General features: G+C 33.0%; 130 protein-coding genes and 7 tRNA genes (2 of these 137 only partly in view). 46 read left to right on the plus strand and 91 right to left on the minus strand.

Going from position 1 to position 114,304, the window contains the following annotated elements; genetic code table 11:
* On the minus strand, positions 1–229 hold the 5' end (the start) of the coding sequence (prfA, locus tag CVIC12175_RS07165; RefSeq protein ID WP_086247709.1) for a peptide chain release factor 1. The gene continues 839 nt to the left of window position 1, outside the view; 229 of the gene's 1,068 nt are visible here — the first part of the coding sequence; it begins with the start codon at positions 227–229; the stop codon falls past the left edge of the window.
* An 8-nt stretch (positions 230–237) separates the two neighbouring features.
* The gene (gene rpsT, locus CVIC12175_RS07170; RefSeq protein WP_086247708.1) at positions 238–504 is read right to left on the minus strand and encodes a 30S ribosomal protein S20; all 267 of its coding nucleotides are present in this window, start codon (positions 502–504) and stop codon (positions 238–240) included.
* A 169-nt stretch (positions 505–673) separates the two neighbouring features.
* On the opposite strand from rpsT, the gene glmM reads away from it, so the two are divergent.
* The 8 genes from glmM (at position 674) to CVIC12175_RS07210 (ending at position 5,237) form a co-directional block, all read left to right on the plus strand.
* Positions 674–2,014, plus strand: a complete 1,341-nt coding sequence (gene glmM, locus CVIC12175_RS07175) for a phosphoglucosamine mutase (protein WP_086255907.1) — start codon at positions 674–676, stop codon at positions 2,012–2,014.
* On the plus strand, positions 2,007–2,453 hold the full coding sequence (gene lspA, locus CVIC12175_RS07180; protein ID WP_086247706.1) for a signal peptidase II: 447 nt from the start codon (positions 2,007–2,009) through the stop codon (positions 2,451–2,453). The genes glmM and lspA overlap by 8 nt, the downstream gene beginning before the upstream one ends.
* A complete protein-coding gene (locus tag CVIC12175_RS07185; RefSeq protein WP_086247705.1) occupies positions 2,453–2,821 on the plus strand; it encodes an NINE protein in 369 nt (122 codons plus the stop codon). Before lspA ends, CVIC12175_RS07185 begins: the two co-directional genes overlap by 1 nt.
* A gap of 50 nt (positions 2,822–2,871) precedes the next feature.
* Positions 2,872–3,318 (plus strand): CopD family protein, encoded by a 447-nt coding sequence (locus CVIC12175_RS07190; RefSeq protein ID WP_086247704.1) that lies wholly within the window; start codon positions 2,872–2,874, stop codon positions 3,316–3,318.
* Between the two features lie 74 nt (positions 3,319–3,392).
* A tRNA-Val gene (locus tag CVIC12175_RS07195) sits at positions 3,393–3,468 on the plus strand.
* 15 nt (positions 3,469–3,483) lie between these two features.
* Positions 3,484–3,560 (plus strand) — tRNA-Met (locus tag CVIC12175_RS07200).
* Positions 3,561–3,735: 175 nt separating this feature from the next.
* Positions 3,736–4,932, plus strand: coding sequence for a tyrosine-type recombinase/integrase (locus CVIC12175_RS07205; RefSeq protein WP_086257307.1), 1,197 nt, complete (start codon positions 3,736–3,738; stop codon positions 4,930–4,932).
* Positions 4,933–5,042: 110 nt separating this feature from the next.
* Positions 5,043–5,237 carry a helix-turn-helix transcriptional regulator gene (locus tag CVIC12175_RS07210; RefSeq protein WP_086257308.1) on the plus strand — a complete coding sequence of 65 codons (195 nt, stop codon included), beginning with the start codon at positions 5,043–5,045 and terminating at the stop codon, positions 5,235–5,237.
* Here the strand turns inward: CVIC12175_RS07210 and CVIC12175_RS07215 are convergent.
* From CVIC12175_RS07215 to CVIC12175_RS07240, 6 genes are all read right to left on the minus strand, one after another.
* Positions 5,230–7,368, minus strand: coding sequence for a DUF3180 domain-containing protein (locus tag CVIC12175_RS07215; protein ID WP_086315975.1), 2,139 nt, complete (start codon positions 7,366–7,368; stop codon positions 5,230–5,232). The two genes, CVIC12175_RS07210 and CVIC12175_RS07215, sit on opposite strands and share 8 nt — an antisense overlap.
* A complete protein-coding gene (locus tag CVIC12175_RS07220) occupies positions 7,368–7,868 on the minus strand; it encodes a hypothetical protein (RefSeq protein ID WP_086315976.1) in 501 nt (166 codons plus the stop codon). The genes CVIC12175_RS07215 and CVIC12175_RS07220 overlap by 1 nt, the downstream gene beginning before the upstream one ends.
* Positions 7,869–7,979: 111 nt before the next feature.
* Positions 7,980–12,134 carry a putative barnase/colicin E5 family endoribonuclease gene (locus tag CVIC12175_RS07225; RefSeq protein WP_086315977.1) on the minus strand — a complete coding sequence of 1,385 codons (4,155 nt, stop codon included), beginning with the start codon at positions 12,132–12,134 and terminating at the stop codon, positions 7,980–7,982.
* A 2-nt stretch (positions 12,135–12,136) separates the two neighbouring features.
* Complete coding sequence (locus CVIC12175_RS07230; protein WP_086315978.1) at positions 12,137–13,045, minus strand: hypothetical protein; 909 nt, start codon at positions 13,043–13,045, stop codon at positions 12,137–12,139.
* Positions 13,045–13,329, minus strand: coding sequence for a hypothetical protein (locus tag CVIC12175_RS07235; RefSeq protein ID WP_086257313.1), 285 nt, complete (start codon positions 13,327–13,329; stop codon positions 13,045–13,047). Before CVIC12175_RS07235 ends, CVIC12175_RS07230 begins: the two co-directional genes overlap by 1 nt.
* Before the next feature lie 48 nt (positions 13,330–13,377).
* The gene (locus tag CVIC12175_RS07240; RefSeq protein ID WP_086257314.1) at positions 13,378–14,385 is read right to left on the minus strand and encodes an SU10 major capsid protein; all 1,008 of its coding nucleotides are present in this window, start codon (positions 14,383–14,385) and stop codon (positions 13,378–13,380) included.
* A 155-nt stretch (positions 14,386–14,540) separates the two neighbouring features.
* Here CVIC12175_RS07240 and CVIC12175_RS07245 point away from each other — a divergent pair, with 155 nt between their 5' ends.
* Positions 14,541–15,011, plus strand: a complete 471-nt coding sequence (locus tag CVIC12175_RS07245) for a Panacea domain-containing protein (RefSeq protein WP_086257315.1) — start codon at positions 14,541–14,543, stop codon at positions 15,009–15,011.
* Positions 15,008–15,280 carry a hypothetical protein gene (locus CVIC12175_RS07250; RefSeq protein ID WP_086315979.1) on the plus strand — a complete coding sequence of 91 codons (273 nt, stop codon included), beginning with the start codon at positions 15,008–15,010 and terminating at the stop codon, positions 15,278–15,280. The genes CVIC12175_RS07245 and CVIC12175_RS07250 overlap by 4 nt, the downstream gene beginning before the upstream one ends.
* Positions 15,281–15,463: 183 nt before the next feature.
* On the opposite strand, the gene CVIC12175_RS08735 is transcribed toward CVIC12175_RS07250, so the two are convergent.
* The 26 genes from CVIC12175_RS08735 to CVIC12175_RS07370 all read right to left on the minus strand — a co-directional run bounded on the left by CVIC12175_RS08735 (position 15,464) and on the right by CVIC12175_RS07370 (position 31,003).
* Positions 15,464–15,589, minus strand: a complete 126-nt coding sequence (locus tag CVIC12175_RS08735; RefSeq protein WP_257789265.1) for a hypothetical protein — start codon at positions 15,587–15,589, stop codon at positions 15,464–15,466.
* On the minus strand, positions 15,570–16,004 hold the full coding sequence (locus CVIC12175_RS07255) for a hypothetical protein (RefSeq protein ID WP_086257274.1): 435 nt from the start codon (positions 16,002–16,004) through the stop codon (positions 15,570–15,572). Before CVIC12175_RS07255 ends, CVIC12175_RS08735 begins: the two co-directional genes overlap by 20 nt.
* Entirely contained in the window at positions 15,985–16,470 is a 486-nt protein-coding gene (locus CVIC12175_RS07260) for a glycoside hydrolase family protein (protein WP_086257273.1), read from the minus strand. Before CVIC12175_RS07260 ends, CVIC12175_RS07255 begins: the two co-directional genes overlap by 20 nt.
* Before the next feature lie 9 nt (positions 16,471–16,479).
* Positions 16,480–16,920 carry a hypothetical protein gene (locus tag CVIC12175_RS07265; protein WP_086257272.1) on the minus strand — a complete coding sequence of 147 codons (441 nt, stop codon included), beginning with the start codon at positions 16,918–16,920 and terminating at the stop codon, positions 16,480–16,482.
* Positions 16,907–17,047, minus strand: a complete 141-nt coding sequence (locus CVIC12175_RS08555) for a hypothetical protein (RefSeq protein ID WP_180380694.1) — start codon at positions 17,045–17,047, stop codon at positions 16,907–16,909. Before CVIC12175_RS08555 ends, CVIC12175_RS07265 begins: the two co-directional genes overlap by 14 nt.
* Positions 17,019–17,390, minus strand: a complete 372-nt coding sequence (locus CVIC12175_RS07270; protein ID WP_086257271.1) for a hypothetical protein — start codon at positions 17,388–17,390, stop codon at positions 17,019–17,021. Before CVIC12175_RS07270 ends, CVIC12175_RS08555 begins: the two co-directional genes overlap by 29 nt.
* Positions 17,390–18,799, minus strand: coding sequence for a hypothetical protein (locus CVIC12175_RS07275; RefSeq protein ID WP_086257270.1), 1,410 nt, complete (start codon positions 18,797–18,799; stop codon positions 17,390–17,392). Before CVIC12175_RS07275 ends, CVIC12175_RS07270 begins: the two co-directional genes overlap by 1 nt.
* A gap of 2 nt (positions 18,800–18,801) precedes the next feature.
* Positions 18,802–19,143, minus strand: coding sequence for a DUF1353 domain-containing protein (locus CVIC12175_RS07280; protein ID WP_086257269.1), 342 nt, complete (start codon positions 19,141–19,143; stop codon positions 18,802–18,804).
* Between the two features lie 3 nt (positions 19,144–19,146).
* Positions 19,147–19,779 (minus strand): DUF4376 domain-containing protein, encoded by a 633-nt coding sequence (locus CVIC12175_RS07285; protein WP_086315980.1) that lies wholly within the window; start codon positions 19,777–19,779, stop codon positions 19,147–19,149.
* Between the two features lie 9 nt (positions 19,780–19,788).
* On the minus strand, positions 19,789–20,241 hold the full coding sequence (locus CVIC12175_RS07290; RefSeq protein WP_086315981.1) for a hypothetical protein: 453 nt from the start codon (positions 20,239–20,241) through the stop codon (positions 19,789–19,791).
* 2 nt (positions 20,242–20,243) lie between these two features.
* On the minus strand, positions 20,244–21,734 hold the full coding sequence (locus CVIC12175_RS07295) for a hypothetical protein (RefSeq protein WP_086315982.1): 1,491 nt from the start codon (positions 21,732–21,734) through the stop codon (positions 20,244–20,246).
* On the minus strand, positions 21,734–22,090 hold the full coding sequence (locus CVIC12175_RS07300) for a hypothetical protein (RefSeq protein ID WP_086315983.1): 357 nt from the start codon (positions 22,088–22,090) through the stop codon (positions 21,734–21,736). Before CVIC12175_RS07300 ends, CVIC12175_RS07295 begins: the two co-directional genes overlap by 1 nt.
* A 20-nt stretch (positions 22,091–22,110) precedes the next feature.
* Positions 22,111–22,380, minus strand: a complete 270-nt coding sequence (locus CVIC12175_RS07305; RefSeq protein WP_086257264.1) for a hypothetical protein — start codon at positions 22,378–22,380, stop codon at positions 22,111–22,113.
* A gap of 2 nt (positions 22,381–22,382) precedes the next feature.
* Positions 22,383–22,904, minus strand: a complete 522-nt coding sequence (locus CVIC12175_RS07310) for a hypothetical protein (protein WP_086315984.1) — start codon at positions 22,902–22,904, stop codon at positions 22,383–22,385.
* A complete protein-coding gene (locus CVIC12175_RS07315) occupies positions 22,901–23,932 on the minus strand; it encodes a hypothetical protein (RefSeq protein ID WP_086315985.1) in 1,032 nt (343 codons plus the stop codon). Before CVIC12175_RS07315 ends, CVIC12175_RS07310 begins: the two co-directional genes overlap by 4 nt.
* The gene (locus CVIC12175_RS07320) at positions 23,929–24,570 is read right to left on the minus strand and encodes a hypothetical protein (protein ID WP_086257261.1); all 642 of its coding nucleotides are present in this window, start codon (positions 24,568–24,570) and stop codon (positions 23,929–23,931) included. The genes CVIC12175_RS07315 and CVIC12175_RS07320 overlap by 4 nt, the downstream gene beginning before the upstream one ends.
* Positions 24,567–24,791, minus strand: coding sequence for a hypothetical protein (locus tag CVIC12175_RS07325; RefSeq protein WP_086257260.1), 225 nt, complete (start codon positions 24,789–24,791; stop codon positions 24,567–24,569). The genes CVIC12175_RS07320 and CVIC12175_RS07325 overlap by 4 nt, the downstream gene beginning before the upstream one ends.
* The gene (locus CVIC12175_RS07330) at positions 24,763–26,259 is read right to left on the minus strand and encodes a portal protein (protein ID WP_086257259.1); all 1,497 of its coding nucleotides are present in this window, start codon (positions 26,257–26,259) and stop codon (positions 24,763–24,765) included. The genes CVIC12175_RS07325 and CVIC12175_RS07330 overlap by 29 nt, the downstream gene beginning before the upstream one ends.
* Complete coding sequence (locus CVIC12175_RS07335) at positions 26,249–26,524, minus strand: hypothetical protein (RefSeq protein ID WP_086257258.1); 276 nt, start codon at positions 26,522–26,524, stop codon at positions 26,249–26,251. Before CVIC12175_RS07335 ends, CVIC12175_RS07330 begins: the two co-directional genes overlap by 11 nt.
* Positions 26,514–27,815 carry a hypothetical protein gene (locus CVIC12175_RS07340; RefSeq protein WP_086257257.1) on the minus strand — a complete coding sequence of 434 codons (1,302 nt, stop codon included), beginning with the start codon at positions 27,813–27,815 and terminating at the stop codon, positions 26,514–26,516. Before CVIC12175_RS07340 ends, CVIC12175_RS07335 begins: the two co-directional genes overlap by 11 nt.
* Entirely contained in the window at positions 27,812–28,321 is a 510-nt protein-coding gene (locus CVIC12175_RS07345; protein ID WP_086257256.1) for a hypothetical protein, read from the minus strand. The genes CVIC12175_RS07340 and CVIC12175_RS07345 overlap by 4 nt, the downstream gene beginning before the upstream one ends.
* 74 nt (positions 28,322–28,395) lie before the next feature.
* Positions 28,396–28,776, minus strand: a complete 381-nt coding sequence (locus tag CVIC12175_RS07350; protein WP_086257255.1) for a VRR-NUC domain-containing protein — start codon at positions 28,774–28,776, stop codon at positions 28,396–28,398.
* A 9-nt stretch (positions 28,777–28,785) separates the two neighbouring features.
* Positions 28,786–29,421: a hypothetical protein gene (locus tag CVIC12175_RS07355; RefSeq protein ID WP_086315986.1), complete on the minus strand. Its 636-nt coding sequence runs from the start codon at positions 29,419–29,421 to the stop codon at positions 28,786–28,788.
* Positions 29,422–29,425: 4 nt separating this feature from the next.
* Positions 29,426–30,319, minus strand: coding sequence for a hypothetical protein (locus CVIC12175_RS07360; protein WP_086315987.1), 894 nt, complete (start codon positions 30,317–30,319; stop codon positions 29,426–29,428).
* A gap of 3 nt (positions 30,320–30,322) precedes the next feature.
* Positions 30,323–30,697, minus strand: coding sequence for a hypothetical protein (locus tag CVIC12175_RS07365; protein WP_086315988.1), 375 nt, complete (start codon positions 30,695–30,697; stop codon positions 30,323–30,325).
* Positions 30,698–30,790: 93 nt separating this feature from the next.
* Positions 30,791–31,003, minus strand: a complete 213-nt coding sequence (locus CVIC12175_RS07370) for a hypothetical protein (RefSeq protein WP_086315989.1) — start codon at positions 31,001–31,003, stop codon at positions 30,791–30,793.
* Between the two features lie 148 nt (positions 31,004–31,151).
* On the opposite strand from CVIC12175_RS07370, the gene CVIC12175_RS07375 reads away from it, so the two are divergent.
* Positions 31,152–31,847 (plus strand): LexA family protein, encoded by a 696-nt coding sequence (locus CVIC12175_RS07375; RefSeq protein ID WP_086315990.1) that lies wholly within the window; start codon positions 31,152–31,154, stop codon positions 31,845–31,847.
* On the opposite strand, the gene CVIC12175_RS07380 is transcribed toward CVIC12175_RS07375, so the two are convergent.
* Entirely contained in the window at positions 31,824–32,324 is a 501-nt protein-coding gene (locus tag CVIC12175_RS07380; protein ID WP_086315991.1) for a thermonuclease family protein, read from the minus strand. The genes CVIC12175_RS07375 and CVIC12175_RS07380 overlap by 24 nt on opposite strands.
* Positions 32,317–32,985 (minus strand): hypothetical protein, encoded by a 669-nt coding sequence (locus CVIC12175_RS07385; RefSeq protein ID WP_086315992.1) that lies wholly within the window; start codon positions 32,983–32,985, stop codon positions 32,317–32,319. The genes CVIC12175_RS07380 and CVIC12175_RS07385 overlap by 8 nt, the downstream gene beginning before the upstream one ends.
* A 451-nt stretch (positions 32,986–33,436) precedes the next feature.
* Between CVIC12175_RS07385 and CVIC12175_RS07390 the strand changes: the two genes are divergently transcribed.
* The 18 genes from CVIC12175_RS07390 (at position 33,437) to CVIC12175_RS07470 (ending at position 47,633) form a co-directional block, all read left to right on the plus strand.
* Complete coding sequence (locus CVIC12175_RS07390) at positions 33,437–33,766, plus strand: hypothetical protein (RefSeq protein WP_086315993.1); 330 nt, start codon at positions 33,437–33,439, stop codon at positions 33,764–33,766.
* Positions 33,767–34,076: 310 nt separating this feature from the next.
* Positions 34,077–35,027: a RelA/SpoT domain-containing protein gene (locus tag CVIC12175_RS07395; protein ID WP_086315994.1), complete on the plus strand. Its 951-nt coding sequence runs from the start codon at positions 34,077–34,079 to the stop codon at positions 35,025–35,027.
* Entirely contained in the window at positions 35,024–35,251 is a 228-nt protein-coding gene (locus CVIC12175_RS07400) for a transcriptional regulator (RefSeq protein WP_335582302.1), read from the plus strand. Before CVIC12175_RS07395 ends, CVIC12175_RS07400 begins: the two co-directional genes overlap by 4 nt.
* A gap of 35 nt (positions 35,252–35,286) precedes the next feature.
* On the plus strand, positions 35,287–35,532 hold the full coding sequence (locus CVIC12175_RS07405) for a helix-turn-helix domain-containing protein (RefSeq protein WP_086257246.1): 246 nt from the start codon (positions 35,287–35,289) through the stop codon (positions 35,530–35,532).
* Positions 35,533–36,075: 543 nt separating this feature from the next.
* The gene (locus CVIC12175_RS07410) at positions 36,076–36,309 is read left to right on the plus strand and encodes a transcriptional regulator (protein WP_086257245.1); all 234 of its coding nucleotides are present in this window, start codon (positions 36,076–36,078) and stop codon (positions 36,307–36,309) included.
* Positions 36,310–36,503: 194 nt separating this feature from the next.
* Positions 36,504–36,686 (plus strand): hypothetical protein, encoded by a 183-nt coding sequence (locus CVIC12175_RS07415; protein ID WP_086257244.1) that lies wholly within the window; start codon positions 36,504–36,506, stop codon positions 36,684–36,686.
* 360 nt (positions 36,687–37,046) lie between these two features.
* Entirely contained in the window at positions 37,047–37,202 is a 156-nt protein-coding gene (locus tag CVIC12175_RS08560) for a hypothetical protein (RefSeq protein ID WP_192940151.1), read from the plus strand.
* 133 nt (positions 37,203–37,335) lie between these two features.
* The gene (locus CVIC12175_RS07420) at positions 37,336–37,986 is read left to right on the plus strand and encodes an antA/AntB antirepressor family protein (protein WP_086315995.1); all 651 of its coding nucleotides are present in this window, start codon (positions 37,336–37,338) and stop codon (positions 37,984–37,986) included.
* A gap of 11 nt (positions 37,987–37,997) precedes the next feature.
* A complete protein-coding gene (locus CVIC12175_RS07425; protein ID WP_086257242.1) occupies positions 37,998–38,258 on the plus strand; it encodes a hypothetical protein in 261 nt (86 codons plus the stop codon).
* 1 nt (position 38,259) lies between these two features.
* On the plus strand, positions 38,260–38,850 hold the full coding sequence (locus CVIC12175_RS07430; RefSeq protein ID WP_086315996.1) for an ERF family protein: 591 nt from the start codon (positions 38,260–38,262) through the stop codon (positions 38,848–38,850).
* Positions 38,847–39,665, plus strand: coding sequence for a lambda-exonuclease family protein (locus tag CVIC12175_RS07435; protein WP_086257240.1), 819 nt, complete (start codon positions 38,847–38,849; stop codon positions 39,663–39,665). The genes CVIC12175_RS07430 and CVIC12175_RS07435 overlap by 4 nt, the downstream gene beginning before the upstream one ends.
* Positions 39,655–39,948 (plus strand): hypothetical protein, encoded by a 294-nt coding sequence (locus CVIC12175_RS07440; RefSeq protein ID WP_086257239.1) that lies wholly within the window; start codon positions 39,655–39,657, stop codon positions 39,946–39,948. Before CVIC12175_RS07435 ends, CVIC12175_RS07440 begins: the two co-directional genes overlap by 11 nt.
* A gap of 11 nt (positions 39,949–39,959) precedes the next feature.
* Positions 39,960–40,298 carry a hypothetical protein gene (locus CVIC12175_RS07445; protein WP_086257237.1) on the plus strand — a complete coding sequence of 113 codons (339 nt, stop codon included), beginning with the start codon at positions 39,960–39,962 and terminating at the stop codon, positions 40,296–40,298.
* Position 40,299: 1 nt separating this feature from the next.
* Positions 40,300–40,707, plus strand: coding sequence for a single-stranded DNA-binding protein (gene ssb / locus CVIC12175_RS07450; protein WP_086257236.1), 408 nt, complete (start codon positions 40,300–40,302; stop codon positions 40,705–40,707).
* Between the two features lie 667 nt (positions 40,708–41,374).
* Positions 41,375–44,083: a type I restriction endonuclease subunit R gene (locus tag CVIC12175_RS07455; protein WP_086315997.1), complete on the plus strand. Its 2,709-nt coding sequence runs from the start codon at positions 41,375–41,377 to the stop codon at positions 44,081–44,083.
* A 112-nt stretch (positions 44,084–44,195) separates the two neighbouring features.
* The gene (locus CVIC12175_RS07460) at positions 44,196–45,368 is read left to right on the plus strand and encodes a restriction endonuclease subunit S (RefSeq protein WP_086315998.1); all 1,173 of its coding nucleotides are present in this window, start codon (positions 44,196–44,198) and stop codon (positions 45,366–45,368) included.
* On the plus strand, positions 45,365–46,792 hold the full coding sequence (locus CVIC12175_RS07465) for a type I restriction-modification system subunit M (protein ID WP_086315999.1): 1,428 nt from the start codon (positions 45,365–45,367) through the stop codon (positions 46,790–46,792). Before CVIC12175_RS07460 ends, CVIC12175_RS07465 begins: the two co-directional genes overlap by 4 nt.
* Positions 46,793–46,892: 100 nt before the next feature.
* Positions 46,893–47,633: an SIMPL domain-containing protein gene (locus CVIC12175_RS07470; RefSeq protein ID WP_086316000.1), complete on the plus strand. Its 741-nt coding sequence runs from the start codon at positions 46,893–46,895 to the stop codon at positions 47,631–47,633.
* Positions 47,634–47,661: 28 nt separating this feature from the next.
* On the opposite strand, the gene CVIC12175_RS07475 is transcribed toward CVIC12175_RS07470, so the two are convergent.
* The 14 genes from CVIC12175_RS07475 to CVIC12175_RS07540 all read right to left on the minus strand — a co-directional run bounded on the left by CVIC12175_RS07475 (position 47,662) and on the right by CVIC12175_RS07540 (position 61,084).
* The gene (locus tag CVIC12175_RS07475) at positions 47,662–48,105 is read right to left on the minus strand and encodes a GatB/YqeY domain-containing protein (protein ID WP_086257230.1); all 444 of its coding nucleotides are present in this window, start codon (positions 48,103–48,105) and stop codon (positions 47,662–47,664) included.
* Positions 48,102–48,947, minus strand: a complete 846-nt coding sequence (locus CVIC12175_RS07480) for a Ppx/GppA phosphatase family protein (RefSeq protein WP_086316001.1) — start codon at positions 48,945–48,947, stop codon at positions 48,102–48,104. Before CVIC12175_RS07480 ends, CVIC12175_RS07475 begins: the two co-directional genes overlap by 4 nt.
* The gene (locus tag CVIC12175_RS07485; RefSeq protein ID WP_086316002.1) at positions 48,934–50,028 is read right to left on the minus strand and encodes a tRNA nucleotidyltransferase/poly(A) polymerase family protein; all 1,095 of its coding nucleotides are present in this window, start codon (positions 50,026–50,028) and stop codon (positions 48,934–48,936) included. Before CVIC12175_RS07485 ends, CVIC12175_RS07480 begins: the two co-directional genes overlap by 14 nt.
* On the minus strand, positions 49,988–50,476 hold the full coding sequence (locus CVIC12175_RS07490) for a CiaD-like domain-containing protein (protein ID WP_086257227.1): 489 nt from the start codon (positions 50,474–50,476) through the stop codon (positions 49,988–49,990). The genes CVIC12175_RS07485 and CVIC12175_RS07490 overlap by 41 nt, the downstream gene beginning before the upstream one ends.
* A complete protein-coding gene (locus tag CVIC12175_RS07495; RefSeq protein ID WP_086249256.1) occupies positions 50,473–50,724 on the minus strand; it encodes a hypothetical protein in 252 nt (83 codons plus the stop codon). Before CVIC12175_RS07495 ends, CVIC12175_RS07490 begins: the two co-directional genes overlap by 4 nt.
* Positions 50,721–51,791, minus strand: a complete 1,071-nt coding sequence (gene leuB, locus CVIC12175_RS07500) for a 3-isopropylmalate dehydrogenase (protein WP_086257226.1) — start codon at positions 51,789–51,791, stop codon at positions 50,721–50,723. Before leuB ends, CVIC12175_RS07495 begins: the two co-directional genes overlap by 4 nt.
* A gap of 8 nt (positions 51,792–51,799) precedes the next feature.
* A complete protein-coding gene (locus CVIC12175_RS07505) occupies positions 51,800–52,276 on the minus strand; it encodes a 3-isopropylmalate dehydratase small subunit (RefSeq protein WP_086232269.1) in 477 nt (158 codons plus the stop codon).
* A gap of 45 nt (positions 52,277–52,321) precedes the next feature.
* On the minus strand, positions 52,322–53,149 hold the full coding sequence (gene ppk2 / locus CVIC12175_RS07510; protein WP_086255897.1) for a polyphosphate kinase 2: 828 nt from the start codon (positions 53,147–53,149) through the stop codon (positions 52,322–52,324).
* A 110-nt stretch (positions 53,150–53,259) separates the two neighbouring features.
* Positions 53,260–53,508, minus strand: coding sequence for an RNA recognition motif domain-containing protein (locus CVIC12175_RS07515; protein ID WP_236861067.1), 249 nt, complete (start codon positions 53,506–53,508; stop codon positions 53,260–53,262).
* A gap of 133 nt (positions 53,509–53,641) precedes the next feature.
* Positions 53,642–54,187 carry a DJ-1 family glyoxalase III gene (locus tag CVIC12175_RS07520; protein WP_086249260.1) on the minus strand — a complete coding sequence of 182 codons (546 nt, stop codon included), beginning with the start codon at positions 54,185–54,187 and terminating at the stop codon, positions 53,642–53,644.
* A gap of 11 nt (positions 54,188–54,198) precedes the next feature.
* Positions 54,199–54,981, minus strand: a complete 783-nt coding sequence (locus CVIC12175_RS07525; RefSeq protein WP_236861068.1) for an ABC transporter ATP-binding protein — start codon at positions 54,979–54,981, stop codon at positions 54,199–54,201.
* Positions 54,962–55,963, minus strand: coding sequence for a FecCD family ABC transporter permease (locus tag CVIC12175_RS07530; protein WP_236861069.1), 1,002 nt, complete (start codon positions 55,961–55,963; stop codon positions 54,962–54,964). Before CVIC12175_RS07530 ends, CVIC12175_RS07525 begins: the two co-directional genes overlap by 20 nt.
* Entirely contained in the window at positions 55,960–57,099 is a 1,140-nt protein-coding gene (locus tag CVIC12175_RS07535; protein WP_236861070.1) for an ABC transporter substrate-binding protein, read from the minus strand. The genes CVIC12175_RS07530 and CVIC12175_RS07535 overlap by 4 nt, the downstream gene beginning before the upstream one ends.
* A gap of 85 nt (positions 57,100–57,184) precedes the next feature.
* Positions 57,185–61,084, minus strand: coding sequence for a S8 family serine peptidase (locus tag CVIC12175_RS07540; protein WP_086309516.1), 3,900 nt, complete (start codon positions 61,082–61,084; stop codon positions 57,185–57,187).
* A gap of 171 nt (positions 61,085–61,255) precedes the next feature.
* Here CVIC12175_RS07540 and CVIC12175_RS07545 point away from each other — a divergent pair, with 171 nt between their 5' ends.
* From CVIC12175_RS07545 to ilvD, 4 genes are read left to right on the plus strand one after another with little or no spacing between them, the layout of a single operon-like run.
* Positions 61,256–62,893: a CTP synthase gene (locus tag CVIC12175_RS07545; protein ID WP_086257409.1), complete on the plus strand. Its 1,638-nt coding sequence runs from the start codon at positions 61,256–61,258 to the stop codon at positions 62,891–62,893.
* Positions 62,883–64,457 carry a single-stranded-DNA-specific exonuclease RecJ gene (gene recJ / locus CVIC12175_RS07550; RefSeq protein ID WP_086255892.1) on the plus strand — a complete coding sequence of 525 codons (1,575 nt, stop codon included), beginning with the start codon at positions 62,883–62,885 and terminating at the stop codon, positions 64,455–64,457. The genes CVIC12175_RS07545 and recJ overlap by 11 nt, the downstream gene beginning before the upstream one ends.
* Before the next feature lie 8 nt (positions 64,458–64,465).
* The gene (nhaA, locus tag CVIC12175_RS07555) at positions 64,466–65,641 is read left to right on the plus strand and encodes a Na+/H+ antiporter NhaA (protein ID WP_086255891.1); all 1,176 of its coding nucleotides are present in this window, start codon (positions 64,466–64,468) and stop codon (positions 65,639–65,641) included.
* An 11-nt stretch (positions 65,642–65,652) separates the two neighbouring features.
* Positions 65,653–67,326 (plus strand): dihydroxy-acid dehydratase, encoded by a 1,674-nt coding sequence (gene ilvD, locus CVIC12175_RS07560; RefSeq protein ID WP_086257410.1) that lies wholly within the window; start codon positions 65,653–65,655, stop codon positions 67,324–67,326.
* Positions 67,327–67,615: 289 nt separating this feature from the next.
* Here ilvD and CVIC12175_RS07565 read toward each other — a convergent pair whose 3' ends face one another.
* The 5 genes from CVIC12175_RS07565 to CVIC12175_RS07585 all read right to left on the minus strand — a co-directional run bounded on the left by CVIC12175_RS07565 (position 67,616) and on the right by CVIC12175_RS07585 (position 73,523).
* Positions 67,616–68,758, minus strand: a complete 1,143-nt coding sequence (locus tag CVIC12175_RS07565; protein WP_418219512.1) for a KpsE/RkpR family capsule polysaccharide export protein — start codon at positions 68,756–68,758, stop codon at positions 67,616–67,618.
* On the minus strand, positions 68,755–69,420 hold the full coding sequence (locus tag CVIC12175_RS07570; protein ID WP_086255009.1) for an ABC transporter ATP-binding protein: 666 nt from the start codon (positions 69,418–69,420) through the stop codon (positions 68,755–68,757). Before CVIC12175_RS07570 ends, CVIC12175_RS07565 begins: the two co-directional genes overlap by 4 nt.
* Positions 69,417–70,199: a capsule polysaccharide transporter KpsM gene (gene kpsM, locus CVIC12175_RS07575; RefSeq protein ID WP_086249280.1), complete on the minus strand. Its 783-nt coding sequence runs from the start codon at positions 70,197–70,199 to the stop codon at positions 69,417–69,419. Before kpsM ends, CVIC12175_RS07570 begins: the two co-directional genes overlap by 4 nt.
* Before the next feature lie 61 nt (positions 70,200–70,260).
* Entirely contained in the window at positions 70,261–71,457 is a 1,197-nt protein-coding gene (locus CVIC12175_RS07580; RefSeq protein ID WP_086257408.1) for a capsule biosynthesis protein, read from the minus strand.
* Complete coding sequence (locus tag CVIC12175_RS07585) at positions 71,454–73,523, minus strand: capsular polysaccharide biosynthesis protein (RefSeq protein ID WP_086257407.1); 2,070 nt, start codon at positions 73,521–73,523, stop codon at positions 71,454–71,456. The genes CVIC12175_RS07580 and CVIC12175_RS07585 overlap by 4 nt, the downstream gene beginning before the upstream one ends.
* Before the next feature lie 237 nt (positions 73,524–73,760).
* Between CVIC12175_RS07585 and CVIC12175_RS07595 the strand changes: the two genes are divergently transcribed.
* Entirely contained in the window at positions 73,761–74,627 is an 867-nt protein-coding gene (locus CVIC12175_RS07595) for a cytolethal distending toxin subunit B family protein (RefSeq protein WP_257789280.1), read from the plus strand.
* A complete protein-coding gene (locus CVIC12175_RS07600) occupies positions 74,624–75,511 on the plus strand; it encodes an RICIN domain-containing protein (RefSeq protein WP_086316005.1) in 888 nt (295 codons plus the stop codon). The genes CVIC12175_RS07595 and CVIC12175_RS07600 overlap by 4 nt, the downstream gene beginning before the upstream one ends.
* 73 nt (positions 75,512–75,584) lie before the next feature.
* Here the strand turns inward: CVIC12175_RS07600 and CVIC12175_RS07605 are convergent, their stop codons facing one another.
* From CVIC12175_RS07605 to tig, 27 genes are all read right to left on the minus strand, one after another.
* The gene (locus CVIC12175_RS07605) at positions 75,585–76,673 is read right to left on the minus strand and encodes an LbetaH domain-containing protein (RefSeq protein ID WP_086256834.1); all 1,089 of its coding nucleotides are present in this window, start codon (positions 76,671–76,673) and stop codon (positions 75,585–75,587) included.
* Positions 76,674–76,914: 241 nt separating this feature from the next.
* Complete coding sequence (locus CVIC12175_RS07610) at positions 76,915–78,591, minus strand: polysaccharide biosynthesis/export family protein (protein ID WP_086256835.1); 1,677 nt, start codon at positions 78,589–78,591, stop codon at positions 76,915–76,917.
* An 80-nt stretch (positions 78,592–78,671) separates the two neighbouring features.
* Complete coding sequence (locus CVIC12175_RS07615; RefSeq protein WP_086256879.1) at positions 78,672–79,037, minus strand: hypothetical protein; 366 nt, start codon at positions 79,035–79,037, stop codon at positions 78,672–78,674.
* Between the two features lie 8 nt (positions 79,038–79,045).
* Positions 79,046–80,404 carry a cytochrome P450 gene (locus tag CVIC12175_RS07620; RefSeq protein ID WP_086256836.1) on the minus strand — a complete coding sequence of 453 codons (1,359 nt, stop codon included), beginning with the start codon at positions 80,402–80,404 and terminating at the stop codon, positions 79,046–79,048.
* A gap of 9 nt (positions 80,405–80,413) precedes the next feature.
* The gene (locus CVIC12175_RS07625) at positions 80,414–81,520 is read right to left on the minus strand and encodes an alpha/beta hydrolase (protein ID WP_086256837.1); all 1,107 of its coding nucleotides are present in this window, start codon (positions 81,518–81,520) and stop codon (positions 80,414–80,416) included.
* Between the two features lie 108 nt (positions 81,521–81,628).
* Positions 81,629–82,810, minus strand: a complete 1,182-nt coding sequence (locus tag CVIC12175_RS07630; RefSeq protein WP_086316006.1) for a replication-associated recombination protein A — start codon at positions 82,808–82,810, stop codon at positions 81,629–81,631.
* Complete coding sequence (locus tag CVIC12175_RS07635; protein ID WP_086256839.1) at positions 82,794–83,702, minus strand: DMT family transporter; 909 nt, start codon at positions 83,700–83,702, stop codon at positions 82,794–82,796. The genes CVIC12175_RS07630 and CVIC12175_RS07635 overlap by 17 nt, the downstream gene beginning before the upstream one ends.
* 18 nt (positions 83,703–83,720) lie before the next feature.
* Positions 83,721–84,248: a thiol peroxidase gene (tpx, locus tag CVIC12175_RS07640; protein ID WP_086247811.1), complete on the minus strand. Its 528-nt coding sequence runs from the start codon at positions 84,246–84,248 to the stop codon at positions 83,721–83,723.
* A gap of 74 nt (positions 84,249–84,322) precedes the next feature.
* Entirely contained in the window at positions 84,323–84,727 is a 405-nt protein-coding gene (locus CVIC12175_RS07645) for an RDD family protein (protein ID WP_086255059.1), read from the minus strand.
* A complete protein-coding gene (pyrE, locus tag CVIC12175_RS07650; RefSeq protein WP_086256072.1) occupies positions 84,724–85,335 on the minus strand; it encodes an orotate phosphoribosyltransferase in 612 nt (203 codons plus the stop codon). The genes CVIC12175_RS07645 and pyrE overlap by 4 nt, the downstream gene beginning before the upstream one ends.
* A 2-nt stretch (positions 85,336–85,337) precedes the next feature.
* Entirely contained in the window at positions 85,338–85,895 is a 558-nt protein-coding gene (frr, locus tag CVIC12175_RS07655; RefSeq protein WP_086247814.1) for a ribosome recycling factor, read from the minus strand.
* A 10-nt stretch (positions 85,896–85,905) separates the two neighbouring features.
* The gene (gene secG, locus CVIC12175_RS07660; protein WP_086256840.1) at positions 85,906–86,241 is read right to left on the minus strand and encodes a preprotein translocase subunit SecG; all 336 of its coding nucleotides are present in this window, start codon (positions 86,239–86,241) and stop codon (positions 85,906–85,908) included.
* A gap of 87 nt (positions 86,242–86,328) precedes the next feature.
* Positions 86,329–87,018: a Bax inhibitor-1/YccA family protein gene (locus tag CVIC12175_RS07665; protein ID WP_086247816.1), complete on the minus strand. Its 690-nt coding sequence runs from the start codon at positions 87,016–87,018 to the stop codon at positions 86,329–86,331.
* Positions 87,019–87,220: 202 nt separating this feature from the next.
* A complete protein-coding gene (locus tag CVIC12175_RS08565; RefSeq protein ID WP_180383974.1) occupies positions 87,221–88,720 on the minus strand; it encodes a hypothetical protein in 1,500 nt (499 codons plus the stop codon).
* Positions 88,721–88,906: 186 nt separating this feature from the next.
* Positions 88,907–88,991: transfer RNA gene (locus CVIC12175_RS07675), tRNA-Leu, on the minus strand.
* A 40-nt stretch (positions 88,992–89,031) separates the two neighbouring features.
* A tRNA-Arg gene (locus tag CVIC12175_RS07680) sits at positions 89,032–89,108 on the minus strand.
* Positions 89,109–89,136: 28 nt separating this feature from the next.
* Positions 89,137–89,213, minus strand: a tRNA-Arg gene (locus CVIC12175_RS07685).
* 17 nt (positions 89,214–89,230) lie between these two features.
* Positions 89,231–89,307: transfer RNA gene (locus tag CVIC12175_RS07690), tRNA-His, on the minus strand.
* 4 nt (positions 89,308–89,311) lie between these two features.
* Positions 89,312–89,389, minus strand: a tRNA-Pro gene (locus CVIC12175_RS07695).
* 111 nt (positions 89,390–89,500) lie between these two features.
* Positions 89,501–90,220, minus strand: coding sequence for a TerC family protein (locus tag CVIC12175_RS07700; RefSeq protein ID WP_086256841.1), 720 nt, complete (start codon positions 90,218–90,220; stop codon positions 89,501–89,503).
* Positions 90,213–90,797: a phosphoribosylglycinamide formyltransferase gene (purN, locus tag CVIC12175_RS07705; RefSeq protein WP_086256842.1), complete on the minus strand. Its 585-nt coding sequence runs from the start codon at positions 90,795–90,797 to the stop codon at positions 90,213–90,215. Before purN ends, CVIC12175_RS07700 begins: the two co-directional genes overlap by 8 nt.
* The gene (locus CVIC12175_RS07710; protein ID WP_086256843.1) at positions 90,788–92,182 is read right to left on the minus strand and encodes an NAD(P)H-hydrate dehydratase; all 1,395 of its coding nucleotides are present in this window, start codon (positions 92,180–92,182) and stop codon (positions 90,788–90,790) included. The genes purN and CVIC12175_RS07710 overlap by 10 nt, the downstream gene beginning before the upstream one ends.
* On the minus strand, positions 92,179–93,693 hold the full coding sequence (locus CVIC12175_RS07715) for a YifB family Mg chelatase-like AAA ATPase (RefSeq protein WP_086256844.1): 1,515 nt from the start codon (positions 93,691–93,693) through the stop codon (positions 92,179–92,181). Before CVIC12175_RS07715 ends, CVIC12175_RS07710 begins: the two co-directional genes overlap by 4 nt.
* Positions 93,690–94,208: a peptide deformylase gene (gene def, locus CVIC12175_RS07720; protein ID WP_086256845.1), complete on the minus strand. Its 519-nt coding sequence runs from the start codon at positions 94,206–94,208 to the stop codon at positions 93,690–93,692. Before def ends, CVIC12175_RS07715 begins: the two co-directional genes overlap by 4 nt.
* 1 nt (position 94,209) lies before the next feature.
* Positions 94,210–95,277, minus strand: a complete 1,068-nt coding sequence (locus tag CVIC12175_RS07725; RefSeq protein WP_086256846.1) for a GGDEF domain-containing protein — start codon at positions 95,275–95,277, stop codon at positions 94,210–94,212.
* A 15-nt stretch (positions 95,278–95,292) separates the two neighbouring features.
* Positions 95,293–95,877, minus strand: a complete 585-nt coding sequence (clpP, locus tag CVIC12175_RS07730) for an ATP-dependent Clp endopeptidase proteolytic subunit ClpP (protein WP_180383552.1) — start codon at positions 95,875–95,877, stop codon at positions 95,293–95,295.
* A complete protein-coding gene (gene tig / locus CVIC12175_RS07735) occupies positions 95,874–97,172 on the minus strand; it encodes a trigger factor (protein WP_086302937.1) in 1,299 nt (432 codons plus the stop codon). Before tig ends, clpP begins: the two co-directional genes overlap by 4 nt.
* 147 nt (positions 97,173–97,319) lie before the next feature.
* On the opposite strand from tig, the gene folE reads away from it, so the two are divergent.
* From folE to CVIC12175_RS07770, 7 genes are read left to right on the plus strand one after another with little or no spacing between them, the layout of a single operon-like run.
* Positions 97,320–97,889: a GTP cyclohydrolase I FolE gene (folE, locus tag CVIC12175_RS07740; RefSeq protein ID WP_236861107.1), complete on the plus strand. Its 570-nt coding sequence runs from the start codon at positions 97,320–97,322 to the stop codon at positions 97,887–97,889.
* Complete coding sequence (gene fliI / locus CVIC12175_RS07745) at positions 97,886–99,196, plus strand: flagellar protein export ATPase FliI (protein ID WP_086256848.1); 1,311 nt, start codon at positions 97,886–97,888, stop codon at positions 99,194–99,196. The genes folE and fliI overlap by 4 nt, the downstream gene beginning before the upstream one ends.
* 25 nt (positions 99,197–99,221) lie before the next feature.
* Positions 99,222–99,971 (plus strand): DUF4198 domain-containing protein, encoded by a 750-nt coding sequence (locus CVIC12175_RS07750; RefSeq protein WP_086256063.1) that lies wholly within the window; start codon positions 99,222–99,224, stop codon positions 99,969–99,971.
* Positions 99,971–100,573, plus strand: coding sequence for a cobalt transporter CbiM (cbiM, locus tag CVIC12175_RS07755; protein ID WP_086256062.1), 603 nt, complete (start codon positions 99,971–99,973; stop codon positions 100,571–100,573). Before CVIC12175_RS07750 ends, cbiM begins: the two co-directional genes overlap by 1 nt.
* Positions 100,570–100,959 carry a hypothetical protein gene (locus CVIC12175_RS07760; protein ID WP_086256061.1) on the plus strand — a complete coding sequence of 130 codons (390 nt, stop codon included), beginning with the start codon at positions 100,570–100,572 and terminating at the stop codon, positions 100,957–100,959. Before cbiM ends, CVIC12175_RS07760 begins: the two co-directional genes overlap by 4 nt.
* Positions 100,956–101,609, plus strand: a complete 654-nt coding sequence (locus CVIC12175_RS07765; RefSeq protein WP_086256060.1) for a CbiQ family ECF transporter T component — start codon at positions 100,956–100,958, stop codon at positions 101,607–101,609. Before CVIC12175_RS07760 ends, CVIC12175_RS07765 begins: the two co-directional genes overlap by 4 nt.
* Positions 101,606–102,259 (plus strand): energy-coupling factor ABC transporter ATP-binding protein, encoded by a 654-nt coding sequence (locus tag CVIC12175_RS07770; protein WP_086256059.1) that lies wholly within the window; start codon positions 101,606–101,608, stop codon positions 102,257–102,259. Before CVIC12175_RS07765 ends, CVIC12175_RS07770 begins: the two co-directional genes overlap by 4 nt.
* Positions 102,260–102,270: 11 nt before the next feature.
* On the opposite strand, the gene CVIC12175_RS07775 is transcribed toward CVIC12175_RS07770, so the two are convergent.
* The 7 genes from CVIC12175_RS07775 to CVIC12175_RS07805 form a co-directional block, all read right to left on the minus strand.
* A complete protein-coding gene (locus CVIC12175_RS07775; protein WP_086256058.1) occupies positions 102,271–102,453 on the minus strand; it encodes a YgaP family membrane protein in 183 nt (60 codons plus the stop codon).
* Positions 102,454–102,881: 428 nt separating this feature from the next.
* Entirely contained in the window at positions 102,882–104,579 is a 1,698-nt protein-coding gene (locus CVIC12175_RS07780) for a sensor histidine kinase (protein ID WP_086256057.1), read from the minus strand.
* Between the two features lies 1 nt (position 104,580).
* A complete protein-coding gene (locus CVIC12175_RS07785; RefSeq protein WP_086256056.1) occupies positions 104,581–105,252 on the minus strand; it encodes a response regulator transcription factor in 672 nt (223 codons plus the stop codon).
* Positions 105,253–105,286: 34 nt separating this feature from the next.
* Complete coding sequence (gene pstB / locus CVIC12175_RS07790) at positions 105,287–106,042, minus strand: phosphate ABC transporter ATP-binding protein PstB (protein ID WP_086256055.1); 756 nt, start codon at positions 106,040–106,042, stop codon at positions 105,287–105,289.
* Positions 106,042–106,863: a phosphate ABC transporter permease PstA gene (gene pstA, locus CVIC12175_RS07795; protein WP_086247518.1), complete on the minus strand. Its 822-nt coding sequence runs from the start codon at positions 106,861–106,863 to the stop codon at positions 106,042–106,044. The genes pstB and pstA overlap by 1 nt, the downstream gene beginning before the upstream one ends.
* Positions 106,860–107,705, minus strand: a complete 846-nt coding sequence (gene pstC / locus CVIC12175_RS07800) for a phosphate ABC transporter permease subunit PstC (protein ID WP_086247517.1) — start codon at positions 107,703–107,705, stop codon at positions 106,860–106,862. The genes pstA and pstC overlap by 4 nt, the downstream gene beginning before the upstream one ends.
* A 1-nt stretch (position 107,706) precedes the next feature.
* Positions 107,707–108,537 (minus strand): substrate-binding domain-containing protein, encoded by an 831-nt coding sequence (locus tag CVIC12175_RS07805; protein WP_086256054.1) that lies wholly within the window; start codon positions 108,535–108,537, stop codon positions 107,707–107,709.
* Positions 108,538–108,696: 159 nt separating this feature from the next.
* On the opposite strand from CVIC12175_RS07805, the gene CVIC12175_RS07810 reads away from it, so the two are divergent.
* Both CVIC12175_RS07810 and CVIC12175_RS07815 read left to right on the plus strand, forming a co-directional pair.
* Positions 108,697–110,007: an MFS transporter gene (locus CVIC12175_RS07810; protein WP_086256053.1), complete on the plus strand. Its 1,311-nt coding sequence runs from the start codon at positions 108,697–108,699 to the stop codon at positions 110,005–110,007.
* Positions 109,991–111,175 carry a molybdopterin molybdotransferase MoeA gene (locus CVIC12175_RS07815; RefSeq protein ID WP_086256052.1) on the plus strand — a complete coding sequence of 395 codons (1,185 nt, stop codon included), beginning with the start codon at positions 109,991–109,993 and terminating at the stop codon, positions 111,173–111,175. The genes CVIC12175_RS07810 and CVIC12175_RS07815 overlap by 17 nt, the downstream gene beginning before the upstream one ends.
* Positions 111,176–111,180: 5 nt before the next feature.
* Here the strand turns inward: CVIC12175_RS07815 and CVIC12175_RS07820 are convergent, their stop codons facing one another.
* Both CVIC12175_RS07820 and CVIC12175_RS07825 read right to left on the minus strand, forming a co-directional pair.
* Positions 111,181–111,855, minus strand: a complete 675-nt coding sequence (locus tag CVIC12175_RS07820; protein WP_086256051.1) for a hypothetical protein — start codon at positions 111,853–111,855, stop codon at positions 111,181–111,183.
* 107 nt (positions 111,856–111,962) lie between these two features.
* Positions 111,963–113,072 (minus strand): Cj0069 family protein, encoded by a 1,110-nt coding sequence (locus CVIC12175_RS07825; protein ID WP_086256050.1) that lies wholly within the window; start codon positions 113,070–113,072, stop codon positions 111,963–111,965.
* Positions 113,073–113,400: 328 nt separating this feature from the next.
* Here CVIC12175_RS07825 and CVIC12175_RS07830 point away from each other — a divergent pair, with 328 nt between their 5' ends.
* Together CVIC12175_RS07830 and CVIC12175_RS07835 are read left to right on the plus strand one after the other, a co-directional pair.
* Positions 113,401–113,757 carry an HMA2 domain-containing protein gene (locus CVIC12175_RS07830; protein ID WP_086256049.1) on the plus strand — a complete coding sequence of 119 codons (357 nt, stop codon included), beginning with the start codon at positions 113,401–113,403 and terminating at the stop codon, positions 113,755–113,757.
* Positions 113,754–114,304: the 5' portion of a ferritin family protein gene (locus CVIC12175_RS07835; protein WP_086256048.1), read on the plus strand. Its footprint extends 34 nt past the window's final position; the window shows 551 of its 585 coding nt (coding positions 1–551); its start codon is at positions 113,754–113,756; the stop codon falls past the right edge of the window. The genes CVIC12175_RS07830 and CVIC12175_RS07835 overlap by 4 nt, the downstream gene beginning before the upstream one ends.

The following is a 114,304-nucleotide window of genomic DNA, read 5'->3' on the forward strand; positions in this document are numbered from 1 at the left end:
CTTTAGCTAGATCTCCTAGCTCAGCATCACCTAAAAGCTCACGATTCTCTTCAATACTTGATAAAATATGAAGATATCTATCACTAGCTTCTTTTATTGGTTCTAAATTTCTTTGTTCTTTGGAGAGTTCAGTCATACGAGATATATCACTGATGACTGATGGATCGCTTAGCAAGCTCTCAATCTCGCTAAAACGATCTATGAATGGTTGTAATTTTTGTGCGAGCATAACCTAGCTTACGCAGCTAATGTATTTACTAATTTTGCTAAACGGCTAACTTTTCTAGAAGCTGTTTCTTTTTTAAGGAAGCCTTTGCTTACAAAGCTGTGGAAGCTTTTATTTACATCTTTTAATGCTGATAATGCTGCTTCTTTATCGTTGTTAGCTACTGCAACTCTTACCGCTTTTGTTAAATTTTTAAGTCTTGTGCGGTAGAATCTATTTCTTTCTGTTCTTTTAATGGTTTGTCTTGCTCTTTTTTCAGCAGATTTATGATTTGCCATAACTTACCTTTTTTATAATTTTAGCTCGGAATTATACCAAAATATTATTAATTAAAACTGAATTTAAGTATCTTTTAATATAGTAAAATAGCCAACTTTAGCACTATTTTTGTTAGTTTAACATTTTTAGCTAAAATACGATTAAATTTACAAAATTTATGAGGATAATATGAAGCTATTTGGAACTGATGGAGTAAGAGGATTAGCTGGTAAAAAGCTTGATGCTATGACTGCTATGCGTCTGGCTATGGCAGCTGGGATATACTTTAGAGCGCACTCTAAAACTAATAAAATTCTAGTAGGAAAAGATACAAGAAAAAGTGGCTATATGATAGAAACTGCTATCGTAGCAGGACTTACAGCGGTTGGCTATGATGTAGTGCAAATTGGCCCTATGCCGACTCCTGCTATTGCATTTTTAACTGAAGATATGCGTTGTGATGCTGGTATAATGATAAGTGCTAGCCATAATCCATTTTTTGATAATGGAATTAAATTTTTTGATGGGAGTGGCAATAAACTAGCTGAAGCCGATGAAAGAGAGATCGAAGAAATTTACTTTAATCTAGATTTAATCCAACACAATCAAAAAACCGGTCTAGATATCGGAAGTGCCAAAAGAATAGACGATGTAATAGGTCGCTATATCGTGCATATTAAAAACTCCTTCCCAAAAGAGCTAACCTTAAAAGGGTTAAGAGTTGTCCTAGATGTGGCTAATGGTGCTGCATATAAAGTAGCTCCAACAGTTTTTAACGAATTAGGAGCTGAGATAATAGTATTAAATGATGAGCCAAATGGATCTAATATTAATGAAAATTGTGGAGCCTTGCACCCTGAATCTTTGGCAGCTGAAGTTAAAAGATTAAGAGCTGATATTGGATTTGCATTTGATGGAGATGCTGATAGGCTTGTAGTTGTCGATGAAAATGGAGTGGTAGTCGATGGAGATGCTCTTCTTGGTGTATTAGCAAGCTATTTAGATGAAAATAATATGCTAAGTAAAAAGGCAATTGTATCTACTGTTATGAGTAATGCTGCCTTAGATGACTATCTAAATAAACGCAAAATTTCTCTAAAACGCTCAAATGTTGGCGATAAATATGTCTTAGAGATGATGAAAGAGCATGGGATAAACTTTGGAGGCGAACAAAGCGGCCATATCATATTTAGCGACTTTTCTAAAACTGGAGATGGATTAGTCTCAGCGCTTCAAGTTAGTGCATGCTTATTAAAAAGTGGCAAAAAAGCTAGTGATATTTTTGGCAAAATCAAATCATACCCGCAAAAATTAGTAAATTTAAAAATCGTTCAAAAACGCCCACTTGATGAGATAAAAGGGATAAAAGAGCTACAAAGCGAGCTAGAACAGCTTCATATTCGCTCGCTATTTCGCTACTCTGGAACAGAAAACCTCATCAGATTACTTCTTGAAGGTAAAGATGAATATCTAGTAGCCCAAAAGATGGAAGAGGTGGAAAAATTCTTTATAAAAGCTCTAAATGAGTAGAGTAATTTTACGATTTTTAAGCTATTTTGCTGTAGTTTTTGCTATTGATCAGCTTATCAAATGGGTCTTTTTGCACGGTTTTAGATACCATGGTAGTTTTGTCGATTTAATACTTGTATATAATAAAGGTGTAGCATTTTCTATGCTATCGTTTTTAGGAGCGAATTTAAAATATCTCCAGCTAGGATTGATTGCACTTTTGCTTGGATATTTATTAGGGCAAAAGGAGCTTTTAAGATCGCATACAGCTGCATTTGGTTTGATTTTAGGTGGAGGATGTTCTAATATTTTAGATAGATTCATCCATCCTGGTGTAGTAGATTATATATTTTGGCATAAGTGGTTTGAGTTTGCTGTGTTTAACTTTGCTGATATTATGATAAATTTAGGCGTAGCTATAATCTTAATCCAAGCTCTAATTTTAAGAAAGAAAAAATAATGGGACGTAATGTATATATTGCCTATTTTTTATGGATTTTTCTCCCCTATTTTAGCGTACATAGATTTTATTGCGGTAAAATTTTAAGTGCTGTTTTGCAACTTTTAATATTTTGGATTGGGAGTGCCACAGCAATATTTTTAGTTGGTTATATATTTTTGGGAATTTGGTTGATATGGTGGCTATTAGATGCCTTTTTTATTCATAAATGGATTGCTAGGATAAATGATATAGAATCCTTACAAAATAGCATAAGCAGTAGTAAAAATTTAGAAAATATAGAGACACTATACGAACTATATAAAAGTGGAGCTATAAGTTATGAAGAGTATCTTAGTAGAAAAGATTCTATTTTGAAAAATATTTAAATTTATTTACAAATCATATGCTAAACTTGCAAAAAATTTAAGGAGAAGATATGGAATACGAAACCTATTTATGGGTAAAATGGCTACACTATGCTGCTTTTATATCGTGGATGGCAATGCTTTTTTATCTACCTAGACTATTTGTCTATCACGCTGAACATATAGCAAATAATGGCTTTTGCGATGTGGTTAAAATTCAAGAGTCCAAACTATTTCATGGAATTGGCTGGATTGCGATGATTATTACGATAGCTTCAGGATTATTTATCTTAATTGATGCTAAACCTGAGCTAATGAAGCAAGGGTATTTTCATATGAAATTACTTTGTGCTGTGATTTTAGTGATTTATCACTTTAGTCTTGGGTATTTTATGAAACAATTTAAAGAAAATCGCTGCACAAAAAGCGGTAAATTCTTTAGAATGTATAATGAAGTCCCTACAATTATAATGTTTGTTATCCTATATGCTATGCTTGTAAAGGCAAATTTGGCATAAATTTTTGAATTCAAGCCTAATTTTATTCAAATTTAAGGCTTGAATTTGTATAATCACAGTCTTTTAACCAATAAGGTTCTATAGCTCAGTTGGTAGAGCATCACCTTGACATGGTGGGGGTCACAGGTTCAAGTCCTGTTAGAGCCACCACGTTATCCTTATTGTGCCTCGGTAGCTCAGCTGGTTAGAGCGCTGGTCTCATAAGCCGGAGGTCGGGAGTTCAAGTCTCCCCCTAGGCACCAATACCATATTTCAATACTTTTCTTAAACTTTCACAAATTATCAAAAAAGTCCTAAAAATCGGATTTTGGAAATAATTTAAGCTTTTATTTGATATCATTTCATTTCACTTCTTTTCACCCAAAGGGTTAAGGAAAAGGTTAAGGATAAGGAAGGAAATCCCAAAAGGAAAGAACAATGAAAAATAAAAGATTTATAACAGACAGCCAACTAAAAGCTATCACCCTACCACTAGATACAAAAGAGCTAATAATCAAAGATGAGAGCACACCCAACCTAATAGTAAGAATTAGCCCACAAACAAAATCTTTTATTTTTAGGGCTAAAATAGATGGTAAGATGAAGCAATATAAAATAGGCCAATATCCGCTAATCTCACTAGCCACCGCAAGGCAAGAAGCCATAAAATTAAAAGCCCAAATAACTCAAGATATTGACCCAACGCTAAAAGAGCTAACCTTCAACGAAGTAGCACAAATGTGGCTAAAATACAAATCCAAACAAAATTTAGCAACTTTTCAAAAAATACAAGGCAGATTAAATAACCATATAATCCCAAAGCTAGGCAATATCAAAATCCAAGATTTAAAGCGAGATAAGCTTATTAAATGCGTTTTAGAATTAGAATTAAAAGATAATAGGGGCGATGGATACGAGACTAAAACCAAGATTTTTGGGATATTAAAAGATATTTTGAAATTTATAGCAATCCACGGATTAATTCACGACTATATAAGCCCATTAGCCGATTTAAATTTTAGTGATATTTGTAAAGATAAGCACACCACCACCCACCACCGCTACATACAAGAGCCAAAAAGGCTTAAAGAGTTTTTAGACGCTATTGAGAATTATAAAGGCAATATCCTAACAAAATACGCCCTAAAAATGGGAGTTTATACAGCCCTAAGAAGCCAAACATTACGGACGCTAAAATGGGAATATATAGACTACACAAAAGAAATTATCAATATACCAAAAGAGCAGATGAAAACCAAAAAACCATTTATACTACCATTAACCAATCAAATCAAAGCGATATTAAAAGAATTAGAGCCCTATAAGCTAGGTAAATATCTATTTAGCATTAATGCTAATGTGATGAGCGATGGGACGCTAAGTAAGGCTATAAGAAAGATGGGCTTTAGAGATGATACGGATTTTCACGGATTAAGGGGGTTATTTTCTACAATTTGCAACGAACACACACAAGAGCACGGATTAAGCCCTGAAATTATAGAGCTATGTTTAGCCCACGCAGATACCAATCAAATAAGAAACGCCTATAATCACTCTGAAAGATTAAACGAAAAAACTCAATTAATGAAGTGGTATAATGATTATATAGATAAAATAAGAGATGAATTAAAATAGAAAAATAGATAGTGATATTACTAAAAAAAGCTTAAAAGAAAATTATTTATTTAGCAATTTAAGAAATAGTATAATACAACTTATAAAATATTTAATTTAAGGCTAATATTATGGATAACTTTCTTAACACAAAAGAGCTTAAAAAATTACTACACATAAAAGGCGACGCCACCATTTGGCGATATATTAAAGAAGGCAAAATCCCACAACCTACTATAAGCCTTAGCAAAAGCCATAGATTGTGGGATAAAAACGAGCTTTTAGCCCATTTAGTAGCTAAAAAAGATAATAGCTTAGCTAATTAGAATATCTATCTTTTACACTTGGCAAATAAAGCAGTGTGCCACTTTGTAATCCTAAATCATAATCATCGCTGATATTATAATGCCTACGAATTATATACTCACTATTCATAGGTAGATAGTTGATTTGTGGCTTATCATCGTTTGTTGGCACTTCATCATCGCTAAATTCATTTGGCTTTCTAAACATATCTCTAGCGTCTGAATATGTTTTATAAGCACTGCTTAAAAGGTCTAGAGATTGATTTATTATTTGTGTAGTTGTTAGCCCCACAGGTTGAGATATGGCAATAGCTGTTAGTGGCGATATCATAGTATTACCGCTAGCATAAAGCCCAGAGCTAATACCAGCGTTCAATCCAAAGCCAGAAGTAACGGCACTATTACTCAAAGTCCCAGAGCTAAACATAATGCTAGAGTTAGAATTAAACATAACACTACTTGAAGTAGTTAGATTTGACCCAAGAGCCGACGCATTAGAAAAGCCAGTATTGGCATATAAAGCACTAGTTTGGCTTAAACCACCACTACTAGCAATTGATTTAGCCGATAGAGCCGACGCATTAGCAGCAGCGGTAGCAGGGACTTTCGCCCAAGCACTACTAATCATTGTAGATATATTTATCACACCACCAACTAGACTAAATATCTTACCTACCTTAGCCATATGGGCACCCATAAGTCCTAGCCCACTCATAATACTAAGAAACAGCCCAACACCGCTAAATATAGCCCCAGCCCAAGCTACATAAATTGCCCCAGCCCAAGTAAATGTATTCACCGCCCATTGAGCAGCAGGGACACCAGTATACCAAGTAACTATAAGAGCAAACACCGCAACAGCAAACCCCACCCATCCAGGGACGCCCTTGTCTTCTTTGATAAATAAAGCGTAGTGGTTGCTCCACTCTATATACCACTTCATCGCTCCACGAGTAGGCATATCATTATCAGTGTAAAAAGTCTCAGTCAAGAAAGCTCTTATGTCAATATTACTTATATGATTACTTCTATCTATATTTGCTAAACCTTCTAAAATTCTCCCATCATTTAAAATAGCCTTACCACCATATGAGCCAACAGGATAGAGTGTATATTTCTTATGGTTAGTTTGTATTGTTAATTTTAAATCATCGTAGTTATTGTGTGGTGGCTCCACTAGCATTTCACTCCAGTCGTGGTAAGTTCTCTTTCCATTGTCATCTATGTCTGTTGGAAAAACTCTATAATTAAATGTTTGATAATCTAATATCTCTACCATTTTAAGATTATCCATTATATAGTTTATCGGTGTGTTGTTAGCATTCACAACTATAATAGTATGTTCTTTATCTCCATCACCGCCAGTTATTGTTTCTGTGCTAACCAGGTGCGTGGAATAACTAAATGAGCCGTTGCCTAAACGCTTATTTATTTGTTTGCCGTTTTGCGTGGTTTGTTCGTATCTATTAGTGTGAAATGTATAATGATATATCATTGTTGCTTCATTATGGCTATAGCCATAATAACGATACTCAGCCATTCTATTAACCTTATAAATTAAGCTATATCTTTTACCATCTACAAACTCTTTTGGATGATTGAATAATAGCACATAGCTATTATCGTGTAAAAAATATCGTTGATAATCTAGATAATATAGTGGAGTTAAATTTGGTTCATCAGGGGCACTTTCACTTTTTCTTACTTCTACTGCAGTCGTCTCTGCTAGTATCAAAGAAGGTGCTTGCTCATCTGCATCTTTTACGCCAGAGCTAACAGCCCTTGGCATACATAATATTTCTACTTTATCGTGATATATACCATCGCCAGGGTCTCCATTATAGTAGTTATATGGGCTTTGGCCTACGAAAAATTGATTAAGCCCTAATCTATTATGGTCGTTATAATCATATGGCATTGTAGAGCTAGATTTTATATTATAAGAGCGTATATAATAGACCATAGCTCTTAGAGTAGAATGATAGAAGTTATTGCTTCTTGTTCTTATCCTACCTTTTCTGATAAGTTGTTTATGTAAAAGCTCTACCATCTTATTAAATCCCTTATTTCTAGCTAAGATAAGGTCTTTAATCTGCTCTACATAAGCCTTTCCAGCAGGTCTCCATCCGCTTAGATATGTTTTTGTATTCATTAACTATTTGGCGTAATTTTATCTATTAAATCTATCATTTTGCTTGATAACTCACTAGGCACTGCTACGCCACCACTAGCATATCCAAATACCGCATTTGTGATAATCTCTGCTTCTTTAATCCTTTGTTGGTCATCATAACTTGCTATCTCTCTTATAACGGCATTTTTCTTTTGTGCTTCGGTAGCTGTTTGTGCTGTTACAAGAGCCGTTCTTGCTTTATTAAACTCGATTTCAGCCTTAGACAACTCAAGTTGGCTTTTAGTTTGCTGTAAATTCAGAGCTATTTCAAGTGCTTTAGCGGTTAAATTCACCGCCATTGAACTCATTAGGTTAGATTGGATAGTTATCTTATCTTTTGGGGCTAAGCTCTTATCATTAAAGCTACTCTCTAGATACTTAATCGCCTTATCAAAGATGGAATTCTCGCTAATAATAGTCGCTTCTATCTGCTTATAATCACCCACTAACTTACTTGTATCTAAATCTAAATTTGCCATTTTTGTTCCTTATTTTTTGGTTTTACTATCTTTATGTTCTTTTAACGCACGAATAAATCCGTGCTAAAGAACCAAATACTAAAGTTATCTATCCGACTTTGCGGATTAAATTTATGTTCTTTTAGCCTTATCATAAGCCTTATATAACTCATCTGGTGCTTGTGGTGCTATCTTATCAGCTTGTGATAGCCATTTGGCATATTGCCCTGCTTTTTGCTCTACTTTTTGGTCTTGACTTTTTATCTCTTTTGGGGTAGAATTTATCTTAGAGTTTAAAGGCGAATTCGTGCCTTTTGTAATAGGCTTAGCGGATATATCTAAGTCTTTCTCTAATCTTTCATATGCTGTAACTATCCATTTATTTGTTGGTTCTCCATAATAATTAGATTTTAACACTATTTTAGTATCATCGGTTATAATTTGTATAGCTTCGTTAGGTTTTTTAATTATCTCCCCATTTTTTATTATATCAGGCAATTTATTTATAAGTTCAATTGCCTTTTGCTTAGCCTCTTCCTTGCTTAGTCCTTGCTGCATATATTGATAAATGCGTTTGTCTAAGATATGAGCTAAGCCATAGCCCTTATGTTTTATAGCATCTGTTACTTCGCCCCATACTAAATCTATATCGCCTAGCTCTTCTCTCTCAAACGCTCCAGCCACTTGCCCTTGTCTTTGGGTTAAAAGCTTTTTGATAGCGTTTGCTCCATCGTGATAAAACTCTGCGTAATTAGTGCCAAATTCTTTAATAGGGCGTATATTTAGCTCTTGTTCTAATAACTGCCTTGCTTGGCTTATCTCATTTAAGGCATTTTTAGTATATGTATCACCCTGTAAAAATGAATAATAATTTTTGGCAAGTTCTAAATCTGAGCTTGTTTTTTGTGGGCTTTTAACAATTTTTTCAAATTGATTAAGTAGATAATGCTCGTGTTTTAAGGCTTCTAATAGATTTTCATCATAGCCATTGTTTGCTTTTTTATCGCCTTCAAGGACGCTAGGGGCTAATCTCTCTTGCTCCTTAATTTTGTGCCACCATCTTGATTTCATATCGGCGATATTATCGGCTAAATTTTGCCTAGTGCTTACAAACTCTCTTAATGATTTAATCAAATCTTGTTTTATCTCATCACTGAGCTTATAAGTCCCTTGTATAGCTTCGTTGCCATCTACTAACTTATCCGCATAATTAGATTTTGGGGCTGGGTTTGTTATCTTATTTGGTGCTTTATTATAAAAGTAAAAATTTTTACCACTCTCTAAGCTTAATATCATATCATTAGCCCTTCTTAGTGATGACTTATTTGTGAAGTGATAACCTTCGCCATAAGCGTCTATATATCTTAAAGTATTTGTAACCATATCTTTTATATACTCTACAACTTCGGCTTTATTCTCTTTTAAAAACTTTTGAAATTCGGCTTTACTTTGCGTTTTTTTGGCTCTTTCTATAAATCCTTTATGTCTTTTTAAGAATTGCTCATTTAAAGCTCGTGCTAAAAGACTTTTTCGGCTGTAGCCTAATTCATCTTTTTGTAATGCTTTACCTAGTGGCTCTTCATCTCTTAAAGGTAAATTTACTTTTAAATTCTTATCTTCTATCTCTTTTAATAGCGTTTCTACTTGCTCGTCTGATATATTTTTATCAATTTTTAGAATGTCAAATGTTGCTTGGGTTGGCTCTTGTGTTGTTTCTTTAGTTTTGGTTGTTTGTGTTGCCATTGGCTCTGATTTGGCTTGTGGCTCTTGTGTGGTTGGTTTAGCCGTGGTAACTTTTGGCTCTTGTGGTTTTGGAGCTTCTTTAGCCTTTTGTGCTTTTCTATGAGCTTTATATAACTCACTAGGTGCGTCTGCTGTTAGGTCTTTGGCTACTGTTTCAGCTTCTTTTATGCTTTGGTTTGGTATAGTTTGGGCATTGGCCGATGAAAAATGCTCTTTGCTGGTATTCATTCGCACCCCGAGCACTTGTTGCTTACGCTGAGATTTGGGTGTCTCAGCCATCGGCTCATTGTTTAAATTCTTTTTGTCTGCTTTAACTACTTGTTTTTCTATCTCTTTAACTGCTTCTTTAAACTCATTTAATAGATTTCTTGTTGGTGTTGGCAAGTTACCATCTGGGATATTATCTATATTTTTAATCGCTAGTTTAAAGTCGCCATTAGCATTTAGTATGGCTCTGTTTAAATGTAGTTTTAAAGCTTCGTTATTGCCTAATTTTGGGATTAGTGGCTTGATTTTTTCTATGATGAGATTAGCTTTCATCGTTTCGGCTCTTTTTAGTGGGTCGGTGCTTATACCTTGGCTCATACTTTTTGATTTTACTACCTTATTGCCTAAAGCGTTTAAAATATCGCTAGTGTTGTTTAATAGTGCTTGTCTATTTAGGATTTGGCTCCTTAGCTCCTTAGCAAATTCACTCCCAAAATCTAAACTATTTAAACTTTGGTTTAAAGCTCTAAAATCCACTACGCCATTAACGCTATTTTTTTCCATTAAGCCTTTAATTATATTAGCTTCTGCTATGGCTCTATCTTTGGCTCCTAGTGAGCTTAAAAAGTCATTTAGAGTAACGCCATTAATGTTATCATTGCTTTTTATCATAGCATTAAGGGCTTCTAGGCTTGTCTTTCCATCACGGCTAATTTGGCTCATTAAATTACTATCAACTATATTTTTCATAGTAGCATAATCACCATTGGCACTTTTATATAAATTTATTAAATTCTCATCATTTTTTAAAGCTGTGTTAATCTCATTATCAATTAGATTTTTAGCTTCGCTTAGTGCTTTTTGGTTTATAAAATCACTTGAGCTTTTAAAATCAGCTCTCATTATATAGCTTAATTGCTCGTTTATAGCATTTTTAGCATTTAGTAGATTTTCTAGATTGCCACCACCATTTAAAGCATTAAAAACGCCCCTTGTGTTTATGTTTTGCGTATCACTTAAGATAGTGGCTAGATTGTCGTTTAAATCCTTAAAATCGCTTTGGTAATTTGAGTTTTTAATTAAAATATCTTTAGTATCTGCGTAGTCTTGCTTGACTTGATTAAAGCTATTTTTAAAGCTATCTTTTGGGGTTTGGGTTTCAAATTTAGCTAATTGTTCGTTTATGCTATCACTAAAGCTTTTATTGAGATTTGAGCTTATTTTTGCGATTTTTTGTGCGGATTGTGGGTTATTTACCACGGCGTCAAGTATGTTTTTTACTCCGTTTTCGTGGCCTAAAGCACTAAGCAATAGCTCAGCGTCTGCTTTGCCTATATTTAAGCCTTTAAGGGTTTCATTAGCCTTATTGATAGCACTATTTGCTATATCTATTCCCTTTTGAATATATCTGTTATCGCTTGTTTTATTTATGGTTTTAAGGTCTTTACTTACAAAGTTATCTAAGTCAGCACCTAAGGCGTCCTTGGCACTATCTAGGGCATTTCTTACTTCATATTCTCCACCTAGATTGGCTTTTAGTGCGGTCTCTGCCCCACCGATATTTTGGCTTAGTATATGCCTAGCACCAACTCCAGCAAGGCCTTGGTCTAAAACTTCTAAAGGGACTTTTAATGTTCCTTTTAGGGTATTTATAGCGGGTTTTGAAGTGAGTGCTGTAGCAAGTCCAGCCCCTAAAATATCGTTATTTGCTCCACCTGTAAATGAATTTGCTAATTGCTCTGCTGTTGTATTTTCTCCTACGCTTTTGTTGTTTAAGTATGTATCAGCCATCGCTCCAGCTCCACTACCTACCGCTGAGCCTACCATAGGAGTTAAGATTTTACCAGCTACTCCAGCGGTTTTAGCTAGTGGGTGCGGTAAAGCCGTGGCTACTCCAGCAAGTGAGCCTAGCATTTCATAGCTATTTGCCTTTAATTCATTTAAAAAACTAGGTTCAATCTCTTTAAAAACTCCATCTTTTTCTATAGCATATCTTGCTTTGCCATCTTTATCGATAGCTTTATGCGGTGTGTAGCCTTTAGCTGTTGCTAAATCAATGAATTTATTATCAAAATCTATGCTATCTTTTTGTTTTTGCTCGTCGCTTTTTGTAAGGGCATTTAGCATAAATGTACCATTTTGATTGGCTCTATAATTTGCCATTTGTTGGTTTAAAATATCGGTATCATTTTGTATATTAAGCTCTTTTGTGTTTTGGTATAGGTTGCTATTTGGATTAAAATTATATTGGTTTGCGTTGCTAAATGGGATTAGCGGTGCTACTTGATTATATGCTTTATTTGCGTATTTTTTAAAATTTTCATATAGATTTTCCATTTTTACCTTTTCATCATAATGGTATTTTGATTAAATAAATCATTTGTAGTTTTTTCATCATTTTTAGCCTTATTCTCTATTTTCGATTTAATATTATTTAGATTTTCTCTTGCTTCATTGGCTCCATAGTAATTTTGTGACTCAGCTAATTTAATAAGTTCATCGGCCCTATTTATTAGCATTTTTTGCGTTTCATTTAATGTGCTTTGTGCTTTTTGTGTGCCTACTATTGAAGGCTCTAAATCTTGATTGATTTTTTCATAATTAAACTTGCCTTGGCCTTTTAAAACTTCACTTGTTGAAGTTGCTAGGTTACTCGCTAATGCGTTATAATTAGCTCCGTCTTGTGAAATATTAGGCCATAGCGTTTTAAATCTATCATATACTCCACCAAATTTATCCCATCCGCCTTTTTTATCTACATAATTTTGAAGCTCATCGACTTGGTTTAATGCGGTAAATACATTTTTAAGGTCTTTTTGTTCGGATACAGGCATATTCTTTTGCTTGATTGCTAGGTCTAAATCATTATTTAGCTCCCTAGTTAGTGTTTCATTAAATTGCCTTTGATTTTCTTTAAGATTTTGTTGTTCTAAATAGAATTTTTGTAAATTTAGATTATTATTAAAATCATTTTGGTTTTGAGTAATTTCAATATTTTTATTTCTATAATCTTGTAAATCTTGGTGTTGCTGTTTTTGTAGATTGTTATTTTCGTTAAATTGCCTTTGATTTTCTGCGAAATTAACTTCAAATTGTCTTTTTAGCTCGTTTTGCTTATCTTGTTCTTGCTTGTTAGCTCTTGCGTCCATATAAAGCTTATATAGAGTATCACCAATTGCTCCGCTTTGTGCTACTAGATATGGGTTTGAGTTATATGTAACTGCTCTAGGATTAAACCACGATGCCATCACACGCCCCTATAATAGCTTGAGTTTCTAAAAGCTGTATATAAGTCATCATCAGCTTTGTTTTGTCTATCTATCTCTCTTTGTGTTAGCATTTTGTTAAAGTTAAATGCGTCTTTTTGTAAATCCATCTGCTTTTTAGCGTTTCTTTGTTTCTGATATGCTGAATACAATGCCCCAGCCCCACCGATAAGACCACCTAAATTGCTAAAGTTTCCAGCATAATTATTTAATCCAGTTAAGCCATTTGTGATACTACTACCTATATTTCCTAAAAAATTAAGCATTTAAAACCCTTATTATTATTTTAGCCTAGCCCCATAGGGCTTAGGCTCTTAATCTGCTTTTAGACCAACGCCAATAGCAAAGGCATCAGCATTTCTAACTTCTAGACAACCTTCAGTATAATAGCGTTTTGCTATTGCTGTCTTATCTGTGCTTACATCGCTTAAGAATGTAGGTTTTAAAAGTCCCATCTTAGCATAGCTAAAATCCCCAGCGATTAAGCAATCTTCAAGGCCATACTCTTTGCTTAAAAATCTATGAAGTCTGAAATTTACTTTACCAAAATCAGTATCTAGGCTCACTACGCTTGAGTTTATAAACTTCTCATTGCTAAATTGCCTTGAAGCCATTTTATTAAGGGCTTTTTTAAGCTCAGCTCCGATGAAAATATCCTTTGGTGTAGCTCCACTCTCCCAAACTCTTTGTAAGACTTGATGAAGGACATCTTCAGTAAGCGTTACGCAATCCCCAACGCCCCATTTGTTGTTATCACAAGAGCCAAAAGCAATTATATTGCCTTGTTCTTTTCTACCATTTTTGTCTTTAAAAGCCGTTTCGCCTTTAGCTGCGTAATAAAATAGCCCTGCCATCTCTCCAGGTTTGTCCGCTTCTCTTACTTGTGGGGATTTTAATACGCTTACCTTAGCTAAAGTATCTCTACCAAGGCCTAAAATTGCGTATTCTATATCTAGTTTATGGACTTTTGTAGCCTTTGCTACTTCGTTTTCAAGCTCTTTACCGCCATATGTAGCTACTTCTTGCATAGTTTGGCTTACCATAATATCAGTGGTAAAAATCTGCGTTGCGTTTGTGTTTTGCTGTTTGGTAGATTTTTGGTCTCCTACGAATGAGCTTATCTCTAATTGAGCGTTTTTGCTAGGCTTTTTAAGTGTATCAGTTATCCAAGAATGCGTAATACCCTTAACCACGCTTGTGCCTATCATAGACATTATAGGCGTATCATTAGCCCCTACTAAGATAATCTTATCATAGACGCTAGGGATTAGCCCAACTCTTTGTGTTGCTGGTGATTGAAATTGTGTTGAAGTTATCGCCATTTTTACTCCTATTTTAAATATTTAAGCATTTTAATATATTTAATAGGTTCAAATTTACCTAAAATTGAGCCATTTATATTTTTGTGCGGTTTAAGCTAATAAAAGCAAATTTAAAGCTTATTTTTGATAAATTTTAAGCATTAAGGAGAATAGAGATGACAACTATATCAGCCATAGATACCGCTAAATTGACTTTAGCATTATTAAAAAATAGTGATGATGATATTGTAGAATACACAAGTAGATTAAAGCTTTTAAAATTGCTTTATTATATTCAAGGCTACCATTTGGCTATGTTTGATGCACCTTTATTTAAGGATAAAATGGAAGCGTGGCTACACGGACCTGTTGTGCCATCGGTTTATCAATGGGTGAAAAATCTAACTGACGAAAAACTACAAAATGAAGCGATGGATGAAAAGCAAATGGGCGCTCTTAATCTCCACCCACAGCAAACTAAACTAATAAGTGAAGTATTAAACATTTACAATAAATATTCAGCCTATGGATTAAGAGATAAAACGCACACAGAGATGCCGTGGCTTAGTGTATATGAACAAGGTAAAAATAACGAAATCACACAAGATAGTTTAAAAAACTTTTTTATACCACTGGTTGAAAAATGAAATTAAAAGAGACTGCCAACAAAGAGTATCGTAACACAAATTTAAAAGAGAGTAATCCTAAAAGCCTTGATATTAGCTTTACAAAGATTATAGATGATTATAAATTTGGCTTACCTACTAGCTCATCAGATAATATCAACGATAAATCAAAGGTTCAAAAAATCGTAAAAACTCTTATGTATATAAGAGAGAAAAAACCCCACGAGCTTATCCAACAGAGCAAAGCACAATCTATCGGCGGTTGCGAAAAGTGCGACATTGATAAATGAAAATGGAGTAATGATACAATTAAGAATTTTTTTATCGAACGCAAAATAAAAGAAGCTTTTATAGTTAGAGCAGGAGATAGCAGGATATTTGGCACTATTGATAATAATTGCTTTTATATCCACGCTATAGAATACAAATTAGGCGATATATATCACCACTCATAGAATAAATTAGTATTAACTCTATTTTTTATAAGGCGTTGTTTTCATAGTTTTACTGAAATTCTCTAGTGCCTTTTTAAGCTTTACTAAAAAGCCTTGTAGATTAAAGTTACTTACTCTTTTAATGCTATTTTCTAGCTCTGTCATATCTTGGCTCCATTATTACATTTTTACTATTTGCTATGTAGTTAGATACTACTTCATCGCTAATTTGGCGATATATTTTTTCTAAAGTTAGCCTAAAAAGCACTTCATTTAAAACCGCATAATTGAGTGGCTCATCAAAATCAATATGTGTATTTGGATTATATTTTGGGTCATCTTCATTAAATATAGGCAAATTTGGAAATCTTAGATAAATCCCCTTATCATTTACCCACCTAAAAACTCGCTCCAATCTATCATCCCCATCCCTACAAATCAGATTTATAGGGTAGCAATCGTTAGCTATTTTTAGCATTGCTTCGTATGTCTCATAATTTAGCATTTCATCGCTTGGTGAGTGTAGATTTTTCTCTGCTATTCTATAAAGTATTAAATCTTTAAAAGCTTTTATAGTCATCTTTAGCCCTTTGCAATCTCTTAATAAGGTTATTAGCTCTCCTTGGTGTTTGCTTAGCCCATTTTGAGCTTTTTATATTCTCTATAGCCTTATTATAATCTAAAAGCTTTAGATATTTTTGCGTATTAACAAAGCTACCAAAGCCTTTTGCCCCTAGTTGATAAATCATATCATAGATACCTATTTTCACCACTTCAGGCAAGTTATCTATCCAGCTATATACTGCATCTACGCTTTTTATAAGCTTTTTAACCTTAAGTTCTAAAATTTCAGTAGCAATTTCTTTGCTCATCGGCTCAATAAAACCGCCATTTAGCTCTAGCTCCTTTTTGGTTAAATACGCTACATTAAATCCATAGCCTATGGTATCCACTCCAGCTGTGCATTGATAAATATTAGCTCTAAAGCCTTCTTCTTTTTTTAATTCTTCTAAAAGCTCATTTAGTCCATCTTTGCTTAAACTCATTATCTCTCCTTATTCTCTTAATTTTATATAACTTTCTTGACTTTTTGCTACCCTAGCTGCTTTGATATTATGCAATATAGATTGAGTATCCTTGGTGGAGTTTTTGACCTCGATTAAATCTTTTTCTATCTTATCTAGCTTAGCATTTGCTAGTTGCTCTAGCATTCTAATCATAGCAAGCTGGTTAGTTGAGTTGCTCTCGCTTACTAAATGTTGCTTTTGTAATTCTGATACTATAGCCTCTTTACTAGATTTAATCTCATTGATAGCTTCATCTATCTTTTCGCCCACTAAATCTACTTGCTGACGATTGAGTTTGCTCTCTCTTAAATCTTGAATTCTCCCTTCATAAAGCATTTTAGCAATCTTAAAAAATGCAACCACAGCCACAATCAAAAGAGCAATAATTCCACCGCTTTCAACCGCTTTTAAAACTTCATTTTCCACCATTTAAAGCCTCAATTCCATAGTTTAATTCCATTATATATAGATATAGCTCCCATACCATATCGCTAGCCTCTTTTTCGTTTGTAGCTCTTTTGCTAAAATCAATCTTGCTTGGCTGATAGAGGCTCATTGGTATATGAGTCTTTGGTGTTACTTGTGGTTCTGTTATTCTCACGCTCCCACAACCGCTCATAAACAGCATTAACAGCGTCAATACAGCTATTTGTATTATTTGAAACCTCTTTGACATATACTCTTTCTATCTCCTTCTTGCTCTTTAATTCACTTAAGCTCTCTAAGCCTTTTGAGAATTCCAAATTTAGCTTTTCTATCTCATCTTGCCACTTCTCATTAGCCTTAGTAGCTAAGAGATTTATCGAGTGCTGCTCTTTTAGCTCATCTTGTAAAGCACCATTTTGCCACCACAATAGCCCCAAAATGAGAGCCAATATCCCATAAACTATATATCCCATCATCCACCTACCATATCACTATTTATATCATACGGCGTTACTGGCACATTCCACGCCTTAGCAAGTTCAATTGTCTTAGCGTCGCTACCAAAATTTAGATTAGTAAAATCTATCTCAATGTTATTTGGATAATTGCTATTTTCATAGGTTAGTGTTTTGCTCCAGTTGCCTATGCTTAAACGCATATTATACTTAGTCATATATCCATAACCGCCATATGTTGCGGTTCCATTTGTGATGCTGAATTTTGTCGGTTTATAGTTATGAAATGTAAAAATCCACTCATCATAACTATGGCTACCGCCTAAAAAGCTCTCTGGCCAACTGCTAGGATTATTGTTAAGCATTCTTAAGCCATATGTTGCCCCATAATAGCTAGATGCCCCTAAAGTGATACTTACTCTCACTTCGCCATCAGCTAAGATATAATCACTAGGCACAGGCTCCCAGCTATCGCCCTTTGGATGAGCTATATCCTTAGCAAATACTGCGTCAATATTTAGCCCATCACCGCTAATACTTGCGTATTTTGCCGTTAATTTCTCGCCTAATTCATTATATATCGCCACATTCTCCCACGCTTGTCCGTAACTACCAGCATAAGAAATAGGCGTAAATCCGATAGTTAAATCACCGCTTAATCTATCATCAGCATATAAGTTATAATCTGCGTAGGCTCTTAACTCACTAGGTAACTCATAGCCTAAAAACTTCATCGTGGCTACTAGTTGTGTGTAAGTAGCCCCTTGTAGATTTGTAGCCATATGATTAACCTTCGCTCCTAACTCTTGTATAGTAGCATTTTGATTTATAGCTTGATTTAGCGTATTTTCATCTATACTGCCACCACTGCTATTTATCTCACTTTTTAAGGCATAGCTATTTAATTCATCTTTTGTAGCTAGATTATCTAAATTTGATAAATCGGCCTTTGCCAATAGCTCGTCTTTAGTAGCTAAGGTGTTTAAATCCGATAGATTAGCTTTCGTTAATAGCTCATCCTTAGTGGCTAAAGTGTCTAAATCACTCTTTAAAGCATATGTAGCTAAACTAGCTACTAGATTATTATGATTTTCTAAACTAGCCTTAGTTAAAATTTCATTACTTAAGGTTACAATTTCATTATCTATTTTAGCGTCCAATTCTGCTATTTTAGCGTTTAACTCACTATTATCAGAGCGGGTACTAGCAACTTCAACTATATTATCATCTAGATTTAGGGCTTCTTTAAGCTTATTAGATATGAGATAAAAGCTATCTTTGCTTATTGGATTTATAACCATAGCTATATTATCATTAGGTTTATTAATACTATTATATTTCTCTAATTTGCTAAGGGCTATCTCCTTAATCTCATCTTTGCTTAAATTGCCATCTTTAACTAGCATTGTTACACATTTTAAACCCATATCTAACTCCTATTTTTTAATACTTTAAACTTATGATACCACTTCACACAAAAGTAAAATAGCTTAGCTTTCCATTTAGACACTCCGATTTCAATCATAGCTTCATAAAAGTATCTATCGGCCATCTCATAACCATATTCACTCACATTAGCACACATATAGTCGTGTATCACCACAGCACTTAGATACTCTGGCGAATTAGGTGGGAAAAGGCTCCAAAACACTCTAGGAATATTAGCCCCATTAGTTACAAAGCCTTTAGGAATACAAACCCCTTGATATGAAAAGTCTTTATAGACTCTAAACCTATCTTTAGCTATTGGTTGGACTACTACTCTATCCATAGCTTAATCCACCCACTCTATAGCTTTTATCTCATCAATGCTAGTAGCATTATTTACAGCAGTTCTTAGCTGGTCGTGTTTAAATAGCACACTCTCAGTATGAGCTGCTACAGCTACACCAAAAGCCATAAACTCTTCTTTGCTAAAGCTAACTACCTTATTATCCTTAGTAATCCAGTTTATAGCTCCAGTATCTTGCCCACTAGAAGTAGCTAAGAGAATTTGGCTTACCTTGCCACTTATATTTATCTTACTATCGCTATCTATTTGAAACTCATTACCTTGATAATTTAGTGTTAAAAGTTTTGTAGCCTTAATACTTGAGAGTTCATCTAGCTTTATCTCTTTAGCACTTTCCGTGCTTACATCTCTTATCTCATAGCTGATATTGTAGATATTCTTAGCTTCGTCATAGCTCTTTAGAATAGATGGTTCTTTATATATATCATCATTTGCTGGGGCTACTTGCTCCACTACCCTAGCAAAACCTAAAGACCTTAGCGTCTCATCATCGCAGTTATCCAAAAAGTATGTATCAACTCCTTGATGCTTTTGGCCATTTTCATCACTGAATTCAACATCTTTATAGTATATTTCTAGACTAACTAGCTCATTTTTATTTATATCGTAAAACATTTAAACTCCTTAATTATAATATATACACACTTTTGCATAAAATGACCCTTTTGAGAAATTGCTATAATAAAACCCCGAACTAGCTTTACCTGAGCCTGTCCACCACTGTTTGACCACTAGCTTTGTACCAAACTTGTTGCTAGTTATATCTCTATATTGGTTATTAGGTACTGCAGGTTGGTAACCACCATTAACCCCATAATAAGGTGTTAAGTTTCCAATGTCTCCAACATCTGAGTGAATACTAAAAGTACAGCTAGTTTTCATAGTATTATTGCTATACATTATGCTGTGGGTTTTACAAAATACTTCTTTACCTCTTAGGTCAGGTGTGTTTATTGTTGTTTGAGATAAATCACAGCTCCTTGGAAATATAACTTCATAATAATTAGCATAAAACTTACCTGCTACAGGCAAACCAGTTTTTAAATCTATTACTGGATTTAGACCACCTAATAGCATTATTAACTCCTAGTAATTCTAACTAATGAGCTACTTACAACTGTGTAGCTAAATACCTCATTATTACCAAAGCCACTTTGAGCTACTCTAAAGTTAAATGGGGCTGAAAATCCTGATATGTTAGCCCCCTTAGCTACAAATATCTCACCAGTCTGACCTATGTTACTAGCTGCATTAGTTACAGTAATATTTACTTTAGAAGTCAAATTCAGACTAAAGTTAATCCCATTGTTTAGATTTATTGCCCCACCAGTAACTGCTACATATCCACCACGCTTTTTAGAGTATGCTCTATTTACTAGATTTGTATCAGCTGCTGGTGCTACATTGCATATTGGAGCTTTGTTATTAAATGTTACTTGCCCAGTATCAAAGGTATTGTTACCACTAAATGTATTGGCTCCTTTACTAGTTATTGCTCCATTAAATGTAGTAGTTCCACTTAAGGTTTTATTACCAGCAATTGTTTGGTTACCTGTCAAATTCACCGTAGCGTTAGCGTTTGCTTTGGTATTTACTACACTATCAACATAGGCTTTATTAGCTACTTGATTATTTGCTGTTGGATTTGTAGCACTCACTGGAGGAGCTGAAAAGGTCTTAACCCCAGCTATAGTCTGATTGGTAGTCAAATTCACTACTACATTATCATTAGCCTTAGTACTAGCTACTAAATCTACATAAGCTTTATTAGCTACTTGATTAGTTTCTGTTGGGTTTGTAGCTGATACTGGTGGAACGCTAAAAGTTTTTATATCATTTATAGTTTGGTCTCCAGTTAGCTTAACTACTCCAGTTAGCGTAGCCTTTAACTCATCTACATACTCTTTAGTAGCTAACTCGGGACTTTGGATAAGGGCTTCTTCGCTCTTTAGGCGTTCTTTAGTCTGATTTAGCACTTCTATATCACTATTTAGCTGATTAATCTCGCTTTCTAAATTAGTTATTTGAGATGATTTAGTAGCTATATCACTCTCATATTGTCTCTTTTGAACTTCTAAGATATCGGTATTTTCACCAGCTTGTTGCTTTTCGTTTATTAGCTCTGTTATGGTAGCTAGATTAACTTCTAAGGCTCTCTTTTCTTCGCTTAGAGTTAATAGCTCTTGGCGTTTGCGTGGTATTGATTGCTCTTTATCTAAGATATCAGCTTCTACCCTTTTAAGCTCGTTTTGTTTAGCTAGTTTGGCTTCATCCACAGGGATTTTAGCATCTACTTTGGCTATTAGCTCATTTATCTCATCTTTGGTATAGGCATTAGCTTGTATAACATTAGAACTAAGCCTATTAAGACGCTTAAAGTCATCACTAACAACTATATAATTAACCCCAGCATTCTCCCCACTGCTATATGCGTGTGATACATAGCATATATAGCTCTCCCCAGCGTTTTGGCTCTCTTGTTTAGATAGTTCAGCCTTTATATCAGCTACTATATCATCTATGCTTCTAGTGCTATCTAGAACTATCTTGTCATATTTTTTAACTTCCATTACTCTATCTCCACTTTATCATATTTAATTCTATTATTAATCTCTGTCTTGATAAGCTCTTTTATGCTATCAACTTCACTTAGCACACCTTGGATTTTGGCTTCTAATCTCTCATTTAAAGCTGTGAAATTATCATATTCAACCCCATTTATCACCACCTTTTTAGGCGTAGGGTCTAAGCTATTAATTAGCTGTGATTGAACTTCTTTGCCTGTGATATTAGCTTCTTTCCAAAAAGCTGCTACCGCATCTATCTTAGCTTCCAATTCAGCTAGTCTGTTTGGCAAGGCACTATCTAGATAGCTTATTAGCTCATCTATCTTATCAATTTTGCTATCAGTTACTATACTACTCATCACTCATCCTTACTTATTATTTATTCGCCATTTCCTACAAAGCTACTTAGATACATTATCTTAGAGCTATTTTTGAGATTTTCTATTGTGTCTTTATCCGCTTGGGCAATATCTTCTAAGACTAGACACAATATACCGCTATTTTTTAGCACCACTAATTCGCCTTCATAGCCCCAAAACTCGCTATTTTTATCATCTAAAATAGGCGTATGAGCTATAACACTGCGATTTAGCTTACCACCTATGGCGCTGCCATCTATCTTGCCAGTAGATATATCGTAACTACTCATTTTTACTCCTGTTTTGTTATTAAGATTATAAACTCTAGCCCATTAGCTGGTATTTTATTAAGCACCACACCACTCTTATCACTATTTAGGCTATAATCCTTAGCGAACACTGCTTCATATAAGCCATCAAAAATTATTCTAACTTCTTTAAAGCTATTAACGCTTAAGCCATTAAAGCTAAACTCACTTTTAACCCCATCACCAACGCAAGGTATATACTCAGTATTTAAAATACCTTTAGCGATATATGTTTCATTTAATACCCCTACATTAAAGCCTACTTCGCCACTAGCTTCAAACTCTAGCTTCTCGCCATTATTAGCAAATAGTTTTGCTTGATACCCGCTTTTAGCTTGTAGCTCTCCTTGGTATATAATAGATTTTGTGTTGCCAAGCTCATTAAGGATTTTTACCTTAATTTGGCTTGGCGTATCTAGTGGATTAAACACTGATATATTAATAACTGCTTGGCTATTAATATTAACCCTGTTATTGCCACTAAAACTAATTGATTGTAACTTCATATCATCACTCCTAAATAGTTATAAAACTGACTATTTCTAATCATCTTATCAGCTTCATTTAGCATTAAATCTAATTTATCTAATCTATCTTTAGCTAAATCATTGCTACTTCTATACTCATCTTTTAGCTCTTGTAGTCTAGGCAACTCTAGCTCATATTTAATCCTATAAGCCATCGTAGTACCAGCTTTTATAGCTAGAGCTAATCTATTAGCTGATAATTTAGCATTAGCGTGGATTATCTCCCCTTTTAATAGATAAGTAGCCTGAACTATCTCATCACTCTCAAACTTTTCTAAAATTTCATAAGATTTAGCATTATAAGAGCTTAAAGTAGCCCCAGTCATATCAGCTATCAAAACGCACTTAGCTAAATCATCCTTGGCATTGCTAACTCTATTTAAGATATCTAGCTTTATAGAGCTTATATCATCTATAGCTTCATTAGCCTTATTAGCTAAATTAGCCATCTTTCTATCTACTTCTTTATTGATTAGCTCATTTTTAGCTAGATTTTCATCTAAGCTTTTAAATAGCTCTTGATTTATAGCTACGCTATTTTGAATTTCACTATTTTTACTATCTATATACTCTTTTATACTCTTAGATTTTTGAGTAAATTCACTATTTTTAGCATTAAAATCGCTATATGAGCTATCAAAATTAGATTTGATTAAATCTATCTGTCTTTTTATCGCTTCAATAGTGTTTTTATCTTGCGTTATAACGCTTTGTATATTATTGGCACTAACAAAATCCGCTTCAAAACCATTTAATTTGCTATCTATTTGGCTCTTAATCTCATCAATTAAGCTTTTAGTTTGATTAATAGCATTTTTCATCGCTGTTATATTGGCCCCAGCTGTTTGTATATTTTGATATGAGCTATCTATACTACTTGCTATTTGAGTAAATTTACTTAAATCAAGTTTAGCTATCTCATCTGGAAATGCTTCAAGTGAGTTTAATATCACTTGAAGTATTTCTAAAGTATTGCTCCCTAGTTTTAAGTCGTGTATGCTTGTCATCTTAAGCCTTTAGAGATATTTAATATTTCAGCGCCTATTTCTATATCACTAGCGTCATCTCTAATACCTTTTTGCGTAAATACTCCGCTACTTGAGCTTGTTGTAATTGGGTCTGGGGCTTGCTTTGGTTTGGCTTCATTAATCATAAGCTTTGCTAAAATCTCCCAACCTTTAAAATCACCCAAAAACTGCTCGTATCCATTATTTTTAGCAAAACTCAAAAGCATATCGCCATCGATAGTCGGATAATTTTGCTTAAAATTCTGATACCCCATATTAAAATCCGCCCTAGCTCTTAGCTCGTCTTGCTCTGCTCTCATAGCATTTAATTGCTCCTTAATTTGCCCTACATTACCATCGTTATTATGGTTATCAAAACTCATATTTTGCGGTTGATTTAGTGCGTTTTCTAAGGCCTTGCTTAACTCATCGATTTTACTTTGTAAAGCGTTTATCTGCTCGTTTTGAGCGTTTATAATCTCGCTTTGCTCTGCGTTTGTAGCTTTTACTTGATTTAACTGCTCATCACTAGCATTTTGTAGCGTTTGTTCTGCTATTTGCTCGTTTGCTTCATCATTTGGCGTTATTGGCTCGTTAATTTGCTCTAGTATCGCACCAAGTGCTTCGTTTTCTGTCATCTATTCTCCTTTAAATTATTGATTAAATCATTTTGAAAATCTCTTATAACTCTTAGTCTATCCATACTACTTAGTCTTACGCTATCGCTCTCGTATTGATTTAAAGCTTTAAAAAAGCACCCCATCGCTTCATTTAAAAAGAAATGGTGTAACTTCTCAAACTCTTTATAGCCTTTTGATAGCTCTTTTAGCTCATTGTTGGCTCTCATAAAGTCTATCACTCTCTTTCTCCTTTCTATATTTGTCAAAATCTTTAATCCCAAAAAGTGGCATTAATTTCGCTATTAACTCTTCGTGTGCGTTTTTGATTAGCTCTGCTCCTGGAATATCTTGTATAGCTAAACACATTTGAAAATGATTGCCTAAAAGGCTTGAACTCTCAATCAAATTTTTCTTTTGGACTTCTTTATTCAAAGCTCCTATCCCACACTCTAAATTTAATTTAAAGCTCATCACTTCACTTCTATCAACTCCTACAAAAAACATAGGGTCGCCATATTTGTAAATCAACTTAGCAAATTGATAAAAGAGTGGCTCTATAAATGTCTCATTATATGTGCGTATATATCCATTTAATCTCACACTACCTTCATTTGCCATAATTGAGCTCATAGTAGCGGTTTCAGCTCGGACGCTTGTAGCTCCGTTTTGTTGCGGGCTTATACCGCTTGTCTCGCTCATATCATTATCAATAGCTTGTATATTCAAATTTGCAAAATGAATATCAGGCTTTGGCAATACGCTTACTGCTCCTAAGTTTTTAACATATATTGGGCTAGTAGGATTTAGTAGCTCGTCTCTATCTATTTGTGCGTTTTTATCAATTAACATTTTTGGATATAAATGCTGTTTAGTTGCTTCTATACTAGCGTTTTTAAGATTATTAAACTCATCTTGAAGTGGTAAAATACTAGCTAGTGGTGGCTCTCCATAAACGCCTATAAAATCACTCTCACCAAGCTTCTTAACTTGTGCTAGTGTATATCCGCAAATTATAGGCAACCCATCTTTTAGCTCTATTTCTTGCCTCAAGATAGCCCTATCATCAAATATAGTGCTTAATACCCATTTGCCTTTTTTAAGCTCGTAAATATCATAAAGCTTATATCTCTTATACTCATCATCACTATCAAACTCCAAATTAACATTTTTATATACTTTATCTTTGATATATCCTTTTATATCATCTTTGGTTAGGCTAAATTCGTGTATAATGTATCTCAAATCATCATAATTTTTAGCTTTTGGGTCAAAAAATACCTTATCTATATCAAGCATTTCAATATTTGGCTTATCATTATCCCAATAGACTTTAGCTATTGAAGTGCCCAAAAACGCAACTTTTAAAAACTCAGGCTGTAAAATCGCATATAAATTTATACTTTTAGTGTAATAATCAAAGGCATATTGCCACATTTCTAAGATTTTATCATCAGAATTAATGTTATTTTCTAATAAAGCAATCTTATCACTCTCAAAATATGTCTGACTTAAGGCGTCCATAATTCTTTTAGCTTTCGCATTAAGCTTAGGGAAATACAAAGCACTCTTATCGTGGTCATATAAAAACTTTCTTTTTTCATCGCTGTAACTTAGCAAATAAGCATTATTTAATGATTTAAAGCTACTACTATAATTGCTATATCCATTTTTTGCTTTAGTGATGAGTTTATTAAATCTATCTAGCATTTTTTAACCTTTTTAAAGTAGATTGCGATATTTTTGTAAGCTCTATAACTCTCTTTTCACTAGCACCATTTTTTAAAAGTTCACTAGCTAATACTACTTTATGTTTTTTTGTAGGTAGTGGCGTTAATCCGCCCATTAAATCACACAAATAACAAGCTAAATTAAGTCTAAAAGCTTCATCATTCAATCTTGATAAATCCCTTATAAGCTCTAAATCCAAGCAATCTTTTAAAATATCAAAATTAGTAATGTTGCTACCAGCCATACCCACTCCAATTCGATTTTTTAGGCAAAAAATCAACTTCATCATAAAATAGCATAGCTAGTGCGTCTAATTCATCAGGACTAGAGCCATAAAGTTTTTTGATATTATCTTTTGAGATTATTTGAAATTTATCTTTATCATTGTAAAAATACTCAATGGTATTAACTTGCCTTTTTAGGGCTTCTTTAAACTCATCAGCTACATTGATATTTAGATTTTTAAGGGCTTTGCTAAATCTAAAATACATTTCAGCTCGTTTATTCTTGTATTCATCACTCAAAGGCTTAGCACTCATAATAGCTTCGCTTACAGGCAAATTAGCACTACTTAAAAAGTCATAAACCCCAGCTCCAACCCCAGTGGTATCTACAAAAATCACGCTGGGCTTAATCTCTGCGTTATAATATGCTATCTTGATTTCATTAGCTAGTTCAAGCGTACTTAGCTTTATAAAGCTTCTCATTTTATAGATATTATGTGCGTTTTTACACGCTAAAACGCTCTTATCATCACCAAATCTTGCTACATCCAAAGCCCAAACTTCAGCACTAGTTTTCTCATACTCATTATGCTTTTCAAACGCATTTATAAGCTCATCATAGCTTATAAGCAAGTTGCTTGAGCCATCTACAAACTCCCCATAAATCTCTTGTCTAACTACTTCGCTATTTTCACCGCCAAGCTCGTTTATAAGTCGTTTTATCTCATCTTTATTAATTAAAGGATTATCAAAACTAGAAAATTGAAAATGCTCCCAACCAAATGCGTTTTTCAAAGAGTTATTTACTAAATCAAAGAATTTATTTTTGCCTTTTGGCACTCCGCCAATTATGGCTTTAGAATTTGGATTATCAAGTAACATAGGCGATATAGAGTTATCCCAAAGTTTTGGATTTTTAAGTATAATCCCAGCTTCATTTAAAATGATTAAATCATATCCCAAGCCCTCGATATTCTCAGGCCTATCAGCTCCTACCATATGAAGTAAATTGCCATTTGATAATGAGAGTTTCTTATCTTGCTTACTCCATTTGTAAAAACTGCTATCAATTTGCTTTAAAAGTGGCATAAAATATATATCAAAATAGTTTTGTATATTTCTTGTGATAGTATCCACCCAAAGAACTTTTTTGACTTTAAAGCTCTCATCAAGTAAGCATTCTATAACATAATTCGCACAACCCCTAGTAAAGCCCAGTCTTCGACCTTTAGCAATTGTCTTAAATCTAGCACTGCTTTGAAAAAATACCCTTTTTTGAGCTTTCGTATAAGTGATATTTAAAGTATTCAAATATCGCTCCTATTAATTTGTATAGCATTTGTAGCATTTGCGTTGATTTCAGTTTTTGCGTGTCGTTGATTAACTCCTAGAGTTAATGACGCCTTATCTATAGCTTCTTGAGCTATCTTATAGTCAATCATATCAAGGCTAGTGGGCTCTAAGTTTTGTATTCCATCACCAACATTAATTTTACTCATTTTTGTGTTTTTCTCTAGTGTTTCGTTTATTCTTTTTAAATTTAGATGAGTTGCTTTTTGAATGAGTTGCTTTGAATATACTTCATCATAAGCTGTCTCTATGATAGCGTTCATTTGTTCAATTGGTAGTTCATTTTTAGCGATTAATAAATTAGCTTGAGCCGTTACCAAATCGGCGTTTGTTGCGTTCAAATCTCGTGTTAAATTATTTACTGAGCCAAGAGATACTTTATACTTCTTAGCTAATTCTCTTTGAGAGTATCTCCCAGTAAGATAATCCGCTACAAGCTCTTTTTTTATTCTCTCACCTAACGCCATTTTAACCCTTAAAAATATAAAATCTCATTTTATTTTCTTTTTTTGGCTCAATTTTAGGTAAATTTGAACCATTTTTATAAATTCTCTTTGACAAAATCTATAGCTTCATCAGCCCCATAGCAAACCTTAGCCGAGCCTTCATCAAGTAAATTTAAAAACTCTAGCCACTTATTTTGCTCTTTGCTAACTCTGCTTAACCTTTTATCGCTTCGCTTCATCTCGATAAATAGCGTCCTATTTGGTAAGAAAATCATCAAGTCAGGAAATCCAGCATAAGTGCCTAAAGCCTTTAACTTTTTCTTATAAACTACACTACACATTCGCTCATTAGCTATATGAATATGCCTAATTTTCTTAACTCTTAGCCAAGAGACAAATTTTATCTGCTCTTGCTCTTCAAGTGGGATTAACTTTTTAGCTTTTAGGCTTGCTAGAGTTTGATTATAATTTATCATTTGCCACCCTTATTTTTTAAACCCTTTTAGCTCATTTCTAAGCCTAAATAATCTAGCCCACGCCTTTTCTACCGCTTCTTTATCCATTACATAAACCCTACAATCAATCTTTTCTAACTCGCTTAATTCACCATTTTTAGGTGCGTTATCTCTTTGATTTATTCTATACGCTATTAAATCCACCCTATAAACGCCGATTAAGTCTTGCTCTTTTAGCAAATTCTCTAAAAAATCGCTCTCATCTTCAGTGTTTAGCGGTTTTTGCGTATTCTCATTGATAAATTGTAATTCATCATTCAACCTAATGCTCGTGTAGATAAAAGGAGCTATCCCACTGCCTACGATTTTGCCCTTAAAATAAGTGTTTAAAAAGTTTCTTAAACTCTGTATATTATTAAACGGCTTTGTAGCTCTTATCGTTTTTAGATACTGTTCTTTTTGATACTCACTCACAGCATTTAGTAGCATTTGGATGCTATTATCGTATTTGGTTTTCATCGATAAGGCAAACAAGGCAAACTCATTTAATTTATCATCGCTGATATCTTTTAGCACGCTCTGGCTAACGAATTTAACTTGCGTTTTATCCGCTTTGCCACTAAATAAAACACTTGAGATAAACTCTTCTCTCATCTCATTTTTCACGGCTCTACTCCTTAATAAATTTTCTTTTAAGCTCTTGCTCGATTTGGTTATCTAGCTTTTGATTTACCTCTTTAACTTCACTAGGCACCCCATGACTAAGCCAGTTTTTAGACAAGATATCATCGCTTGTCTGCTTAGCAAAAAACTCATTTCGCTCTTCATCGCTTATTTCGCTTTTAGGGTTTTGATTGTTTTGCGTGTTTAATTCACTTTGGCTTCTATGCTTCCACATTCGCATAGTAGCTCTCCAGTCCTTCATAGAGTTTTTGCCTACTCGCCACCCATTTGCTTCGTAGTAGTCAAAAAATTGATTAACGCTAAAATTAGCTTCAATCTCTTTAGCGTAAATTTCTAGCTCTTCTAGGCTTGGTTTTTTGAAATTGCTCGGACTTTCTTTTTTTAAATTTTTTTCTTTTATATTATTTGGGTTTGTATTATTTGGGTTTGTATTATTTGTGTTTGTATTATTTAATAATAAACTCTTTGAGTTTATTATTATATTAGCACTATCATTTTTAACAGCATTAGCACTATCATTTTCGCAAGGTCTAGCACTATTATTTTTGATAGGACTAGCATTGTCAAAAAGCTCAGATATTTTGATTTCGTTTATCATAAAAAAGCGTTTAGCAGGTATGCCTATCATACCTTTATCAATAATCAAATCATCATCAATCAAACTTTTTATAGTAGCTCTTATCTCACGCTCACTTAAGCCCCCACCAAGAGCGTCGATGATATCATTTATCGTATAAAAAAACATTTCATTATCGTAGTAATCCGCTTTATCGATAAACATACTTAAAATAACCGCTTTATTGAGGCCTAAAATTTTCATTAAATGCTTATTTATTACAAAATATCCATTTGATTTTAAAGTTTTTGTGATAATACTCATTTTTTATCCTTTATTTGATACTTCATCACTTGCATAAACCTCGCTTAAAAGCTCGTTTATAAGCCCTATATTGACTTTGTAATATGTCGTTCTATTTAGCGTAGTTCTAGTGCTTAAAAAGCCTTTATTTTTAAAAACTTTGATTATTCTATCAATGATTTTAATGCTAAATCCTAGCTCTTCAACTAAGCTATTACCTTGCCTATAAGCCGGATGGTCGCACGGCTCTCTAAACTTCAAAAACTCATTACCATCATTCACTTCATACCAATACAGCAGTTGAGCCAAAAATATACTTTCTAACGCTCCCCCAGTTATTAAATTTAGCTCTTTGCGGTATGGTATAATGTTTTTATAATTTGCTATGATTTTAAACATTTATTTATCCTTTAGATTTTGGCCAAAATAGCATTGCCAAACTCATTATAAACGCACCTATACAAAAGCCCATTATAAAGCACTTAAGATAGCTCATTTTTTCTCCTTGTTTTCTTTCAGTCGTAAATCATCTAAATATGCTTTTGGGTTTAACCAAACATATAAAGGCACATTTGGCGCTATTTCTGATAATTCTTTTATTCTTTTAGTGCTTATGTTTTCACGACCACACAGCACAGAATTAACCATATCTTTTTTGTAAATCAAGCTTAAAATATTTTTTAAGTCTTTTCTTTTTGGTTCCATTTTTATTAAGTCTTCTCTTTTTGGTTTTATTTTTATATTGTAGTAAAACTACATTTAAAATAAGCTTAAATTATGTAGATTAACTACATTTACTAATTATTCTAAAAAAATGTATAATAACTACAATATTTTTTAAAAAGGATAGCCTATGGAATACACTTTCAATAAGACATTTTTTAACGCAGAAATGAAAAAACAAAAAATTAGCAGAGAAAAATTGGCGGAGCTTTTAATGGAAAAAGGCGATAATATCACAATAGATGGAATTAATTGGTGGTTTAGAAATGAAAAAAATAAGCCAGAGATTGAAAGAATAAAGCTATTATCAGAAATATTGAATGTCCCTTTTAATAAGTTAGCACTTATACCAGATGATATAAAAAATAATATTTTAGGCTCAAGCAACATTAAATTAGTCCCTATTGTAGGCTCCGCTAGTTGCGGAATTCCGCTACCAAATTCATATCAAGATATAGAGAATAAAGCATTTTGTAAAAGTGAAATTTGGCATAGCGATTTATACGCTATTATCGCAAATGGCGATAGTATGACACCTGAAATCGACGATGGTGATGAAGTTATCTGCGACCCTAAAGCTGATATTTTAAGTGGTGATATAGTCCATTACCAAATAAACGATGAGAGTGCTATAAAAGTTTATTTTAAAGATGAAAATATAGGCGTAATAGAGTTTGTCCCATTTAACCAAAATGGCGATTTTAAAACGCTTAAATTTCGTCTTGATGATGATAGCGTATATATTAAAATGTCTAAAGTTATAGCAATAAACAAATCTAAAATGAATAATCGTCAAGCGAGATTAAAAGCTATAAATAGATGGTAAAAAATAAACCAACTGTCGCTTTTTTGATTTTCTAAATTTCCAAGGTGGCGTTGGATTTTTAAGTATCCAAAGCCCCAAATTTTTCTTTTTGGCCGCCATTTCTGCTTTAGAATATATTTTATTTTTAGAATAAGTTTTATAATGCCACGCTAAACCACTTTTTACTTGCTGTAAATTTACATTTTTTCCATCGCAAAATACTTCAGCTAACAACCTTTTATATCTATCTTTGCTCTGAACTTTTACAATAGAATTTTTACCAAAGCACAAATTAGCTAAATTTTGCTTAGATTTTTCCCCAAAATCTTGATTTTTTTCTGGAGCGTCAATGTGGGCTAATCGTATTTTTACCTGTTTTTTATCGTTAGTTAGTATTGTCAGCGTATCGCCGTCAGCTAATGATATTACTTTGCCTGTTATATCATTAGCAAAACTTAGATTTGATAATAAAAAGATTAATATCAGTATTTTAATCATTGTTTAATTCTTGTTTTTTGAATACATAAAAAGGATTAAATCTTCCAAAAATTATATACTCTACCGCCCATAATATAAAAAATAGCGGTATCCCTATAATTAAGCCTAAAATTGTAATATCTAAAACAAAAGATATTACAAAAAATACTCTTATTGTTCTACTTTTTATAGGGCTATGATTTAACTCTGATATATATGGGTTTTTATTTTTAAAATAAACAAATAAAAATTTTATTATAAAATAAATAAAAATAAATAATGCTTCTATTATTAAAAAAAATAAAGCCAAATTTGCCTTTAATTCATTTAAAAAACTAGGTTCAATCTCTTTAAAAACTCCATCTTTTTCTATAGCATATCTTGCTTTGCCATCTTTATCGATAGCTTTATGCGGTGTGTAGCCTTTAGCTGTTGCTAAATCAATGAATTTATTATCAAAATCTATGCTATCTTTTTGTTTTTGCTCGTCGCTCTTTGTAAGGGCATTTAGCATAAATGTGCCGTTTTGATTGGCTCTATAATTTGCCATTTGTTGGTTTAAAATATCGGTATCATTTTCAATGTCAATTGATTTTATAGAGCTATTTGTAAAAAATGAATGCTGTAGGTCTGTTGTTGCGAATAATAATATTGTTAAAAATACAAAAAATATTTTTATCATTTTTTACCTTTTATTTTTTTAAAAAAATTATATCAATTTTCTTTTTAATCCCCCCTTTGAAAAATAATTTATATTTTTGTAGTTAATTTACATAATTTAAGCTTATTTTAAATGTAGTTATACTACAATTTCACTATCAAAAGCAAAAACGCCTTTGATAGGCTGGATTGACGAGATTGTATTAAGTCATTGACCGACAGAGCCTTAAATCTGGTTTTAATCGGATGAGCTGATGAACCGAAACTATATCAATAGCAACAGCTTTACCAAACTTCGGACTTTTTCTATTGTTACTTTACTAATTTAAATATAAATTTGGATTGGGGAACCCCACGAAGTGGGGCTTTAGGGGTTTTGAAAGGGCGTAGCCCTTCATCGCAAAGTGGGGCTTTGCTCCACTGCGAAGTCAAAAAATAAATATTTAGTTTAGTAAAGTAACAAAGGAGCCAAAATGGACGAATACACATACTACACATCATCATATGATGAAGCCAAAAAGCAAGAGCTTGAAAAATTAGATATTTTAATTTCATTAATGACCAAATACAACTCACTAATAAATTTAATAAAAAAACAAGGAGACAAAATGCTAAAAATTTTAAAGATTTTTAAAAAACCCAAAGAGCCAAAACAAGATAAAAGATATCTTGTAGGTTGTAGTGGCTCATTATATAATCCTTCGATATATAGCGTTTGCGATGGATTTATCTATCACAAAGCCTTAAAACAAATAGTTGAAGCCAAAAGAGAAACTAATTTTATGCTAATTAATTCAAATTAAAAGAGTTAAGATGAAATTAGACACGTTACAAATCCATCCAGCCACAGTATAGGTAATTCTGTGGCCACGATACATTTAGCCACAACAAAAGCCAAATTTGCTATAATACAAGCTAAATTTACAAAGGAATTTTATGGATACGGAAAATATTGTTAAGAAAGTATGTAAAGAACTTCAAATCACGCAAAGGGAGTTAGCGGAGATTATCGGAAGTTGTTTAGAAATAAAATTTTGTATAATTTAAGAGTTCAAGCCTTTTTTAAAGCCACTTTTTATAAAATAATACCAAAAATTTAACTAAGGTAAAAAAATGAGAGTGTCAAACACTGCTGTTAGAAAAGCTGGGCTAAGCTTAAAAAACAATAGCACTACAAAAGAGGATTTGGATGCTATCTCAACTTTTAGAAGCAATCATATTCAGCTTATGAAAATGCTAGTAAAAACAATATCTAAAAAACTCCCAAAACCGCTTTTTATAGCTAGAAGGCTTAAGAGGTTAAGCTCGATACAATCTAAACTTCAACGCTTTGAAGGTATGTGCTTAGACAGAATGCAAGATATAGGCGGTGTTAGAGCCGTTTTTAAGAACAATAACGAAGTTGAGCAGTTTGTAAAAAGTATAAAAGATGTTTATCTTGGCAAAAGAAGTGTGCTTGAAATAGTAAAAGAAAACGACTACATAACTCGTCCTAAGGCGGACGGATACAGAAGCTATCACATAGTTTTTAAATATAACGGCAAAATAGATGAAGTAAATGGCTATCATATCGAATTGCAACTCAGGGACTTACTTCAGCACTACTGGGCTACAGCAGTTGAAATTTTAGCCCTGCGAAGTAGCACAAACATTAAAGCAGGCTACGGCGATGAACATTTTAAACGCTTTTTTTGGCTATGTGCTGAGCTATTTGCTGGGGCAAAAGAACACAAATACGAGATAAGGGAACTAGACAAAAAGCACAATATACTTTTTTTATTAAAAGGCTTAAATGTTGTAGCCGATAAGTTAGAAAAAGCGGGTAATGAAGAGAGTCTTTATCTTATGGTATTAGATGCGAAAGACGGCATATTAAAGCTAACAGCCTTTAGCAAAGGCGAGCAACTCTTAGCTCAGGCAATGTATCAAAGCATGGAGACAAACGACAGCATGCAAAGCGTTTTAGTTAGCATTGATAGTATCAAAAAGCTGAAAAAAGCTTACCCTAACTACTTTCTTGATGCTAAAAATTTTATAAAAGAAGTAACGGAGAGATTAAAATGAGTGATGAAAACATAGTTAAACAAACTTGCAAAGAGTTAAATTTAACCTATAAACAATTAGGCGAGGCGATAGGGTATAGTGAGAGTGCTATTAAAAATGCAGGAGTAGGTGAAGCTAGTGAGCCGATGAAAAAGGCAATAGAATTATACAAAGAGACGCTAGAACTAAAAGAAAAACTTGCCGACTGGGAAACAATTAAGACTATAATAAAAAAGAATATCTAAAATTTTAACCAGTCCAAAAATGGAAAGGAGAACTGATGGCAGATGAGAAAGAGACAGATAATATAGTTAAAAAGGTGTGCCGTGAGCTAGGTATCACGCAAAGGGAGTTAGCGGAGATTATCAAAGTTAATGATGGAACAGTAAGGCAGTGGAGCAGTAAAGGCGATGTTATGCCAAACGTGGAAGTAACGTTAAATTTGTTACTTGAAAACCATAAATTAAAATCACAGCTAGATAAAATTAAACGTTTTGCTGAGCTTTTAGCAGAAATCCAAAGGTAGGAACAAATTGTTCCACCCCTAAAAGTGAAGCAAAATAACATATTTTTATTTTTTTGTGAATTAAATATATAAAATACTTGACAAATGTTATTTAAAATGTTATAATACGCCCATAAATGTGATTTAAACTCACATAAGTTCTTTTAAATAGGGTTGTCAAGTTTAAAGTGTTACGCTAGAATACAAAAATGAATGAATTAATCAAAAACATAGGCTTAGGCTTATTTGTCAATGGAAGTTTCGCCCTACTAAATGGCGTTTTTACTATACAATCTTTTTTAATCACAATATTAAGTGTTGGGATTATGTGGATTTGTATAAAATTAGAAAAAAAGGAGTAGCAATGGCAGGTCAAAATCTTATTTTAGCCATCACTATCATACTATTTGCGTTTGTTAGCTACAAAGCATACAAACAAAGCAAAAAACCACAAGGAAAATCACAACACTAAAAACTTACGCCCTATTTGAAAGGTTAAAATTTCAAAAAAAGGGCGTAAAATGCAACTTACAAATAAAATATTATATATTTTAAAGGATTAAAATGACAGATGAAAATTTGATTAAAAAAACTTGTAAAGAACTTCAAATCACGCAAAGAGAGCTGGCGGAGCGGATTGGAATGAGTGCAGATAGCTTAAATGTTGCTGTTTCAAATAATAAAATTAGCAAAATGACTGAAACTGCCATAAATTTAGTTTTAGAAGTTGAAACGCTAAAAAAAGAGCTTTTAAAATATGAAGCTTTAAAAACAGCCCTAAAAGACGCTATTTTTTAATGGGGGAAAATTTCCCGCATTAAAATCTTAGTAAAATTAAGAATAATTTTTATATTTTATTAGTTTTATTTAGAAAAACTCTTGACAAATCTAAATTATTATAATATAATTCTAGCATAAATCTTAAAAATATTAAGGTTTTGTTCTTTTAGGTGGAATTGTTAAATTTAGATTAGTTTGCTAAAATGTAAAGAATGTTAAGACTGATTTTTAGCACAATACGAAATATTGGGTTAGGCATTTTTGTAAATGGTGCTTTTGCCTTGCAGTTTGCAGACGGCGAAGCGAAAGCTTATTGGGCGATAGCTGAGGGTATAGCAGTTATGCTTTTAGCTGGTTACGCTGAATTAAAAGCAAAAGGAGCAAACGATGAATGAGCTTTTAATTTTTGGAGCGGTTATGGTTGTCATCTCAGCCGTAGCAGCGATTTACGCACACAACAAATTTAAATCAAAGTTGCAACACTAATTTAAAATAAACAATTCCCCTAAATTGCAAAATCGCAACAAAGGGGAATTTATGCAAACTTTAACTTTACAAAGACTTTTTAAAGCATATAGCGTTTATAGAGTGCCTTTGTGCCCAAAATGGCTACACTCTAAATTTAGACAAGGATTTAAATAATGAGTGATGAAAACATTTAGCCACAACAAAAGCCAAAATTTAGCCCTAGGGAATAAACTAAGACTTTTAAACGATAAAATCAAAAATGATAAAAATATCAATAAGGAGCAGTAATGGCAGAAGAAAAAGAGACAGCACAAAGGATAATGCTAACAATGAGTGCGAAGTTAAAAGAAATAGTAGATAAAAAAGCTGATGAACTCGGTATAAATACCACGCAATACATCATAAATCTAATTATCAATGATATAAAGACTGAAAAAAAATAGTAATTTGATTTCTCTCATTTTTGAGAAAAATACATTTTCTTACAATTTAGTAAGCATATAGTTATCATTAAGTATATTTTAAGTAACTATATGTAATCATTCGCTTATCAATTAATTACAGAAAGGTAAGCGAATGCAACTATCTTTAACATTTCCAATAACAGAGTTACAAGGTGCTTTTCCAACTAATGCGGAAATTCTTTTTAAATTCCTAGCGGTTGATACAAAATTTGCCGACTGGATAACTAGAAGAATAAACAAATACAGCTTTACTGAAAATCAAGACTACATTATTCAAACCACTTACACAGGAAAGCGACCACGCAAAGAGTATTTTATCACTCTTGATATGGCTAAAGAGCTTTGTATGGTAGAAAATAATGAGCGTGGCAAAGAAGCAAGACGTTACTTTATAGAGTGCGAAAAAAGACTAACACGCCTTAAAGCAATAGAACAAACAAACCGCATAGCAAATTTAGAAGCTATCGCTATGAGTAAAGAGAGATACCACGCAAAGCAAATCAACGGCTACAAAGCTCAATTAACCAAACAGGGCAAGAAAATCGAGCTATTAAAAACTAAACTCACTATCGCCGAAAATGAAGCTAAAAGTCTAAGCAATGATGAAGAGCTTTTAAAAAAGCTTGAGTGGCTCTTTAAAAGAGCTTTGGCTGATGGCGTGATATATGCTATCAATAGCTCAAGAGATAAAATCATCAATGATGCTTTAAAAAGAGCTAGTGATGAGTTTATGAGTAATTTACATTTATTAAAAAATCAATAAAAGGACACACAATGGAAAAACTTCTTAATCAAAGAGAGTGGATTATGAATAGGCTTTTGACAATAGGTCAAATCACACGCAATGAGTGCCTAAGAAGATTTATATCACGCCTTAGCGGTCATATATATGCCATCAAAGAGCAAAATCCAACTTGGCAAATAGACTCTAAAATGGTTAAAACACCTAGCGGCAAAGATTATATCTATAAACTAACAAATAGAGATGAAATCTTAGCAAATTTAGATAAAAAACTACAAAAGATAGGAGCATAAAATGCTAGAATTACTTAAAATCCAAACGGAGCTAAAAGCCCCAAAAACTCAATTTAACAAATTTGGTGGCTATCAATATAGAAGTTGCGAAGACATAGTAGAAGCCTTAAAACCACTTCAAGAAAAGTATAAATGTGTAGTATTATTAAATGATGAATTAGTTATCATCGGCGATAGATATTATATCAAAGCCACCGCTACCATTGTCAATGAAAAAGGCGATAAACTAAGCGTTTCAGCCCTAGCTAGAGAGCCAGAGAATAAAAAAGGTATGGACGAGAGCCAAATCACAGGAAGCTCATCAAGTTACGCTAGAAAATACGCTTTAAATGGGCTTTTTGCTATTGATGATACTAAAGACGCAGACTCTACAAACACACACGATAAAGAGCCTAGCAAAAATCAAAAGCAAACCCCAACGCTAACACTAGAGCAAAAAAGAGATATAACAGAGCTTTTAGAAGCCACAAACACCGATTTAAACAAGTTTTTAGACTTCTTTAAAGTCTATTCTATAGATAATGTGCCTTATGACAAGGCTTTTTCAATGCTAACTAAAAAACTTAATCAAAACAAAGGAGAAGCAAAATGATAGTAGATTTAATCCAAGGCTCAAAAGAGTGGCTAGAATATCGCAGAACTAAATTTAACGCTAGTGAGACGCCTGATATTATGGGCGTAGGCTTTAATAAATCTTATCAATTAGCCAAAATCAAAAAAGGCGATATAACAGTCTATCAAAATGAAGCTATGAGACAAGGCCAAGCTTATGAGCCTATGATAAGAGATAAAATAAATGAAATCTTTAATCTAAATTTAAAGCCTATGGTAATGCTTAGCGATGATGACGATAGATTTTCAGCTAGTTTAGATGGCGTTGATGGTGATACATTTTGTGAGATTAAATTTTCAAAATCAGAATTAGAGTATTTAGAGAAGCATAAAAAACCAAGCGACAAATACTACTATCAAATCCAGCACCAATTCTATGTAAGTAATTTAAAGCGTTGTATCTACGCAGTGGGCTATATAGATGATAACTTCGAGCTATCAATATCTCATATAGAAGTCAGTAGAGATGATAAAACTATAGATAAAATCAAAAAAGCGTGGGATAAATTCGAAAAAGATTATCTAAATGCTGATAATTATGGTTGGGAGAGCCTATGCGATGAGCTTTTAAAATTAAATGATGAAAAAAAATTACTAGATGAGAAAATAGAAAAGCTCAAAAAAGAAGCTATAAAAAAAGCTGACGGCAAGGAGTTTTCCGCCTTTGGAGTTACAATTTACAAAACCACACGCAAAACGGCCGATTATAAATCATTTTTAGCTGATGAGAACTTAGAAATCCCAGAAAAATATTATAAATCAAGCGAGAGTTGGGGCGTTAGAGTTGCGAATTAGTAGTGATTTTAATCGTTTTATCCACGGCGTAGTGCTTAAAGAAGTCCAAAAAATCCCATTTTTAAAAGTAGGAGCGTTGAAAATAGCTATCAAACCAAGGTATCTAAGCCGTAACGCTCTTAAAAAGATTTTAAAAACAATTGATGATGAGTATCCAAAAGACAAAAATCAAGAGCCATTTAGCTACAAAAAGCTAAATGAGCTTGACTTTTTAAAGCATATAGCGTTTATAGAGTGCCTTTGTGCCGAAAATGGCTACACTCTAAATTTAGAAAAAGAATAAGGATTTAAATAATGAGCTATCCAAGCCTAAAACAGCTTAAAACGGATTTTATCAATGAAGAAAGAGCCGAAGTCAAAAAGTATCATCAAGGCTCTAAAAAGCTTAATTTAAGCGATGAAAAATATATCGTAACTATGAAAAAATATTGCGATTTATTAGATAACTATTTTAATTCTAGACAGACAAATAGCAAAAATTTAGAATTGAAATTACAATTAAGTAATCTTAGAGAATACTCTAATGAGCTTAACAATCTAGCTAATGAGCTACAAAAAGCAATAGAGCTAAACTCACTAATACAAATCAAAACCATAGCCAAAAAGCTAATCTCACATATAAAAGGAGAATAAAATGTTTAACAAAGTTATTTTAACTGGTAATTTAAGTAAAGATATAACTCTAAAAAGCAATAGCAATATCACAATAGCAAATACAACTATAGCAGTCAATAGAAAATTCAAAAACCAAAATGGCGATATGAGCGAAGAAGTTCTATTTATAGATATTACCTTTTTTGGCCGTCAAGCCGAAATAGCAAACCAATATCTAAATAAAGGTAGCAAAGTCTTAATAGAAGGAAGACTAAAGTATGATACTTGGAAAGACCAAAACGGCCAAAATCGCTCCAAACACTTAGTGATAGTAGAGAGTATGGAGATGCTAAGCGGACAAAACGCAGGGGCAAATCAAACCGACAATAGCCCAAATACAAATAATAATCAAAGCCATAATGAAAGCTACGATGAAATCCCATTTTAGCTAAATTTACAAAAACCTAGAAAGTATAAATCGCTATATATTTTCTAAGGTGATTTTACAAAGGGTTAAGGAAAAGGTTAAGGATACAAACCTTAACCAACCCACCAAATAACTATATAACCACCATTTAATAATATATATTCAAGTCTCCCCCTAGGCACCATCTTTTAACACTTTTCTTAATATTTAAAACACACTTTAAAACCATATTTAACTAGTTTTTAAGTTTTTTGCTATCGCCTTATTTCAATTATTTTAATTTAATGGCAACAAAGTAAAGCAATCTTATATTTATTGGCTTTATCGCAAATTTGCTATGAGCAATATAACTGTATATAAAATATAGATTACGCATTTAGCAAAATACTGCATAAAGCCAACTATTACCAAAACTGCTAAGATACAAAAAGGTATAAATGAGTTTTTAATAATTATAGCTACAATAAAACTTAAAACTTTTTAAAATTGTATTAAATATAAATTAAGCAAGTTTAAAGGTATAAAAAGAGATAATTTTTATCGCACTTAGCATTGCAAAGTAAAGCGTGAATTTAGATTCAATAAAATAAAAAAATATCTATCAAAGTTTATTAAAATTAATAAGAGCTATTGCAAAATAAAAAACTAAAAACTCTATTGAGTTAAGTTAAATTTATAGGAAATTTAAATGACACCAGAGCAAAAATCTAGACAAAATATCGATACCTTACTTATTAAAGCTGGGTTTATCGTGCAAAATAGAGATGAGTTTGATCGCACCGCAAATCTTGGCGTTGTAGTTCGTGAGTTTGCTATGAGCGATGGTAGTTTTGCTGATTATCTTATCTTTATAGATGGCAAAGCTTGCGGCGTTATAGAAGCTAAAAAAGCTGGTCTTAGTCTAAGCGGTGTAGAAAATCAATCACGTCATTATGCTAAAAATTTACCTACAAATGTCCGCACTCATATGGATAATGAGTTGCCATTTTTATTTGAAAGCAATGGTACTGAGATTTATTTTACTGATTTACGCGATATAAAAAGCCGTTCTAGACGAATTTTTGCATTCTATCGCCCTGATTTTTTAGCAAAAATTCTCAGAGAAGATACTTTAAGAAATAGAATTTCATCTATGCCGAGCCTACAAATGGCAAACCTTAGAAAGTGTCAATTTGATGCCATAAATTCACTAGAAAACTCCCTTAAAAATTATAAACCAAGAGCCTTAATCCAAATGGCAACCGGTTCTGGCAAAACCTTTACAGCATGTAATTTTATCTATCGCCTTATTAAATTTGGTGGTGCAAAAAGGGTGTTATTTTTAGTAGATAGAAACAATCTTGGCAAACAAACCAAAAATGAATTTGAAAATTTTCACCTAAATGATGAAAATCGCAAATTTAGTGAAGTTTATATAACTCAACATCTTAATACAAATATCATAGACAAAGATGCAAAAGTCGTTATCACCACTATTCAGCGTATGTATTCTATGCTTAGTGGCGATGAATACTATGATGAAAAAGATGAAGAAATTTCAGCCTATGAAAACTATAAAAGCGAAAATAAGAGCGAACGAATAGTAAGCTATAATCCAAATATCCCTATTGAGAGTTTTGATTTTATCGTAGTTGATGAATGCCATAGAAGTATTTATGGCGAGTGGAGACAGGTTTTAGAGTATTTTGACGCCTTTATCATCGGACTTACTGCCACTCCATCTAAGCAGACTTTAGGATATTTTGGTGCGAATTTAGTTAGTCAATACCCGCTAGAGCGCTCTATTATAGATGGTATAAATGTTGATTGTGAAATTTTTCGCATCAAAACTCAAATCAGCGAATACGGAAACACTATCCAAAAAGGCTTTTTGGTGCCTGTGATGGACAAAAAAACTAGATTAAAATACTATGAAAACCTAGATGAAAATTTAGAATATCAAAAAACAGACCTAGATCGCTCCGTAGTATCTATAAATCAAATTCAAACTATTTTAGAATGCTACAAAGAAGCTATTTTTACCGAGCTTTATCCAGAGCGTGAGCCTAGCTTTGTACCAAAAACTCTTATATTTGCTAAAGATGATAATCACGCTGAAAATATCACTCGCATAACTAGAGAAGTTTTTGGGCAAGGTAATGATTTTTGCAAAAAAATTACATATAATATCGGCAACGCAAAACCAGAAGAACTAATAAAAGCCTTTAAAACAGATCCGACTTTTCGCATAGCAGTTACTGTGGATATGATAGCTACAGGTACAGATATTAAGCCACTTGAAGTGGTGATTTTTATGCGCGATGTAAAGTCATCTTTATATTACGAACAGATGAAAGGTAGAGGCGTTCGCACCATAAACCCTAATGATTTACAAACTATCACACCAAATGCTAAAAGCAAAGATAAATTCTATCTCATAGATGCCGTAGGTGTAAGCGAAAGCAAAAAAACAATTTCAGCACCACTTGAACGCAAAAAAGGTATAAGTCTAGCTAAAATCTTAGAAAATGTTGCCAATGGCGATACTAGCGATAATACACTCTCTAGTCTTGCTGGACGCCTAGCACGAATAGAAGCCAATATCAGCGATGATGACAAAACTCAAATTTCAAAAATACTAGATTCAAAAACACTAGGGCAACTCGCTAGTGATATTTTAGATACCTTAGATGTAGATCTTACACAAAACTTAAACAATGATGAAATCATAGCCAAAAAAGATGAAGTTTTAAAACCATTTAATAAGCCTATATTTCGTAAAATGTTACTAGATCTATCACAAAAATCAAAACTCTATATAGATGATATTTCACCTGATACTGTGATAAATGCGGAATTTAATAAAAACAAAGCAAATGAAATAATCGCAAATTTTAATGATTTTATCAATGAAAATAAAGATGAGATCACAGCTCTAAGCATAATCTATAATAAAGATTATAAAAATAGAAAACTTACTTATGAGTTAATAAACGAACTAAACGACAAGCTAAAATCTAACAATCTAGATAGTTTTCAAATATGGAATTCTTACGCTTTAATCAAACCAGACAAAGTGAAAAATAACGCCAAAAGTACTGTGGAGCGTCTTACAAATATCATACAATTAGTCAAATTTGCTCTAGGTTTTGATGATGAGCTTAGGGAGTTTAGTAGCATAGCAAATTCTAGATTTGAACTATGGAAAGGCAGACAAAAGAACAAGGGCATAATATTTGATGAAAAACAAAACGAGTTTTTAGAACTTATAAAAGACTATATAATAAGCAATTCTTATCTCGATTTGACCGATATACAGAACTTTTTAGGCGATAAGGGTGGGATTTTTAAAGCTAAAACGCTTTTTGATAACTTTGAGAATTTACTAGTAGAATTAAATCAAACCTTAGTGGCGTAAAATAAAGGGTAATTATGTTAAAAAAATTTAATCATATAAATTGTGCAACCTATAAAAATTTTAATTGGAAATTAAAAGATTTTATAATTGATAAATTTAGAAGTAGTGCAAAATGATGAATAAAATACCAAAAGGCTGGGAAGTCAAAAAACTGGGGGAAATTTGTATATTAGACAAAGGTAAAATAGAAAATTGTGGTGAATTACCTTATTTGGAGGTAAAATTTTTAAGAAATTTAAAAAATGCAGATATAAAAGAAAAGGGCATAGTTGTAGAAAAAAATCAAGCTGTAATTTTAGTTGATGGTGAAAATTCAGGTGAAGTTTTTAAAGTTAAAACAAAAGGATACTTAGGTAGCACATTTCGCATATTAAAATTATCAGATAATGTGAATTTTGATTATTTTATTTTTTTTATGAATTTTGTAAGTTTAAAATTTAAAAATTCAAAAGTAGGTTCTGCTATCCCGCACCTAAACAAAAAACTATTCAACGAGTGCGAAATTCCTTTGCCAAATTTGACAGAGCAAAAGGCTATTGCGGATAAGTTAGATGATAGTTTTGCAAAAATTGAAAATGCTATAACCAATCTAATAAATGCAAAAGAAAATCTAAAACTTTATAAACAAAGTGTGCTTAAATCTGCGTTTAATGGCGATTTGCTACCTAGCACTTCACCCACCAACTGGGAAGTCAAAAAACTAGGGGAAATTTTCAATATTGTTCGTGGTGGTTCTCCACGCCCTATTAAAAGCTATTTAACAGATGATAAAAATGGAATAAATTGGATAAAAATCGGTGATATTGAAACTGGTTCAAAATATATTACACATACAAAACAAAAAATTTTAGCAAGTGGATTAAAAAAAAGTAGAGCCGTCAAAGCAGGAGATTTGCTTTTAACAAATTCAATGAGTTTTGGCAGACCATATATTTCTAAAATAAATGGGGCTGTTCATGATGGTTGGTTGATTTTTGAACCAAAAATTCAAATTTCAAAGGATTATGTTTTTTATTTTTTTAGTAGTAGCGATACATATTCAAAACTTTCAAATTTGGCTGTTGGCTCAACTGTAAAAAATTTACAAATCAATTTTTTAGAAAATTTTGAAATCCCACTCCCGCCATTATCAGAGCAAAATTTAATAGTGGCTGAGATAGATAGGAGATTTGCAATAGTGGATAAAACTCTAAATTTGATAGATAAAAGCATTCAAAATGCTAAAAACTTAAAACAAAGTATATTAAAAAAAGCATTTAGTGGAGAGTTAAGGAGTGAAATATGAGTGAAAGTGCATTGATAGGTAAGGTATGGAATTACGCTAGTATATTAAGAGATAGTGGAGTTAGCTATACAGATTATGTAAGCCAAATTACCTATTTGCTATTTTTAAAAATGGATGATGAGAGAGAGAAATTTTTGGGCATTGCGTCGCTTTTGCCTTCTCATTGCAAATGGCAAAATTTCTCAAATTTAGATGGAAGTGAGCTAGAAACTGCTTACACCAATGCCTTAAACACTCTATCAAAGCAAAGTGGCATAGTAGGCACTATATACCAAAAAGCTCAAAATAAAATCAACGAACCAGCCAAACTAAAACGGCTAGTAAGCTTGATAGATAATGAAACTTGGCTAGGCTTAGATGTAGATATCAAAGGGGCGATTTATGAAGGGTTATTACAAAAAAACGCCACCGAAACCAAAGGCGGAGCGGGACAATATTTTACCCCAAGAGCGATAATTAAAGCCATAGTAAGCGTGATGAAGCCACAAATTGGTATGAGCATAAATGACCCGGCGTGTGGAACTGGCGGATTTTTGCTAGAAGCGTATGAGTATATGAGGGCTAGTAGTAAAGATAAAACCAAGCTAGAAAATCTAAAAACAAAAGCACTAAGTGGCACCGATATTTCGCCACTAGTTACTAGTCTATGTGCGATGAATTTATATTTACATGATATAGGCGGTGATGAGAGTCCAGTAAAAACAAGCGATAGTCTTTTAAGTCTAGGCGATCAAAGATACGATATGGTGCTGACAAATCCACCCTTTGGCAAAAAATCATCTACAAAAATTATGGGTGATGATGGTAGCGTAAATACTCAAAGCGAAAGCTATGAAAGAGATGATTTCATAGTAAGCACTTCTAATAAACAGATAAATTTTTTGCAACATATAATGAGCGTGTTAAAAATTGGTGGCAAAGCAGCTGTTGTTCTGCCTGATAATGTGCTGTTTGAAGGTGGAGCTGGCGAGAAAGTGAGGCAACGACTTTTAAAGGATTTTAATCTACATACGATTTTGCGTCTGCCTACTGGGATTTTTTACGCACAGGGAGTAAAAGCAAATGTGCTATTTTTTGATAAATTAACTCCAAATAATGAGCCTAAAACTACTCAAGTATGGGTATATGATCTAAGGACAAATCAAAATTTTACTCTTGTAGAAAATCCACTAAATGATGAGAGTTTGACTGATTTTATCCAATGCTATGGCGATAATCTAGCTCAAAGAAAACAAAGTGAGAGATTTAAATGCTTTAACATAGATGAGATATTAAAGCGAGATAAAACAAACCTCGATATATCGTGGATAAAAGAACAAAGCGTAATAAATAGCGAAAATATAGCAAGTCCAGATGAGATATTAGAAGAGATAAAAGCAGATATCACTGCGGCGCTGGGCGAGCTTGAGCAGATTAAGGTTTAAAAATAATAAAGTAAAGAGCAAATTTTAACTTTTTAGCTCTTTACTTAGCATTATATTATCTGTTGTAAAATACTAAATTATTTTAAAAATAAGGATATATATGTTAAATCTTCTTTTTAAATCACTTTTTGCGCTTATTGTGCTTATTATTTTTATTGCTGGTGTTGTTTTTGATGCTAAGTTTTTATCTCAAGATCAGTTTAGCAATAAAGAGCTTAAATTTAATCGCACAATTACACAGAGCGTGGAGTTTATCCCAGATCAATTTAGTGCAAATATTAGCTTAGAATCTACAAATGCTTTACGCACCAAAGCCCAAATAGCTCCAAATGAGCTAGAAATTATCACTGCTACACTTGATAAGGCGTTAAAATTAGCTAAAGATAGTCAAATTTGTAAAGCTTCTACCTACTCAATAAATCCAAGCTATAGCTACAACGATGGCGCTAGAATCATCACCGGACAGCTTATAAACTTTGATATTGGATGTAAATTTGATAAAAATAGCATTGATAGATATGATAACTTAATTACTCAATTAAATACGCTATTAAAAAACAATGAGTTTATAAGCATTAATCTACCAGCCATAACTCCATCAGTATCAAATGCCATATCAACACAAAATAATGAGCTACTACACATTAAGGTATTAAATAGCGCTATACAAAAAGCACAGCTTTACTCAAATGAGCTTGGTAAAAATTGTGTATTAAATAGTGTTGATTTTACTGGAACTAGCCACCCAGCAGTATATGCAAACCTAAAATCAACCCAAACGCCAATAGAGTCTAAACAGAGCCAAACCCTATCAGCAACAGCCACATATAACTGCAAATAATAAAGCCCCTAAATGGGGCGAATTTAAACTATGAAAGTGCCTTTTTGGCAGCTTCGCTCATACGCCTACCATCGCACGCTGAGCCAATAGCATCTTTGGCTAATTTCATCAATAAGCCTAAATCTTTAATCCCATTTAAACCATTTTGAGCGATTAGTTCTGATATTTTAGCATTTAATTCCTCATCGCTAAGCTGTTTTGGTAGATATCTAGAGATAATCTCTATCTCGCCTAGTTCTTTTTGGGCTAGGTCGTCTCTGCCTCCATTTTTATACTGCGTAGCTGATTCATTGCGACGCTTAATCTCGCTTTGCAAAATAGTAAAAATTCTAGCATCATCTAGCTCTATTCTCTCATCAACTTCAATTTGCTTAAAAGCAGAGTTTATCATACGCAATGTATCTCTTTCAAAACTATTTCCAGCTTTCATCGCTACTTTTATATCATTTAAAATTTGTGCTTTTACGCTCATTTTATCTCCTTTAAATTTAATTTTTTTGCTATAAAAAGACCCTCTCGCAAACCATCATCAATCACTATACACGGGCTAAACCCTACTAAATTTGATAAAATCTCACACCCTTTAACAATCAAATCGGCACGATTTTTACCTACTAGCTCATCTTTATTTGGTGTAGTTTTTAGCAAATTTGCCGCCCAGTTTAAATCTGTATTTTTAATCTGCACTCCATTTATCAAATCTGCTCTATAATTAGCATAATTTAACCCTTGCTTAAGCGCTGCGACTGTTGTAGGTACGCCAGAAGTTAAAATAATATTGTTGAATTTAAACTGCTTAATAAACTCCATAGCCATTGATATCTCAGCCCTCTTATCACTCTCAAGAGCTGTGATAATCCCAAAGCTAAAACTACGACTTACCTTGCCAAAACTAATCTCTGTACTAGCTCCACCAAGATCGATTAAAAGAGAATCTTTTAGATTAAGATTTAAAATTTTAGCACGATTTTCTACACCTAAACGGGTTAAATATGCTTCAACTTCACCACTAATAATATTAAATTCAATACCAAATTCAGCCCTAATTTGCCTAAAAAATTCAGCCGAATTTGCTGCTTGTCTAAAAGCTTCAGTCGCAACTGCGATACTAGAGCTAAATGACGCCTCAGCACAAAGCTGAGCCACTGCTGTTCTAATGCGCTCTATAGCATCTGTGGCTAATCCAGTATGGCTTAGCCCACGAGCTGAACCAACAATACGCTCAAAGCTATAAACGCACTCAAACAAACCACTACTAAGCAACTCCATTTTACAAGCTCTGATTGTATTGCTTCCAAGATCAATTGCAACCATTTAAATAATCCTTTATAGCTTGAATTCTAAGTCGTTTTAGCTCATCGCCATAAGCCTTGCCAACACACAAAATAGCGCTAGTATCGATATTTGGGCTAAATTTATGTTCATAAATTCCAAGCGCTTGCGCCATCTTTATGCGTCTTTTACTATCAAGTCCAAGCCACTGACAAAGCGGCATATCAAGGGCGATTTTAAGTAGTTCAAATTTACTTACTCGCCTTAAAAATGGCTGTTTATAAGATATAGAATAGCAATTTGGCAAAGCAAGTCTAGAGATAAGAGATTTGCCATCAATATAGTAGTAATTTATAAGATAGTATAAAAACGAAGCTTTATTGACGCAAATTTTACTATTGATTAATCTAGTAAATCCCTCATCAAACTCAACCCCAAAAAGTTTTTTATCAAGATTAAGTAGCTTTAATAGATTAAGCCCTTGAATCTTAAATTTAGCTACAAAAAACTTTTCAAGCTCCATATATACTCTATTTGCACTTAAATCATCTATATTAATTGCTTTCATAATCTCTAAGCTTTTTAAATCACAAGTTAGATTAAACCTAGAAACAAATTGAACTCCACGCAAAACTCTAAGGCTATCATCGCTAAAGCTTTTTTCATTTGTAATTCTAAGCTTTTTAGCTTCTAAATCAGCAATTCCACCCCAAAAATCCAATACCTCTCCAGTAAAGATATTTACCATAATTGAATTAATAGTAAAATCACGCCGTAAGCTAGCTAGACGCTCATCATTGCAATACTCTACACTAAAACCCTTATGACCATATCCGCTTTTAGACTCAGTTCTTGGTAGGCTCAAATCATAATTTTTCAACTTATAGACAAAGTAACTTTTGCCAACGCCTATAGCGCCACACTCTTGCATTAAAGAGTCAAATTTAGCTGGTTCTATATCATAAATTTCAATATCATAATCTTTTGATTTTATACCTAAAAACGCATCTCGTACTGATCCACCAACTAAATAGGCTCGTTTTGTATAGTTTAAAAGTAAATTTTTAAGTTCATCAAAATCGCTATTTTGAGATATTTGATAGCCTATTTTCGATACTAGCAAGTGCAAATTCCAAAAATTTAATTGTCATATCTAGCCTAAACTCGCTATTGCTATCATCTGCACTGTTTAGCCCTTCAAATAAAACCCCAATTTTCTCCTTAAGCCCTTGTAGATACAGCATTTCACTAGAGCCTATATGCTCATCATTTGTTTTATCCATATTATCAATAGAGGCTACCTTAGCAGCTAAAATCTCTTTAATTTGCGTAGCGTTATTTTGTTTAACTGGCTCTGGAGTTTGTCTGATTGGTGCTTGATTTATTTGGATAGTTGGCTCTTTTACCAATTCAAATTCGCTCTTTGCTGGCTCTTTTTTAGCAAAATCGTTTGGCGTATATTCATTAGCTTCTTCTACTATAAACCCATTTTTTGCCACAGCATCACTTGTGCCTTGTAGCTCGGCATTAACCTCATTGATAGTAAATTTTGCAATATCTTCTAATTTCATATTTTTATCAACCACCTTTTAAATTCTCTAATTCCAGCAGCATCGCCCTCTTTTAAATTTAGATAAAACTCTAACATCTGCTCGTTTGTTTCGCCATCTTTACGCTTTAGGCCGCTTAACCTTCTAATGGCCGAGCGCGCCTCTTGATTGCTTGGGTCGTTTTTTAAAATATTTTTATAAACTTCTAAAGCCTCATCTCTTAAACCTTGATTTTCATAAATCAAGGCCTCTGTGATTGTACCTCTCATTGTTTTTTGATATAATCGCTAATTATAGAGCCAATTTCGCTTGTAGTGCAGATCTCTACTGCGTCAAATTTAGCAATATCTTTGGTTCTATATCCATCTTTTAATACAGCTTTTATAGCGTTTTCTATGCAGTTTGCTGCATCATTTTCACCTAAGGCATATCTTAACATCATTGCAGCTGAGAGAATCATTGCAATCGGGTTTGCAATCCCTTGTCCTGCGATATCTGGAGCGCTTCCGTGAATTGGCTCATATATACCTACATCTCCACCCATAGAAGCACTAGGAAGTAAGCCGATAGAACCACATACCATACTTGCTTCATCGCTTAATATATCTCCAAATAAATTCTCAGTCAAAATAACATCAAATCCTGTTGGGTATCTTACAAGCTGCATAGCTGCATTATCTACATACATATATTCTAAAGTAACTTCTGGATAGTTTTGTGCTACTTTAGCAGTTACTTCACGCCATAATTGACTAGTTTCTAATACATTTGCTTTATCTACCATACAGACTTTTTTGCGTCTTTTCATAGCTGCTTCAAAGGCAATTTTAGCAATTCTTTCAATCTCGCTAACTGTATATGCCATTGTATTATAAGCTCTATCTTCTAGCTTCTCTCTTGGCTGACCAAAATATAATCCACCAGTTAGCTCTCTAACAACTAAGATATCTACACCCTTTATAACCTCAGCTTTAAGAGTTGAAGCATTGATTAGCTCATCATAAATCATAGCCGGACGCAAATTCGCATATGCATTAAGTGATTTTCTAAGCTTTAATAGACCGCTCTCAGGGCGTAGATGTCTAGGTAGATTATCCCACTTCTCTCCACCAATCGCACCAAAAAGAACCGCATCACTTCTTCTAGCACCATCTAGAGTTTCATCAGGTAGAGGCTCACCAAAAACATCAATTGCAGCCCCACCCATTAAAAAATACTCATAATTCAAACTAAAATTAAATTTAGCACTTACACTATCAAGAACCTTTATCGCCTCATCAGCAATCTCTGGGCCTATGCCATCACCTTTGATAACGCAAATATTATAACTTTTCATAACTATCCTTATAGAGTGCTTTTAGCATAATTGATTAGGCCACCAGATTTAACCAACTCTTGCATAAACTCTGGAATCGGCTCAAATTTGTATTCGCAATTTTGAGTTAAATTCTTAATAATTCCACCACTATAATCAATCTCTAATTCATCGCCTTCATTAATGCTATCAGTTTGAGCGCACTCTAAAATTAAAAGACCGGTATTAAAGCTGTTTCTATAAAAAATTCTAGCAAATGATTTAGCAATGACGACACTTATTCCAGCTGCTTTAATCGCAATTGGAGCGTGCTCACGGCTACTTCCACAACCAAAGTTTTCACCCGCTACAATGCAATCGCCAGCTTTAACCTTAGAGCTAAATTCTTTGTCTGCATCTTCCATTACATACTTAGCTAAAATCTCTGGGTCGCTAGTATTTAGGTATCTAGCAGCTATTATTACATCTGTATCGATATTATCACCAAATTTCCATACTTTTGACATATTTTTCCTTGATAAATTTTTAGGCTATATTATAGCAAATTAACCTTAATCCCTAGCCTTAATGCGTTCTTGATTAAAATTTTCTTCCATTTTTTGAATTTCAGCACTACCGCTTCTATAAATTTCACTATCTACTTTTAGCTCTTTTTGGCTGATTTTATCACTATAATTTACATTACTTAGGATATGTTTAAATACATTTATTCTAGCCCTTTTCTTATCATTGCTTACAATGATTGACCAAGGCGCATATGGAGTATTTGAAGCTAATAACATTGAGTATTTAGCAATTGTATATTGATCCCATAATTCTTGGCTCTTCTCATCTACTGGAGATAATTTATACTGCTTTAATGGGTCATTTTTACGCTCTTTAAAGCGTTTTTTTTGCTCCTCTTTTGATACTGAGAAATAAAACTTAAATAAAATAATCCCTGAGCTTACTATCATCTCTTCAAATTTAGGAACTTGGCGTAAAAACTCCCTATGCTCCTCTTTTGTACAAAATCCCATAACAGGCTCAACTCCAGCCCTATTATACCAACTCCTATCAAATATTACTATCTCTCCAGCACTTGGTAAGTGATCGCTATAACGCTGAAAATACCATTGAGTTCTTTCTACATCGCTTGGCTTTTCTAGAGCAACTACACGACATCCTCTTGGGTTTGTATGCTCTATTAATCTTTTGATTGTGCCGCCTTTACCTGATGCATCACGCCCTTCAAAGATTATTAAAACCTTTAGCCCCTCTTTTTTAACATAAGTTTGAAATTTCAAAAACTCAATTTGAAGTTTTTTTAGCTCTTCTTCATATTTTAATTTTGATTTTTTCACCTTTATGGTTACAAATTCTTCTTCTTGATTTAGCATATGTTCTCCATAATCTAAAATTTGAATATTTTATAATTATTTAATTAAAATTTGGCTTACTATATAAATATTTTGAAGTTATAAATCAAACCAAAAAGTAGGAATATATCCTACTCTCTTGGTCTTGCCTCATTGACTCTAAGAGCTCTACCGCCAACATCTTTGTCATTTAACTCTGCTATTGCTCTTTTACCCTCATCATCATTTGGCATCTCAACAAAGCCAAACCCTTTAGAGCGATTTGTATCTTTGTCTTTTACTATTTTTACTCTGCTTACTTCTCCATAAGCAGCAAAAATATCTCTAAGCTCTTCATTGCTTAGACGATATGGTAGATTGCTTACATATATGTTTAACACAGTAACATCCTTTTTGTTATTTACGCAAATGCGATTACTAATCATATCTAAATTTCAAAAAAATTCTACAATAAATTTAAAATCAAGATACAATTAGCAAATTTTTATCTTTTGATGTTACAAATTTACCAATTTAGAATAAAAGTCCAGATTTTATCTGACTATATTTTTGCTCACCACACAGCTCTTTTACCAATTCTAAAGCAAATTCCATAGCAGTAGCTGGACCGCGAGAGGTGATTATATTACCATCTACTACTACATTTTTATTTGGATTATATCCAGTATGATTTACAGTAGCTTCAAATCCTGGATAGCAAGTATACTCACTACCTAAAACCTCAGCACTACTAAGCGCCCATGGAGCTGCACAGATAGCTGCTAATTTTTTATTATCTGCTTTTGCTTCTTTTAGTTTTTGACCAAGTTTATGGCTTTTAGCTAAGTGTTCAGCACCAGGTAATCCGCCAGGTAAGACAATCATATCAGCATTTTTAAACTCATACTCATCAAATGTTATATCAGCTTTTAAGCTAACACCATGTGCGCCTTGAACTTCAATGCTATTATTAAGCGATACCATACTTACATCTACATCAGCACGGCGTAAAATATCTACTACGCTTAAAGCCTCAATCTCTTCAAAGCCATCTGCCATCATTACAGCTACTTTTGCCATTTTATCTCCTTTTAATTGATTGAATAGTATATAATTTTTTGGTTTGCTAAAGAGCCAATTTTATAATTTGAACCATAAATATTTTCTAATAATATCTCATTGATTGTTTGAGAGCTTTTGCCAAAGGCTAAAGTCTTTCCATCTTTAATTGCAAGCACCTTAGAAGCAAACCAAAATATATGATTTGGTTCGTGGCTGCAAATGATTATGGTTTTACCATTTTTAGATAAAGAGTGCATCACTTTCCAAATTAAAATTTGATTATGAAAATCTAAAGCACTTGTAGGCTCATCTAAAATCATAATAGGACAATCTTGGACAATAGCTCTAGCTATTAATCCAAGCTGTTTTTGGCCGCCACTAAGATGGCTAAAATTTCTATCTTTAAACTGTGAAATTCCAACCAACTCCATAGCTTGATTTACTGCATTTATATCATCTTTACTACAACCAAAAACCCCGCCAAAATGTGGCGATTTACCCATTAGCACAACTTCAAAAAGAGTATAATTAAATGGTAAATTGCTAGCTTGAGGAACATAGGAGATGAGTTTTGAAATTTGCGATATATTTAGCTTTTTAAACTCTTTATCAAATATTAAATATCTACTATAATTAGCTTTTAAAAACCCCATTAATGACTTAATAAGCGTGGTTTTGCCACTACCATTTGATCCCATTAGACCAAGCAAATCACCCTGCTTAAGCTCAAATGAAATTTTATGTAAAATCTCTTTTTTCTCATAGCTAAAGCTCAAATTTTCAACAATTATCTTATCTAAAGTGTTCTGCACTTCTAACCTTTAAAATCCAAAGTAAAAATGGCGCACCAAGAAGCGAAACGATAATTCCTACTGGAATTTCTCCACTGCTTAAAGTTCTAGCAAGAGTATCACATATAATCAAATATATAGCACCCAAAAGTCCAGCAATTGGCAATATAACTCTATTATCAGCCCCAATAAGCATTCTAGCAGCATGTGGCATCATAAGCCCAATCCACGCAATAATTCCAACACTAGCTACGCTTAAAGCACTCATAAGTGTAGCTATAACAATAAAAAAGCATTTATAAACTTGAGGATTTACGCCAAGCGATCTAGCCTCTTCATCGCCTAAACTAAGCAAATTTAACTTCCAAGCAAATAAAATAGCTAAAATAAAACACGGCAAGCCAAAAATAGCATTTATAAATATATCATGCCAGCTAGTATGATATAGTCCTCCCATCATCCAAAACGTAATCTCTCTTAGCTGTGTATCTTCGCTTATATACTTCATAATCCCCACAAGCGAACTAAAAATAGATCCTACAATAACGCCTGAGAGTACTAGCGATACGCTATTTGTAATATTTCTATTAAAAGCTAAAATATAAGCCACAAATACAGCCAAAAGCGAAAATCCAAAAGCACTAAGCTCTAAAGATATAAATATAGTTGGTAAAAGTATCGCAAGACTAGCTCCAAAGCTCGCTCCAGAACTCGCACCTAAGATAAAAGGCTCTACTAATGGATTTCTGAATATGCTTTGATATATAGCTCCAGCTCCAGCTAATGCAAATCCAGCCAAAATAGCCATCAAAATCCTAGGAAATCTCAAATTCCAAACCACAATTTCATTGGCCGCATCTATCTGCCCGATATTAAAAAATTTATACAAAATTACAGCAATTACATCACCTACGCTTAGATCTAAATTTCCACTAAGAAGTGAAAAAATCACTGCAAATATAAGCAAAATAAATAGCAAACATATAGCTAAAACGACTCTCAAAACTGCTGCGTCCAATCTATCAACTGAGTTTTTCTAAGCATTTTAGCTCCATCATCATCTACATTATAAAGTTTTTTATAAAACTCAAGAGCAAACTCTCCAATATTAATATCTTTAAATAGTTGCGGATAAGCTGCCTTAGCTATAATTAAAATCTCCAATGGATACTCTAATCTTCTAGAGCAGTTCATCGGAGTCCATGGAAGCGAATATACTCTTTGTTCTTTTATAGCTTTTAATTGATTTAAATTTGAGTATCCTTCACTTTCATAAATTTCAAATGCTGGATGATAACCATTATAAGTTGGTAGTAGTATTACATCTGGATTTAAGCTATAAATTTGCTCAGCACTAAGCATAACTCTAGAACCGCCACTTTGTCTAAATGCATTTTTGGCATTTACTATATTTTCTAATACCCAAGATTCTGGCGTATCTAAGCCATATGTGATTGCACTAGCTCCATTTTTTTTAAGAGCTAAACTAAGACCTAAATACAAGATATTTGGCTTATTTACTACATTTTTTACTCTATCTTGCACCATCTTTTCTATGCTAGTTATATAATCATATAAAGCTAGAGCCTTTTGGCTTTTGCTAAATATATCGCCTATTATTCTCATCTCATCTTTCATAGTGGCTAAATCTTTAGTATATGTGGGCGAATATAACACTACTAAAGGAATCTTAGTAGCTTCTAGTATCGATAGTGTTTTTTCTAATGCTGCTTTATCTGCACCACCTACGGTGCAATCGCCAACGCGAAGTATAATTAGTTCTGGTTTAGATGTAATAAGTGTTTCATAATTTATAATATTGCCTTGAGGTGAGTTAAAACACGGAAGGTCATTAAGCCATGGATGAAGTGCTTTCATAGTATTTAATCCAGCATATTGTCTCTCTTTATCTTTGCCTTTAATAATATATTTATAATCTCTTTTAAAAGACCAAGAGGATATAGCACTTACCTTATCTATCTCTCCAAGATGGGTTAAAACTCCCTCGACAAATCCATCGCTAATAGTGGCTATTTTAGTTAAATTTTGTGGAATTTCTACGCTTTTACCACGCATATCAGTAACGCTAATACCAAAAGCATAACTAGCTAAAAATATAAAAAAAATAATAAACCTCACAAAAACTCCTTAAAATAAATGCAAGATTATATCTTTTAATAATTAAATTTAGGCTAAAAAGCCTAAATTTATGAAGTAGGTTTTATTAAAATCTTTTACCAAATGTAACTGAGAGATTATAATTATCACTAGTTGTAGCAAACTCGCTACCAATGCCAAATTTAGCAAAATAACCACTATTAAAGGCGTATTCAGCTCCAACGCCAAGATTTAACCTATTTTTATCTAAGTGATATCTTTGACTAAATTTCTGTCCCTTAAAATCATTAAATTCAGCACTAGCGTCCATATTGTAGCCATCTAGCATTCTTTCATAAATAATATAACCTGTATATCTACTTTTTTCATCACTACCTTCATAGGCTAAATTTAACCCCACGCCAACTGTGTATAAATCGTGATTTATACTATCGTAATTTTTAGCAAATATACCACCACTTTCTTTAAAGCTCTCTTGATAAATTTTACCATAGCCTAAATATCCAAGCGGAGTAACAACAATACTATAATGCCTAAAATCCTTAGCTACACCAAGTTGCAAGCTACCACTATAACTATTATATTCACTATTTAAATTGTTATCTACTACTCTATCATTTTCATTAAATGAGATCATAAATGCCCCACCACTAAGTAGCTTAAATTCACCAAAATCGTGAGTATAATTTATCGCCATATCTATATTAGAGCTTTTAGATGTTGCTGCATCATCAAAGTCCAATTTTGAGCTACTAACGCCAATTCCATAAGATATAAGCCCATCATTATCTATATGCTGAGCCAAATTTAAACTCACACCGCTTTGATATCCATCAAAATCATCACCATTATATCGTTTATATGTAGGATTGATATACCAGTAATCTTTTGGTGCAGTAAAAAGCCCCAAATCAATAGCATAATCACTAGCAACAGAGGCTACCATCACGCCATTATCGTATGGATTTTGATTATAGGCAAATAGGGTTGAGCTTGCAGGATTTAGGCCAAATAGCATATTATTTTTAGTAAAATTTGAGTGAGATAGGCTATTTATAGATACTGTATTTCCTATGGATTTGCCCTCTATGCGACTTATAGTTGATTTGTAGTTTGATTCGCTGCTAGAATCAAGTGCCGTAAAAAACTTTTTATAATCTTTATTTAAATTACTCTTACTTCTAATATCTCTTATTGTTTGGCTAAGTTCTTGTGAGCTACTAGCATAGGCATTTTGCTTAACTATAGGAGTAACTATTATACTTCCGCCATTTTGATTTATATTTGAATTTTCTCCTGGATTATTATTTTGATTATCAGAAGGTAGATTTATATCATTATGATTGCCATTTTGTCCTGTTTGATTAGAGTTTTGGCTATTGTTTTGATTTATGTTAGATTGAGAGTTTTGATCTTGAGAACTTCCGCTAGTTTGTGAATTTTGAGTATTTGAGTTTGAATTTGTACTATCTGAGTTTGAGCCGCCAGCACTTTGAGTGTTGTTTTGTCCGTTAGGAGTAACTATTATACTTCCGCCATTTTGATTTATATTTGAATTTTCTCCTGGATTATTATTTTGATTATCAGAAGGTAGATTTATATCATTATGATTGCCATTTTGTCCTGTTTGATTAGAGTTTTGGCTATTGTTTTGATTTATGTTAGATTGAGAGTTTTGATCTTGAGAACTTCCGCTAGTTTGTGAATTTTGAGTATTTGAGTTTGAATTTGTACTATCTGAGTTTGAGCCGCCAGCACTTTGAGTGTTGTTTTGTCCGTTTTGTGAGTTGCTTGAATTACCGGTATTTTCAGTACTATTTTGATTATCACTATTTGAGCCACTATTAGTAGAGCCGTTATTGGTGCTAGACTCACCTATGCTTGGGGTTGTGCTACTGCTTTGATTATTTGAATTTTCAGTTTCAGGTTGAATTGGATTTGAATTTGGGTCTTTATTAATTGTAGTTTTGTCGGTATCAAGTTTTATTTCAAAACCAATACTATTATTACTTGCTACAGTAACTTTATTAAATTTGTCTATATAATTAGCCAAATTATCTAATTCAATTTTTACTTCCTTATCAACAGTAAAATATTGTTGAAGTGGATTATATTCTAATTCTCCAGTTTGAATATTATAATCTTGAGCAATTAATTTTGAGTTTTTATCATTACCAAAATCTAAGATAAGTTTTGAGTTTGCCCCTTTTTGAGTGTATGTGCCTTCTACTGTTAAATCAGTTAGATCGGCGTTGCCTGGACGGACGATTGAGCTATCATTGGTTAAATTTTTTTTAATAACTCCATTACCACTTAGTGTTGAGCCATTATTTACATAGACATTTCCGGCGATTTGGCCACCTTTATCGCCAGTTCTTTTTAAATTTAATCCACCTTCATTAATAACCGTAGCACCTTCGTAAGTATTCGTTCCACTTAGAGTTAAAATCCCAGCACCAGTTTTGATTAAACCGACATTTAAATCATTTAAATTTTTAGGTAAATTATCAGCTTTTTCGTTATGAGTTTTTATATCCCATTTTCTTTGGCTTATATCGTTACTAAATTCAGCGTTATTGCCTTGAGTATCTAAAGAATAATAGACTGCAGTTTCTCCGTATTCACTTTTAACATCGCTATCGCTCAATCTATTTGCGTCCAAAATCCCAATACCATTTAAAGCCTTATCAATATCTAAAATCCCCTGACCAAATAAATCCTCTTTGGTAATCTCTTGAACCCAAGGATATTCATCATCATCAATACCCTTCATATTACTCATACGATCATATTCCCAGCCGCTATCAAAATAATTAGATAAAATCAAATCCATCTCTACGGCTTCTTCATCTATCTCACCATTATCCATTCTAGGAATTTTATTATCTATATAAAATACAGTATATTTTGTATTCGTAGGACACACCTGACCATTATCGCAAAAAGTTGTTCCCGTTGTTGTTTCTTTTACTATAATCTTTGGAGCTACATAATCTCTATTGGCAGTAGAAAGCAAAACATCTGCAATCTGCTTACCATCTAAAAATTTAAATTTTTCAGCAACCAAAGCAGCTGCACCAGTTACCATTGGGGTTGCCATTGATGTGCCACTTAATTTTCTATATTTATCGTTATCTATCTTAGTAGATAAAATACCTATATCTTCACCATAACTTCCATTTACATTTTTAATATTTGTACCAGGTGCAACTAAACCAAAGTTATAAGCACCTTTTAATCCATTTGAATATAAAGTAGCACCTTCTAGACTGATTACAAATTGGCCTTTATCATTTTTTGTGATTTTAGAACTATCTAAAGCCCCAACAGTAATAAAGCTTCTCATGCTCTCATCATAATATGGTATTAAACCCATTAAGCCTGGACTAATAATCCCCTCATTTCCAGCAGCAAATACGCTAAGCGTATTTTTTTCTTTTGATAATTTTATTAAATCATTAGCCGCTGAATTTGATTTAATAGTATTAAGAAAAAATGCTGGGGTTTTAAAATCGGTTAAAAAGTTTTCTGAAGTACTAGTTAGCGAATTTAACCCTGATATAGGATAAGTTTCAGTATTCCAGCTATTATTTATTACTTTTACATTTTTATTAAAATAATAATCATAAATATTTGGATATTTAAATTCATAGCCACCAGTAGTATTATGCCCAGTTATCTGAACGCCATAAATTTTAGCTCCAGTTGCTACGCCTTCAACCTTTTCACTTTCGTCTTTTGCAGCTACAATAATTCCAGCTACATGACTACCATGCGTATCGACTGAAAAATTTGGCTCATAAGTTTTACCATTATAAGTAGAATACTCTTGCCCCAAAATTTTTCCTGCGAGACTTGGATGATCTTTATTTATCGCACTATCAATCACGCCTACATACACACCATCGCCAGTTACATCTTTATCAACATGATTGATTAATTCAAAATCACTCACACCAAATAGATAAATAGGAAGGATAAATGATAGCGCAATAGAAGATCTCATACCTAGTACCTTTATTTTAATTTAATTATTATAGATTATATGAACTGATTATATGAAAATTTATATTATAAAACGCTTTAAAAATTGTCAAAAATTAAATTTAGTTTATAATTTTTAATCAGATAGTAAAAATAATTTTGATATAATCGCCCAATTAATCAAGGAATAGTTATGAGTAAAGAGACGAAATATATATTTGTTACAGGTGGAGTATTAAGTAGTTTAGGCAAAGGTATCGCAGCAGCAAGCATTGCTACACTGCTTAAAAATGTAGGCTATAAAGTAAGTATGTTAAAAGCAGATCCATATATAAATGTCGATCCTGGAACTATGAGCCCACTTGAACATGGCGAAGTATTTGTCACTGATGATGGCGCTGAGACAGATCTAGATTTAGGGCATTATGAAAGATTTTTAGATGAGGATCTATCTCAAGATAATAACTTTACAACTGGTAAGGTTTATAGCTCAGTTATAGAGCGTGAGCGTCGTGGTGATTACTTAGGAAAGACTATACAAGTTATCCCGCATATCGTAGGCGATATAGTAGATCGTATTAAAAAAGCTGGCGAAGGCAATGATATTTTAATAGTAGAAATAGGTGGAACTGTAGGCGATATTGAGGGTCTTCCATTTTTAGAAGCTATTAGAGCGCTTAGAAGTGAAGTAGGCAAGTCAAATGGAATGTTTATCCACTTGACATTAGTGCCATATATCAAAGTAGCTGGCGAGCTAAAAACCAAGCCAACTCAGCACAGCGTAGGCGAATTAAGACGCATAGGTATAAGTCCAGATATGATCATTTGTCGCACTGAAATGCCACTAAATAGAGAGCTAAAAGATAAAATAGCAGCAAGCTGTGGTATAGAAAGAAATGCAGTCATAGAAAGCCCAGATATGCAAAGCATATATCAAGTCCCATTAAGCTTTTTAAATCAAAATATCCTTGAGCCAATAGCTCAAAATTTAAATCTTAAAAATCCTAAGCCAAATATGCAAAATTGGGATAATCTAGTAAAAAGAGTAATAGCTCCTAGCACAGAGGTTAATCTTGCATTTGTAGGTAAATATATAGATTTAAAAGAGAGCTATAAAAGCTTAACTGAAAGTATTATTCACGCTGGAGCCAATCTAGATACAAAAGTAAATATACAATGGTGTGATAGTGAAAAAATAGATTCTAATAATGTATCTGATACGCTAAAGGAGTCTGATGCTATACTAGTAGCTGGAGGATTTGGATCTCGTGGCGTAAGCGGCAAAATAGAAGCGATCAAATTTGCAAGAGAGAATAAAATTCCATATCTAGGAATCTGTCTTGGTATGCAATTAAGTATGATAGAATTTGCTAAAAATGTACTAAAATTAGAAGATGCAAACTCAATCGAATTTGATGAGAATTGCAAAAATCCTATTATATATCTAATAGACAGCTTTATTGATGCAAATGGAAATAAACAGCTAAGAACTCACACAAGCCCACTTGGTGGCACTATGAGACTTGGCGGATATGAGTGCGACTTGCTAAAAGGCTCACTATTAGCAAAAATCTATAATAATGCAAATAAGATTAAAGAGCGTCACCGCCATAGATATGAAGCAAACCCAAAATATAGAGCCGAATTTGAAAAAGCTGGTCTAATAGTAAGCGGTGAGAGTGATGGACTTATAGAGGCTGTAGAGATCAAAGATCATCCATTTTTCCTAGGTGTTCAGTTTCATCCAGAATTTACATCTAGATTAACCAAGCCAAATCCTGTGATATTAGGACTTATCAAAGCTGGGATAGAATATAAAAATGCTAGATAAAGAGGCTATAAAAGAGCTATTAAGCAGTCGTTTTAGCAACGATATCCATACTAAACTATCTCAAATTCCACTGCCTTGTGAGTTAAAAGATACCTTCAAGGCAGCCAAAAGAATTAAAGAGGCGATTCAAAATGATGAATTGATCGCTGTCGTTGGTGATTATGATGTAGATGGAATCGTAAGCACAGCCATTATGGCTGAGTTTTTAAGCGATATGTCTGCTAATTTTATTATCAAAATTCCAAATAGATTTAAAGATGGCTATGGATTAAATGAAGAGATTATAAATGAATTAGAAAATGCCACTTTAATTATTACAGTAGATAATGGAATTAGCGCTATTGAAGCTGCTAAAATTTGTAAAGCAAAAGGGATTGATTTAATCATCACCGATCACCATATGCCTCTTCCTACACTACCAGAAGCATATGCAATAATCAATCCAAAACAAGAGGCCTGTACTTTCCCAAATATTGAAATTTGTGGCGCTCAAGTAGCTTGGTATTTAATTGGCGCTCTAAAAGAGGTCTGCAATCTAAAAAACTACGATATGGCTAAATTCCTTGATCTTTTAACCCTTGCCATAATAGCTGATATGATGGAATTAAGAGATTTAAATAGAATTTTAGTTCGTCTAGGATTAGCTAGGATAAACTCTAGTAAAAGAGCCTGTTTTGAAGCGATAAAAAATTATTATAATAAAGAAAAATTTGAATTTGATGATATTAGCTTTTTGATTGCACCGCTTATTAATTCAGCTGGCAGGATAGATGATGCAACCATATCATATGAATTTTTACGCTCTAAGAATTTAACCGAAGCAAATGAGTATCTAGATAAAATCTGCGAATTTAACGCCTCAAGAAAAGCTCAAGAAAAAGCCCTTTTTGAATCTAGCCAAAATGATATAGATGAAAATGAGGATATTATCGTTACATGGGGCGATGAGTGGCATGAGGGTGTAATAGGAATTGTAGCTAGCAGATTAGCTAAAAAGTATAAAAAACCAGCTATTGTATTTAGCATAGATGGAAATAGAGCCAAAGGAAGTGCTAGAAGTGTAGGTAAATTTGATATTCTCTCACTTATTGCCTCTCACGAAAATCTTCTATATGGATATGGCGGACATAAAGGCGCTGCTGGAATCGTAATAGAAAGTGCAAATTTAAGTAAATTTAAAACTGCTATAAATCAATCTTGCTTCTTACAAGAATTATATGATTTTAGTGATAATGATGAGATTTTAGGTCAGATCGACCCAGCGGTAATTGATTATGAACTTTTAGAGATTTTGGAGTTTTTTGAACCATATGGACAAAAAAACCCACGCCCGCTTTTTGAACTCAAAGATGCTACAGTTAAATCAGCTAAAAAGATAGGTAAGGAGGAATCACATCTAAAAATCATACTGCAAAAAGATAGCAAAACACTAGAAGCGGTATTTTTCAACTTTGATTACCTGCCAAAAATAGGAGAAAATATCGATATCTTAGTAACAATTGCTAAAAATTCATTCCGTGGGCTAATCACCCCTCAACTACTAATAAAAGAGATCATAAGATAGGAGTAAAAATGAGTCTAAATTTTATTAAAAACTTCATAAAACATGAAAGCTTTAGTGGTGTTTTGCTAATTATCGCTACAATTTTAGCTCTAGTTTTTCAAAATGGCTTTTTAAGTCACTTTTATCAAGAAATTTTAAGATCTGAATTTAGCGTTGGTTTTAGAGAATTTACTTTGGCTAAACCATTGATTTTATGGGTTAATGATGGACTTATGGCGATATTTTTCTTCGTCGTTGGACTTGAGCTTAAACGTGAAATTGTAGAAGGCGAATTATCAAATCCTAGCCAAATCGCACTTCCAATAATTGGAGCTCTTGGTGGAGTTATCTGTCCAGCACTTATCTTTTGGGGATTTAATCACGGTGATGATTTTGCTATAAGAGGCTGGGCTATACCTACAGCCACTGATATAGCTTTTGCTCTTGGGGTTTTGATGCTTTTGGGCAAAAGAGTTCCTAGCTCATTAAAAATTTTCTTACTAACTTTGGCTATTATTGATGATCTTTGTGCCATTGTAATTATAGCTCTATTTTATACTTCTGAACTCTCGCCGCTATCTTTTGGTGTAGCAATTGCGTGCTTAATCGTGCTATTTATCCTAAATCGCCTAAAAATTAGTAAAAAATCGGTCTTTTTAGTATTGACCATGATACTATGGTTTAGCGTATTAAAAAGTGGAGTACACGCAACTATTGCTGGAGTTGTAGCAGCATTTTTTATCCCAATGGTTGATAAAGAGGGTAAAAATATGCTAGAAGAGCTTGAAAAAGATCTCCACGGCATTACAAGCTACTTTATATTGCCTGTTTTTGCTTTTGTAAATGCTGGAGTAGGATTAGCCGGAGTCGATCCTAAACAGCTGATAAATTCGGTAGGTATGGGTATATTTTTTGGCCTATTTTTTGGTAAGCAATTTGGCGTATTTTTATTTAGCTTTATCTTTATCAAGCTTGGATTTGCTAAACTTCCAGAAGGTTCTAACTGGCTACAATTCTATGGAGTATGCATTCTAACTGGTATTGGCTTTACTATGAGTCTATTTGTAGGCGCACTAGCTTACCATGATAGCCCAGCATTTTACCATGCTGATAAACTTGCTATACTTTTAGCTAGTTTTGCGGCTGGTGTAGTAGGGTATATATACCTATTTTTACTATGCAAACCAAAAAAAGAGATAGATTAAAAGGAGTTATAATGAGAAGTGATGATATAAAAAAGGGATATACAAGAACCCCACACAGATCTCTACTAAGAGCTACAGGACTTAGAGATGAGGATTTTAATAAACCATTTATTGGAATAGCAAATAGCTTTATAGAGATTATTCCGGGGCATTTTTTTCTTGATAAATATTCTAAAATTCTAAAAGATGAAATTCGTAAAAATGGATGTGTGCCATTTGAATTTAACTGTATAGGCGTAGATGATGGTATCGCTATGGGTCATGGCGGAATGTTATATTCTCTTCCTAGTCGTGAAATTATAGCAAATTCAGTAGAAACTGTAATGAACGCACACTGCTTAGACGCTTTAGTATGTATGCCAAACTGTGATAAAATCGTCCCAGGTATGTTAATGGGAGCTTTAAGAGTAAATGTACCGACAATATTCATAAGCGGAGGGCCAATGGCTGCAGGTGTAGGACTTCATGGAGAGGCTCTAGATCTTAACTCAGCCTTTGAAGCAGTTGGCGCATATGAGACAAATCAGATAGATGAAAAAGAGTTAAAACATATAGAGTGCAATGCATGTCCAGGTGGCGGTAGCTGTAGTGGAATGTTTACAGCAAACTCTATGAATACTCTATGCGAAGCTATGGGTATAGCGCTAAAAGGAAATGGCACTATATTAGCCCTAACAAAAGAGCGTGAAGAGCTAATAAGAGCCGCAGCTCGTAGAATTTGCCAAATTGCTTTAGATGATAAATATAAAATAAGAAATATAATCAACGCTAAATCAATTCATAATGCAATGGTAGTAGATATGGCAATGGGTGGTAGTTCAAATACTATTCTTCATATGCTAGCTATAAGCCGTGAAGCCGGCACTCCATTAGATATAGCTAAGCTTAATGATATTAGCCGTAGTGTGCCGCATATTGCCAAAATTGCTCCAAGCCTACAAACTGTCCATATGGAAGATATCGAGCGTGCAGGAGGCCTAAGCGCAGTAATTAATGAAATAGCTAAATTTAACAGCAATTTGCTAAATTTAGACGCTTTAAATATAGAAGGTCAAACCATTTTAGAAAGAATCAAAGATGCAGATATAAAAGACACTCAAGTGATTAGAACCGTAGATAATGCTTACTCAAAAGTTGGCGGTTTAGCAATTTTATTTGGTAATTTAGCTGAGCAAGGCTGTGTTATAAAAACTGCTGGAATAGTAGGCTCAAGACAATTTAGCGGTAAGGCAGTATGCTTTAACTCTCAAGATGAAGCCATAGAAGGAATTAGTAGTGGTAAAGTGGGCAAAGGTGATGTAGTAGTACTTCGCTATGAAGGGCCAAAAGGCGGTCCAGGAATGCAAGAGATGCTAAGCCCAACTAGCCTTATAATGGGGCGTGGTCTTGGTGCTGATGTAGCGCTTATTACTGATGGACGCTTTAGCGGCGCAACAAGAGGTCTAAGTATCGGCCATGTAAGCCCAGAAGCTGCTGAAGGCGGTATGATAGGACTACTAGAAGATGGCGATATAATCGATATCGATGTAGATAATTATAGTATCAATGTTCGCTTAAGCGATGAAGAGATAGAAAATAGAAAAGCTAAATGGCAATATGCTGGTAAAGTAATAAATAGCAGATGGCTAAGACAATACCAAAAACTAGTAACCAATGCTAGCAATGGCGCAATTTTAGAAGCGTAATAATGTAAGATTCAGCCCTTTTAGGGCTGAGTTGTTTTAAATTTCAATAAATCAATAGGAGTTTTGCTTTTTATCTTTTATAATTCAATATCAAAAAATCAAAGATTAAATTTATTATAGATCTATTAAAACTATTTAGTATAGCCACCAAAAACCTTCCAGCTCTTCTTCAAACATAGATAATAAAATATCCAATGCTTTTACGTCAATATATTATCTGTGATAATAACGCAATCATATAGTCATAAGAGCAAAAAAAGAATTCTCCTATTATATAGTTTTTTACTCATCAATACCTATGTTCATCAATAATGGCACGAACTAGCCTAACAATACCAAAAATCAAAGATAAAATAATAAAAATTGTAATAATATTATAAATCTTATTAGGATACGCAGCGCTCTCAGGCTTATGCGGACTTTGGATTACTACTAGCTGCTTAGCCTTTCTACCTATCTCAATTCTGGTAGTCTCTACTGCAGTTATTGCAGTTTTATAAACATCTTCAGCAAAACTTAAATTTAAATACAACGCCTCAAACTGTGCTACAACATCATTAAGACGATCTTTTGAAGCATTAGAAGCGACCTTACGCCTCTCTTTTTCTAGTTGTTCTTTATGGGCTTTTAACTCAGCTTTTAATGCTATAATCTCAGGTGCATTTTCATTTAAATAACTTCTCATAGCATTTAGTTCGGTCTCTTTTTTAGAGATTTGAAGCTCAATCTCAGTGATAAATCCAGCTTTTGTTTGCACTAAACTTTGTGGATCAAAAATTCCATACTGATTTTGAAATGCTAAAAGCTCATTTTTGGCCTCTTTATATTTTTGTTTAGCATTTTCTAACTCGCCTTGGGCAAAGTTTAATTGTTCTCTGGCGATATTGTGTGAAATTTCATTAATAAATCTTTCACTCTCTTCTAAAATAGCTACTGATATACTCTGCGCATCCTCAGGACTAAAGCCTTCTACTGCAACATTTAAAAGCCCTGTAGATTCATCAAATAGCGTGTGAATTCTATCTCTATAATAATTTAAATAACTCTCTTGACTATCAGATGAATATAGACGAAAAAAAAGATCTAACTTTTGTTTTTGATAAAGCTCTCTTAAATTTATCTTTTCATCTAGTTTTTTGAGCATATCAAGAGATTTTATATACTCTTGCAAATATCTAATATCTTCAGTAGAACTAGATGGAATTCCAACTAAGCTCTCTATCCCGCTAAGCGCTATTGGAGAGCTGCCATCAGTAGATTTAACACTAAGCGATACTTCACTTACATATCTATCAGCAGCAATAAATGCATAATAAAATATCACTGCAACCATTATATATAACACAGTCTTAAAACTATCGAGCCTATTTAGGCGTTCTTTATGCTTTTTTATATCTTTAATTGATCTTAAGATCATAGCTCTTTTATTCAATTGCATATCCTTTTATACATTTCAATTCCTTCATCTACATCGTCATAAACTGTAGTCATTCCGCTATTTACTAAGATTACCTTATCGCACCACTGCTTTATCTCAGCCATATTGTGCGATACCATTATAACCTTAGAATTGCTTAGTTTTTCTTTATATATAGCATCGCTTTTTTTCTTAAATTTAGCATCACCAACTGCTCCAGCCTCATCTATTAAATAATAGTCAAAATCAAATGCCATACTAAGGCCAAATCCTATGCGTGAGCGCATACCTGATGAGTAGGTATTCATCGGTTCATCAAAATATTTACCAATCTCAGCAAATTCTTCAATATAACGAACCTTTTCTTCTAATGCTTCGCCCTTATAACCATAAACTCTAGCTACAAACTTAACATTATCTCTAGCTGAAAGAGATTGTTGAAATCCGCCAGCTAAACCAACTGGCCATGATATTTTTTTATCAGTGATGACTTTGCCAGCATTTGGAATATCAGCACCGCTTAATAATCGCATAAGAGTAGATTTACCAGCACCATTTCTACCTATTAATCCAATACTACAATCATCTGGAAAGGTAAAGGTAAACTCACGAAAAACAAAGTGTTTATCCCCATTACTTAATGGATAAAATTTGGTTAAATTATCTAATTTTATCATGGCCTACTCGCTACTAATTCTCTGCGTTTATAGTAATAAAACCAAAATCCTATAAATAGCATAACAATATTAAATGCAACTGGATATATTAAATTTATCCCATCAGCTAGCGGATAACTATCAAAGTAGTAATACTTTAGACTTTCACATATGTGAAGCATAGGATTATAAAGGAGATATTTAAGAATATCATTTGGAATGATCCATATAGGAAAAATAACGCAAGATAAAATATATAAGGCCGCAGTAATATAATTTAAAAATGTTTTTAAAGGCTCTACAAAGTGAGTTATAATGGCAAAAATCATACCAATGCTAAATCCAGATAACATCATAAGCCCCACGCATCCAAACATCGCTAGAAAATCTCGTGGCAATACATCATAACCTATAAACCATCTTACTAAAATCATAACACTCAAAAATATTGCTGAATATATATAAAACTCAAGTAGAGTTCTAGCTAAAAAAACATGAATAGGGCGAACTGGCTTATAAAAAAATAGGGATAAATTTCCAGCTATCCCGCCCATAAGTTGATTTACAATATTTCTAAACATAAAAAAAGGAATTATTCCACACGCCAAAAACATAAATACTGGCGTTTGACCAGGAACTATTAAATTGCTAATATGCTCACGAATCAAAGTTACCAAAGTTGTAATCACAAGAATTTGCATCAAAGGTTCGCCAATCACCCAAAAGTAGCCTAGATGTCTATTTTTACCAAATCTAGTCTTTAACTCTCTAAAAAACAGCGCCCTTATAACATTTAGCACTCTATCCTCCAAATTTCGCTTTAAGAATTATATCAAAATAAGGTTACAAATTACTTGAAACTCATTTAAATTCAATCCCATCACGCAAATAATAGCTCCCAATAACTTGCGTATGGTCTATTAGATATGATCTAAATTTGCTATAAAGTTGCTTATCTACTGGCTTTTGAATATTCCAAAAATTATCCAATCCTATATCTTTGGTAGTAAGCCCATCTATATCATACATAGATTTACCAAGACATATAATAGGTTTGCCATAATGCAAAGCATTTAGCCCAACTGTGCTATTTATTAAAACTACTGCTTTTGAGTTTTTAATAACCGTAGGTAGATGCACATCAAATATAGCCATTGTACGGTTTTCAATTTTATATATTTTAGATAGATATTTAATATATGAGCTATAGTTTTTTTTGCCACGATCCATTGGATGGTGCTTAAACACCAAGATTGTATCTTTAGGCGCATATCTAGAAAATGAAGCAATAATATACTCAATAAAACTCTCCATTGTCTTAAATCTAGAGTGTGTTCGCACTTGAAAATCATCATGAGTTTGAATTGGAACAAAGTAGTATTTACCACTTAGTTCACCTTCAAATTTATCATTAAGCCCTTTTTCGCTAAATTTATATTTGATCTTTCTAAACAGATTACAAATTCCATAAAAACCCTCTTTTATAGATGAAAAATCACGATGATGAATATAGTTAGGGTATAAAAAATAAAAAATATTAGATATTAAATAGTACTGAGACGCCCACCAAGCCATCACTCCATAGGTAGAATTTGATTTAGCAGTAAATGGCTCAATTTTAGATTCATACTCATCATAAAATTCCCTTATTCTAGGCATTCTAGAGTGGTGATTTACTCCATAATACTCCATAGTGATAAATCCTGGACGCAGATATCCCTCTTCAAATACATAAAGATCAATCCCCATACCCTTTGCAATCTCAATGGCTTTTTTATGATAAAATCTACAATCTCCAAATAAAAATACAATATCAATATTATTAACTTCATAGAATTTTTTGATAAATTTAGGCCACTGCTTTGGCGTGCTTTTATATGGAAAGTAGCTTTTGGTTTTTGAAAAATATGCATCACCTGCATTAAATCCAATTCGCATAACAAAAGCACCCTTTTTTGTGCAGATATTATCAAGCTTATTAAAAAAATCCCCCATTGGCCCTTGCAAAAGAAGGATATTTTTGCCTTTTATATTACCAATTCTATCTTCTAATCTCATCTTTTTACCATAAATAAAACTATGTATAAAATTTTTTGCCCGACTCTAGCATATAGTGATTTTATCTTATGCAATAAAGCATTTACTGGTTTTTGTAATTTTGCTCTTTGTTCTTGTAATGCCAAGATTAAATCACTTGCGTTGCAAGGCTTTAAATTTATAGGATGAACATACTTAGGATAAAGCAGATATGCCCCAGCTACTAATTCATCATTACTTAAACTTCTATATCTACGTGGCTGTGGTTTTTTATCATCGCTTAGTCCCCAGCCAGCCCAAAACGGCCTACCATAACAAATAACCCTTTTGCCTCTTAAAATCGCTTCTAGTCCGCTTGTAGATGTCATAGTATGAATCTCATCGGCCAAATCAAGCAAAGTTGGCATACTTACACCCTCTAGCACTTCATCGCAATATTTTAAGGCTTGATCTATATCTACCAAACCAATTCTATTGCCGCTTACTACATCTGGATGAGGCTTATAGATGATATGCGAATTTGGCGAGTTTAGCCTTGCTTGTTCTAAAAGCTCTATATTCTTCATTCCATCAGCGCCAATTCTTACACTTGCATCATCTTCTACTTGACCTATTACTAAAGCGATTTTTTTACCATTTTTAGACGAAATTATACCATCTTTATCATCATTATATTTTGAAATTTTACTATCTATCAAAATATCTTTTAGTTTTTTAGCGGCTTCTAATTCAGATGAGCTAAATTTATGATAGTTTAATATATTTTCTAGCCTACTTGGCGATGTGGTATCAAAATATATTCCCACATCATCAAAAACCAATGAATACGGCCTAGTAAGGTCGCTTCCAAGTCCAACTGAGCGAATAAATCCATCTTCTACTCTTATGATATTTACGCTATTTTCATCGCACCATTTTTGCAGTTCTAGATACTCTTTTTTACCCCATATATATACTAAAGAATTTGTATCTAATCCAGCTTTTAAGGCTGATTTAAGTGGATTTTTATTAAATACACTTATATAATTTAAATTTTCACCCAAAAATGGCTTCATAAATTTTCGCTTCCAAACAGAAAATCCAAATAAAAACTTCTGCTTTTTACACTCATTTAATCTAGCATTTTTAAGTGTGTTAATCTGTGGAAGTACTCTTTTTAGTGTAGTATTTTGCCCGGTATATGCATCAATATATTTAGCATATAATATATATGCCCCAGCAAATAACTCCTCTATACTAAGAGTTCTATTCCTTCTTGATGGAGCTTGGACTCTATCATCACTTAATCCCCATCCAGCATAAAAAGGCATACCAAAACATACGCATTCACACCCGCACATCAATGCCTCAAACCCCATACCAGAAGTCTTTGTATAGACTTTATTTATATACTTTAAAAGTGAAATTGGGTTAATATCTTCGGCTATAATTTTGATTTTAGAATCCAAATTTGATATATTTATATCTGATTTTTTCTTGCCACTTAATACATCTGGGTGAATTTTTAACAAAATATTTGAATTTGGATTTTCTTTAATTGCTGCATCAATCATATCAATAGTGCTAAATTTATCACCAAGACCATAAACCAGCGATGCATCGCCATCGGTTTGGGCTATTATAAGAATATTATTGCTATTTTCTAACTCATATTTTTGTATTAAATTTTTACTAATATTTGGCGCATTATTATATTTTGAGATATTATGAGTAGTGATAAAATCTATACACCATTTAGATTCTTGTAATAATTCATTGTCAAATTTATGTTCTGATAAAATTTTTTCTAGCCTACTTTGAGAAGTTGCATCATAATAAATTCCAATATCATCTTCTACGATACTAAGCAGCTTAGCCCCATCTACCCCAAGCCCAACTGAGCGAATAAATCCATCTTCTAAAAGCTTAAATTTACCATTAAATTTAGTTGATAATTCTATAGCTTTTTTACCAGATTCTTTTCGTCCCCAACCATAAAATGTTGGTTCTTTACATACGAATGTGAATTGCAAAATTTTTTTTATATTATAAAAATACTTAACATTTTTTATTAAATTTATAGAGCTACTATAGCCATCAAATTTCATTTCAAATCCGTATTTATAAATTTCTATAAATTATAACCAACAAACTATAAAAAAACAATAAACATTAATTATAAACCATAATTAATGTTTATCAAACTATATCTTAGCTTCAAAATATATATTATTAATTGAAGCAATATTAATAAAAATAGTCTAAATAAAATAGTTAAATTTAATATATCTAATAGAGCATTTAAACTTGATATATTAAATAGTTTAAATAGAGCAATTAGATTAATAAATCCATTAAAAGTATTAAAATCTCTAAGATTAAATTTACTAAGTAAATTCTTTTTAATACTTGGTTTTAGTTTTACTCTATCGCATGCTGTAATAGATGATTTTAAAACTGCAACATGGAATATGCAAGGCTCAAGTGCTAGTAGTGAGGCTAAATGGAGTGTAAGCATTAGACAGATGTTTAGTGGTGCTTCTGGTGTTGATATATTAGCAGTTCAAGAAGCTGGCACTCTTCCTCAAACAGCAAGAGCAACTGGAAGAACATTTGATTTTAATGGGACAAGTGTTCAAGTTAGTGAGCATATATGGAATTTAGGTACATCTTTAAGACCTAGCTTTGTCTATATATATTATGCTCCAACAGATGCTGGAGCAAATAGAGTAAATCTAGCCTTAGTTAGTAGAACTCCAGCTGATGAAGTATTCTTACTTCCACCACCAACAACAGCCTCAAGACCAATGCTAGGAATTAGAATTAATAATGATGCATTCTTTAGTATTCATGCACTTGCTAATGGTGGAGCTGATGCTTCTGCAATTGTGCATAATATAGATCTATTCTTTCAAGGCTCTCCAACTCTAGCTAGTACTAACTGGATTATAATGGGAGATTTTAATAGAGAACCAGGAGAGCTACTTAGCTCATTTGAGCTTGCATTAAGACTTAGAACTAGAATAATAACTAATAGTGCAATAACTCAAGTAAGTGCTAGAAGAACTCTAGATTATGCAATAGTAGGCAACTCTAATCGTGCCATAGTGCCAGCTCCACTTCCAAGCATTACAGCTAGTACATTCTTTGGTGGATTTAGAACTCACCTTGCAAGTGATCACTTCCCTATAACATTTAGGAGATTTCAATGAGAATAGATAATAACAACAACAATATAAAACAATACATATATAGCATATATAGTAACAATAATAACAATAACAACAATATAAAAAGAGTATTCAAACATATATCAAACTTTTTATTACTACCACTAAGTATATTAATATCCATATCCATACTTAGTGGATGTTCATCTAAAAATATAGATAGTATTAATAATAGCAACCTTGTTACCGCTTCTTTTACTAATGGTAATGGAATGTTTTTAAAACTAGATGATTCTAAAGGATTTGTAGGAGATAGCATTAAAGCCCCAGATGAATTAAAAGCTCCTGATAGAAATCCTAATATAAGCAGTGAGAATATTAGGCCTATATTAAAAGCATCTATGCTAAGTGATGAGTTTACTCCACCACTAAGTCTTAGATCACTTGATACTGGCTTACCTCTTATAGTAAATTTAAATAAGTCAGATGAGACATTTAATTGGAATTTAAGAGAGGTAAAGGCATTTAACCCAAGTATAATAAGTAGTATAAAATCAATTGATAATTTTAGAAATCTTAAATTTGAGTATATACAGTTTGTATCAACTAATAATATTGATATGTGCTTAGCAATTGATGAGAGTGGGCTATTTACTCTAAAGAGTTGTAGTGATGATTTAAATAATAAGAAGTTTGAGACTGTATATCAGCTAATACCAATGAATACTGATGCAGTACAGATTAGATCACTTGTATTAAATGGTAAAGAGTGTATAAGTACATTTGAAAATCCAAATCTAGAGCCTTGGCAAAGAGTTGGTATAAATAGATGTACATTAGATGAAACCTTTATAGCTGATATAAAAAGATTATGGGCTATAATGCCTGAGCTTAAAGCTGCGATGGTGTTGTTGCCGATTGAGTGAAAATATATCAAAATAAAGATATAAAATAAAAGACCTTATAAAAGGTCTTTTATTCTTGTTTTAAGTATGACTGTTATTTTTTATGTTCTTTATTAATTCTAATAACCTCAAATATAAATTTAATATATCCGCCTTTATACCAATTTTTATTTGCTCTTATGAGTGCCTCTCCTAGTTTGTAGCTTAGGTGGTTTTTTATTGTTAGGGCTTTTTGATTGCTTGCTTCTAATTCTTTTATTTTATCTTGTAAAACTTTTATCTGCTCTTGTGGTGTTGGTTGTGGAATTGGTGGCTCTTGCTTAACTTCTTCAAACTTAAGTAATTTAAATTTTTCTTCATATTTTGGCAAAGGAATATCATAAGGCATATCTTTAAAATATGCAAAGCGATTTTTATTTTTATTACAATATATTGCATCATATATAAATTCTAATTTTTCTTGTGCTGTGTTTAAAGAGTCTAATTTGTCTTCAATTGCTTTAGGGGATAAGAATTCATTTTGGTTGTAAGTGTATTTGAATTGATCATTATCAACTTTATCATATATTTTAGTCTTATTTGCGTCCCAGTTATGCACACATTCATTTAGCCAAAATATGTTATTTTTTACCTCTCTTATAGGATTTCCTGCATTTACTGTATTTGATAAGCAATTTTTTGTAAGCATACTCTTAGCACCAATTATAGAACCCGAAGCCACAAAAACACCTTTAGTTACGCCAATCTCTTGACCAAACCATACATGATCTCCAATATAAATACTTTTTGTTAAATTAATACGTTTATTAGTATCGCTGTCATATATTAAATGTGGATCAGCATTTCTAAACCAAATAGTATGAGAATATAAGCAATTATTACCAATAATTATATTTTTTCTCTCGGATATCAAAAAAGTTCTAGGACCAGCTGGATTATAATAATTATTATTTCCGCCATAAAATAAACAATTAGAATGAAGCGTAATATTTAATAATGTAGTGCTATCGCCTAAAAATACTAAAGCATTATCACCGCCAAAGCAAATACTTGAATTTTTTAATCTACATTTTGGGGTTAGAAATAAGATATTGTTTTTACCAATAAAAGTTATTTTAATTTTATCAAATTGCTCCAAATCTCCATAAATCACATTCCCATTTTCTCTTATATGCTTTTGCATTTTCTACCTTTTGCTTTCCTAAATTCAATTTGCAAACGGTAGGTTATCAAAAAAAAAAAAAAACGAGATTAGAAAAATAGATTAATTATTTTATTTAAGATTTTATTTATTATTATATCTATTGAAATTTTTTAAATGAGTATAACTAAGAATATAAACTATATTTTAGTAGTGATAATAATTTAAATATAAATTAGCACCACAATCTAATGATGCTAATTTTTTATCTATATAAACTTAACTATAGGTCTATAACTACCTTAGCAGCTATTGCTAGTTGATATAGAATTTGAGTTAGGATACTTGTAGCTTGAAGAGTTTTGCCTTCTACCTTTGGTAATACCAAAATTGAATCTCCAGGATAGACATCTTCTCCGCTAGAAGCTCTAAATTTACCCGCTTTGCCATTAGCCGAAATAAGTATAACTCTACTACTATCAGCCCTAGCGCTTAGATCTCCTGCCATCTCTATATAATCTTCTATATCAGAATCAGCCACATGGGTAAATGCTCCTGGCATAGAGACTTCGCCTTGGACAATTACTATATTGTCTTTAGTTGGGATATATATCGTATCATCTTCTTGCAATACAATCTGATTTATATCATCTTTATTACTAATTACTACTTGACCTTTTGGCTCAACCTGTCTAGCGCGTTCTATAAACTCCAAAATAGATTTAGCCTCAGCAGCCCTTATCTGAGCTTCTTGTGTAGTAGCTGATGATGTCGTAAGTGCGATAGACTCTAGCTCTCTTAGATGCGAATCTATAAGATTTTTTTGCATTTTAGCTACACTTTTTCTAAAAAGCTGAATAGCATCTACATTAGATTGAGCATTAAAGCCAATCTTTTCCATAATCTCACCAAGCGTAGTCCCTTTAGGCACTACAATTGCTCTAGCTCCACTATGCTCTCCATCTATATTTACACGCACTTCAGTCGCGGCGTGATCGGTCATAAACTCCACAGCATCGCCAGCCTTTAAACTAACAGATTCAAATTTAGAAAGCGGATAGCTATTAATTTGAATTTGACTATTATTGCTGTGGCTTTTTACTATAGCTTGGGTTACTACAGGCTTAATTCCTGCTAGTCTTGCTAACTCTTTTAGGCTCATTGAGTTATCTTTTGCCTCAAATCTATATGAGCGAAGCACTTCTCCGCTTGCACTCATATATGCCCCAACGCTACCAACCAAGATCACATCGCCATTTTTTAAAGCAAACATCTCGATCTTACCATCTACCATAAAATCATATAGATCAATATTTTTATAAGGCTTATTATTTCGCACTACTGTGATATTGCGAAAGCTTCCATATTGTGGATTTATCCCACCAGCTTTATCTATAAATTGTATAAGAGAATCTGAACTAAGTCCTTGATAAAGACCGGGCTTATTAACATTTCCAGTAACAAATATAGATACATTTTGATAGATACCCATATCGGCATAGACATGGACATTTTCTTTAAATACTCTTTTTACGCTTTTTGAGATAACTGCTACTAAATTTGAATTTTTAACCCCTAAAAGTTTAATAACGCCTACCTTTGGTAAAAATATATTTCCTTGAGAATCTATAGTAAGCTGTTGTTCAAACTCATATGCGCCCCATAGCTTGACATTAACCACATCACCAATAGCAAGAATATAATCAGGATTATATATATGCTGACTAACCATTGTAAAATTACCGCTAAATAAATTCTCTCCAAATACTGTTTGAACATCTTGAGCAGTTATCGTAGTTTGATTGCCATCTTGTAGCATTTGAGTAGGATTTGTTTGGTTATTAGCGATATAAGATTGTGTATTTGTCGTAGTTGAATTGACTGAATTTATAGAGCTTACTGGCATTATAGCGATTGCTGCGGTAGTAAATATAGTCAAAATAGATAGTACTTTTTTCATTTATAATCTTTCCAAATTTAAATAGTCTCAAATTTTACTTAAAATCAATTAATATCTAGCTTAAAAATTTTCTAAAAATATTAGTGTCTGTTATACTCTTTTTTTCCTATTGTCTGCTCATTTAATCTTCTTGAGAGCATTAGATCGATAATAGGCTGTTCTCTTTTATTAGCTCTTTGGCAGTGATTTTTTTGAAATTTATCTGTAATGTATATTACGATTTTTGCCCATCTTTTATGGCGCATTCTCCACGCATGGCTAGAGACTGATTCCCACGCGTAGCCATTAAATATAGTCGCATTTACAAAGTGATCAAGCGCTCTTACGCCCTGCCTAGCACGAGATGGATCACCAAATGTGCCTACAATAGCGATATAAATATAACCGATTATAGCCAATGGGACTAACGCACAAAGCAAAATAGTCCCAGCTAGCTTCTCTTTTATTCTCAAATTTACTGCCTTTTTGACATCTTTATCATCATACCATTGGCTGAACGAACCGTGAGCCTACCGACAACATCAGGGACAAACCCATCTTTTAATTCCAACTTAAATTCGCGTAAAATATTAGCTAAAATTATAATCGCCTCTTGCATAGCAAAGCCTTGCCCGATACAAATTCGCTCACCTAACCCAAATGGCATATATTTCTCTTTTGGAATATTTTCATTATGTCTATCTGGTCTAAACTCATGTGGAGCTTCCCAAAAATCATCATGTCTATGAATTAGCCATGGTGCAACGACAACCCCAGATCCTTTTTGTAAAACCTTATCTCTTATCTTAGCCTCGCCTTTACTTTGACGAGCAAAGAATCCAACTGGCGGATATAACCTTAGGGCTTCTTTAAAGACATTAGTTAAATATTTCATCTCTTTAATATCTGAAATGCTAAATTTGCCATCTTTATTAATGCTAATTATCTCATTATATGCTTTTTGCTGAGCGTCTTGATCAAGGCTTAAACAGTATAGAGTCCAAGTAAGCGAACTCGCTGTAGTCTCATGACCTGCTAAAAATAGCATTGATACTTGATCTAAAATCTCTTCAAAACTAAAACGCTCCCCGCTACTAGCATCTACTGTATGTAAAAGCGATGAGAGAATATCGCTATAATTATCGCTTTTATAACTATCATACCTAGGTTGAATAATATCTGAAAGACTCTTTCTAATTACAGCTCCAGCTTTCATTCTCTTATTTTCACCAAGAATATTTGAAAGCCATTGTGGTACACAAAAAAACTTCCTAATAGCTGTTCTAGCAGTCTCTTCTTGAAATGTTACAAATGCGTGTAAAATCTCCTTGCCTTTTATCTCATCTAGCTTAGAACTCATAATAGTACGAAATATCACATCTGCAGTTACAAATGTCATATGCTCATCAACCTCAACGATAGATCCATCAGGATATTTTCTAAATCTCTCCATCATATCAGCAGCCGCACTACTCATCAGATCAAAAACCTTGCTAATCCTAGTCATCTCAAAACTTGGTTTTAAAAGCTCTCTTTGCTTTTTCCACACCTCGCCATTAGTAGTAAAAATACTAACACCCAAAAGAGGCTTTAAAAGCTCATGGAGCATATCACTTTTTGGGAATTCTTTAACATTATCTATCATAATTTTACGAACTTCTTTAGGATCATTTACCACAAAAAGATCAAATCCAGGCATCTTTACCCTACCAGCTCTCATCTTATAGCTTTTAGCATATAAGCCATCTAGCCACGATCTGCGCTTGAGCAAAAATGTCGTTATCAGCCCAGCTTTGCTATTATGCGGTTTTGGATGAAATGGACAAACTCCCATATCTACTCCTTAAAATACTTTATCTTCAAGTCTGCTAGGATCTGCGATCATATAAAAATAATCATATCCACCGCTAATTTGAGTAGCTTTAAGATACAAAAAATGCACCTCATACCACTTATACCTTATGTTTTTATAGGTTTTTTTATCATAAATTTTAAAAAATCTCACTGATATTAAATTTGGTGAGTGTTTGGCTTTAATATTTGATTTTTTAACATAATCAAGCATAAAAAAGCAAGCACCATCTATTTTAGAGCTAAAATCTAGCCAAGTAATATCTGAATTTGCTACTATCTCAAGCTCTTTTTTAAATTTATCTCCACACTTTTGAAACGATGTAAGCGGCACACATCCGCCAATCAATACAAGCTTTAAATTTGATATATTTAAACCTTCGAGTTTGCACTTTTTTATAACCTTTGCTACGCTACTAATAGCCAAAATCGTCCCTACGCTATGAGCTACAACCATAATCTCGGTATTGTTATTTTGATTATTTTTTATACTATTTATTATCGCATTAGCAAAAAACTCATTTCTCTCATCTATTCCATCAACTCTTTGCTGAGCATATCTATAACAAAACTTATATATACTAAGCAGCCAAAATATTCCAGCCTTTTGTCCGATATAAAATATTGCTTTAGTGCCAAGATAAAATATCAAAATAGCAACCAAACCCCATAAAAGAGTAATCCCCATAATAGAGCCTAAAATATAACAAACCAAAATAATCATAAAATATGAAAATAATATAAATAATAAAGGATAATATCCAGCAATAAGCTGAGTGCGTGAATATTTTGCTACCATATAGGTTACACCAGAGATAGTATAACCGATAAAAAATGCAATAAGTGCAGCAAATACATCAAAAAATTTCTTACAAAAATGCTCTATTACTATATCGTTCCAAGCTAAAAAACTATATCTAGTTTTACAACCTTTATAATCTATAATAAAATTTGGAATTTCTGCATTTTCTAATTTATTTAAATTTAAACAATTTTGCTCTATTCTACTTGTTTTAACAATATTGCTCTTAAAGATGGAGTAGTAATACTTTGGACTTCTAGGATCAAACCCAGCGATATAAAAAACTTCTCTATTCACCTCTACCCCCCCCCCACTAATAATTTACAAATTGGCTATTCTATCAAATTTAATCATAAGCAAAACTTAAATTAAGATTATAAAACCCTTATTAATCTTAGTTTTTGATTAATTTTTAAATTTAAGTTTTATGAGCCAATCATCTAGCGTTTGCTCAAATCCAATACCATTGCTATGGTAAAATTTTAAATCTTTTAGCATATATTTTTGCTCCACCCATCCGCCAAAATCATGAGGATATAGATAATCTTTTTTGGCTGGGTTTGTATTGATAAGATATGGTGGCACTGGTAAGGCTGGATTTTTAGCTATATAATCTAAAGCTAAATTTATAGCCTTATAACTTGAGTTTGACTTAGGAGAATTGGCTAAATATACAACACACTGAGAAAGTATAATCCTAGCTTCAGGGTAGCCGATTTTAGATACTGCTAGCATAGTATTTGTAGCAATATTTAGAGCATTTGGATTGGCATTGCCTATATCTTCACTAGCAAATATCACCATTCTACGCGCTAAAAACTCTGGCTCCTCCCCAGCTGCTATAAGCCTTGCAAGATAATATATCGCTGCATCTACATCGCTACCACGCAGACTTTTTATCATGGCACTTATAAGGTTATAGTGAGTATCTTTACTACTACTTCCCTCGCCAAAACTAGAACATCTAAGGGTTTTTAAAGTTTTTAGGCTTATATTTTTATCTATATTTAGCGCATATTCAAGCAAATTTAGCATACTTCTAGCATCTCCTGAACTTGAGCTAATTAGATACTCTTTGGCCTCTTGATTGATTTGAAAATATATGCTTTTTTGAATATCATTTAAGAGTTTTTCTAAATCATCATAAGATAGTGGCTTAAACTCAAATATCATCATTCTTGAGCGAATACCGCTACTTACTGTAAATTTAGGATTTTCTGTGGTAGCACCTATGATTATACATTTTTTCTCTTCCATAGGGATTAAAAGCGTCTCTTGTTGAGTTTTGCTTAAGCGATGAAACTCATCTATAAATATAAGCGGTAGATAAAAAGAATCTTCAAATTTTGCTATAATTTTTCTAATATCTTCGCTTTTTAAATTTGCCCCATCAAGCTCAAAAAACTCATACTCCATCTGTTTAGCAATAATCTTAGCCATTGTAGTCTTGCCACTTCCTGCACTACCAAAAAATAGACTATGAGGAATATTTTTATTCTTTATAAATTTAGCAAAAATTTCTCTAATATCATCATGACCTACCATTTGTTCTATTTTATTTGGTCTAAACTTAACACTTAAATTCATCTTTTTTATCTTTTGATAGTATTAACACGCATAACATAATTGCTATAAACCCAACTAAATCATAAGCTGCAAATTCCACATTTAGCCAAAAATAGCTAAACATAGCCGCAGATACTGGTTCGATTGCAGCTATCATACTTGCTTTTGGCGCTCCAATTAATTCCACTCCCCATAGATAAAAACTAAAAGCTAAAACAGTACCAAATATCACAACACCACCAAGTGCTAAATATCCACTTAATCTACTTACTCCATCAAGATTCCAAACCTGCATATATAAAGCTAAAACAACTCCCCCAATAACAAGCCCCCAGCCAAGCACAAGCTCAATTCCATATACTCTAGCTAACTTTTGGGGTGCAAAATTATATACCACAACACAAAGTGCGCTAATAAGGCAAAATATTAAAGCTTTTAAAGATAGCGCTAGAGTATCAATCTTGCCATGAGTAGCTAGCAAAAACACACCAACTGCTGCTAAAATCAGCGCATAAAACTCTATTTTGCTTGGCAATCTTTTATCATAAAAGCATGCAAGTCCAAGAATAAATACTGGAGCGGTATATTGTAAAACCGTTGCAACTGCAGGATTGGATAACTCAATAGCATAAAAATAGCTATATTGTGTCATCATCAAGCCAATAAGTGCAAAAAATATAAGTCTTGGATAATTATAAATATTTTTAAGCGGGTTAAATATAGTTTTTGGATTTTTAAATAGGCAAAATATTAAAAGTAAAATACCAGATAAAAGCAATCTATATGGGACGAGCCAATCAGAACCAACTTGGTGGAATTTAAAAAGATAGGCTCCACAAGCCCCACTAAAACCCCATAAAATTCCACCAATAAGCGTGATAAAAATGCCAAATATATAGTTTTTACTTCTCATCACGCTTAAATTTAACTCTTAGTGAGAGCAGCCACATCCACAGCCACCACCGCTGATAGCTTTTAGTGCTGCATCATAGTTTGGCTCAGTTGTAATTTCGCTAACTAGCTCTTTATATACTACAACGCCATTTGGATCTAGTACAAAAATAGCACGAGTTAGCAATCCTGCAAGTGGGCTACTAGCTAATAATACGCCATACTCTTTACCAAATTTAGCACCTCTAAAGTCGCTAGCTACTCTTAGATTTTCTATACCTTCTGTTGAGCAAAATCTACCCATAGCAAATGGAAGATCTAAAGAGATAACAGTAGCTTCTACATTGCTTTTGCTAGCTACTTTTTGATTAAATGTTCTAGCCTCAGTAGCGCATACGCCTGTATCTAAGCTTGGAACTACTATTAAAACTTGATATTTGCCACTTGCACCGCCAACGCTGATTGTAGATAGATCTTTAGCTACAAGCTCAACTACTGGAGCAACTTGACCTACATTTACAACATTTCCTTCTAATTCTACTGCTGTACCTTTAAAAGTTACTGACATATTATAATCCTTAATTAAAATTTGCAAATGAAATAATATCAAAATTAAGATAAATAAACTCTTAATATCTAAATTTAGCCTTTTTGTACAACGATTGTCCCGGCTAAAAGATCATGTAAATTTCGCTTATCCTTTCTAAAAAAGCAAAAAAATGATCCACCTATAATAAAGGTAGTTATAAAGAAAAAGTATCTAAGAATATAAATAAGCAAATTAGCCTTTTTGCCATTTAACCCTACTAAATATATGCCTTGAGCTCTATATCCTGGACTTTGTGCTTTAAAAGCAAAAAATATAGACTGAATAACACCAAAAACTAACCAAACCAAAAATATAGCCAATTGATTACTTTGAAATTCATCTTTGCCGCTTAAAATTACATAAGTCATTATATACAAAAGAGGAGCAGCGATAAAGAACATATCCATAATAAACGCCTTTACCCTACTAAAAATATTTGCGGCTATAGCCTTACTCATGCGTTTCCACGGCTACCTGGTTTAATCGCTTTTGAGCCATCTTTGCATAGTGGGCAAGACTGCGGTGAGTAAATTTCAAATTCAAAATTACCAAGAGCAAAAAGCGGCTTATCAGCTGGTAACTTACAACTATCTTTTCTCTCATTATCAAATCCACTAACTGGACAAAATCCACGATTAGCCAAAGCTGCAAATCCAACTACCACTCCACCTAAGCCCTCTATAATCTTAGCACTTTCTAAGGCTGAGCCTCCAGTAGTTATTATATCTTCGCATATTATAAATCTCTCGCCCTCTTTTACGCTAAATCCACGTCTAAGACTCATCACAGAATCAACTCTTTCAGTAAAAATAAATCTCTTTTTACCGGCACGAGCTAGTTCATATCCAGCCAAAATTCCACCAAGCGCAGGCGAGCAAACACTATCAAATTCAACCCCAGCCTCAGCAATTTTAGCAAATAACTTATCGCACAAAACGCCTGTTAAAATCGGATCTTCTAAAACCTTTGCACTTTGTAGATAAAATTGCGAGTGGTTACCACTACTTAGTAAAAAATGTCCCTCTAAATATGCTCCAGCATCTTTATAAATTGATTCTAAATTCATAATTAAACCTTTAAAAGTTCAGCTTCTTTATCTTTTACAATTTGATCAACTTTAGCTATATAATTATCGGTAATTTTTTGTACCTCGTCATAGCCTTTTTTAATCTCATCTTCGCTTAGAGTTTTATCTTTTTCTATTTTTTTGATATCATCATTAGCATCTTTGCGAATGTTTCTAATAGCTACTTTTGCTTTTTCGCCCATAGCTTTTGCCTCTTTGGCATTTTTTTGGCGATCTTCAGTTGTCATAGGAGGGAAAAATAGCTTAACGCTCTCGCCATCGTTATTTGGATTTACGCCAATATTTGCAGCTTGAATTGCTGTGGCTATTGTTTTTAGCATTGGTTTTTCCCATGGAGTTATGGTTATTGTGCTTGCATCTGTAGCCAAAACCGTAGCAACTTGATTTAATGGAGTAGAGCTTCCATAGTAATCTACATGTACATGATCTAAGATATTAATACTTACCTTACCTGTACGAAGTGTTGTAAAATCACGCTTTAAAGCCTCTAGTGCTTTATCATTATGAACTTTTTGGTTATTATAAATTTCATTTAGCATATCTATCCTTTTAGTTGGCTGTTGTATTATTATCAGTTATTGGTGCTGCTGGTGCTACGCTTGGTACTTGCGGTGCTTTGATTGAATTAAATTTAGCACTATCTACTACTGAGTCGCGTAAAGATTGATTATATGTATAACCAAGCGCAAGTGTATTAATAACAAACAAAAAGCCCATAAAAAATGTAAATTTAGCTAAAAATCCAGCTGGACCCTTAGCGCCAAATAGACTCTCATTACTTCCGCTATAAGCTCCAAGACCCATAGAAGCACTCTTTTGCAATAATATGACAATAGTCAAAATCACTGCTAGCAAAACTTGTATAATAAGAAGAATTGAACTCACGAGTATCCTTTGATTAGTGTAATTAGCTCGTGATTATAGCAAAAAAAGTTAAAAATTTAGTTAAGCCATCATTTAGATGGCTTAAGTTTAGTCGCGATTAAATATACCTAAAAGGTTAAGAAGTGAAATAAATAAATTTAAAATATCAAGATATAGCGAAACTGCAGCAAGCACTGGGCTATCATATCCACCGCGTAAAATCATTTGAGTATCATATAAGATATATGCACTAAATAATATCGCACCAACAGCTGATATAATAGTAGCTAAAATCGCACTTTGAAAGAATAAATTTAAAAGTCCAGCTACTACAATTACGATTAAAGTTATAAATAGCATTTTACCCATTGATGAAAAATCACGCTTAGTATTAAACGCAAAAACTGTAAGCCCGCCAAAAGCCACAGTAGTCATCAAAAACGCTTGAGTAATGATATGACCCATACCAGCACCTATATAAGTATTAAGCACTGGACCAAGAGTTAAACCACTAACAAATGTAAAGCCAAATAGCAAAATTAAGGCTAGAGTTGGATTTTTGCGTGTAAAAAATAGTCCAAAAAGCATACCAAGCTCTAAAATCAAAAGCATCCAGCTAAAAGTTTTAACATAATCAACGCCAATATACGCACCAACAGTCGCAGCTAACAATGAAGCACTAAGCAGCTGATAGGTTTGCTTAACAAATGTCGCTCTAGCACTATGAGATTGCTCCATTTCAAACTCATGAGCAAATTCATTTTGTCTAGATGATAAATTTCTATTATATAGACTCATTTTTCCTCCGATTTAAATTTTAGCGTAAGTCTAGCAAAATAAATTTAATATGTGATAAAGATTTAAGTGAATTTGATTTTAGTTAACAGAAATTTAGAACAAATTTGGTGAAATTTTTAAAAATTTAGCTTGTAATAATAAAAACTACGCCAAATTTGTCATTGCAAGCCTTGCATTATAAATCATATTTTCTAAATTTATTTTATATATTAGATTTATCTTTATTTTTATATTCTTTTTTAATTTTCATAGCTTCAAATATAAATTTAATATATCCACCTTTATACCAGTTTTTATTGGCTTTTATTAGAGCCTGACCTAGTTTATAGCTTAGGTGATTTTTAACTTTTATGGCTTTTTGGTAGTTAGTTTCTAACTCTTTGATTTTATCTTTTAGAATTTTATTTTCTGCTTCTAGCGATAGCTGCATAGATAGCTGAGTTTGTGGCGTATTTTTGTTTAATTGTGATAAGACTTGAGCCTCAGTTTTTTTAATAATTTGCGGTGTTAGAATACTATCAATATGTTTAACAATATTTGGGTAAAGACGACCTATATACTCATCTATAAACTCCATAGAGTCTTTGAAAAATACTATATTTGGTATAAGATAAGAACGATCTATATCTTTATCAATCTCTACATCTTTATCAGTTAGGATAACGCTTAAATCAAACAGCTTCATCTTTGGGTTTGGTTTGCATAAAAAGAAGGCTATAAGGTCGAAGTATGGAAGAATAATTTTATAAGGTTTTTCTAAATGAGAATTTACATAAAATTCAGTATTATCCAAATTTTCATCATTAAATTTAACTATAAGATTACTATCAACTTTTGGTTCGGCTTGAATTTCGCAAAATATATTTAATTTTGAAGTTGGTTTAACAATATCATTATTTTTATTTCTTAAATGGATAGAGGCACAATGCGCAGTAGCAATTCCAAAACCTAACTTTGTTATCTCTCCACTATTTTCTAAATTCCAGCTATGCATTCCAATAATTTCATATCCATCACAATCATTAAATGATAAACTATTCCCTTTTTCTAAACGATAAACAATTTCATTATACATAGAATTATTAGGATTGAAAATCTTAAAATTACCATTTCTTTGCATATTTTCTGGTGTTACTATTTTAAATTCAAGCATATTAATATCAAGTGATTTTTTAGAAATTTTAAATATATCAATATTTTTAGCAATCTCTTTACCAACATTTCTATTTACTACAGCCAGCTGATGACCACCAAATTTATTACCAAACTGAATTATCTCATTATTTTGATAGTAGTTTTGCATATCAACAATATTTAACCCATAATAATTAGCTAAAAATCTATGCATATTAATAACTATTTGATAATTTTTAAATCTGTATGGTAAAATTAATATACAAATTGGTTTTTTAAGTTTATATAGAGTTATATATAAAAATTGCAAATTCTTAAAAATTATATCTAATGAGAGATTTTCTCTAATATTATGATTATCAAGTTCATTAATAACAGATTCAGTTATTATTAAATCTGCATTTTGGATAGCTTCTTGATTTTTCTCTCGTTTTAATTCATATAGATTTTGAAGGCTTGTTGTGCCTCCTAAAGCTAAATTTGTTACATTTGCATACTCTTTTAACCCTTTTTGTAAGCCATTTACCATTACAGAATTACTACCGCCAAGAAGTACAATATTTTTCATATTTACTAATTTCCTAAATTCAATTTGCAAACGGTAGGTTATCAAAAAAAAAAAAAAACGAAATTAGAAAAATAGATTAATTATTTTATTTAAGATTTAATTAAAAAGTAAAATAGTAGATAAAGGTGAGATAAAAGAAACAATTAAATTTAAAAATCAAATATAAAACAATGAGTAATCTATAAGTGGTGCGGACGAGAGGACTTGAACCTCCACACCGTAAGGCACCAGATCCTAAGTCTGGCGTGTCTGCCAATTTCACCACGTCCGCAACAGTAAAAAAGAATCTGTTAAGCAAAAGCTTAACAAAGTGGTACGCCCAAGAGGATTCGAACCTCTGGCCTACGGCTTAGAAGGCCGTTGCTCTATCCAGCTGAGCTATGAGCGCATAAGAAACTCAGCTCTTATATTTAAAGTGGTGCGCCAGGTAGGACTCGAACCCACAACCTACAGATCCGAAGTCTGTCGCTCTATCCAATTGAGCTACAAGCGCAGCCTTCCCATATAAAGTGGGGTGAGTGATGGGAATCGAACCCACGACCCTCAGGACCACAATCTGATGCTCTAACCGACTGAGCTACACTCACCACATGGTCGGGGTGAAAGGATTCGAACCTTCGGCCCCTTGGTCCCAAACCAAGTGCGCTAACCAGACTGCGCTACACCCCGAAGTATAGTCTCGCTACTTCAAATAAAGAGCTGTAATTATATATAAAAAAAAGTCATTTGTCAATTAAATCTAGCTTAAATTTGAGTAATATTTCAAATTTAAGCAATTTTTCAATTTTCTCTCTTTTTTCTTGAATAAAGATTTATCATCTCTACTACCAAAGAGAATGCCATAGCAAAATATATATAACCTTTTGGTATATGAAACTCCAACCCTTCGCCCACTAATGCCACGCCTATTATGATAAGAAATGCAAGCGCTAATACTTTAATAGTAGGATTAGCATCAACAAATCTACTAATAGCACCACTAGCAAGCAACATAACACCAACTGCTAATATAACGGCTAATATCATAATCTCTATATGATCAGCCATACCTACAGCTGTAATCACACTATCAAGAGAAAAGACAATATCAAGTATAGCAATTTGAATAATAATCATCATAAAGCCAGCTCCAGCCCTGCTAGCCATACTTTGCTCTTCGTTTTCACCTACTGCGTGTGAGTGTAACTCAAGAGTGGATTTAGCTATCAAAAACAACCCTCCAGCAATAAGCACAATATCACGTCCTGAAATTTCTTGCCCTATCACGCTAAATAATGGAGTAGTAAGCTTCATAATCCAAAATAGGCTAAGTAGCAACAATATTCTAGTTATCATCGCAAGCCCAAGACCAATTACTCTAGCGCGATCTCTTTGTTCATTTGGCAATTTGCCACATAAAATCGCTATAAATATGATATTATCAATACCCAAAACTATCTCAAGTGCAGTTAGCGTCATTAAGCTAATCCACGCCTCAGGCATATAGATCCACTCAAGCATTTTTATCCTTTGTTAGAATTTTTATAATTGTTTTTGGTAGTAGCTTATGCTCGATACTATGAATTTTTTCCTCCCACTCTTTTAGGGTTTTATCTTTGCGAGAGAAGCTCTTTTGGGCTATTATCTCTCCAGCATCTAGCTCAGAACTTACCCAATGTACACTTACTCCACCTATTTGCATATCGCTATGATAACTATCTGTTATAGCATGCGCTCCTTTAAATAGTGGCAATATGCTTGGATGTAAATTAATAGCTTTAATATTATCAGTAAATACAGGAGTAAGAATTCGCATAAATCCAGCAAGCACAGTTAGATCAATGCTATATTTATTGATCTCATCAACTACTGCTTTATCAAACTCCTCTCTACTGGCATAATCTTTATGATTAATAACCACAGTATCAAGACCAAATTTCTTAGCACGCTCAATCCCTTTAGCATTAGGATTATTGCATATCAATAACGCCACATTAATTTTAATATCATTAAAAACCTTATCATGTACTCTTTCTAATATAGCTTGCAAATTCGAGCCACTTCCACTAAATAAAACTGCAATATTTTTTACAACCACTCTAATCCTTTTATAATATCATTTGGGGTAAAGCTATAGCTATTACCCTTATAAATATAAGCTGATTTTTGATGAGCTAGAACGCCATTTATAGCTGCTTTTAAAGGGGTAAATCCATTAGCTAAATAGGCTACAATAATTCCTACAAGCGCATCCCCGCTTCCACCGACGGCTAATTTTGAACTACCACTAGAGGCGATATACAGCCTACCATCTTTAGCTATAATTGGATTGGCACCTTTTAGTACTAGTGTTGATGGAAATTTAAGGCTAAATTTACGAGCCAATTCAAAGCGGTTATTTTGAATCTCATCTATATCAAACTCACCCATATCACACATCATAAGCAAAGAGCTAAATTCCTTAGGATGAGGAGTTAAAACCACCATCTCGCTCATAGCAAAATCCCTAATCCAAGGCTTGTAAAATGCATCAGCATCTACTGCGCATCTTAACCTTTTAAGCTTATCAAAATCCAAACTAGCTCCACCAAGCCCCATACCAAAGCCTACTACACCAGCTTTATCAAAACTACTCTTAAGCATAATCTGTGGATCTATATTTATACTATTTTGGGTTAAATTTACAATACTAACCCTACCAGCTCCCATTTTTAAAGCTGCTCTTGCTGCGATATTTGCAGCGCCACTCATATCTCCACAAGCAATAAACGCATGACCAAAGTCGCCTTTATTTACATTTTGAACTTCTCTACTAGGAAGCTCTAGATCCTCAAGCAAAAGAAGATAATCGCAATCTCCATAGCTAAATTTGCTCTCATCTATACCTAAATTTGCTAAACTAATCTCTCCGGTAAAATCCTTTGCCTTATCAGAATACAATCCAAGCTTTAGCACTCCCATACATATAGTAAAATCAGCTTTAAAAACCTGCTTGGATACTTGAGCATTTTGGCTAATTCCGCTAGGGATATCAACAGCGATTTTAAGGCAGTTTGCAGCATTTGCTAAATTTATAATATTAGCAATTTTAGGTATCATCTCACCCCTAAATCCACTACCAAAAATCCCATCTACCAAACAATCAAACTCATTAAAATCACTAATTAAATCTAAATTTAAAATCTCTACGCCTACATTTTTGGCAATATTTAGCTGAATTTTAGCATTTTGATTTATATTATCTTCTAGCAAAACCAATCCGCACCTATACTCGCCACTAAGCATTCTAAGTGCTGCAATTGCGTCGCTTGCGTTATTTCCTTTACCACAAAGTGCTAATATCTTGCTATGGGGTTTTAGGTTTTGGCGTATTATTTGAGCTACGGCTCTAGCAGCGTTTTCTTGCAATACCAACTCGCTAATACCTAAGGATTCTATGGCATTTTTATCAAATTTATCTGAGCTTTCATAAAGATTTTTCATCTTTTCATCCTATAACTTAAACTCTCCATTATATCAGATTTTGAGATTATTTGAGAATCTCGTAAATCAGCAATTGTGCGACCTACTTTAAGAGTTTTATTTATCCCTCTTTGACTAAGATTATAGCTTGTAATAGCTCTATTTAAAACCTCTTTTGCCTCATTTTCTAAAATACAATATTTAGATATATCTGCATCACTTAGTTTGCCATTTAGCTCACTTTGACCGCGTTCAATCTGATGTTTAAAAGCATTTAGCACCATATCGCTCATTTGCTTTGAGCTTAGAGATGGTGCATCATCTTGGCCTATCTCGCCCATCGCACAATATATATCAATACGGTCTAATATAGGGCTAGATATGGTATTTTGATACTTTGCTATCTCTTTATCAGTGCAGATACAGGTGCTATTTTTGCTAAATAAATTTCCGCACGGGCATGGATTCATCGCCGCAACAAATAAAAACTTCGTATCATAACTAACTTTTGAATTTACCCTAGATATATTTATCTTATAATCCTCCAATGGCTCTCTAAGGCTTTCTAAAATCTGCTTACCAAAATGTGGAAACTCATCAAAAAACAAAACTCCACCATTAGCAAGAGCTACTTCTCCAATCTTTGCCATACCGCTTCCACCGCCAAAAATCGAACTTCTAGTGCTTGTATGGTGCGGACTTCTAAAAGCTCTAATGGCACTAAAATCGCTACTATTTGAATTTAAAGACTCATAAGCACTAGCTAGTAAAATTTCATCTAAACTTTGAGGAGGCATTATATATGGCAATCGTTTTGCACTCATACTCTTGCCACAGCCTGGACTCCCTTCAAATAGTATATTATGCATTCCAGCTGCAGCGATAATGCTGGCTCGCTTGGCTCTTTCTTGTCCTTTTATATCTATAAAATCAAGCTCATAATTTAAATTTGGCACAAACTTACGACCAGCGATCTCTATTACATTATTAAAAATAGGATGAACTGCATCAACCTTGCAACTATCCCTAAACTCATCATTTAAGAAAAAATCCCTGGCTTGAGCTAGATTATCAACGGCATAAACTTCAAAATTTGGAATCATAGCAGCTTTTAAGGCGATATCTTTTGGTAGTAAAATTTTGGCATATTTAACATGAGTGCTTAAAAATAGTAAAACAGAAAATAATTCGGCCGAACTTCTAAGCTTGCCATCAAGCCCAAGCTCTCCAAATACAAAATAATCACTATCAAAATGCTCTTTTTGTAGTAAAACCAAAAGCGCAATAGCTAAATCAAAGTGCGATCCATCTTTTTTAACATCGCTTGGACTAAGATTTATGACTATTTTCATCGCTGGTAGAGTAAAGTCTCTAAGAGCTGCAAGAGCAGATTTAACACGAGTTGCTGCTTCTTTAATAGTTACACTAGCAAGACCAACTATCTCAAATCCAGGCAAAGCCCTAAGAAGAGTAGATTCTATATTTATTAGATGAAGTTTATTATTTAAACATGCACATTTTAGGGATTTCATAGCGATTGGCGTTTTGGCTTTTTCTTATACTCTTTATCAAATTTTTTACGCTTATTAAAGCCGATTCTCTCTATAAATAGATGGCCATCTAAATGGTCGTTTTCATGCTGTAAAGCAACAGCTAGCAAGCCATCAGCCTCAAGCGTACAAACCTTGCCGGTTCTATCTTGATACTCTACCACCACATTAGCAGCTCGCTTTACATCCTCATAGTATCCTGGTACGCTCAAACAGCCCTCTTGATAGAGTTGTTCGCCATATTTTTTGATAAATTTAGGATTGATGATTTCTAATAAATCATCTTTGTTTTGGGTATCGTTTTCATCTACTAGATTGATAATTAAAGCACGAATTGGTCTGCCTACTTGTATAGCTGCTAGACCTATTCCTCCTTTAAAAATCATAGTATCATACATATCATCTAAAAACTCACCTAGTTCAGTATCAAATTTATCCACTTCGACACTACGCTCAAAAAGCTTCTTATTAGGATATTCTAAAACTTCTAAAACCATATCACACCTCTACACTCTCAAAGAGCTTAACGCCTTTTCCACTATTTGGCAACGCATCAAGAAGAGCTGAGAGAATCTCTTCTATACTGCTATCTGGATTAATCGCACCCACTGAAATCTCCATATTCATATCTAGCTCATCTTCACCCATAAAAAATGTAGTTTGATAAAGCAGCTCTGCTACCCTTTGAGAAGCCTTTTTAGCACTTTCTAAATCAGTATGCTTCATCACCATAGCAAAGCAACCATCTCCATAGTGAGCTACGATATCACTTCTGCGAGAAGTTTTTAATAATATTTTTGCTATATTTCTTAATATACCATTTTTATCTTTTAGGCTTGGGATTGAATTTAAAACGCTATCTTTAACATGAATTAGCATAATGCTTACATTATATTTATAACGCTTAACATCTTCAAACTCATCATATAGGATTTTTAATAAATATTTTTTGTTATAAACCTCAAATTTAGAGTCATAAATAGAGTTATCCTCTACATTTTTAAAGATCTTATCAACCTCTTCATAGCTTGCTTTAATAGCGTTTATATGGCGTTCCATTAAGATATTTAACTTTTCTAGCTCTCCGCCAAATGCCTTTATATTCCCTTGAACTTCAAGCGGATTAGCACTAGCATTCATCTCATTTAGACGTTTTTTGGCTATGCCTTTCATAATGCCAAGATTTTTATATATTAGTGATATTATCTGCATCATAGAGCGAATTTGAGCAAAGCCAGTCTTTATATCTTTTTCTATTAAAGCTTGTCGGTCTAGCTTATCTTCTTTGCTAAAATCTAGTAATTCTAGAACCTTTTTTTGAAAATTTGCAGGCTTACTCTCTAAAAGTTTTCTAAAATATATATCAAAATTATTAGGTGTTGGCTGGATATTTTCTGCTAATAGCTGTTTTAAAACAGCTGACGAAAATTTATTTAGATCGACATTTTCACTATCAGCACTACTTGTATCTGGGCGAGACACTGGTTTAGTAGGCGTAGCAGCAGGAGATGAAGTTGGCTGTTTTATAGCTGGTTTTGTTTCCTTATCTTTATCTAATGTAACCATCTCAACACCTTAATTTTATTTAAAACTCTTTGTCAAAATCGTATCAACGATACCATACTCCACGGCTTCTTGGGCACTCATAAAGTAATCCCTGTCTGTATCTTTTACAACTTTTGCTAGTTTTTGGCCAGTATTTTTAGCCAAAATACTATTTAAATTCTCTTTTATTCTTAAAATTTCTTTAGTTCTAATCTCCATATCTGTGGCCTGACCTTGCGCTCCGCCTAAAGGCTGATGAATCATAACCCTAGCATTTGGCAAAATATATCTTTTGCCTTTTGCCCCGCTACTTAGCAAAAATGAGCCCATACTAGCAGCTTGACCAATGCAAATAGTACAAACATCTGGTTTAATATAATTCATAGTATCATAGATACTCATACCGCTAGTTACTACTCCTCCTGGGCTATTTATATATAGATATATATCTTTATCAGGGTCTTGTGCTTCTAAAAAAAGTAATTGAGCTACGATCGCACTAGCCATACGATCTTCAATCTCATCAGTTAGCATAACTATGCGGTCTTTTAGCAAGCGAGAGTAAATATCGTAACTTCTCTCGCCTTTACCATCATTTTCTATTACATAAGGTATCATTATTTACTCTCATCTTTTTTGCCAAATAGATCTGAGAATAGTTTTTCTTCTATTAAAGCCATCTTAACAGCTGGAATCATACCTTGTTTTTTATAGTTTTCTAAATGCTCTTTTGGATCAGCACCATATCTATAAGCTTCAAAATAGATTGTTTGTAAAATTTCATTATCTGCTACAGTGATATTGCGCACTTTTGCAAGTTCATCGATAATAAATGTAAGCTTAACGCTTTTTAGAGCATCATCTTTATATTTTGCTCTTTGTTCTTCTAATGCTTTTGGGTCTTCTTGGAATTTTTTGCGTTCTTCATCGCTAAAGCTCATCCAATTATTTCTAAACTGCATATCGATCTCTTGTTCTACTATGTTATTTGGTAGATCAAAGTTAAATTTCTCTACAGCAGCCTCAGCAAATTTAGGTTTTAACTCTTCAGCAACTAATTTTGCCATTTTTTCAGCTTTAATTTGATCATTTATACGATCTTCTAGCATTTTAGCAGTTGGATTTTCTTCATTTGGTAGGACTTTTTTTAGAGTCTCTTCATCTAATTTACCAATCTCTTTACCTTGAATTTCATGTAATTTTACCTTAAATACTGCTGCTTTACCAGCAAGATGAGCTGCACCATACTCAGCTGGGAAAGTTACATTTACATCTCTTTCTTCTCCAACTTTTAGGCCGATCATACCATCTTCAAATCCTGGGATAAATTGACCGCTACCAATCTCAAGTAGATAGCCCTCAGCCTTACCACCTTCAAAAGCCTCACCATCTACAAAGCCTTCAAAGTCAAATTTAGCAAAGTCGCCTTTTTCTAGGCTATCTTTTTCTACTTTTTTAAGTGGAGCCATCATACTTAAAAATTCATTTATTTTTGCATCTATTTCTTCTTTTGTTGCTTTTGGCTCTTCAAAGCTTGGAATAATTGATTCATAACCAGATACATCTACACTTGGGCGGAATGAGATCTCAACTTCAACATCGATATTGCCATCTTTTTCATCAAATTTAAGAACTCTTGGTTCAGATATTATATCAGAGTTAGTTTTCTCAACTGATTTTACAGACTCGCTAATAAATTCTCTATAAAGCTCGCCACGAGCATCGTTTTGTAAATCTTTGCCATATCTTTTGATAACTTCAGCTACTGGCACTTTACCAGGGCGAAATCCATCAATTTTTACATTTTTAGCTGCTTTTTGTGCTAGTTTTTCTACTTTTTGTTTTATTTCATCTGCTTTTAGAGTTGTTGTCGCAGTAGCATTTACTGAATTTGTAAGTTTAGCATTAACTTCCATTATTTTCCTTTTGACAAAATTTAGCGTGTAATATATCAAAATTTTGCTTTATTTAAGTATAAATTGCTAAATTAATTTGCTCTCAAGTCAAATTATTGTAAAATCACACAAAAATTTTTAAGGTGAATTATGTTTGATCAAAGCAAAATGGCTGAATTTGAAAACTGTGTAAAAAAGATGCTTGAAATCATAGGAGAAGATCCAAATAGAGAGGGTTTGCTAAATACCCCAAAAAGAGTCGCAAAAGCCTATGAATTCATCACTCAAGGATACAAACAAAGCCCTCTAGAGATACTTGGCGATGCTATGTTTCAAAGTAGCAATAATGAGATGGTTTTAATTAAAGATATTGAATTTTACAGTATTTGCGAACATCATTTACTCCCTATAATTGGTCGTGCTCATGTAGCTTATATTCCAGATGGAAAAGTAGTCGGGCTAAGCAAAATTCCAAGAATGGTAAATATCTATGCTAGAAGACTTCAAATTCAAGAGCAAATGACAGAGCAAATAGCTCAAGCATTACAAGAAGCGATCAATCCAAAAGGCGTAGGCGTAGTAGTTGAAGCAAGGCATATGTGCATGGAAATGCGAGGCGTTGAAAAAATCAATTCAGTCACTACAACATCAGCACTTCGTGGCTCATTTATCAAAAATCCAGAGACTCGCAAAGAGTTTTTTGATCTTATAAATTCACCAAAATCGGTTAAATTTTGAGTCTAAAAAATATTCAAAATCGCCTTGCTAAAAAGCCAAATCTCTTTAGTGTATTTGGCGTTATCACTCGTATTAATGCTAATAATATTGAGATCTCGGGACTGCGTCCAAGTATTGGAGATATTGTAAAAATTGCCAGCATTGATAGTGATAAAACTGAATTAGGTATGATAACTGGACTAAATCAAAATGGAGCTAGCGTAAGTCCTTTTGGCTTTGTAGAGGGCTTTAAAGTTGGCGATAGAGTCTATGCAAGCGATCAAGGAATGAGTATTCCAGTAGGAGAGGCTTTATTAGGTCGTGTAGTAGATCCTTTTATGAATCCTAAAGATGATAAAGGCCCTATAGATTGCACAGATTTAGCTCCTATAATGCGAGCTCCAATTCCAGCAATGAAGCGTGGGCTTATAAATGAGTGTTTTAGCGTAGGAGTTAAAAGCATTGATGGATTACTTACTTGTGGAAAAGGGCAAAAGCTTGGAATTTTTGCAGGATCTGGCGTAGGTAAATCAACCCTAATGGGTATGATAGTAAAAAATGCAGCCGCACCAATCAAAGTAATAGCATTAATTGGAGAGCGTGGTCGTGAGGTGCCTGAGTTTATCCAAAAAAACCTAGGCGGAGACTTAAGCAATACAGTAATAGTAGTAGCTACTAGCGATGATAGCTCACTGATGAGAAAATATGGCGCCTTTTGTGCTATGAGTGTAGCAGAGTATTTTAAAGACAAAGGTCAAGATGTGCTATTTATGATGGATAGCGTAACTAGATTTGCTATGGCTCAGCGTGAAATCGGCCTAGCCTTAGGCGAACCGCCAACATCTAAAGGCTATCCACCAAGCGCGCTTACTTTGCTTCCGCAACTAATGGAAAGAGCTGGAAAAGAAGAAGGCAAAGGCTCTATTACGGCGTTTTTTACAGTTTTAGTAGAAGGCGATGATATGAGCGATCCTATCGCCGATCAAAGCAGATCAATTTTAGATGGTCATATAGTGCTAAGTAGAGAGCTAACAGATTTTGGTATATATCCACCGATTAATATTCTTAATTCAGCTAGCCGTGTAATGAACGATGTAACTACCAAAGAGCATAGGCAAAATGCAAGTAAATTTAAAAGACTCTTTTCTATGCTTAAAGAAAATGAGGTTTTAATCCGTATAGGTGCATATCAAAAAGGCGTAGATAAAGAGCTTGATTACGCTATAAATAAAAAATCTGCAATGGATGAGTTTATGAAACAAAGTCCAGATGAAGGGGTGAAATTTAATCAAACAATAGATATGTTAGCTAAGATAGTTAGCAATTAAAATATTTAAATTTAAAGGAGAAATAATGAATTTAAAATCACTATTTGTGATAGGATCGCTTGCGTGCGTAGCTTGGGGACATTTTGGCGTGGTAATTCCATCAAATTCTACTATAGATAACCCTAGTCAGGCCAAAGAAAAAATTACATATAAATTCACTCATCCATTTGAGGGCGTGATGATGAATTTAGATAAGCCTGTTGAAGCTGGAGTTTTTGTTGGTGGTAAAAAAGAGATAATCTCAAATTTGAGCGAAAAAAAAGATGGCAAAATGAGCTATTACGAAGCACGATACAATATAAAAGAGCCTGGAATTTATCAATTTTATATGGATCCAAAACCATATTTTGAGCCTGCTGAAGATATCTTTATAAGGCACATTACCAAAACTATAGTAAATGCCTATGGATACGGCGAAGGATGGGATGAGCCAATAGGATTAAAAACTGAGATTATACCACTTACTAGACCTTATGGACTTTATAAGGGAAATATCTTTTCAGGCAAGGTCTTATACAAAGGTAAACCGGCTAAAAATGCAATTGTAGAAATAGAATATTTAAATTCCAAATCTCTTAAAGCTCCTGGTGAGGACTATATAACTCAAGAAGTTAAAACTAATGAGCTTGGTGAGTTTAGCTTTGCTATGCCACTTGCTGGTTGGTGGGGATTTTCTGCTTTGAGCGAAGATGATGAAACAATCAAAAAAGATGGCAAAGAGTATCCTGTAGAGATTGGCGCAGTCATCTGGGTAGAGACTAAGGATTATGAATAATGCATATTAGCGAAGGTGTTTTAAAGCCTGAAATTATCATCCCGGCGGCGGTTGTCGCTGGGGTTTGGGTAGCTTATCTTTTGTATAGATTAAATTTCAAAGATATCCCTAAAATCGCCTGTATGAGTGCTATATTTTTTATAGCATCTTTTATACATATCCCGCTTGGGCCCACTTCGATACATCTGATATTAGGTGGCTTGGTGGGTGCGTTCTTGGGCGTAAATGCGATCTTGGCTATATGCGTGGGACTTTTACTTCAAGCTCTCTTTTTTGGCTATGGGGGGATTAGCGTTTTGGGGGTAAATTTGCTTATGATAGCGGTGCCTACGATATTTGCTAGGTATTTTGTCAAAATATCTTTTAAAGAGCGAAAATACCAAAAAATCTATCAATATATATGCTGGTTTTTAGTCGGTTTCATCCCGCTTTTATGCTCATCGCTTATTTTAAGCGGAGTTTTGGTCTTAAATGGCAAGGAATTTTTAGCTATATCTGGGCTTGCTTTGGCTGCGAATTTCCCATTAATGATAATTGAGGGGATAATAAGCCTATTTGCTATAAGTTTTATTAATAGAGTTAATAAGGAGCTTTTAAATTGATAAGGCTAATTTTGATACTGCTTTGCGGTGTGAGTCTGCAAGCTCACTCTTTGAAGGTTTTTGCTAGTCAAGATGGCGATTTTGTGGTGATTAAGAGTTATTTTTATGGGAATTCGCCTTGTAGGAATTGTAATGTCGATATCATCAAAGATGATAAAATCATACAAAATGCCAAAACTGATGAAAATGGCGTTGCTAGGCTTAAACTAATGGCAAATGAATTTGATATCTTGGTTGATGGCTCTTTGGCTCATGAGAAGAGAATTTCATTTTCTACTGATACCAAAATCACTATAGAAGATGATAATCAAATTTCTAAGATTATCTATAGTTTGATAGCTATTATTTTGATTTTTGGGATATTATATCTGATTAAAAGAAAATGATAAATCCATCTATCTCTATAGCTTGTTTTACGGTTTTTAGCTTTTTTGTGGCTCTTAGTGGGGAGATATATTTGACTCACTTTTTGCCACTTATATTTTTGGGTTTAATTAAATTTAGATATATTTTTGAGATTTTAAAACGGCTTGTTTTTTTGAATTTTTTCATTATTTTGGTCGTTATAAGTGTGCTTTTAGCGGATAATTTAAATTTAGCGTTGCTTATATTTGCTAGGTCAAATTTGATTATTTTATTTGGACTTTTATCATTTCATAAGCTTAACTCATATAGCATAGCACTAGGCATTTCAGGACTTGGAATGGGTAATAAAACAAGCTATTTATTCTATTTTTGCGTTAGGTTTATAGAGATAGGCAAGATGGATTTTTACAAATTTAAACGCACTTTAAAAGCTAGAAATTTTAATCACAAAACTTCGATTTTTGTATATCAAACATATGCGAATTTGGTAGCAATGCTATTTTTAAGTGCTTTTAAAAAATCCCAAATGCTAGAAAAAACAATGCTAGTTAGAGGATTTGATGGGAAATTTTATAAATTTCAAAATAGCATTAAATTTGGATTTTGTGATATTTTGCTTATAATTTTGGTTTTCGTCTCACTGATTTTAAGGCAAGGAGTATTGGTTTGAGCTGTTCTGTAACGCTAAAAAATATAAAAGCTAAAATAGCAAATAGGGTTTTGTTTGAGAATTTGAATTTAAATCTCTCACACAAAGAAAAGATCGCCATCATAGGCCAAAATGGCTCTGGTAAATCAACCCTACTTGAGATAATCGGCGGTCTTAATAAGCCTTGTGATGGTAGTGTGGAGATATTTCACGAGCCTATGAGAAAGCTAAATGAGTTTGAAAAATATAGAAATTTAATAGGCTTTTTGTTTCAAAATAGTGATGATCAATTTATCGCTCCAAATGTTATTGAGGATGTGGCTTTTAGTCTTTTGGCAAGGGGTGTAAGCAAGGATGAAGCAAGAAAAAGAGCTGAGTTTATGTTGGGTGAATTGGGGATTTTGCATTTAAGAGATGAGATAGTTTTTTATCTCTCTGGTGGTGAAAAAAAGCTTGTGGCATTAGCTGGGGTTTTGATAACCGAGCCTAAAATTTTATTACTTGACGAGCCTACAACTGCGCTTGATTATGATATGCAAATCAAAGTAGCGAATATCCTTAGTAGCTTAGATATCGCTCAAATCATCGTCTCACACGATAAGGAATTTATAAATAAAGTAGTAGATAAGGTGTATTTTTTAAATCAAAATGGACTAAGCCTAGAAGCTTAGCCAAATTTATATCACTTTTTCTTAAATGGGCAACTCTGTTTGCCTAATACTCTATATAAAGGACAAAAGCCTATTAATCCTGTTATCAAAGGCACCAAACCTATCAAAGCCCACCAACTAGCATAGAAATACCATACTCCAACTATCACCAAAATACCGATTATAACTCTTAAAACTCTTTCAAATTTAGACACATTTTCTCCTTAATATTTGTATAATTATGGCTGAATTTTTGAATTTTATCTGTGATTATCTTGGATTTTATGAAATTATAAATTTATATAAAACTCCTTAAAAAGGGGCTTAAACATATATATCAAGCTTTAAATATGTCCTAGAGTAATTTATCTCAATTCCATCAAAGCTACTTTGGCTAACTGGTTGGGTGAATTGGGTAGTTTGGGTATCAGTAGAGCTGGTATCTGTGTTACTATTTGTAGCACTTATGCTAAGCTCTTCTTTGGCGTATTCTATACTTAAGAGCTTTTTTTCTTATTTTCGTCCATAATTTTCCTTGTGATTTTGATTATACAAATGGGGTAATTGTATCTTAAAAAAAGCTAATACACCGATATTGGATATTAATTTGAAATTTATTTAAATTTACTTAGTGCTTTTTTAACTAGGGTTTTTGAAATATGATTATAAACTCACTTCCCATATCTTTTTGGCTTTTTAGTTTTACCTTGGCGTGATGCATATTTAAAACTGATTTAACTATTGATAGTCCTAGTCCTGTGCCACCTACTTTTTTGCTATAACTTTTATCCGCACAATAAAATCTCTCAAATATCCGCTCTTGTGAGCTTTTGTCAATTCCTATGCCACTATCTTTGATACTAAGTTCTACACAATCTTTTAAATTTTTTATCTTAATTTTGACATATCCGCCTGGGTGATTGTATTTAATAGCGTTATCACATAGATTGAAAATAGCGTGTTCTAATAGCTCTTTTGACCCGTAAATATAGGCCTCTTCAAGCTCAAATTTAAACTCAATATCATATTTTTTGGCTACGCTTTTTAAGTTAGAATAGACTTTTAAGAGTAAATTTTTGAGCTCTACTTTGGCAAATGGAATATTTTTGGTATGGGATTCATCTAAAAATGATAATTTCAAAATATCTTCTATTAGGTGTAATAATCTTTTAGATTCATTATAAATTGTATCTATAAAATGCGGGATATCATCGCTTTTTACAAGATTATTTCTAATCATCTCGGCATTTCCCATTATAGAAGTTAGCGGGGTTTTAAGTTCGTGAGTTACATTAGCGCTGAATTCTTTGCTTAAATTTTGGTTTCGCTTAAACTCTGTGATATCGCAAATAACGATAATTAGCCCTTTGAATTTGCCTTTTGATGAAAAAATAGGAGAAAAAACTATCTCGCACTCTACAAGCATATCTTGCATAAATACAATCTGCTCTCTTATCTCATCTTTTATTTTGCCATCTTTAAAATCTCTTAAATTATTTAGTAAAAGCTTTAAAAATAGATCATTTGAAATTTCAGATATATTTGTATTTTTAGCCAAATTTGAAAAGTATTTTTGAGCACTTGGATTTATGCTTAAAATTTCGCCAGATCTATTTATGATTATAAGGCCATCTTTCATTCCTTTAGTAAGAGATTGCAACTCTTGTCTATTTTGTTTTAAGCGTTTAAATTGGCTTTTGATAATTTTATTTTGTTTTTTAAGGGTTTCTATTAAAATTTTAAGCTCTGGATATGGCAAATTCTCATCTAAATTTTTTAAATCTATATCATAAATTGGGCGTAAAATTATATATGTAAGATATTTAGCTAGCAAAAATGAAAATATCAAAACAGCGATAATCTCACCAATAATATAAGGCATAAAACTTATAAAAATAGCATATAAATACTCTTGTTCTTTAGCAATTCTTAGGATAAAATCACTTTTATCAGTAGAAATTTTTACTGCGTAATATAACTGGCGTTTTAAGAGCGTATCTGAGTAACGAATGCTTTTAGACTCGCCATATTTCATTGCGTTTTTTATCTCGAAGCGATCGCTATGATTGGTTAAATTTGAGCTAAAATTATCATAAATCACAACTCCATTTTTATCAATTATGCTAATACGATAGCCACTATGCGTCTCTTTTAAATTTGCAAAAGAGTCATTTTGTATCGATACTACGACCTCATCTTTAATCTTGTTTGCATAATTTTTTAGCCTATTAAAAAGATCATTTTTAAGCACAGATTCTATGGAAAATATCAAGAATAAATTTACAAATAACGCTAAGCCTAGCATAGAAAAAATAATAAAATAAAATACTCTTTTTTGCATATTAATCTTTTATTAGCTTATAGCCAACTCCATGAATCGTTCTAATTATATCAGATTTATTACCAAGCTTTTTTCTTAAAGTTTTGATATGCATATCAACTGTTCTACTCTCTTTATCATAGCCATATCCCCAAATCATCTCCAAAAGCATATCACGGCTAAAGACTTGATTAGGATTTTGCAATAAAAATCCAAGTAGTTCAAACTCTTTTAAAGTTAATTCTAAAACCACTCCATCAATCTTTACAATATGATTTTTATATGAAAACTCTAATCCATCAAATATTATATCGCTATTTTGCTCTTTTATGGCTTTACGCCTAAAAATAACCCTAATACGAGCCAAAAATTCCATAACTCCAAAAGGTTTTGCGATATAATCATCTGCGCCTAAATCTAGACCTTTTACCTTATTAATCTCGCTATCAAGTGCTGTAAGCATTAAAACACATATATCTTTATATCGAATATTGCTTTTTATATTTTTTAAAATTTCAAACCCATCAGCATCTGGTAGCATTACATCTAAGACTAGAATTTGCGGGGTTTCATCTTTTAATGCTTTATAAAAATCACTAGCTAGGCTAAAGCCTTTAACTGGGATATTTTGAGATTTTAAAGCATAACAAATTAGATCTAAAATCGCCTTTTCATCTTCTAATACATATACCACTTAAATTCCTTTAAATTTGCCAATTATAACAAGCTTACCCAAATTTTCCTAAAACATAATCTTGTGTTTTTTTATTTTTTGGCTTGTTAAATATTTTTTTAGTATCATCATGCTCAATTACTTCACCCATCCAAAAAAACGCCGTCTTGTCTGAAATTCTATGGGCTTGTTGCATATTGTGAGTTACAATTATGATTGTATAATCTTTTTTAAGCTTTAAGATTAACTCCTCAATCTTAGATGTAGAGATAGGATCAAGTGCGCTTGTAGGCTCATCCATTAATATAACCTCTGGATCTACTGCTAGAGTTCTTGCTATGCATAGTCTTTGTTGCTGTCCGCCACTAAGCCCTATGGCTGAGCTATGTAGTCTATCTTTTAAATCATCCCACAAGGCTGCATCTTTTAGACTATTTTCTACTATATTATCTAAAGTATCTTTATCTTTTATTCCATGAGTTTTAGGACCAAAAGTTATATTATCATATATGCTCATAGCAAATGGATTTGGCTTTTGAAACACCATACCTACTCGCTTTCTAAGCAAATTTATATCATAATTCTTACTATAAATGTCTCTATCGTGAAATAAAATCTCGCCACTAATCTTACAACCTTCTATTAAATCGTTCATACGATTAAGGGTTTTAATAAATGTAGATTTACCACAACCACTTGGGCCTATAAATGCCGTAACTTCGCCTTTGGTAATTTGCATATCTATATCTTTTAATGCATGAAATGAGCCATAATGTAAATTTAATTTATTAATATCAAAACACCTCTTCATTAACTATCCTTTAAAATCTTTTTAGCTATAAAATTTGAGATAAAATTCATAAAAAATACAATAACAATTAACACCATTGCCGTGCTGTAAGCTTCATTTATATGAAGTCCTTCGCTAGATATTGCATACATATGCACGCTTAGCGTTCTTCCTGAATCCATCGCTCCAGCAATCTGAGCTACGCTACCTGAGGTATAAAGCAAGGCTGCACTCTCCCCTACAATTCTACCAATACTCAAGATAACACCAGCTAAAATTCCAGCTGTAGCACTAGGTAAAATAATAGTAAATATAGTGCGAAGCTTGCTAGCACCAAGAGCTAAGGCAGCCTCTTTATAACCAATTGGGACAGATTTTAAAGCCTCTTCGCTACTTCGTAAAATAAGTGGTAAAATCATAATACTAAGAGTTAAAACTCCAGCTATAAAGCTAGTTTTAAACCCAAAATATATAACAAAGGCAAGATAGCCAAATAATCCATATACAATACTTGGAATTCCAACTAATGTATCAGAAGTTATGCGTATGAGACTTAAAATTTTACTATCTGTTTTACTATATTCATTTAGATAAATTGCACCAAAAATCCCAAGCGGCATAGCAATAATTAAAGAACAAACAACCATATTTATGGTATTTATAAGTGCTGGCATTAAAGATACATTGGTACTATTATACTCCCACTCAAATAGACCTAAATTAATATGCATAATCCCTTTAATAAAGATAAAAAGCGTAATACCTAAAAATATAAAAAGCACGCTAAAAATAGAAAATTTAAGTAAAAATGATAAAAATATAGATAGATAATCTCTACTCACTTTTTACCTCCTTTTAAAGCATTAAAGCTAATATTTATAATTAAAATAAAGACAAAAAGCACAACTGCATTAGCTATCAATACATCTTTATGTAAATTTGCAGCATAACCCATCTCAAGAACTATATTTGTAGTCAAAGTTCTTACTCCATCGCTTAAAGAGTGTGGGATTTGGACTTGATTACCAGCTATCATAATAACAGCCATAGCCTCGCCAATAGCTCTTCCAACTCCTAAAATTACAGAGGCTAAAATTCCGCTCTTAGCAGCTGGTACAACAGCAAAAAATACAGCTCTCTCAGGAGTTGCCCCAAGTGCTAAAGCACCTTCATAATAGCTCTTAGGTAGAGCCTCAATAGCTGCTTTTGATACCAAGATAATTGTAGGTAAAACCATAATAGCTAAGATTAAAGAAGCTGCTAAAACACTCTTTCCAGAAACACCGCTAAAAATATTAGATACTAAAGGTACAATTATTACAAGCCCAAAAAATCCATAAACAACAGATGGAATCGCTCCTAAAAGCTCTACAGCTGGTATGATAATACCCTTTAATCTCTTAGGACAAAAATATGCTAGATACACAGCACTTAATACCCCAATAGGAACACCTAATGCTATAGCTAAAGCTGTAACATAGATACTCCCAACAATCATAGGAAATATACCAAAAATCTCCTCATCAGGATACCAATCCATACCAAAAATAAACTCCAAAAAGCCTATTTGTGATATAGTTGCAAAAGCGTTAAAAAATAAAAATATAGCTATAACACCAACAGCAAATATAGAAAATCCAGCACTAAGGGCAAAAAGCCCTTGAAATACTCTCTCTTTTAACATACTATTTTACTCTATTCCAATCTGTAATCTCTCCTGTGAAGATCTTTTTTACACTCTCTTTGCTTAGCGAGTTAATTGAATTTTCTTTATTTACTATTACAGCTAGACCATCAAGTGCTAGAATTTGAGTTTTTAATCCACTTTTTAGCTCATTATCTTTAAATTCCCTAGATACCATAGCAATATCAGCGATTTTTTCTATAGCTGAGTTAATGCCTGTTGTAGAATCGCTTTGTTGTATCTCTATAGTTGCGTTTGGATTTACTAATTTATAGCCCTCTTTTAGCTTTTCCATTAATGGAGTAATAGAGCTAGACCCAGCTACTACAATCTTGCCACTAGGTTTTGCTGAGCTAAATTCATTATCATAAATAGCGATATATCCAGCTTTTTGAATTATATTTTTAGATAAATTTGAGCCTATATAAGCTAAAAAATCATTTACTAATTCATTATTGCTACTTACAGCTAGATTAAATGGACGAAAAACTGTGTAAGATTTATTATTAACATTTTCTACGCTTGGAGTAACTCCATCTATTTTTACAGCTTTTACTGTATCATTTAAAGAGCCAAGCGAGATATAGCCAATTGCATTTTTTGAGTTTGCAACCGTAGTTATCATAACTCCAGTTGAGTTAGTAACTTCAGCTTTTTTAGATGTAGCATCTATTTTTTTATTGCCGATTTGCTTTTTTACATCGAATATATCAACAAATGCTCCCCTTGTCCCAGAACCCATTTCACGAGATATTGGATAGATATTCTCAGCCATTAAAGAGCTACTAAGCCCACATAGCACAAAAAGTGCAACAAGATATTTTTTAAACATTTTAACTCCTTTGATTTAAGTTGTAAAATTATAAAAAATAGTTGTAAAGTCAAAATGTAATAAATGTAAATTTGATGTAAAGTTTGAAAATTTAAATTTAAAAGAGTTTAATCTTAATTATGATAAAATTACTCTTTTTTAAATTTAAGGATTTTTTGTATGATAAGATCAGTTTTGCCACTTGGATTTATCGCAGCTTCTAGGTTTTTTGGGCTTTTTATTATTTTGCCAGTTCTTAGTCTTTATGCGCTTGAGCTTGATGGTGCTAATGAGTTTTTAGCTGGGCTTACTATTGGTGCATACGCAATTACGCAGATGATTTTTCAAGTACCTTTTGGAAGTTTAAGCGATAGATTTGGACGCAAATTTATGATGTGCGTGGGTTTGATTATCTTTATAATTGGTTCATTTATATGTGCCATAGCTAGTGATATCTACATTATGCTACTTGGTAGATTGCTTCAAGGATGTGGCGCTGTGGGTGCTGTGGCTACTGCTATGATAAGCGACTTAGTAAGCGAAGATAAACGCTCTAAAGCTATGGCTATGATGGGCGGTATGATTGGAATTGCTTTTGCGCTTTCTATGGTTCTTAGCCCACTTTTAAGCCGTGAATTTGGCCTTTCTAGTCTATTTTATCTATCTATTATTATAACTATTTTTTGTATATTTTTGCTCTTTAGTGCAGTACCAAAAGAGCCTAAAATTCATCATCACGACCCTAAAATACCATTAATGCAACTCCTAAGCCAAAAAGATTTAGCTATAATGAATTTAACAAATTTAATGCAAAAAATGTTAATGAGCTGTGCTTTTGTAGCTATACCAATTGTACTAGTAAAATCACTAGGCTATGAGAGTGATAATTTATGGATTGTATATCTTATCTCTATGGTTTTTGGATTTATTGCTATGGGAATGGCTGGATTTTTAGGCGATGCTAAAGGTCATAGCAAAAAGCTACTACTAATTGGAGTAGCGCTGTTTATTGCTTCATTTATTGGGTTTGGATTTTCAAATTCAGCTCTTAGCTTTATCATATCTGTGGTTATATTTTTTATAGGATTTAATATCCACGAACCAATTATGCAAAGCTGTGCTAGTAAATTTGCTAAAGCTAGTCAAAAAGGTTCTGCTCTTGGGATTTTTAACTCATTTGGCTATTTAGGAAGTTTCCTTGGCGGAGCTATGGGCGGATATTTGCTCCATAGTTATAGTATTACTATTTTGGCTATGGTTTTAGCTGTTGCTTCAGCTATTTGGCTAATAATACTACTATGGTTAAACGACCCAAGAATATTCCAAACAATGCGTTTGCAAAATATCGATATATCAAAATTAGAAAATATAGATGGAATAGTAGATCGCTACAATCAAAATGGTCAAAATGTAATTAAATTCAACTCTACAATTATTAGCCAAGATGAAATTATCTCTATTTTAGGAGTAAAAGATGAAAAGTTACGATGAAAATCTAAAAATCCTAAAAAGCATAACCCCAAAATGGGAGCTAAGCGAGAGAGTAGCGCTAACTAATGCACTCAATAGAGTATTAGCCGACAATATAATAGCACAAGTGCCATATCCAGCCTATCCAACCTCAGCAATGGATGGCTATGCAATAAAATTTGATAATCAAAATAGCAAAATCAAAGTAATAAACATAACTCCAGCTGGAGATGATAGTAATATAAGCATAAATGATGGTCAGTGTGTTAAGACTCTTACTGGTGCGTTAGTATGCGATGGGGCTGATACTATAGTGCCAATAGAAAATGTCAAATTTGATGGTGAGCATATAGAGATTATCAAAAAAGCTACCAAAGGCTTTGCTATTAGAGATGTAGGTGAGAGCTATAAGGCTCAAGAGCTTTTATTAAAATCTAGAACCAAGCTTGGATATTGCGAATTAGCACTTTTATCTGAGCTAGGATATAGTTATGTAAATGTCTTAGTTGCTCCTAGAGTTGCTCTATTAAGCACTGGTAGCGAGGTGCTAGATATTGGCCAAACTAAAGAGAATAAAAGTCAAATATATAGCTCAAATAGCATATCAATCTCATCTTTACTAAAACTTATGGGCTGTGAGCCAATCATTATGCCAATAATAAAAGATGATAAAAAATCCATACAAAACGCAGTTCAAAACGCTATTAATCAAGCTGATTTTCTCATTACAACTGGTGGAGTTAGCGTAGGGGATTTTGACTTTATGCGCGATATTGCTAGAGAATCTCAAATAATAATAGATGGTGCTAGCATTAAGCCTGGAAGGCATATAAAAGTAGCTAAAATTAATAATAAATTTATCTTTGCTTTGCCTGGTTTTGCCTATTCTGCAATTGTAACTTGTGTGCTATTTTTTAGAGAGTTTATAAACCATAGTTTTGAATTAAATTTAACTCATCAATCAAAGGCTATTTTAAAAGAAGACTATATCAAAAAATCACCATTTGAAGAGTTTAGCGCTGCTACTTTAAGCAATGATAATGGGGTATTAAAAATCTCAACAGAATCTAAAAAATCAGGTAGTTCAGCCATCATAGGCAATCTAGCTGATGGAGCAGTTTTATTGCGCTGTCCAAGCAATAAAACTAAATTAAAAGCAGGTGAAGTAGTAGAATATATAAAAATTTAGCCAAATTATCGGCTAAATTTTAAAATCTCAAAACCATATTTTGCCCCTTCAAAACCTAAAAATCCTATAGTTCCTTTAATATTTGAATCGATTTTTAAAGTAGCTTTTATATCTTTTTGACTTGAATTTATAGTAATTTCATCGCCATTTTTTAATTTTGCAGCGATACCAAAATAGCTTCCAGCCCTAAACTCATCACAATGGGGATGAGTAAAAATCACAGCATTATCGTAGTTTGGAATTGGCTCAAGCTCTGTTAATTGGCCATTTAGTTCTATCTCATCTCCATTTAAATTTACTATTTTAAAGCCAAATTTAGTTTTTAAAAGTGATAAAATAGCCTTTACACTATCTTCATTACTAGCAAAAATTTCATCACTAATTATACAAATATCGCAATTTTTGATAAATTCACAAATTTGAGGCAACTCCTCTTCGCCGATATTTGACTCGCCGCTTAGCTCGCCCTCATCAAGTTCATTCCAAAATTTACCATCAAAACCAAACTCAAGCCCAATAAGAGCCAAAGCATAGCTCATAGCACTGATCTCGCACTTGATAAATTTCGCATTTATGCTATCATCAAGCGGACTAATTACCATAATTTCATCACTTTTAAATTTATCTACAAGCATCGGAGATTGCAATGAGAGCTTACTTGCAAGGCTTAATATTTTCATTAAAAATCCTCTTTTAAATTTTAAGAATTATACCAAATTTGAATTATGATGAGATTAAAGGTTGATTATAAATTTAAATTCCACTCTTTTTGAGTGGAATTTAATATCTATCCTAGCTTAGCACTAACAATATCAATTATATTATCAGCTACCATTATGGCAACTTTTTCCATAAATTCAGCTGGACTTGTAAATCCTACGCATGAGCAATTTATCTCGCCTAAGACATATTTATCATTGCCATTTGTATCAGTATCAAGAATAAAATCAGCTGTCCAAATAAGTGGTAAATCATAATCTCCTAGCTTTGATTTAATCCCTGGAAGCTCGCCTAAAAACCAATCAATCAACTCACTCCACTCTTTTGGTTCATCATAGCGATATTTTGCTCCACTAAATAGCGTAGCAGAAAAAGCATCACCACCTTCGGCTGGTTTTTTATGCACCACATATACTGGAGTTTTATAGAGCATTAGAATTCTTATTTCACCCTCTTTTATACGCGGTAAAAATGTCATATCTACTAGCATTCCATTATCGCCTACAAGATAACTCTTGCAAAACTCCATAAACTCACCAAGTTCTCTATTTTCAGAGTGATTATCTTTAGCCTCTGTACAGATAATCTTAGTATCTAGTGGCAAGGTATCAAATTTATTATAATCAGCCGGATTTTCAAGTCTTACACGCCAAATTCCTTCTCCTGTTGAGCCTCTATTTTGCTTTAAAACTCTCTCGCCTTTGGCTAAAGTTTTTGGGAAACTTTTGATAAAATTATGCTTATCACTAAACTCTACACCGATTCTAGCAGCTTCATCTTTATCATAATAGGCATATGTATCAGTAGGTACTAAATCTGTACTAGCTAGTTTAGTTAGCGCATCTTTAGCTCCATACCCTATCATAGCATCAGGGTGCGGCATTCCTACTAATCCAGCATCGCATAAAGAACGAAGTAGGTCAAAATATAGCTTCTCTTCTTTTAAATTTCCAGGATTTACCCTAGATACATAACCATCCGCTTTTGATAAAGTGTATTCATATATCTTTTTAGTCTCGTTTGCATCACGCAAAATCTCATCAGTCAAAAATATAACCTCTCCACTCCAGCCTTTAGCTTTGAGTGCATTTACCATAGGCATTGTATCTTTGCGGTGTCCATCTTCGCCTTTATCACTTCCTCCACGAGCCTCAAAAAATACTATATTTTTCTTCATTCATTCTCCTTATTTGAAATAGGCTTAGATTATAACACAAAAACAAAAATAAACAAAATGTAAATTTAATTTTAATTAATATTTTTAATATAGCCAAATTACTATTAAATTCAATAAATATTTATATATTATCAAAATATATATGATAATGATTTTAAAAATAATGGCTTTAAAATCACTTATTTTTCAAATTTGATAAATTAATAATATATAGATTTTTGATATAATCATATGAAAATCAATATCAAAATCTAAAAATTTAAGTTAAGATTTATTATCGTTTATATATAATTTCAACTATATTAATTAGCACAAATTGAGTAAAATTATGGATCAAAATAATCAAATTTCGCTTAATAATCTACATATAAAACCTAGTGATTTAGAGCTTTTGAGTGATTATTTTAGCATTATTCATCACACACCTGGAAGAATTAGACTACGAGCTAGTTTAAAGCTTAAAAGTGTAGCACAACAAAGCAAGATAGAAGCCAAAGAGCTAATGGATAAACTAAATCAAATTCCCTTAATCAAAGAGATTAAATTCAATAAACTAATTGGCTCTTTAACTTTACATTATGATAAAAATATGCTTGAACCTACTCTATGGGAGGACGCCATTAATGGGCGTAACCTAGATAAGATAGCTATGATAATAAATGAAAATCTAAAGGACATAAAATGAGCGTAGATAATCTTTTAAAAGCATTAGATGATGAGTATAAGGCTTATAGCTTCTACTTTAGTGCTAGTGAGTTTGGAACTCCATTTACTAATCTTTTAGAAGCTGAGGCAAATCATATAAATGCTATATCTTTTCATCTAAATGAACTTAAAGCTCAAATACCGGCAAATCCATATAACTTTACAACGCCTAAAAGCTTTGAAGAAGCTGCTACTACTGCATTACAAAATGAACAAGCAAATGTAGAATTATATAACACTTTAGTAGCTAATGAGAGTGATCCACAGATAATAGATACATTTTATAGGCTTCAAGCAGCTAGTTATAATAATCATATTCCAGCCTTGCAAAATGCTCTAAATTTAAATTCAAATAGCAAATTTTTAGAACAATTAAACCAAGGCAAGGTATTAATAGATGAGACAGCTGTGATGGTAAATAGATTAAAAGATGGCTCACTAAGTCAAGATGAATTAGAGGGATTTTTAGGTAAATTAAATTACAGCTTGGTTGGAGGTGCGATTGTAGGCGCCTTTGGCGTAATTAT

Source organism: Campylobacter vicugnae (assembly GCF_002139875.1).
Lineage (GTDB): Bacteria > Campylobacterota > Campylobacteria > Campylobacterales > Campylobacteraceae > Campylobacter > Campylobacter vicugnae.

What these genes read in the sequence shown, in the direction of transcription:
- rpsT (WP_086247708.1), bottom strand. Translation starts at nt 504, where the DNA reads ATGGCAAATCATAAATCTGCTGAAAAAAGAGCAAGACAAACCATTAAA.
- glmM (WP_086255907.1), top strand. Translation starts at nt 674, where the DNA reads ATGAAGCTATTTGGAACTGATGGAGTAAGAGGATTAGCTGGTAAAAAG.
- lspA (WP_086247706.1), top strand. Translation starts at nt 2,007, where the DNA reads ATGAGTAGAGTAATTTTACGATTTTTAAGCTATTTTGCTGTAGTTTTT.
- CVIC12175_RS07185 (WP_086247705.1), top strand. Translation starts at nt 2,453, where the DNA reads ATGGGACGTAATGTATATATTGCCTATTTTTTATGGATTTTTCTCCCC.
- CVIC12175_RS07190 (WP_086247704.1), top strand. Translation starts at nt 2,872, where the DNA reads ATGGAATACGAAACCTATTTATGGGTAAAATGGCTACACTATGCTGCT.
- CVIC12175_RS07205 (WP_086257307.1), top strand. Translation starts at nt 3,736, where the DNA reads ATGAAAAATAAAAGATTTATAACAGACAGCCAACTAAAAGCTATCACC.
- CVIC12175_RS07210 (WP_086257308.1), top strand. Translation starts at nt 5,043, where the DNA reads ATGGATAACTTTCTTAACACAAAAGAGCTTAAAAAATTACTACACATA.
- CVIC12175_RS07215 (WP_086315975.1), bottom strand. Translation starts at nt 7,368, where the DNA reads ATGAATACAAAAACATATCTAAGCGGATGGAGACCTGCTGGAAAGGCT.
- CVIC12175_RS07220 (WP_086315976.1), bottom strand. Translation starts at nt 7,868, where the DNA reads ATGGCAAATTTAGATTTAGATACAAGTAAGTTAGTGGGTGATTATAAG.
- CVIC12175_RS07225 (WP_086315977.1), bottom strand. Translation starts at nt 12,134, where the DNA reads ATGGAAAATCTATATGAAAATTTTAAAAAATACGCAAATAAAGCATAT.
- CVIC12175_RS07230 (WP_086315978.1), bottom strand. Translation starts at nt 13,045, where the DNA reads ATGGCATCGTGGTTTAATCCTAGAGCAGTTACATATAACTCAAACCCA.
- CVIC12175_RS07235 (WP_086257313.1), bottom strand. Translation starts at nt 13,329, where the DNA reads ATGCTTAATTTTTTAGGAAATATAGGTAGTAGTATCACAAATGGCTTA.
- CVIC12175_RS07240 (WP_086257314.1), bottom strand. Translation starts at nt 14,385, where the DNA reads ATGGCGATAACTTCAACACAATTTCAATCACCAGCAACACAAAGAGTT.
- CVIC12175_RS07245 (WP_086257315.1), top strand. Translation starts at nt 14,541, where the DNA reads ATGACAACTATATCAGCCATAGATACCGCTAAATTGACTTTAGCATTA.
- CVIC12175_RS07250 (WP_086315979.1), top strand. Translation starts at nt 15,008, where the DNA reads ATGAAATTAAAAGAGACTGCCAACAAAGAGTATCGTAACACAAATTTA.
- CVIC12175_RS08735 (WP_257789265.1), bottom strand. Translation starts at nt 15,589, where the DNA reads ATGACAGAGCTAGAAAATAGCATTAAAAGAGTAAGTAACTTTAATCTA.
- CVIC12175_RS07255 (WP_086257274.1), bottom strand. Translation starts at nt 16,004, where the DNA reads ATGACTATAAAAGCTTTTAAAGATTTAATACTTTATAGAATAGCAGAG.
- CVIC12175_RS07260 (WP_086257273.1), bottom strand. Translation starts at nt 16,470, where the DNA reads ATGAGTTTAAGCAAAGATGGACTAAATGAGCTTTTAGAAGAATTAAAA.
- CVIC12175_RS07265 (WP_086257272.1), bottom strand. Translation starts at nt 16,920, where the DNA reads ATGGTGGAAAATGAAGTTTTAAAAGCGGTTGAAAGCGGTGGAATTATT.
- CVIC12175_RS08555 (WP_180380694.1), bottom strand. Translation starts at nt 17,047, where the DNA reads ATGAGCCTCTATCAGCCAAGCAAGATTGATTTTAGCAAAAGAGCTACA.
- CVIC12175_RS07270 (WP_086257271.1), bottom strand. Translation starts at nt 17,390, where the DNA reads ATGGGATATATAGTTTATGGGATATTGGCTCTCATTTTGGGGCTATTG.
- CVIC12175_RS07275 (WP_086257270.1), bottom strand. Translation starts at nt 18,799, where the DNA reads ATGGGTTTAAAATGTGTAACAATGCTAGTTAAAGATGGCAATTTAAGC.
- CVIC12175_RS07280 (WP_086257269.1), bottom strand. Translation starts at nt 19,143, where the DNA reads ATGGATAGAGTAGTAGTCCAACCAATAGCTAAAGATAGGTTTAGAGTC.
- CVIC12175_RS07285 (WP_086315980.1), bottom strand. Translation starts at nt 19,779, where the DNA reads ATGTTTTACGATATAAATAAAAATGAGCTAGTTAGTCTAGAAATATAC.
- CVIC12175_RS07290 (WP_086315981.1), bottom strand. Translation starts at nt 20,241, where the DNA reads ATGCTATTAGGTGGTCTAAATCCAGTAATAGATTTAAAAACTGGTTTG.
- CVIC12175_RS07295 (WP_086315982.1), bottom strand. Translation starts at nt 21,734, where the DNA reads ATGGAAGTTAAAAAATATGACAAGATAGTTCTAGATAGCACTAGAAGC.
- CVIC12175_RS07300 (WP_086315983.1), bottom strand. Translation starts at nt 22,090, where the DNA reads ATGAGTAGTATAGTAACTGATAGCAAAATTGATAAGATAGATGAGCTA.
- CVIC12175_RS07305 (WP_086257264.1), bottom strand. Translation starts at nt 22,380, where the DNA reads ATGAGTAGTTACGATATATCTACTGGCAAGATAGATGGCAGCGCCATA.
- CVIC12175_RS07310 (WP_086315984.1), bottom strand. Translation starts at nt 22,904, where the DNA reads ATGAAGTTACAATCAATTAGTTTTAGTGGCAATAACAGGGTTAATATT.
- CVIC12175_RS07315 (WP_086315985.1), bottom strand. Translation starts at nt 23,932, where the DNA reads ATGACAAGCATACACGACTTAAAACTAGGGAGCAATACTTTAGAAATA.
- CVIC12175_RS07320 (WP_086257261.1), bottom strand. Translation starts at nt 24,570, where the DNA reads ATGACAGAAAACGAAGCACTTGGTGCGATACTAGAGCAAATTAACGAG.
- CVIC12175_RS07330 (WP_086257259.1), bottom strand. Translation starts at nt 26,259, where the DNA reads ATGCTAGATAGATTTAATAAACTCATCACTAAAGCAAAAAATGGATAT.
- CVIC12175_RS07335 (WP_086257258.1), bottom strand. Translation starts at nt 26,524, where the DNA reads ATGGCTGGTAGCAACATTACTAATTTTGATATTTTAAAAGATTGCTTG.
- CVIC12175_RS07345 (WP_086257256.1), bottom strand. Translation starts at nt 28,321, where the DNA reads ATGGCGTTAGGTGAGAGAATAAAAAAAGAGCTTGTAGCGGATTATCTT.
- CVIC12175_RS07350 (WP_086257255.1), bottom strand. Translation starts at nt 28,776, where the DNA reads ATGATAAATTATAATCAAACTCTAGCAAGCCTAAAAGCTAAAAAGTTA.
- CVIC12175_RS07360 (WP_086315987.1), bottom strand. Translation starts at nt 30,319, where the DNA reads ATGAGTATTATCACAAAAACTTTAAAATCAAATGGATATTTTGTAATA.
- CVIC12175_RS07365 (WP_086315988.1), bottom strand. Translation starts at nt 30,697, where the DNA reads ATGTTTAAAATCATAGCAAATTATAAAAACATTATACCATACCGCAAA.
- CVIC12175_RS07370 (WP_086315989.1), bottom strand. Translation starts at nt 31,003, where the DNA reads ATGGAACCAAAAAGAAAAGACTTAAAAAATATTTTAAGCTTGATTTAC.
- CVIC12175_RS07375 (WP_086315990.1), top strand. Translation starts at nt 31,152, where the DNA reads ATGGAATACACTTTCAATAAGACATTTTTTAACGCAGAAATGAAAAAA.
- CVIC12175_RS07380 (WP_086315991.1), bottom strand. Translation starts at nt 32,324, where the DNA reads ATGATTAAAATACTGATATTAATCTTTTTATTATCAAATCTAAGTTTT.
- CVIC12175_RS07385 (WP_086315992.1), bottom strand. Translation starts at nt 32,985, where the DNA reads ATGATAAAAATATTTTTTGTATTTTTAACAATATTATTATTCGCAACA.
- CVIC12175_RS07390 (WP_086315993.1), top strand. Translation starts at nt 33,437, where the DNA reads ATGGACGAATACACATACTACACATCATCATATGATGAAGCCAAAAAG.
- CVIC12175_RS07395 (WP_086315994.1), top strand. Translation starts at nt 34,077, where the DNA reads ATGAGAGTGTCAAACACTGCTGTTAGAAAAGCTGGGCTAAGCTTAAAA.
- CVIC12175_RS07400 (WP_335582302.1), top strand. Translation starts at nt 35,024, where the DNA reads ATGAGTGATGAAAACATAGTTAAACAAACTTGCAAAGAGTTAAATTTA.
- CVIC12175_RS07405 (WP_086257246.1), top strand. Translation starts at nt 35,287, where the DNA reads ATGGCAGATGAGAAAGAGACAGATAATATAGTTAAAAAGGTGTGCCGT.
- CVIC12175_RS07410 (WP_086257245.1), top strand. Translation starts at nt 36,076, where the DNA reads ATGACAGATGAAAATTTGATTAAAAAAACTTGTAAAGAACTTCAAATC.
- CVIC12175_RS07415 (WP_086257244.1), top strand. Translation starts at nt 36,504, where the DNA reads ATGTTAAGACTGATTTTTAGCACAATACGAAATATTGGGTTAGGCATT.
- CVIC12175_RS08560 (WP_192940151.1), top strand. Translation starts at nt 37,047, where the DNA reads ATGGCAGAAGAAAAAGAGACAGCACAAAGGATAATGCTAACAATGAGT.
- CVIC12175_RS07420 (WP_086315995.1), top strand. Translation starts at nt 37,336, where the DNA reads ATGCAACTATCTTTAACATTTCCAATAACAGAGTTACAAGGTGCTTTT.
- CVIC12175_RS07425 (WP_086257242.1), top strand. Translation starts at nt 37,998, where the DNA reads ATGGAAAAACTTCTTAATCAAAGAGAGTGGATTATGAATAGGCTTTTG.
- CVIC12175_RS07430 (WP_086315996.1), top strand. Translation starts at nt 38,260, where the DNA reads ATGCTAGAATTACTTAAAATCCAAACGGAGCTAAAAGCCCCAAAAACT.
- CVIC12175_RS07435 (WP_086257240.1), top strand. Translation starts at nt 38,847, where the DNA reads ATGATAGTAGATTTAATCCAAGGCTCAAAAGAGTGGCTAGAATATCGC.
- CVIC12175_RS07445 (WP_086257237.1), top strand. Translation starts at nt 39,960, where the DNA reads ATGAGCTATCCAAGCCTAAAACAGCTTAAAACGGATTTTATCAATGAA.
- ssb (WP_086257236.1), top strand. Translation starts at nt 40,300, where the DNA reads ATGTTTAACAAAGTTATTTTAACTGGTAATTTAAGTAAAGATATAACT.
- CVIC12175_RS07455 (WP_086315997.1), top strand. Translation starts at nt 41,375, where the DNA reads ATGACACCAGAGCAAAAATCTAGACAAAATATCGATACCTTACTTATT.
- CVIC12175_RS07460 (WP_086315998.1), top strand. Translation starts at nt 44,196, where the DNA reads ATGATGAATAAAATACCAAAAGGCTGGGAAGTCAAAAAACTGGGGGAA.
- CVIC12175_RS07465 (WP_086315999.1), top strand. Translation starts at nt 45,365, where the DNA reads ATGAGTGAAAGTGCATTGATAGGTAAGGTATGGAATTACGCTAGTATA.
- CVIC12175_RS07470 (WP_086316000.1), top strand. Translation starts at nt 46,893, where the DNA reads ATGTTAAATCTTCTTTTTAAATCACTTTTTGCGCTTATTGTGCTTATT.
- CVIC12175_RS07475 (WP_086257230.1), bottom strand. Translation starts at nt 48,105, where the DNA reads ATGAGCGTAAAAGCACAAATTTTAAATGATATAAAAGTAGCGATGAAA.
- CVIC12175_RS07480 (WP_086316001.1), bottom strand. Translation starts at nt 48,947, where the DNA reads ATGGTTGCAATTGATCTTGGAAGCAATACAATCAGAGCTTGTAAAATG.
- CVIC12175_RS07490 (WP_086257227.1), bottom strand. Translation starts at nt 50,476, where the DNA reads ATGAAATTAGAAGATATTGCAAAATTTACTATCAATGAGGTTAATGCC.
- CVIC12175_RS07495 (WP_086249256.1), bottom strand. Translation starts at nt 50,724, where the DNA reads ATGAGAGGTACAATCACAGAGGCCTTGATTTATGAAAATCAAGGTTTA.
- leuB (WP_086257226.1), bottom strand. Translation starts at nt 51,791, where the DNA reads ATGAAAAGTTATAATATTTGCGTTATCAAAGGTGATGGCATAGGCCCA.
- CVIC12175_RS07505 (WP_086232269.1), bottom strand. Translation starts at nt 52,276, where the DNA reads ATGTCAAAAGTATGGAAATTTGGTGATAATATCGATACAGATGTAATA.
- ppk2 (WP_086255897.1), bottom strand. Translation starts at nt 53,149, where the DNA reads ATGCTAAATCAAGAAGAAGAATTTGTAACCATAAAGGTGAAAAAATCA.
- CVIC12175_RS07520 (WP_086249260.1), bottom strand. Translation starts at nt 54,187, where the DNA reads ATGGCAAAAGTAGCTGTAATGATGGCAGATGGCTTTGAAGAGATTGAG.
- CVIC12175_RS07540 (WP_086309516.1), bottom strand. Translation starts at nt 61,084, where the DNA reads ATGAGATCTTCTATTGCGCTATCATTTATCCTTCCTATTTATCTATTT.
- CVIC12175_RS07545 (WP_086257409.1), top strand. Translation starts at nt 61,256, where the DNA reads ATGAGTAAAGAGACGAAATATATATTTGTTACAGGTGGAGTATTAAGT.
- recJ (WP_086255892.1), top strand. Translation starts at nt 62,883, where the DNA reads ATGCTAGATAAAGAGGCTATAAAAGAGCTATTAAGCAGTCGTTTTAGC.
- nhaA (WP_086255891.1), top strand. Translation starts at nt 64,466, where the DNA reads ATGAGTCTAAATTTTATTAAAAACTTCATAAAACATGAAAGCTTTAGT.
- ilvD (WP_086257410.1), top strand. Translation starts at nt 65,653, where the DNA reads ATGAGAAGTGATGATATAAAAAAGGGATATACAAGAACCCCACACAGA.
- CVIC12175_RS07570 (WP_086255009.1), bottom strand. Translation starts at nt 69,420, where the DNA reads ATGATAAAATTAGATAATTTAACCAAATTTTATCCATTAAGTAATGGG.
- CVIC12175_RS07580 (WP_086257408.1), bottom strand. Translation starts at nt 71,457, where the DNA reads ATGAGATTAGAAGATAGAATTGGTAATATAAAAGGCAAAAATATCCTT.
- CVIC12175_RS07585 (WP_086257407.1), bottom strand. Translation starts at nt 73,523, where the DNA reads ATGAAATTTGATGGCTATAGTAGCTCTATAAATTTAATAAAAAATGTT.
- CVIC12175_RS07600 (WP_086316005.1), top strand. Translation starts at nt 74,624, where the DNA reads ATGAGAATAGATAATAACAACAACAATATAAAACAATACATATATAGC.
- CVIC12175_RS07605 (WP_086256834.1), bottom strand. Translation starts at nt 76,673, where the DNA reads ATGCAAAAGCATATAAGAGAAAATGGGAATGTGATTTATGGAGATTTG.
- CVIC12175_RS07610 (WP_086256835.1), bottom strand. Translation starts at nt 78,591, where the DNA reads ATGAAAAAAGTACTATCTATTTTGACTATATTTACTACCGCAGCAATC.
- CVIC12175_RS07620 (WP_086256836.1), bottom strand. Translation starts at nt 80,404, where the DNA reads ATGGGAGTTTGTCCATTTCATCCAAAACCGCATAATAGCAAAGCTGGG.
- CVIC12175_RS07630 (WP_086316006.1), bottom strand. Translation starts at nt 82,810, where the DNA reads ATGAATTTAAGTGTTAAGTTTAGACCAAATAAAATAGAACAAATGGTA.
- CVIC12175_RS07635 (WP_086256839.1), bottom strand. Translation starts at nt 83,702, where the DNA reads ATGAGAAGTAAAAACTATATATTTGGCATTTTTATCACGCTTATTGGT.
- tpx (WP_086247811.1), bottom strand. Translation starts at nt 84,248, where the DNA reads ATGTCAGTAACTTTTAAAGGTACAGCAGTAGAATTAGAAGGAAATGTT.
- CVIC12175_RS07645 (WP_086255059.1), bottom strand. Translation starts at nt 84,727, where the DNA reads ATGAGTAAGGCTATAGCCGCAAATATTTTTAGTAGGGTAAAGGCGTTT.
- pyrE (WP_086256072.1), bottom strand. Translation starts at nt 85,335, where the DNA reads ATGAATTTAGAATCAATTTATAAAGATGCTGGAGCATATTTAGAGGGA.
- frr (WP_086247814.1), bottom strand. Translation starts at nt 85,895, where the DNA reads ATGCTAAATGAAATTTATAATAACCAAAAAGTTCATAATGATAAAGCA.
- CVIC12175_RS07665 (WP_086247816.1), bottom strand. Translation starts at nt 87,018, where the DNA reads ATGAGTCTATATAATAGAAATTTATCATCTAGACAAAATGAATTTGCT.
- CVIC12175_RS08565 (WP_180383974.1), bottom strand. Translation starts at nt 88,720, where the DNA reads ATGAAAAATATTGTACTTCTTGGCGGTAGTAATTCTGTAATGGTAAAT.
- CVIC12175_RS07700 (WP_086256841.1), bottom strand. Translation starts at nt 90,220, where the DNA reads ATGCTTGAGTGGATCTATATGCCTGAGGCGTGGATTAGCTTAATGACG.
- CVIC12175_RS07710 (WP_086256843.1), bottom strand. Translation starts at nt 92,182, where the DNA reads ATGAAAAATCTTTATGAAAGCTCAGATAAATTTGATAAAAATGCCATA.
- CVIC12175_RS07715 (WP_086256844.1), bottom strand. Translation starts at nt 93,693, where the DNA reads ATGAAATCCCTAAAATGTGCATGTTTAAATAATAAACTTCATCTAATA.
- def (WP_086256845.1), bottom strand. Translation starts at nt 94,208, where the DNA reads ATGGTTTTAGAAGTTTTAGAATATCCTAATAAGAAGCTTTTTGAGCGT.
- CVIC12175_RS07725 (WP_086256846.1), bottom strand. Translation starts at nt 95,277, where the DNA reads ATGGTTACATTAGATAAAGATAAGGAAACAAAACCAGCTATAAAACAG.
- tig (WP_086302937.1), bottom strand. Translation starts at nt 97,172, where the DNA reads ATGGAAGTTAATGCTAAACTTACAAATTCAGTAAATGCTACTGCGACA.
- folE (WP_236861107.1), top strand. Translation starts at nt 97,320, where the DNA reads ATGGCTGAATTTGAAAACTGTGTAAAAAAGATGCTTGAAATCATAGGA.
- CVIC12175_RS07750 (WP_086256063.1), top strand. Translation starts at nt 99,222, where the DNA reads ATGAATTTAAAATCACTATTTGTGATAGGATCGCTTGCGTGCGTAGCT.
- cbiM (WP_086256062.1), top strand. Translation starts at nt 99,971, where the DNA reads ATGCATATTAGCGAAGGTGTTTTAAAGCCTGAAATTATCATCCCGGCG.
- CVIC12175_RS07765 (WP_086256060.1), top strand. Translation starts at nt 100,956, where the DNA reads ATGATAAATCCATCTATCTCTATAGCTTGTTTTACGGTTTTTAGCTTT.
- CVIC12175_RS07780 (WP_086256057.1), bottom strand. Translation starts at nt 104,579, where the DNA reads ATGCAAAAAAGAGTATTTTATTTTATTATTTTTTCTATGCTAGGCTTA.
- pstB (WP_086256055.1), bottom strand. Translation starts at nt 106,042, where the DNA reads ATGAAGAGGTGTTTTGATATTAATAAATTAAATTTACATTATGGCTCA.
- pstC (WP_086247517.1), bottom strand. Translation starts at nt 107,705, where the DNA reads ATGTTAAAAGAGAGAGTATTTCAAGGGCTTTTTGCCCTTAGTGCTGGA.
- CVIC12175_RS07805 (WP_086256054.1), bottom strand. Translation starts at nt 108,537, where the DNA reads ATGTTTAAAAAATATCTTGTTGCACTTTTTGTGCTATGTGGGCTTAGT.
- CVIC12175_RS07810 (WP_086256053.1), top strand. Translation starts at nt 108,697, where the DNA reads ATGATAAGATCAGTTTTGCCACTTGGATTTATCGCAGCTTCTAGGTTT.
- CVIC12175_RS07815 (WP_086256052.1), top strand. Translation starts at nt 109,991, where the DNA reads ATGAAAAGTTACGATGAAAATCTAAAAATCCTAAAAAGCATAACCCCA.
- CVIC12175_RS07820 (WP_086256051.1), bottom strand. Translation starts at nt 111,855, where the DNA reads ATGAAAATATTAAGCCTTGCAAGTAAGCTCTCATTGCAATCTCCGATG.
- CVIC12175_RS07825 (WP_086256050.1), bottom strand. Translation starts at nt 113,072, where the DNA reads ATGAAGAAAAATATAGTATTTTTTGAGGCTCGTGGAGGAAGTGATAAA.
- CVIC12175_RS07830 (WP_086256049.1), top strand. Translation starts at nt 113,401, where the DNA reads ATGGATCAAAATAATCAAATTTCGCTTAATAATCTACATATAAAACCT.